105 protein-coding genes and 1 pseudogene (2 of these 106 only partly in view) are annotated in these 114,520 nt (G+C 53.2%); 53 read left to right on the forward strand and 53 right to left on the reverse strand.

The genetic code is table 11. The annotated features are described in order from the left end of the window. From ACYVHX_RS23235 to ACYVHX_RS23255, 5 genes are all read right to left on the reverse strand, one after another. On the reverse strand, nucleotides 1-1,065 hold the 5' portion of the coding sequence (locus ACYVHX_RS23235) for a heme lyase CcmF/NrfE family subunit (protein ID WP_460674091.1). It extends 1,584 nt beyond the left edge of the window; only the first 1,065 of its 2,649 coding nucleotides appear in the window; its start codon is at nucleotides 1,063-1,065; its stop codon lies beyond the left edge, outside the window. 107 nt (nucleotides 1,066-1,172) lie between these two features. After that, nucleotides 1,173-1,613 (reverse strand): cytochrome c maturation protein CcmE domain-containing protein, encoded by a 441-nt coding sequence (locus tag ACYVHX_RS23240; RefSeq protein ID WP_460674092.1) that lies wholly within the window; start codon nucleotides 1,611-1,613, stop codon nucleotides 1,173-1,175. A gap of 108 nt (nucleotides 1,614-1,721) precedes the next feature. After that, on the reverse strand, nucleotides 1,722-1,928 hold the full coding sequence (locus ACYVHX_RS23245) for a CcmD family protein (protein ID WP_460674093.1): 207 nt from the start codon (nucleotides 1,926-1,928) through the stop codon (nucleotides 1,722-1,724). Nucleotides 1,929-1,970: 42 nt separating this feature from the next. Next, nucleotides 1,971-2,669 (reverse strand): cytochrome c biogenesis protein CcsA, encoded by a 699-nt coding sequence (ccsA, locus tag ACYVHX_RS23250; protein WP_460674094.1) that lies wholly within the window; start codon nucleotides 2,667-2,669, stop codon nucleotides 1,971-1,973. A 7-nt stretch (nucleotides 2,670-2,676) separates the two neighbouring features. Beyond that, nucleotides 2,677-3,345 (reverse strand): heme exporter protein CcmB, encoded by a 669-nt coding sequence (locus tag ACYVHX_RS23255; protein ID WP_460674095.1) that lies wholly within the window; start codon nucleotides 3,343-3,345, stop codon nucleotides 2,677-2,679. A 299-nt stretch (nucleotides 3,346-3,644) separates the two neighbouring features. Here ACYVHX_RS23255 and ACYVHX_RS23260 point away from each other — a divergent pair, with 299 nt between their 5' ends. Together ACYVHX_RS23260 and feoB are read left to right on the forward strand one after the other, a co-directional pair. Further along, nucleotides 3,645-3,890, forward strand: a complete 246-nt coding sequence (locus ACYVHX_RS23260) for a FeoA family protein (RefSeq protein WP_460674096.1) — start codon at nucleotides 3,645-3,647, stop codon at nucleotides 3,888-3,890. A gap of 46 nt (nucleotides 3,891-3,936) precedes the next feature. Next, a complete protein-coding gene (feoB, locus tag ACYVHX_RS23265; RefSeq protein ID WP_460674097.1) occupies nucleotides 3,937-6,075 on the forward strand; it encodes a ferrous iron transport protein B in 2,139 nt (712 codons plus the stop codon). Nucleotides 6,076-6,160: 85 nt separating this feature from the next. On the opposite strand, the gene ACYVHX_RS23270 is transcribed toward feoB, so the two are convergent. Together ACYVHX_RS23270 and ACYVHX_RS23275 are read right to left on the reverse strand one after the other, a co-directional pair. Continuing rightward, a complete protein-coding gene (locus ACYVHX_RS23270; protein WP_460674098.1) occupies nucleotides 6,161-6,325 on the reverse strand; it encodes a hypothetical protein in 165 nt (54 codons plus the stop codon). A 496-nt stretch (nucleotides 6,326-6,821) separates the two neighbouring features. Further along, nucleotides 6,822-8,321, reverse strand: coding sequence for an NAD(P)H-hydrate dehydratase (locus ACYVHX_RS23275; protein ID WP_460674099.1), 1,500 nt, complete (start codon nucleotides 8,319-8,321; stop codon nucleotides 6,822-6,824). Between the two features lie 198 nt (nucleotides 8,322-8,519). Here ACYVHX_RS23275 and rplS point away from each other — a divergent pair, with 198 nt between their 5' ends. Both rplS and dapF read left to right on the forward strand, forming a co-directional pair. Next, the gene (rplS, locus tag ACYVHX_RS23280; protein WP_460674100.1) at nucleotides 8,520-8,897 is read left to right on the forward strand and encodes a 50S ribosomal protein L19; all 378 of its coding nucleotides are present in this window, start codon (nucleotides 8,520-8,522) and stop codon (nucleotides 8,895-8,897) included. Nucleotides 8,898-9,034: 137 nt separating this feature from the next. Further along, nucleotides 9,035-9,808: a diaminopimelate epimerase gene (gene dapF, locus ACYVHX_RS23285; protein WP_460674101.1), complete on the forward strand. Its 774-nt coding sequence runs from the start codon at nucleotides 9,035-9,037 to the stop codon at nucleotides 9,806-9,808. A gap of 10 nt (nucleotides 9,809-9,818) precedes the next feature. Here dapF and ACYVHX_RS23290 read toward each other — a convergent pair whose 3' ends face one another. Beyond that, nucleotides 9,819-10,127: a rhodanese-like domain-containing protein gene (locus tag ACYVHX_RS23290; protein ID WP_460674102.1), complete on the reverse strand. Its 309-nt coding sequence runs from the start codon at nucleotides 10,125-10,127 to the stop codon at nucleotides 9,819-9,821. Nucleotides 10,128-10,410: 283 nt separating this feature from the next. Between ACYVHX_RS23290 and htpG the strand changes: the two genes are divergently transcribed. Further along, nucleotides 10,411-12,240 carry a molecular chaperone HtpG gene (gene htpG / locus ACYVHX_RS23295; RefSeq protein ID WP_460674103.1) on the forward strand — a complete coding sequence of 610 codons (1,830 nt, stop codon included), beginning with the start codon at nucleotides 10,411-10,413 and terminating at the stop codon, nucleotides 12,238-12,240. 107 nt (nucleotides 12,241-12,347) lie between these two features. On the opposite strand, the gene ACYVHX_RS23300 is transcribed toward htpG, so the two are convergent. From ACYVHX_RS23300 to ACYVHX_RS23315, 4 genes are all read right to left on the reverse strand, one after another. Then, the gene (locus ACYVHX_RS23300) at nucleotides 12,348-12,590 is read right to left on the reverse strand and encodes a hypothetical protein (RefSeq protein ID WP_460674104.1); all 243 of its coding nucleotides are present in this window, start codon (nucleotides 12,588-12,590) and stop codon (nucleotides 12,348-12,350) included. Between the two features lie 61 nt (nucleotides 12,591-12,651). Continuing rightward, complete coding sequence (locus ACYVHX_RS23305; protein WP_460674105.1) at nucleotides 12,652-12,819, reverse strand: hypothetical protein; 168 nt, start codon at nucleotides 12,817-12,819, stop codon at nucleotides 12,652-12,654. Between the two features lie 203 nt (nucleotides 12,820-13,022). Next, nucleotides 13,023-15,056 carry a transcription termination factor Rho gene (rho, locus tag ACYVHX_RS23310; protein ID WP_460674106.1) on the reverse strand — a complete coding sequence of 678 codons (2,034 nt, stop codon included), beginning with the start codon at nucleotides 15,054-15,056 and terminating at the stop codon, nucleotides 13,023-13,025. Nucleotides 15,057-15,462: 406 nt separating this feature from the next. After that, the gene (locus ACYVHX_RS23315; RefSeq protein WP_460674107.1) at nucleotides 15,463-16,596 is read right to left on the reverse strand and encodes a mechanosensitive ion channel family protein; all 1,134 of its coding nucleotides are present in this window, start codon (nucleotides 16,594-16,596) and stop codon (nucleotides 15,463-15,465) included. An 80-nt stretch (nucleotides 16,597-16,676) separates the two neighbouring features. On the opposite strand from ACYVHX_RS23315, the gene ACYVHX_RS23320 reads away from it, so the two are divergent. The 3 genes from ACYVHX_RS23320 to lptC all read left to right on the forward strand — a co-directional run bounded on the left by ACYVHX_RS23320 (nucleotide 16,677) and on the right by lptC (nucleotide 19,338). Beyond that, nucleotides 16,677-17,408, forward strand: coding sequence for a type III pantothenate kinase (locus ACYVHX_RS23320; protein WP_460674108.1), 732 nt, complete (start codon nucleotides 16,677-16,679; stop codon nucleotides 17,406-17,408). Then, on the forward strand, nucleotides 17,392-18,681 hold the full coding sequence (locus ACYVHX_RS23325) for a hypothetical protein (RefSeq protein WP_460674109.1): 1,290 nt from the start codon (nucleotides 17,392-17,394) through the stop codon (nucleotides 18,679-18,681). The genes ACYVHX_RS23320 and ACYVHX_RS23325 overlap by 17 nt, the downstream gene beginning before the upstream one ends. A gap of 138 nt (nucleotides 18,682-18,819) precedes the next feature. Beyond that, nucleotides 18,820-19,338 carry an LPS export ABC transporter periplasmic protein LptC gene (lptC, locus tag ACYVHX_RS23330; protein ID WP_460674110.1) on the forward strand — a complete coding sequence of 173 codons (519 nt, stop codon included), beginning with the start codon at nucleotides 18,820-18,822 and terminating at the stop codon, nucleotides 19,336-19,338. On the opposite strand, the gene ACYVHX_RS23335 is transcribed toward lptC, so the two are convergent. The 11 genes from ACYVHX_RS23335 to ACYVHX_RS23385 form a co-directional block, all read right to left on the reverse strand. Next, a complete protein-coding gene (locus tag ACYVHX_RS23335; protein ID WP_460674111.1) occupies nucleotides 19,335-19,778 on the reverse strand; it encodes a c-type cytochrome in 444 nt (147 codons plus the stop codon). The two genes, lptC and ACYVHX_RS23335, sit on opposite strands and share 4 nt — an antisense overlap. Continuing rightward, a complete protein-coding gene (locus tag ACYVHX_RS23340; RefSeq protein ID WP_460674112.1) occupies nucleotides 19,775-20,422 on the reverse strand; it encodes an SCO family protein in 648 nt (215 codons plus the stop codon). Before ACYVHX_RS23340 ends, ACYVHX_RS23335 begins: the two co-directional genes overlap by 4 nt. A 63-nt stretch (nucleotides 20,423-20,485) precedes the next feature. Then, nucleotides 20,486-20,920: a hypothetical protein gene (locus ACYVHX_RS23345; protein WP_460674113.1), complete on the reverse strand. Its 435-nt coding sequence runs from the start codon at nucleotides 20,918-20,920 to the stop codon at nucleotides 20,486-20,488. Between the two features lie 29 nt (nucleotides 20,921-20,949). Further along, entirely contained in the window at nucleotides 20,950-22,611 is a 1,662-nt protein-coding gene (gene recN, locus ACYVHX_RS23350; protein ID WP_460674114.1) for a DNA repair protein RecN, read from the reverse strand. A gap of 9 nt (nucleotides 22,612-22,620) precedes the next feature. Beyond that, nucleotides 22,621-22,863: a hypothetical protein gene (locus ACYVHX_RS23355; RefSeq protein ID WP_460674115.1), complete on the reverse strand. Its 243-nt coding sequence runs from the start codon at nucleotides 22,861-22,863 to the stop codon at nucleotides 22,621-22,623. A 3-nt stretch (nucleotides 22,864-22,866) separates the two neighbouring features. Next, a complete protein-coding gene (gene porD / locus ACYVHX_RS23360; RefSeq protein WP_460674116.1) occupies nucleotides 22,867-23,784 on the reverse strand; it encodes a type IX secretion system protein PorD in 918 nt (305 codons plus the stop codon). Next, nucleotides 23,781-24,998: a bifunctional phosphopantothenoylcysteine decarboxylase/phosphopantothenate--cysteine ligase CoaBC gene (gene coaBC, locus ACYVHX_RS23365; RefSeq protein WP_460674117.1), complete on the reverse strand. Its 1,218-nt coding sequence runs from the start codon at nucleotides 24,996-24,998 to the stop codon at nucleotides 23,781-23,783. Before coaBC ends, porD begins: the two co-directional genes overlap by 4 nt. A 122-nt stretch (nucleotides 24,999-25,120) precedes the next feature. Next, nucleotides 25,121-25,441 (reverse strand): DNA-directed RNA polymerase subunit omega, encoded by a 321-nt coding sequence (locus ACYVHX_RS23370; protein WP_460674118.1) that lies wholly within the window; start codon nucleotides 25,439-25,441, stop codon nucleotides 25,121-25,123. A 47-nt stretch (nucleotides 25,442-25,488) separates the two neighbouring features. After that, a complete protein-coding gene (locus ACYVHX_RS23375) occupies nucleotides 25,489-26,370 on the reverse strand; it encodes an outer membrane protein assembly factor BamD (protein ID WP_460674119.1) in 882 nt (293 codons plus the stop codon). 140 nt (nucleotides 26,371-26,510) lie between these two features. Continuing rightward, complete coding sequence (locus ACYVHX_RS23380) at nucleotides 26,511-27,113, reverse strand: T9SS type A sorting domain-containing protein (RefSeq protein ID WP_460674120.1); 603 nt, start codon at nucleotides 27,111-27,113, stop codon at nucleotides 26,511-26,513. Between the two features lie 214 nt (nucleotides 27,114-27,327). Next, nucleotides 27,328-29,304, reverse strand: a complete 1,977-nt coding sequence (locus tag ACYVHX_RS23385) for an OstA-like protein (RefSeq protein WP_460674121.1) — start codon at nucleotides 29,302-29,304, stop codon at nucleotides 27,328-27,330. 89 nt (nucleotides 29,305-29,393) lie between these two features. Between ACYVHX_RS23385 and ACYVHX_RS23390 the strand changes: the two genes are divergently transcribed. The 4 genes from ACYVHX_RS23390 (at nucleotide 29,394) to ACYVHX_RS23405 (ending at nucleotide 33,769) form a co-directional block, all read left to right on the forward strand. Then, nucleotides 29,394-29,549: a hypothetical protein gene (locus ACYVHX_RS23390; protein ID WP_460674122.1), complete on the forward strand. Its 156-nt coding sequence runs from the start codon at nucleotides 29,394-29,396 to the stop codon at nucleotides 29,547-29,549. Nucleotides 29,550-29,682: 133 nt separating this feature from the next. Next, nucleotides 29,683-29,952 (forward strand): hypothetical protein, encoded by a 270-nt coding sequence (locus ACYVHX_RS23395; RefSeq protein ID WP_460674123.1) that lies wholly within the window; start codon nucleotides 29,683-29,685, stop codon nucleotides 29,950-29,952. Nucleotides 29,953-29,998: 46 nt separating this feature from the next. After that, on the forward strand, nucleotides 29,999-31,384 hold the full coding sequence (gene tilS, locus ACYVHX_RS23400; protein WP_460674124.1) for a tRNA lysidine(34) synthetase TilS: 1,386 nt from the start codon (nucleotides 29,999-30,001) through the stop codon (nucleotides 31,382-31,384). A gap of 105 nt (nucleotides 31,385-31,489) precedes the next feature. Further along, nucleotides 31,490-33,769, forward strand: a complete 2,280-nt coding sequence (locus ACYVHX_RS23405; RefSeq protein WP_460674125.1) for an OmpA family protein — start codon at nucleotides 31,490-31,492, stop codon at nucleotides 33,767-33,769. A gap of 10 nt (nucleotides 33,770-33,779) precedes the next feature. On the opposite strand, the gene ACYVHX_RS23410 is transcribed toward ACYVHX_RS23405, so the two are convergent. Next, nucleotides 33,780-34,568, reverse strand: coding sequence for an SDR family NAD(P)-dependent oxidoreductase (locus ACYVHX_RS23410; protein WP_460674126.1), 789 nt, complete (start codon nucleotides 34,566-34,568; stop codon nucleotides 33,780-33,782). Between the two features lie 176 nt (nucleotides 34,569-34,744). On the opposite strand from ACYVHX_RS23410, the gene ACYVHX_RS23415 reads away from it, so the two are divergent. Further along, nucleotides 34,745-34,870, forward strand: a complete 126-nt coding sequence (locus tag ACYVHX_RS23415; protein ID WP_460674127.1) for a hypothetical protein — start codon at nucleotides 34,745-34,747, stop codon at nucleotides 34,868-34,870. Next, nucleotides 34,867-36,573 carry a sodium:solute symporter family protein gene (locus tag ACYVHX_RS23420; RefSeq protein ID WP_460674128.1) on the forward strand — a complete coding sequence of 569 codons (1,707 nt, stop codon included), beginning with the start codon at nucleotides 34,867-34,869 and terminating at the stop codon, nucleotides 36,571-36,573. The genes ACYVHX_RS23415 and ACYVHX_RS23420 overlap by 4 nt, the downstream gene beginning before the upstream one ends. A 64-nt stretch (nucleotides 36,574-36,637) precedes the next feature. On the opposite strand, the gene ACYVHX_RS23425 is transcribed toward ACYVHX_RS23420, so the two are convergent. Further along, nucleotides 36,638-37,558: a DUF2911 domain-containing protein gene (locus tag ACYVHX_RS23425; protein ID WP_460674129.1), complete on the reverse strand. Its 921-nt coding sequence runs from the start codon at nucleotides 37,556-37,558 to the stop codon at nucleotides 36,638-36,640. An 83-nt stretch (nucleotides 37,559-37,641) separates the two neighbouring features. Between ACYVHX_RS23425 and ACYVHX_RS23430 the strand changes: the two genes are divergently transcribed. Both ACYVHX_RS23430 and ACYVHX_RS23435 read left to right on the forward strand, forming a co-directional pair. Beyond that, on the forward strand, nucleotides 37,642-38,184 hold the full coding sequence (locus ACYVHX_RS23430) for an NUDIX hydrolase (RefSeq protein WP_460674130.1): 543 nt from the start codon (nucleotides 37,642-37,644) through the stop codon (nucleotides 38,182-38,184). Nucleotides 38,185-38,267: 83 nt separating this feature from the next. Further along, entirely contained in the window at nucleotides 38,268-38,651 is a 384-nt protein-coding gene (locus ACYVHX_RS23435) for a hypothetical protein (RefSeq protein WP_460674131.1), read from the forward strand. Between the two features lie 343 nt (nucleotides 38,652-38,994). Here the strand turns inward: ACYVHX_RS23435 and ACYVHX_RS23440 are convergent, their stop codons facing one another. Next, the gene (locus ACYVHX_RS23440) at nucleotides 38,995-40,620 is read right to left on the reverse strand and encodes a S8 family serine peptidase (RefSeq protein WP_460674132.1); all 1,626 of its coding nucleotides are present in this window, start codon (nucleotides 40,618-40,620) and stop codon (nucleotides 38,995-38,997) included. A 53-nt stretch (nucleotides 40,621-40,673) separates the two neighbouring features. Beyond that, the gene (locus ACYVHX_RS23445; protein WP_460674133.1) at nucleotides 40,674-41,207 is read right to left on the reverse strand and encodes a hypothetical protein; all 534 of its coding nucleotides are present in this window, start codon (nucleotides 41,205-41,207) and stop codon (nucleotides 40,674-40,676) included. Nucleotides 41,208-41,539: 332 nt separating this feature from the next. Between ACYVHX_RS23445 and ACYVHX_RS23450 the strand changes: the two genes are divergently transcribed. Beyond that, nucleotides 41,540-42,634, forward strand: a complete 1,095-nt coding sequence (locus ACYVHX_RS23450; RefSeq protein WP_460674134.1) for a hypothetical protein — start codon at nucleotides 41,540-41,542, stop codon at nucleotides 42,632-42,634. A gap of 40 nt (nucleotides 42,635-42,674) precedes the next feature. Here ACYVHX_RS23450 and mnmA read toward each other — a convergent pair whose 3' ends face one another. Further along, complete coding sequence (gene mnmA / locus ACYVHX_RS23455; protein ID WP_460674135.1) at nucleotides 42,675-43,868, reverse strand: tRNA 2-thiouridine(34) synthase MnmA; 1,194 nt, start codon at nucleotides 43,866-43,868, stop codon at nucleotides 42,675-42,677. 118 nt (nucleotides 43,869-43,986) lie between these two features. After that, on the reverse strand, nucleotides 43,987-44,355 hold the full coding sequence (locus ACYVHX_RS23460) for a winged helix-turn-helix transcriptional regulator (RefSeq protein ID WP_460674136.1): 369 nt from the start codon (nucleotides 44,353-44,355) through the stop codon (nucleotides 43,987-43,989). Between the two features lie 136 nt (nucleotides 44,356-44,491). Between ACYVHX_RS23460 and ACYVHX_RS23465 the strand changes: the two genes are divergently transcribed. From ACYVHX_RS23465 to ACYVHX_RS23495, 7 genes and pseudogenes are all read left to right on the forward strand, one after another. Next, nucleotides 44,492-45,388, forward strand: a complete 897-nt coding sequence (locus ACYVHX_RS23465) for a pirin family protein (protein WP_460674137.1) — start codon at nucleotides 44,492-44,494, stop codon at nucleotides 45,386-45,388. Between the two features lie 214 nt (nucleotides 45,389-45,602). Continuing rightward, nucleotides 45,603-46,229 carry a phosphoribosylanthranilate isomerase gene (gene trpF, locus ACYVHX_RS23470; RefSeq protein WP_460674138.1) on the forward strand — a complete coding sequence of 209 codons (627 nt, stop codon included), beginning with the start codon at nucleotides 45,603-45,605 and terminating at the stop codon, nucleotides 46,227-46,229. A gap of 144 nt (nucleotides 46,230-46,373) precedes the next feature. After that, nucleotides 46,374-46,541, forward strand: a pseudogene (locus ACYVHX_RS23475) (PspC domain-containing protein); the annotation flags it as partial. 72 nt (nucleotides 46,542-46,613) lie between these two features. Then, entirely contained in the window at nucleotides 46,614-46,892 is a 279-nt protein-coding gene (locus ACYVHX_RS23480) for a LiaI-LiaF-like domain-containing protein (protein ID WP_460674695.1), read from the forward strand. A 6-nt stretch (nucleotides 46,893-46,898) separates the two neighbouring features. Beyond that, nucleotides 46,899-47,876 carry a LiaI-LiaF-like domain-containing protein gene (locus ACYVHX_RS23485; RefSeq protein WP_460674139.1) on the forward strand — a complete coding sequence of 326 codons (978 nt, stop codon included), beginning with the start codon at nucleotides 46,899-46,901 and terminating at the stop codon, nucleotides 47,874-47,876. Nucleotides 47,877-48,625: 749 nt separating this feature from the next. Beyond that, complete coding sequence (locus ACYVHX_RS23490) at nucleotides 48,626-53,158, forward strand: putative Ig domain-containing protein (RefSeq protein ID WP_460674140.1); 4,533 nt, start codon at nucleotides 48,626-48,628, stop codon at nucleotides 53,156-53,158. Between the two features lie 278 nt (nucleotides 53,159-53,436). Further along, nucleotides 53,437-56,337 carry a CotH kinase family protein gene (locus ACYVHX_RS23495; protein ID WP_460674141.1) on the forward strand — a complete coding sequence of 967 codons (2,901 nt, stop codon included), beginning with the start codon at nucleotides 53,437-53,439 and terminating at the stop codon, nucleotides 56,335-56,337. Nucleotides 56,338-56,376: 39 nt separating this feature from the next. On the opposite strand, the gene ACYVHX_RS23500 is transcribed toward ACYVHX_RS23495, so the two are convergent. Next, nucleotides 56,377-57,615 (reverse strand): ABC transporter permease, encoded by a 1,239-nt coding sequence (locus ACYVHX_RS23500; protein ID WP_460674142.1) that lies wholly within the window; start codon nucleotides 57,613-57,615, stop codon nucleotides 56,377-56,379. A gap of 139 nt (nucleotides 57,616-57,754) precedes the next feature. Between ACYVHX_RS23500 and ACYVHX_RS23505 the strand changes: the two genes are divergently transcribed. From ACYVHX_RS23505 to guaA, 3 genes are all read left to right on the forward strand, one after another. Beyond that, nucleotides 57,755-58,975, forward strand: coding sequence for an exo-beta-N-acetylmuramidase NamZ family protein (locus tag ACYVHX_RS23505; RefSeq protein ID WP_460674143.1), 1,221 nt, complete (start codon nucleotides 57,755-57,757; stop codon nucleotides 58,973-58,975). 168 nt (nucleotides 58,976-59,143) lie between these two features. Beyond that, entirely contained in the window at nucleotides 59,144-61,132 is a 1,989-nt protein-coding gene (locus tag ACYVHX_RS23510) for a sialate O-acetylesterase (RefSeq protein WP_460674144.1), read from the forward strand. A gap of 126 nt (nucleotides 61,133-61,258) precedes the next feature. Continuing rightward, on the forward strand, nucleotides 61,259-62,791 hold the full coding sequence (guaA, locus tag ACYVHX_RS23515; RefSeq protein WP_460674145.1) for a glutamine-hydrolyzing GMP synthase: 1,533 nt from the start codon (nucleotides 61,259-61,261) through the stop codon (nucleotides 62,789-62,791). Between the two features lie 92 nt (nucleotides 62,792-62,883). On the opposite strand, the gene ACYVHX_RS23520 is transcribed toward guaA, so the two are convergent. Together ACYVHX_RS23520 and ACYVHX_RS23525 are read right to left on the reverse strand one after the other, a co-directional pair. After that, nucleotides 62,884-63,081, reverse strand: a complete 198-nt coding sequence (locus ACYVHX_RS23520) for a hypothetical protein (RefSeq protein ID WP_460674146.1) — start codon at nucleotides 63,079-63,081, stop codon at nucleotides 62,884-62,886. A gap of 12 nt (nucleotides 63,082-63,093) precedes the next feature. Continuing rightward, complete coding sequence (locus ACYVHX_RS23525; protein ID WP_460674147.1) at nucleotides 63,094-63,330, reverse strand: hypothetical protein; 237 nt, start codon at nucleotides 63,328-63,330, stop codon at nucleotides 63,094-63,096. 135 nt (nucleotides 63,331-63,465) lie between these two features. On the opposite strand from ACYVHX_RS23525, the gene ACYVHX_RS23530 reads away from it, so the two are divergent. Then, entirely contained in the window at nucleotides 63,466-64,263 is a 798-nt protein-coding gene (locus ACYVHX_RS23530; protein WP_460674148.1) for an alpha/beta fold hydrolase, read from the forward strand. A gap of 31 nt (nucleotides 64,264-64,294) precedes the next feature. Here the strand turns inward: ACYVHX_RS23530 and ACYVHX_RS23535 are convergent, their stop codons facing one another. Next, the gene (locus tag ACYVHX_RS23535; protein ID WP_460674149.1) at nucleotides 64,295-64,702 is read right to left on the reverse strand and encodes a RidA family protein; all 408 of its coding nucleotides are present in this window, start codon (nucleotides 64,700-64,702) and stop codon (nucleotides 64,295-64,297) included. Between the two features lie 156 nt (nucleotides 64,703-64,858). Between ACYVHX_RS23535 and ACYVHX_RS23540 the strand changes: the two genes are divergently transcribed. Continuing rightward, complete coding sequence (locus tag ACYVHX_RS23540) at nucleotides 64,859-67,228, forward strand: penicillin acylase family protein (RefSeq protein WP_460674150.1); 2,370 nt, start codon at nucleotides 64,859-64,861, stop codon at nucleotides 67,226-67,228. A gap of 152 nt (nucleotides 67,229-67,380) precedes the next feature. On the opposite strand, the gene ACYVHX_RS23545 is transcribed toward ACYVHX_RS23540, so the two are convergent. The 4 genes from ACYVHX_RS23545 to ACYVHX_RS23560 all read right to left on the reverse strand — a co-directional run bounded on the left by ACYVHX_RS23545 (nucleotide 67,381) and on the right by ACYVHX_RS23560 (nucleotide 70,302). After that, nucleotides 67,381-68,061 (reverse strand): hypothetical protein, encoded by a 681-nt coding sequence (locus ACYVHX_RS23545; RefSeq protein ID WP_460674151.1) that lies wholly within the window; start codon nucleotides 68,059-68,061, stop codon nucleotides 67,381-67,383. A 126-nt stretch (nucleotides 68,062-68,187) separates the two neighbouring features. Then, the gene (locus tag ACYVHX_RS23550) at nucleotides 68,188-68,559 is read right to left on the reverse strand and encodes a GntR family transcriptional regulator (protein WP_460674152.1); all 372 of its coding nucleotides are present in this window, start codon (nucleotides 68,557-68,559) and stop codon (nucleotides 68,188-68,190) included. Between the two features lie 2 nt (nucleotides 68,560-68,561). Beyond that, nucleotides 68,562-69,356, reverse strand: a complete 795-nt coding sequence (locus tag ACYVHX_RS23555) for a hypothetical protein (RefSeq protein ID WP_460674153.1) — start codon at nucleotides 69,354-69,356, stop codon at nucleotides 68,562-68,564. 112 nt (nucleotides 69,357-69,468) lie between these two features. Further along, a complete protein-coding gene (locus tag ACYVHX_RS23560) occupies nucleotides 69,469-70,302 on the reverse strand; it encodes an ABC transporter ATP-binding protein (protein WP_460674154.1) in 834 nt (277 codons plus the stop codon). Between the two features lie 192 nt (nucleotides 70,303-70,494). Between ACYVHX_RS23560 and ACYVHX_RS23565 the strand changes: the two genes are divergently transcribed. Further along, nucleotides 70,495-71,361, forward strand: a complete 867-nt coding sequence (locus ACYVHX_RS23565; RefSeq protein ID WP_460674155.1) for a hypothetical protein — start codon at nucleotides 70,495-70,497, stop codon at nucleotides 71,359-71,361. Between the two features lie 407 nt (nucleotides 71,362-71,768). Here the strand turns inward: ACYVHX_RS23565 and ACYVHX_RS23570 are convergent, their stop codons facing one another. Continuing rightward, a complete protein-coding gene (locus tag ACYVHX_RS23570; RefSeq protein WP_460674156.1) occupies nucleotides 71,769-73,718 on the reverse strand; it encodes a tetratricopeptide repeat-containing sensor histidine kinase in 1,950 nt (649 codons plus the stop codon). A gap of 520 nt (nucleotides 73,719-74,238) precedes the next feature. On the opposite strand from ACYVHX_RS23570, the gene ACYVHX_RS23575 reads away from it, so the two are divergent. From ACYVHX_RS23575 to ACYVHX_RS23605, 7 genes are all read left to right on the forward strand, one after another. Then, entirely contained in the window at nucleotides 74,239-75,393 is a 1,155-nt protein-coding gene (locus ACYVHX_RS23575) for a sensor histidine kinase (protein WP_460674157.1), read from the forward strand. Further along, entirely contained in the window at nucleotides 75,390-76,160 is a 771-nt protein-coding gene (locus ACYVHX_RS23580) for a LytR/AlgR family response regulator transcription factor (RefSeq protein ID WP_460674158.1), read from the forward strand. Before ACYVHX_RS23575 ends, ACYVHX_RS23580 begins: the two co-directional genes overlap by 4 nt. A 248-nt stretch (nucleotides 76,161-76,408) precedes the next feature. Then, nucleotides 76,409-76,924 (forward strand): YciE/YciF ferroxidase family protein, encoded by a 516-nt coding sequence (locus ACYVHX_RS23585; protein WP_460674159.1) that lies wholly within the window; start codon nucleotides 76,409-76,411, stop codon nucleotides 76,922-76,924. 237 nt (nucleotides 76,925-77,161) lie between these two features. Continuing rightward, complete coding sequence (locus ACYVHX_RS23590) at nucleotides 77,162-79,450, forward strand: hypothetical protein (RefSeq protein WP_460674160.1); 2,289 nt, start codon at nucleotides 77,162-77,164, stop codon at nucleotides 79,448-79,450. Nucleotides 79,451-79,499: 49 nt separating this feature from the next. Continuing rightward, on the forward strand, nucleotides 79,500-80,255 hold the full coding sequence (locus tag ACYVHX_RS23595; protein ID WP_460674161.1) for an SDR family oxidoreductase: 756 nt from the start codon (nucleotides 79,500-79,502) through the stop codon (nucleotides 80,253-80,255). A 12-nt stretch (nucleotides 80,256-80,267) separates the two neighbouring features. Further along, the gene (locus ACYVHX_RS23600; protein ID WP_460674162.1) at nucleotides 80,268-81,395 is read left to right on the forward strand and encodes a glycoside hydrolase family 130 protein; all 1,128 of its coding nucleotides are present in this window, start codon (nucleotides 80,268-80,270) and stop codon (nucleotides 81,393-81,395) included. A gap of 78 nt (nucleotides 81,396-81,473) precedes the next feature. Next, nucleotides 81,474-81,833 carry a hypothetical protein gene (locus ACYVHX_RS23605; RefSeq protein WP_460674163.1) on the forward strand — a complete coding sequence of 120 codons (360 nt, stop codon included), beginning with the start codon at nucleotides 81,474-81,476 and terminating at the stop codon, nucleotides 81,831-81,833. A 6-nt stretch (nucleotides 81,834-81,839) separates the two neighbouring features. On the opposite strand, the gene ACYVHX_RS23610 is transcribed toward ACYVHX_RS23605, so the two are convergent. After that, nucleotides 81,840-82,616, reverse strand: a complete 777-nt coding sequence (locus ACYVHX_RS23610) for a toxin-antitoxin system YwqK family antitoxin (RefSeq protein ID WP_460674164.1) — start codon at nucleotides 82,614-82,616, stop codon at nucleotides 81,840-81,842. A gap of 159 nt (nucleotides 82,617-82,775) precedes the next feature. On the opposite strand from ACYVHX_RS23610, the gene ACYVHX_RS23615 reads away from it, so the two are divergent. Next, complete coding sequence (locus tag ACYVHX_RS23615; RefSeq protein WP_460674165.1) at nucleotides 82,776-84,338, forward strand: glycoside hydrolase family 43 protein; 1,563 nt, start codon at nucleotides 82,776-82,778, stop codon at nucleotides 84,336-84,338. Nucleotides 84,339-84,425: 87 nt separating this feature from the next. Here ACYVHX_RS23615 and ACYVHX_RS23620 read toward each other — a convergent pair whose 3' ends face one another. From ACYVHX_RS23620 to ACYVHX_RS23640, 5 genes are all read right to left on the reverse strand, one after another. Continuing rightward, nucleotides 84,426-85,544, reverse strand: coding sequence for a hypothetical protein (locus ACYVHX_RS23620; RefSeq protein WP_460674166.1), 1,119 nt, complete (start codon nucleotides 85,542-85,544; stop codon nucleotides 84,426-84,428). 89 nt (nucleotides 85,545-85,633) lie between these two features. Then, nucleotides 85,634-86,026, reverse strand: a complete 393-nt coding sequence (locus ACYVHX_RS23625; protein WP_460674167.1) for a hypothetical protein — start codon at nucleotides 86,024-86,026, stop codon at nucleotides 85,634-85,636. Between the two features lie 142 nt (nucleotides 86,027-86,168). Then, on the reverse strand, nucleotides 86,169-86,333 hold the full coding sequence (locus ACYVHX_RS23630; RefSeq protein WP_460636233.1) for a lmo0937 family membrane protein: 165 nt from the start codon (nucleotides 86,331-86,333) through the stop codon (nucleotides 86,169-86,171). A gap of 234 nt (nucleotides 86,334-86,567) precedes the next feature. After that, on the reverse strand, nucleotides 86,568-88,202 hold the full coding sequence (groL, locus tag ACYVHX_RS23635; protein ID WP_460674168.1) for a chaperonin GroEL: 1,635 nt from the start codon (nucleotides 88,200-88,202) through the stop codon (nucleotides 86,568-86,570). Nucleotides 88,203-88,312: 110 nt separating this feature from the next. Then, nucleotides 88,313-88,606, reverse strand: coding sequence for a co-chaperone GroES (locus ACYVHX_RS23640; RefSeq protein ID WP_460636235.1), 294 nt, complete (start codon nucleotides 88,604-88,606; stop codon nucleotides 88,313-88,315). Nucleotides 88,607-88,890: 284 nt separating this feature from the next. Here ACYVHX_RS23640 and ACYVHX_RS23645 point away from each other — a divergent pair, with 284 nt between their 5' ends. Together ACYVHX_RS23645 and ACYVHX_RS23650 are read left to right on the forward strand one after the other, a co-directional pair. Next, nucleotides 88,891-89,622 (forward strand): hypothetical protein, encoded by a 732-nt coding sequence (locus ACYVHX_RS23645; RefSeq protein WP_460674169.1) that lies wholly within the window; start codon nucleotides 88,891-88,893, stop codon nucleotides 89,620-89,622. Between the two features lie 197 nt (nucleotides 89,623-89,819). Further along, a complete protein-coding gene (locus tag ACYVHX_RS23650; protein WP_460674170.1) occupies nucleotides 89,820-90,938 on the forward strand; it encodes a DUF2911 domain-containing protein in 1,119 nt (372 codons plus the stop codon). Nucleotides 90,939-91,008: 70 nt separating this feature from the next. On the opposite strand, the gene ACYVHX_RS23655 is transcribed toward ACYVHX_RS23650, so the two are convergent. Together ACYVHX_RS23655 and ACYVHX_RS23660 are read right to left on the reverse strand one after the other, a co-directional pair. Beyond that, nucleotides 91,009-91,872 carry a GNAT family N-acetyltransferase gene (locus ACYVHX_RS23655; protein WP_460674171.1) on the reverse strand — a complete coding sequence of 288 codons (864 nt, stop codon included), beginning with the start codon at nucleotides 91,870-91,872 and terminating at the stop codon, nucleotides 91,009-91,011. Nucleotides 91,873-92,101: 229 nt separating this feature from the next. After that, entirely contained in the window at nucleotides 92,102-93,271 is a 1,170-nt protein-coding gene (locus ACYVHX_RS23660) for a S8 family serine peptidase (RefSeq protein ID WP_460674172.1), read from the reverse strand. 198 nt (nucleotides 93,272-93,469) lie between these two features. On the opposite strand from ACYVHX_RS23660, the gene ACYVHX_RS23665 reads away from it, so the two are divergent. The 7 genes from ACYVHX_RS23665 to yiaA all read left to right on the forward strand — a co-directional run bounded on the left by ACYVHX_RS23665 (nucleotide 93,470) and on the right by yiaA (nucleotide 102,076). Then, entirely contained in the window at nucleotides 93,470-94,543 is a 1,074-nt protein-coding gene (locus ACYVHX_RS23665; RefSeq protein ID WP_460674173.1) for a plastocyanin/azurin family copper-binding protein, read from the forward strand. Continuing rightward, nucleotides 94,543-96,075 carry a PQQ-dependent sugar dehydrogenase gene (locus tag ACYVHX_RS23670; RefSeq protein WP_460674174.1) on the forward strand — a complete coding sequence of 511 codons (1,533 nt, stop codon included), beginning with the start codon at nucleotides 94,543-94,545 and terminating at the stop codon, nucleotides 96,073-96,075. Before ACYVHX_RS23665 ends, ACYVHX_RS23670 begins: the two co-directional genes overlap by 1 nt. 144 nt (nucleotides 96,076-96,219) lie before the next feature. Beyond that, entirely contained in the window at nucleotides 96,220-99,045 is a 2,826-nt protein-coding gene (gene leuS / locus ACYVHX_RS23675) for a leucine--tRNA ligase (protein ID WP_460674175.1), read from the forward strand. Between the two features lie 26 nt (nucleotides 99,046-99,071). Continuing rightward, nucleotides 99,072-99,869 carry an exodeoxyribonuclease III gene (locus tag ACYVHX_RS23680; RefSeq protein WP_460674176.1) on the forward strand — a complete coding sequence of 266 codons (798 nt, stop codon included), beginning with the start codon at nucleotides 99,072-99,074 and terminating at the stop codon, nucleotides 99,867-99,869. Beyond that, complete coding sequence (pnuC, locus tag ACYVHX_RS23685; protein WP_460674177.1) at nucleotides 99,866-100,534, forward strand: nicotinamide riboside transporter PnuC; 669 nt, start codon at nucleotides 99,866-99,868, stop codon at nucleotides 100,532-100,534. The genes ACYVHX_RS23680 and pnuC overlap by 4 nt, the downstream gene beginning before the upstream one ends. Further along, complete coding sequence (locus ACYVHX_RS23690; protein ID WP_460674178.1) at nucleotides 100,531-101,499, forward strand: AAA family ATPase; 969 nt, start codon at nucleotides 100,531-100,533, stop codon at nucleotides 101,497-101,499. Before pnuC ends, ACYVHX_RS23690 begins: the two co-directional genes overlap by 4 nt. A 178-nt stretch (nucleotides 101,500-101,677) precedes the next feature. After that, nucleotides 101,678-102,076: an inner membrane protein YiaA gene (yiaA, locus tag ACYVHX_RS23695; RefSeq protein ID WP_460674179.1), complete on the forward strand. Its 399-nt coding sequence runs from the start codon at nucleotides 101,678-101,680 to the stop codon at nucleotides 102,074-102,076. Nucleotides 102,077-102,114: 38 nt separating this feature from the next. Here yiaA and ACYVHX_RS23700 read toward each other — a convergent pair whose 3' ends face one another. From ACYVHX_RS23700 to parS, 3 genes are read right to left on the reverse strand one after another with little or no spacing between them, the layout of a single operon-like run. Next, on the reverse strand, nucleotides 102,115-102,729 hold the full coding sequence (locus tag ACYVHX_RS23700; RefSeq protein WP_460674180.1) for a 3'-5' exonuclease: 615 nt from the start codon (nucleotides 102,727-102,729) through the stop codon (nucleotides 102,115-102,117). A gap of 7 nt (nucleotides 102,730-102,736) precedes the next feature. Then, nucleotides 102,737-103,186 carry an RES family NAD+ phosphorylase gene (locus ACYVHX_RS23705; protein WP_460674181.1) on the reverse strand — a complete coding sequence of 150 codons (450 nt, stop codon included), beginning with the start codon at nucleotides 103,184-103,186 and terminating at the stop codon, nucleotides 102,737-102,739. Continuing rightward, the gene (parS, locus tag ACYVHX_RS23710) at nucleotides 103,186-103,626 is read right to left on the reverse strand and encodes a type II RES/Xre toxin-antitoxin system antitoxin (protein ID WP_460674182.1); all 441 of its coding nucleotides are present in this window, start codon (nucleotides 103,624-103,626) and stop codon (nucleotides 103,186-103,188) included. The genes ACYVHX_RS23705 and parS overlap by 1 nt, the downstream gene beginning before the upstream one ends. A 155-nt stretch (nucleotides 103,627-103,781) precedes the next feature. Between parS and fumC the strand changes: the two genes are divergently transcribed. After that, nucleotides 103,782-105,185 (forward strand): class II fumarate hydratase, encoded by a 1,404-nt coding sequence (gene fumC / locus ACYVHX_RS23715; protein WP_460674183.1) that lies wholly within the window; start codon nucleotides 103,782-103,784, stop codon nucleotides 105,183-105,185. A 76-nt stretch (nucleotides 105,186-105,261) separates the two neighbouring features. After that, entirely contained in the window at nucleotides 105,262-106,128 is an 867-nt protein-coding gene (locus ACYVHX_RS23720) for a glycerophosphodiester phosphodiesterase family protein (RefSeq protein WP_460674184.1), read from the forward strand. Nucleotides 106,129-106,205: 77 nt separating this feature from the next. Here the strand turns inward: ACYVHX_RS23720 and ACYVHX_RS23725 are convergent, their stop codons facing one another. From ACYVHX_RS23725 to ACYVHX_RS23735, 3 genes are all read right to left on the reverse strand, one after another. Beyond that, entirely contained in the window at nucleotides 106,206-107,801 is a 1,596-nt protein-coding gene (locus tag ACYVHX_RS23725; protein WP_460674185.1) for a GNAT family N-acetyltransferase, read from the reverse strand. A gap of 77 nt (nucleotides 107,802-107,878) precedes the next feature. Beyond that, the gene (locus tag ACYVHX_RS23730) at nucleotides 107,879-108,910 is read right to left on the reverse strand and encodes a threonine aldolase family protein (protein ID WP_460674186.1); all 1,032 of its coding nucleotides are present in this window, start codon (nucleotides 108,908-108,910) and stop codon (nucleotides 107,879-107,881) included. Between the two features lie 124 nt (nucleotides 108,911-109,034). Next, on the reverse strand, nucleotides 109,035-109,586 hold the full coding sequence (locus tag ACYVHX_RS23735; RefSeq protein WP_460674187.1) for a hypothetical protein: 552 nt from the start codon (nucleotides 109,584-109,586) through the stop codon (nucleotides 109,035-109,037). Nucleotides 109,587-109,811: 225 nt separating this feature from the next. On the opposite strand from ACYVHX_RS23735, the gene ACYVHX_RS23740 reads away from it, so the two are divergent. Continuing rightward, nucleotides 109,812-110,714: a sterol desaturase family protein gene (locus tag ACYVHX_RS23740; protein ID WP_460674188.1), complete on the forward strand. Its 903-nt coding sequence runs from the start codon at nucleotides 109,812-109,814 to the stop codon at nucleotides 110,712-110,714. On the opposite strand, the gene ACYVHX_RS23745 is transcribed toward ACYVHX_RS23740, so the two are convergent. After that, nucleotides 110,711-111,019 (reverse strand): GNAT family N-acetyltransferase, encoded by a 309-nt coding sequence (locus ACYVHX_RS23745; protein ID WP_460674189.1) that lies wholly within the window; start codon nucleotides 111,017-111,019, stop codon nucleotides 110,711-110,713. The genes ACYVHX_RS23740 and ACYVHX_RS23745 overlap by 4 nt on opposite strands. A gap of 177 nt (nucleotides 111,020-111,196) precedes the next feature. On the opposite strand from ACYVHX_RS23745, the gene ACYVHX_RS23750 reads away from it, so the two are divergent. The 3 genes from ACYVHX_RS23750 to ACYVHX_RS23760 all read left to right on the forward strand — a co-directional run. Beyond that, the gene (locus ACYVHX_RS23750) at nucleotides 111,197-111,688 is read left to right on the forward strand and encodes a (2Fe-2S)-binding protein (protein WP_460674190.1); all 492 of its coding nucleotides are present in this window, start codon (nucleotides 111,197-111,199) and stop codon (nucleotides 111,686-111,688) included. Between the two features lie 108 nt (nucleotides 111,689-111,796). Further along, complete coding sequence (locus ACYVHX_RS23755; protein ID WP_460674191.1) at nucleotides 111,797-113,995, forward strand: xanthine dehydrogenase family protein molybdopterin-binding subunit; 2,199 nt, start codon at nucleotides 111,797-111,799, stop codon at nucleotides 113,993-113,995. A 173-nt stretch (nucleotides 113,996-114,168) separates the two neighbouring features. Beyond that, nucleotides 114,169-114,520, forward strand: partial view of a membrane or secreted protein gene (locus ACYVHX_RS23760; RefSeq protein ID WP_460674192.1) — the 5' end (the start) only. The gene runs 365 nt beyond the window's last position; 352 of the gene's 717 nt are visible here — the first part of the coding sequence; it begins with the start codon at nucleotides 114,169-114,171; its stop codon lies off the right edge, out of view.

Raw genomic sequence — 114,520 nt, forward strand, 5'->3', positions numbered from 1 at the left:
CTGGCCCGATAGTCCCAAATCCGTAAACGAGTGAACCGACGCATTGCCCAGAATACCGCTACGGGTCAGGAAGGTGGAGTAGAGAATGAGCAGAAACGTAGCGACCGACAAGATGATCGCGGTTTTTAAACCCGTCGAACTTTTTTTCGCAATCAGCATGGCGTGGATGGAGGCAATCAGCACCAGCCAAGGCACCAGCACCGAGTTTTCAACCGGGTCCCAGTTCCAGTAACCGCCAAAATTCAAGGTTTCATAAGCCCAGTAACCGCCCATCAGAATCCCAACGCCGAGCACCATCGCCGAGAACAACGCCCAGGGCAGGGCGGGGCGCATCCATTCCCTGGTTTCGTTTTTCCATAAACCGGCAATGCAGAAAGCAAACGGAATCAGGGTGGTTGCGTAGCCCAGAAACAGGGTCGGCGGGTGAATGACCATCCAGTAGTTTTGCAGCAGCGGATTCATGCCCTTGCCATCTTCCGGAATATAGTTGGGGTTGGTCAAAAAGATCGGCGTATCCGGAATCGCTTCCCGCAGCAGCAGAAAGGGCGAACTCCCAATTTTAAACGTACCGCCAAACACGACGCCCAGAATCATGGACGCCAGAAACGCCTGAACCAGCGCAAAAACCGTCATCATGGGGGCTTCCCACTGCCGCGAACTGGTGCTTTTGGCGCGGTCGTCGCGGTTGGTGTAAATCAAAATGACCCCCAAAATTACATTCCAGAACAGCCAGAGCAGAAAACTGCCTTCCTGCCCGTGCCAGAAACTGGATATAATGTATTCCGTCGGCAGCGCCCGCGAAGAGTAATTCCAGGCGTAATGGTATTCGTAATAATGGTTGGAAATGATGTAAAACAGGCAGGCAACAATACCGAAAATCGCTACGCCGTGGACGTAAAAAGCCCCCCGCGCCAGCCAGCGCCACTGGGTTATCTCCCGATGATTCTGCAGCAGTTCGTTGCCCGCCAGCGCAATCCGCAGGTACGAAAACGTGGCTACCAGAGCCGTTACAAAAGAAAGGATGACAAAAAGGTGACCAATCTCACCGGGCGTTGTATGAATCATGCTTGAGGTGCTCGGAATGGTTAGTTGCTGGTTGAATGGTAAGTTGATGGCTGTATGCGCACTATCGCCCAACCATTCTTAACCATAAAACCGCCTGGCCATTGGTGTTATATCGTTGCTTTTTTCGCTTCGTATTCTTTCGTCTCCAGTTTGTTTTCCTGGTATTTCGACGGGCACTTCAGTAGAATTTTATCGGCGCGGAAATGGTCGCCGTCCATGCTGCCAATCACCACCACCTGTTCCGAACGGTCGAAGTCCTGCGGTTTGGGGGCATTATAAATGACTTTCTGCGTGCGGTTTTCGGCATCGACCAACGTAAATTCAAAGTGATTCGGATCAATCTGGGGTTGATACGTCATATTAATGATCTGACCCTGAGCGTCTTTGGATAATTTTCCGACAACGTGAACGCCGTCGTTTTCACCACTTTGCGCCATTTCGGCAGCCTGCGTAAAGGTAACGTAAGAGCTGGCATCCCCGGCAGTCGAGATAATGATCCCGATCGCCAGCGCAATCACAATAATGCCTAGAATATGGGTTTTTTTCATTGGTATAGGGAATGAAATTGGATGGGAAAGATGGGAAGAAAAGGCGCAGGAGACCCTGACGATCGTGAGCTATCCGGCCACTTTTGCTTCTTTTTCGTTCGCCAGGGTTTAGTTAATCTCCTTTTCCAGCTTGGTGATTTTGGTCTCCAAGCGAATGAGGTACAGAATGACGCCCGCGAAGGTGACCAGAAAAACCGCCACGACGACCCAGATTTTACCATCGGCCCGAAGCCGGTCAGCCATCTCAATTTCCTGAGCCTGGCTGCTGAACGACAGCAACAACAAAAAGAAAAGGACAAGGAATCTATGTACCATAATAGGAAGTAATGTAAAGTGATAACACGTTTTAATGCGTAATCATTCCGCCGTGGAATGGGCTTTGGGCTGGATATCGTTGACATTATCCAGGCGGTCGCGCAATCGACGCAGCCGCACGCGCAGTTGCGTCATCCAGACGCCCAGCAGCGTCATCCCGATCACCGCCGGATACAGCACCAGCCGCATGCCGTTGTCCATGTCATATTGCCCGAAAGCCGGGTTGCCGCCGTTGCCCGGATGTAGGGAGTCGGTCAGGCGGGGTAACACAAAAATAAGCGGGACAAAAACCGCAAAGGCAAAGATGTTGTAAATCGCCGAAACCCGCGCCCGGCGCAGTTCATCGTCGAACGAATTCCGGAGAATCAGGTAGGCAAAATACATGAGCATGCCGACGGCCACGCTGTTCAGCTTGGGGTCGTTCGGCCAGGGATCTCCCCAGGTCACGCTCGCCCAGAGCGAACCCGTCGCACAGCCCAGAATACCGTATAAAATGGCGGCATTGGCAAATTCAACGGAAACATGATCGTCGTCCAGCCGCCCTTTTCGCAGATACCGGACGGCGTAAACCATCGAGGTGAGCATCAGAATAACCATCGAAAACCAGAGCGGGACGTGAAAATAAACGTTCCGGATGCTTTCGTTCAGAATGGGCTGACGCGGCACGGTTCCCAACAAACCGACCCAGATCACGTACGTCATGATCACAACGGCCAACGCTTTCCACCAATGTTTTTTCATAGTCTTTTTAGCTTCGCCATAAATAGGGAAATAACATCACCGACAGCACCAGCACAATGGCATCAATGGCCAGTAAAGTACCGATTTCGTCCAGACTTACGCTACGATCCAGGCCATCAAGTGCGTTTTTTGATACCCGAATCAGCATAAGCAGCAACGGAAGCACAACCGGGAAACTCAGCACCGCCATCAGCGTCGCGCTGTTTTCGGCCTTGGAAGCGATGCCGGCCACCAGCGTCAGCGAAGCGGCAAAACCGATGGCGCCCAGTAACAGATTAACGATGAACAGCGGAAAATCCATATCCTGCCCCGGAACGCCCATTACCAGCGTATAAATGCCAAAGCCCAAACCGGCCAGCACCAACATCAGCATCGTGTTGTAGGCAATCTTCGCCAGGATGATTTTCTGCGGACTGATCAGGGTGTAGTAATACAAAAGCCGCCCGGAACGTTCCTGAACAAAGCTTTTGGCAATGGCATTGAAGGCGGTGAAAAGCAGAATGATCCAAAAGAGCGCATTCCAAACCATCGGGGTCAGTTGATTCCGGCGCAGACTAAAGCTCAGGTAACAGACAAAAACCGTACTGACGATGTACAACAGCATGCCGTTCAGGGCGTACCGTTGCCGCCATTCCAGCCGGAACTCCTTGCCGATTAGGACACTGATTTGGTGCATCGCGCTATAGTCGTGGGATTGAACCCGTACTTTTTCTAAAAGCCGGATAGTCAGTTCTAACTATCTAACTCAGATTTTTGCAAAATTACAACACAAACCCCAGTTCCGCTTGCTAAAAATCCGGTTTTTTCGGATTGCCGGTTGCGTCGGGCGGTAAATGGACGGGATCATGGGAATTCGTCAATTCTAACTACTTTTGCCGTTCGCGTAATTGCGTGCGGAACCGCTAATTTTTACTACCAACCTTGTAAAAACCGGTATTTCGCGGTTAATTTGTAATTATTCTAAATAATTGGTATATGGTTACTCGAAGGGAAGGCAGACGCAGCGTGGCCGATTTAAAAACCGGTGAGAAGGCCGTGATCCAGTCGTTTACAGACCCGTGGATGTCGCTCAAACTGCTTGAGATGGGGTGCCTGCCCGGGACCGAAGTTTCGCTGCATTGCAAGGCTCCGCTGGGCGACCCGATCTGCCTGAACGTATCGGGTTACTGCCTGTCGATGCGGAAATCCGAAGCCGCTACCATCCTGATCGATTCCCATTAATGGTTAGTCGGTTTTTGAAAACCGGCTGTTTTACGCTACTGAATCATTGAAATCAAAACCAGTCATAGCCCTTGTTGGTAATCCGAATTCCGGGAAATCGTCCTTGTTCAACGAATTGACCGGGCTTCGGCAGAAAGTAGGAAATTTTCCCGGCGTCACGGTTGATAAAAAGTCGGGAACGGCTTTTCTGGATGCCAATACCGAAGTGGTAGTGGTCGATCTGCCGGGGGTATACAGCATTTACCCCAAATCGGCCGACGAACAAATTGTAACGGATATTCTGGCCAATCCCGACCATCCCGATTACCCGGACGTGGCGATTGTGGTAATCGATGCGTCTAACCTGAACCGGAACCTGCTACTTTTCAGCCAGATTCAGGATTTGGGCGTGCCGGTCATCCTGGCCCTGAATATGCTGGATATTGCGCAGCAGCAGCAACTGGAAGTGAACGCCGTTCGGCTGTCGATGCAGTTGGGCGTTCCGGTGGTAAAAATCAACGCAAGGGTGGGCGAGGGGCTCGATTTGCTGAAAAAAGCCGTTGAACAGCAAATCGCCCAGCCGGTGGTTGCGGAAAAGCTTTTTTTTGATCCTGAACACCTTTCGACGGCCATCAACGCCGATGTAAAAGGACTGATTTCGGATGTTCGGCAGCAATACAACCTGACGAATAATTACCTCGCCCTGCAATACGTCATCCAGCACGACGGTTTTTCGTTTTTGGGTGAACCGCAGCGGGTTGGACTGGACCGCCTGATCGAGAAGCACCGCTTCAACGAACTGGATTTTCAGACCAGCGAAACCATCGGTCGGTATCAGCGCATCGGCGCCGTGGTGAAAGAGGTGGTGGTCAACCGGCGACCGCTCGACCAGTCGACCTGGAGCCAGCGCATCGACCGGTTTTTGCTGCATCCAATCTGGGGATACGCCATTTTCGCCACCATCCTGCTGCTGATTTTTCAGGCCATTTTTGCCTGGGCACAACCCTTTGTCGACTGGATTGATGAGGGCATCGCCTGGCTGAACGGTACGCTGCACGAAAGCCTGCCCGGGGGGCCGCTGACCGATCTGCTGACCGACGGAATCATTGCCGGGGTGGGCGGTATTCTGGTTTTTATTCCGCAGATTGCTTTTCTGTTTTTGCTGGTTTCCATCCTCGAAGAATCCGGTTATATGTCGCGCGTGATGGTGCTCATGGATCGCATCATGCGGCAGTTCGGCCTGAACGGCCGGAGCGTGGTGCCGCTGATTTCGGGCGTGGCCTGCGCGGTTCCGGCCCTGATGGCAACCCGCAGCATCGGGTCCTGGCGCGAACGTTTGATCACCATTCTGGTAACACCGCTGATGAGTTGCTCGGCCCGCTTGCCAATCTATACCATTCTGATTGCACTGGTGGTGCCGGAAAAAACCGTCCTGGGTTTTCTGAACCTGCAGGGGCTGGTGATGATGGGCCTGTACCTGCTCGGTCTGGTGGCGGCACTGCTGGCGGCTTATGTGTTCAAATTGATTGTCCGCGCGCGGGAACGCAGCCTGTTTGTGATGGAGCTGCCGACCTACAAATGGCCGCGCTGGAATCACGTCGGCATTACGGTCTGGGACAGCGTGAAGTCGTTTGTGTGGCAGGCGGGTCGGGTCATTCTGGCCATTTCAATCGTGCTCTGGGTGCTGGCTTCTTACGGTCCTGGCGACACGATGGAGCAGGCCGAAAACCGGGTCCGGAGCGAATCGGCCCGTCTTCCGGCGGAAGAACTGGAAAACCGGGTGGCCTCCGAGAAACTGGAAGCGTCGTATGCCGGGCGGTTTGGTAAAATGCTCGAACCGGCCATCAAACCGCTGGGGTACGACTGGAAAATCGGTATTGCGCTCATCAGTTCCTTTGCGGCCCGGGAGGTTTTTGTGGGCACGATTGCTACAATCTACAGCATCGGAAGTGCCGACCCGGAAAATGACACCACCATTCGTCAGCGGCTCGCGGCTGAAAGGAATCCGGATACGGGCGGGCCGATGTATACCCCGGCGGTGGCTTTTTCCCTGCTGGTTTTTTACGTTTTCGCCATGATGTGCATGAGCACCATTGCGACGGTCTACCGGGAAACAAAGGGCTGGAAATGGCCAATGATTCAGCTGGCGTATATGAGCGTGCTAGCCTACGTGTCCGCGTTTCTGGTCTATCAGCTCATGAAATAAAAAAACAGATTTCATAGAAGAAACAGGATCGAAATCACTGTGTCTTATATGAAATCTGCTTAGTATTTTAAAACGATCGTATGAATTACCAGAGCAATCCTTTCGAGATGATCGGATAGATGAAGTGAAAAAGGATGTAGGCAAAAATCATGACCGTCAGCACGCCAAGTAACGAAATCTGATCGATTTCAAAACGGAACCGGCGGCTCGGGCGATTTACTCTCCATTCTTTCTGAACAACATTTCTCATGGTAACTTTCAAATTATGGTGTGGTGTACGTATTTATTGTGGTGTATTGGATATAGTTGCAAAATTCAGGAATCCGGCTGGTTTTGCGATGCGTACAACTACGTGATTTTAAAAACAAGTAGTTTCCGGTTCCGCACCAGCCTTAATTACTCAGCTTATTTTCAAATTTTATTCCAGTAACGTTCGATTCCGGTTTTCCTCTTCTCTTTTCCTTTTAAATAGTTGAAAAACAGTCCGTTTCGTCCTGATAAATTGCGAAAAGGCGATTTTCGTTTCGCCACAACCGGATTAAAATCCAGGAAGTGGGGATTATTTTCCCCAACCACTGTGAAACTTTTACACAGATAGGACCCGAGTATATCTACGATGGTTGCAGGGGATATAGACTTTTTGATAGAAAATAAATTTCAAAGCCAAACGGGAAGCGGGGATGAATGGACAAAAGGAGAATGATTCCTTCGTCCTTCATCCCCGCTTCCCGTTCTCGTTCTTTGTTTTAATCCCAACGCAGCGCTTCGATCACGTCGGATGCGATCAGGCCGATTGGACCGCGTTGTTCGGCCACGCGGTCGCCCGCCCGGCCGTGTTCAAAAACGCCGAGTACGGCCGCTTCCACTGGATCGTAGCCCTGCGCCAGCAACGCCGTCAGGATACCGGTCAGTACATCACCGGTTCCGCCGGTGCTCATGCCCGGATTACCGGTTGAATTAAAATGCGTGGTTCCGTCGGGCGTGGCAATGGCCGTATTGGCGCCTTTCAACACCACCACGAAGCGGTTGCGCTGCGCAAAATCGCGCAGGATGCCCAGTTTGTCGTAATCGCTGGTCCAGCGCCGGGTCAGGCGCTCAAACTCTTTCGGGTGCGGGGTCAGAATGCTGTTTTTCGGAATCTGATCGATCAGATCCCGGTTTTTGGCAAGCAGGTTAATGGCGTCCGCGTCGATCACCATCGGTTTTTTAACACCGGCAAGCAGTTTTCGGAACATTTCCAGCGTTTCCGGAGCCGTGCCGATTCCCGGCCCGACTCCCACCGCCGAATAGGTATCCAGCTCCGAATCCGCCAGATCGCTTTGTCCCGTCAGAATGTGCAGGTGGCCGTCCGGCTGACACATTGCTTCGGGTACGGTAGTTTGCAGAATTTCGTAACCGCAGCGCGGAGTCTGAACCGACAGCAAACCCACTCCCGACCGCAGGCAGGCCTTGGAAGCCAGCACCCCCGCCCCAATTTTGCCGTAACTGCCCACCAGCAGCAGGGCGTGCCCAAACGAGCCTTTGTGCGAAAACCGGTTGCGGGTGCGGAGCAAATGCCGGACTTCTTTTTCAGTGGTATAGAAATACGTCGTGGGGGTTCGTTCGATAAAAGCCCGGCTCAGGCCAATATCCACCCAGTGCCATTCGCCCACGTACAAACTCAGCGTCGGCAACAGGAAAGCCAGTTTGGGCAACTGAAAGCTAACAGTAAAATCGGGCTGGACAATTGTGGCATTCGGACCGTTTGGGGAGTCGGTAAACAAACCGCTGGCAATGTCAACGGCCACCACCGTGGCCGGGCTATGGTTGATGGCATCAATTACCGACTGAACAATGCCCTCGGTGGTTCGGGACAAACCGGAACCCAGAATGGCGTCGATCACCACTTCTTTGGGCCGGATTACCGGTATATCCCGCTCATTTTCAATGTAATTGATGGGACTGATGAGCTTCAGGCGCCGGTGGTTATGCATAAAGTCCTCGGATTCGCGGGGCGCATAGCGGACCACGTACGTCTGCACCGAATAGTCCAGTTGCGTCAACAGCCGCGCAATCGCCAGCCCGTCGCCCCCGTTGTTGCCCAACCCGCAGAAAACCCGTACGGGGCGGTTTTTGTCAAAACGGGCCACATACCAGTCGGTAAAGGCCTGGGCGGCCCGCTCCATGAGATTAAGGGGAGCGATGGGTTCGTGTTCAATGGTGTACTGATCGAGGGCGCGGTGTTGTTCAACGTTGAGAATCTTCATCAGATTTAACGGCAGTTGGTCAGTGGATGGAATGGCGGGCGTTAGACGCTCCAAAGACGAAATAGCTAAAAACCGCTTAACCTTCCAATGGTTCAACGGTCAATCAATTTATTTCAGTCTAACTATTTATAAAACGGAAAATAATGGCTACATTTGCGGCTTAATAAGAATTTCATACCCCCGAAGATATCTACGGTCATGAGTGAATTAATTAAACTGGTCGAATCTGAAAATGCAAGTCGCCGGACGGGTTTCCCCGACTTCCAGGCAGGCGACACAGTCAATGTACACGTTAAAATCCGCGAAGGAAACAAGGAACGGATCCAGGTTTACACGGGTACGGTGATTCAGCGCCGGAATCCGAACACCAACGGCGAGACGTTTACGGTACGCAAAATTTCAAACGGTGTGGGTGTAGAACGGATTTTCCCGATTCTGTCGCCAAACATCGATAAAGTAGAACTGGTTCGTTTGGGTAAGGTACGTCGCGCCCGCCTGTTCTACCTGCGGGGTCGTCAGGGTAAAGCTGCTCGTATTAAGGAGCGGAAAACCAAAGTCAGACAGCCACAAGCGTAACATTGTTCCTCTTATCAGGAAGGAAGCTGTCTGCAAAGACGGCTTTTTTTGTTGAATTAAAAAGTATGCGTGACGAGTTGGCTGAGGTGCTGAATGCTTCATTTCTAACTCCTCACTCATGATTCATCCCGCAAAACATGCTTGACTTTTTCAAATACCAGGGAACGGGCAACGATTTTATCCTGATCGACGACCGCGCCGAGACCTTCCCGGTTTCGCAGGAGCGCATTGCCGGCTTGTGTCACCGGCGGTTTGGCATTGGGGCCGACGGGCTGATTCTGCTCCGCAATCATCCGGAATACGATTTTCAGATGGTTTATTTCAATGCCGACGGGGCCGAAGGCAGCATGTGTGGCAACGGCGGGCGGTGCATCGTGCGATTTGCGCATGACCTGGGGTTGTTTGAAAAAGAAACCCGGTTTTTAGCGATTGATGGCGAACACCTGGCCGTGGTCGATGGGGGTAACGTTTCGCTGAAAATGAGTGATGTAACCGCGGTCGATCAGCAAGCGGAGTACGCCTTTCTGAATACCGGTTCTCCGCACTATGTCAAACTCGTGGAGGATGTGGAGTCGATGGACGTGGTGGCCGAAGGTCGTCGGGTTCGCTACAGCGGGACGTTTGCCCCCGGGGGCACAAATGCCAATTTTATACAATCAATCGCCGAAAATGCTCTGTACGTCAGGACGTATGAGCGGGGCGTTGAGGACGAAACCTATTCCTGCGGTACGGGAGTGACGGCTGCCGCGCTGGTTGCCCACCAGCAACTGGGGATGCAGAGTCCGGTTGCCATCAAAACAGTGGGAGGAGATTTACGGGTTTCTTTCCAGAATCAGGAGGAAGGCGGTTTTCGGCAGATCTACCTGACCGGTCCTGCCGTGCGCGTGTACCGGGGCTCGGTGGCGGTTTAGGAAGATCCGGTTAATCTTCGGCCCCCAGAATTCCACCGTGGAGGTGATACAGGCGCTTCTCCAGCATTTCGGGCTGGCGGCAAAGATCTTTGGCGGCCACCCGACTCCGGACGCCATTGGTACAGACGACAATGATGCTGTCGTACGGGGCCAGGTAATGGCGTTTGTTGCGAATTTCGGCCAGTGGGATGTTCAGCCCACCAATGTTAAATTCTTCAAATTCCCATTCGTCGCGTACGTCGACGATGACGGTTTCCGGTTCCATCACCAGTGACTCCATTTCTTCCGTTGTAATGTCGGTATAGGTTTTCGTATTCACGGGTGGATGGTCATAGACGGGTGGTGTTATCCGGCTTTACTGCATACGAAACACCAAAAACCCGGGCCGTGTTTTTCGCCGGCCTAAAAATGTTCATTTCAAGGGTTGGCGCATCGTTCACAAACCGCCAACCCGGTTTTCGCGTGTGCCTGCCGCCCCGTTGTTCTACCGGCAAGGGGCGAAAGGGCTGACAAGTTGTCAGACCCGCCGGCTCTGGAACAGTTGTTGGTACCGGGTGGGCATCGGTTTATTGTGTCCATCATACGCTAACCATAGTATTATTATGAGCTCGACCATTCAGGAAAAAGGTCAAATTTCGATTCACACGGAAAACATCTTTCCGATCATTAAAAAGTTTCTTTATTCTGACCACGAGATTTTTCTGCGTGAACTGGTGTCCAATGCCGTCGATGCCTCGCAGAAATTGAAAAAGCTGGCCGGATTTGGCGAATTTAACGGTGAACTGGGCGAACAGAAAGTAACCGTTACGCTTGACGAAGTAGCCAAAACCATCACCGTCAGCGACCGGGGAATCGGGATGACGGCGGAGGAAATCAAGAAGTACATTAACCAGATCGCATTCTCGGGCGCGTCCGAATTTCTGGAAAAATACAAGGATAAACTGGACGAGAAGGGAGCCATCATCGGTCATTTTGGCTTAGGCTTCTATTCGGCGTTCATGGTGGCTGATCAGGTTGAAATTATTACGAAATCATACCGGGAAGGCTCGGAAGCCGCCCGCTGGATCTGCGACGGCTCTACGGAGTTTGAAATTACGGAAGCCGACCGCGCCGACCACGGAACGGACGTGATTCTGCACATTGCAGCCGATTCGGAGGAATTTCTGGATAAAACCCGCCTTCGCTCCATTCTGGAAAAATACGGCCGGTTTTTGCCGGTTCCCATCGAATTTGATGGCGAAACCATCAACAATACCACGCCAATCTGGACGAAATCTCCTTCGGAATTGACGGACGAAGACTATCAGAATTTCTACAAAGAGCTCTACCCGATGTCGGAAGAGCCTTTGTTCTGGATTCACCTCAATGTCGACTATCCGTTCAACCTGACGGGGGTGCTTTACTTCCCGCGGGTGAAAAACGATTTCCAGATCCGGCGCGAAAAAATTCAGCTCTACAGCCGCCAGGTGTTCATTACCGACGAGGTTAAGGACATTGTGCCGGATTTTCTGATGATGCTGCACGGCGTAATCGACTCGCCGGATATTCCGCTGAACGTGTCACGGAGCTTCCTGCAGGCCGACAGCAACGTGAAGAAAATCAACGGGTACATTACCCGTAAGGTCGCCGATAAATTAGCGGAACTCTTCCGGAACGACCGCAGCGGTTTTGAGCAGAAATTCGACGACATTGGCCTATTTGTCAAATACGGCATCATCAGCGATGAGAAATTCTACGAAAAAGCTAAGGATTTCTGTCTGGTGAAAAACGTGGAAGGAAAGTATTTTACGTTTGACGAATTTACGGCGGCAGTTAAAGACAATCAGACGGATAAAAACGGTACGACGGTCTGGCTGTACACCAGCGATCGCCAGAAACAGGACGGTTTTATCGGGTCGGCGCGGAAACGGGGCTACGAAGTGCTGCTGTTCGATACCGTGATCGACAGCCATTTTATCAATACGCTCGAATACAAACTCGAAAAAACCAGCCTGAAACGGGTTGATTCGGATACGTTTGATAAATTGATCGACAAGGGCCTGAGCAACGAAAGCGTTTTGTCCGAAGATGATTCGACGAAGCTGAAAACCTTGTTTGAAGAAGTCCTGGAAAACAAAACCGCAGCCGTTACGGTCGAAGCCATGCCGACCGACGAGCTACCGGTTATGATTACGTTGCCGGAATTTTTCCGCCGGATGAAAGATATGTCGGCCCTGAGTGGAGAACGGAATATGTTTGGCCCGATGCCGGACAGTTACAACGTTGCCGTCAACGCCAACCACCCGCTGGCTGATCGCATTTTGAAACTGGGTGATGCCGACGAACAGAAAGTGTTGATCAAACAAAGCCTGGATCTGGCGAAACTGGCACAGGGCATGCTTTCCGGCGCGGACCTGACCGCGTTCATTCGCCGGACGGTTGAAACGTTATAAGGAAAATACGGTTTTTAGGGCTAGAGGCTGACGCATTGAAAAGCGTCAGCCTTTTCTTTTGGTTGGATGTGTTCAACTCAATTGTACGGGACGGGTAGCTTCGTCGGTTATTGCTTTTCAACCGGTTTTAGAACCGACCTGGCCGGAATACAGATTAAAGCCCGCTTTCTGCGCTTCCGCTGGCATTCATCCAGGGCGGCTTCCTGATCAGCGAGCGTGTCCCGCAGCGCATTAATACGACTACTGGTGGTGAATCGGGCCAATGCGTAACCCGCCAGAGCCGCAAAGGCAATCAGGAGCAGTAGTTCAAACAAGGCAACATGCGGGCTGAAAGGATCGGAGGTAACCATGGGATTGGGACTGTTTAATCCAACGTTAGCTTAGGTAAAAACCGGCTAGAACCGGAGCTGCCTACTGCGTATGGCTGGCTTTCTGGCAGGCTTCGACTTGTTTTTCGGTGGTGTTGATCTGATTTTCGAGGTGGCGAATCGTTGCGTAGCGCGCGATGTAACCGATAACGAAACCCAGTGCGCCGGAAGCCAGCAGGATAATCCAGTGTTGCAAAACTGCGTCAGACAATTGGTGAGGGTTCATTTTAACTAATCAATACCAGGTTGAGTATAACTATTTGAATTTAGACTCAAACCGGGGATGAAAGTCATTCGTACCCAGATTGTTTTTTGTAACACCTTCGCTATCAGCTAAAAAGAAAAACCGTATTTGAGTTCTGATTGACTCAAATACGGTTTTTAGTACCTTATAATATATCGACTGGGCGGTTTTTAACGGTTCATCGAAACGAGGAATTCTTCATTATTGCGGGTGCCACGCATACGGTCGAGCAGGAAGTCCATCGACTCCATTGCGTTCATGTCGGCCATGTGTTTGCGGAGAATCCAGGTGCGCTGCAACGTTTCTTTGTCGAGTAGCAGGTCTTCCCGGCGCGTACCGGAAGCCAGTACATCGACGGCTGGGTAAACCCGTTTGTTCGATAGTTTCCGATCCAGCTGGAGTTCCATGTTACCGGTACCCTTGAATTCTTCGAAAATTACTTCGTCCATTTTGGAGCCTGTGTCGATCAGCGCCGTTGCGATAATGGTCAGCGAACCGCCATTTTCAACATTCCGAGCTGCTCCGAAAAACCGCTTCGGTTTGTGCAGTGCATTGGCATCAACCCCGCCCGACAGAATCTTGCCCGACGACGGAACTACCGTGTTGTAGGCACGGGCCAGACGCGTAATCGAGTCGAGCAGAATCACGACGTCGTGACCGCATTCGACCATCCGTTTGGCTTTTTCCAGCACCATCGACGAAACTTTGACGTGCCGTTCGGCCTGCTCATCAAACGTTGACGAAATCACTTCGGCGTTGACGCTGCGGGCCATATCGGTTACTTCTTCCGGACGTTCATCGATCAGCAGAATGATCAGGTAAACTTCCGGGTGATTTTTCGTGATGGCATTGGCGATATCTTTCAATAAGACGGTTTTACCGGTTTTCGGCTGGGCAACGATCATACCCCGCTGGCCTTTGCCAATGGGCGTGAACATGTCTACAATCCGGGTTGAATACTGGTCGGCCCGGTAGCTCAGGTTCAACTTTTCTTCCGGGAAAAGCGGAGTTAGGTATTCAAACGGAATGCGGTCGCGGATTTCCTCCGTTGTTTTACCGTTGACCGACGAAACGCGCAGGAGGGCAAAGTATTTCTCGCCTTCTTTGGGCGGGCGGATCTGACCGCGCACGGTGTCACCAGTTTTCAAACCAAAGAGCTTGATTTGTGACGGTGATACATATATGTCGTCGGGGCTGGCCAGGTAGTTATAATCTGCCGACCGCAAAAAACCGTAGCCGCCATCGGACATAATTTCCAGGACGCCTTCGTTTTCGATGATCCCATCAAATTCCCGAACGTGCTGATTATACTGCCGGCGAATGCGGTTGGTGTATTCGTCCTGACGAACGACATCGCGCTGCTGGCGTTCGGGCTGGGCCGGTGCCTGACTGGCTGCCACCTCGGGTTGAGCAGCTTGCTCGGATGGTGCGGGAGCCTCCGGTGTTGCCGGAGCGGCCACGTCAACCGGAGCTGCTTCCGTTTCAGCGGGTGCGGTATAAAAATCGTCCGTATCGGGTTCGATCGACAGATCCAGCGCCGGCTGATCGACTTCCAGCTTCTGATTGCGGAACTGATCATTGCGCGGCCCGCGATCCGGACCTGGTTTCCGATCGTTGGGTTGGTTAGCGGGCGCTACCGCCGGCAGGTCTTCGTTTTTGCCATCACCGTCTTTCCGAATCCGCTGGCGGACCCGACGCGGATCGTTCGGATCGCTTTGTTCGTTTCGGGCCGGGCGGGCGGAGCCATTTTGGTCGGGAGTACGCCGGTTTTGAGGACGAACCGCCTGGCTTTCAGAGCCACGGCCATTCTGAGTTCCTTTTTCCCGGTTTGGGCGAAACGTATTGGCCCGGTTTTCATCGGTCGACTCGACGGATGCGGGGGGCTGAATTTCGGGTTGAGTGGGTTCCGGAGCCGGAGCTTCTTCAACCGTCGGTACCGATTCAAGGGCGGGCGTTTCCGGGCGCGGGCGACGGGCAGCACGCCGTGGCGCTTCCGTTGCAACGGCCGGAGCGGCTATTTCGGGGGCTGTAGAGCCGTTTTCTGAAGCGGTCGGAATGGGTTCAGGTTGTAGGGATTGCTGATCTAATATTCTGTAAACCAGTTCCTTTTTGTTGAATTTGTTAATGTCGCGAATACTGAAAGATTCAGCAATTGCTTTCAATTCAGACACGAGTTTCTGATCGAGTTCTTCCTTATTGTACATAAAAAGCCAGAGTAAGCAAAGAGGGCTTTACTTGATGAATTTGAGATAATTGTCGCTGCGTTGAACCGTTGTGCCGGCGAACTGCGGATGATGAATCCAAAAGAGGAAAAGAGTGCTTAAAATTTTACGATAATTTACAAGTCAGATATTTGCTTGACCTACGCACTTGCAGCCACTGTTTCGGTATGTACACCTGATTACGCGAAGGCGCAATGCGGTTGTAACGAGGGACAGTTTGTTCAGGTGGATTTGGCTTGCAGCCTCAGATTACACGGATAAAAGCAGATACCACTAATTTGCGCGTCAGCAACATGTGATCGCAATGTTAAGAGATTAATCCCGCTTTGTCAACAAGAACGTGTAAAACCGGTAAATGTTTTGTTTGAATCAAAAATAGAGCCAAAATTTATGGCTGTTTTTCGAGCGGAGATTCGGTCTGCGTCCGAAGATATAACATTCTTGATGGAAAAGCAAACTGCCCGTTGTATTGTTTAACAATGGCCAGCAACTGATAGTTCACTTCCTCTTTAACCTTGTTAAATTCCCGCCAGTCGCCGGTGGCAACGTAGAATTGAATCAGGATGTCCAGCGAGCTTTCGCCGAAGGTGTCAAACTGAATCAGAGCCGGATTCTGGTTTGTTTCGGTCTGACTATCAAGATACTGGCGAATGTCGCTGATGATCGCACGGATGGTTTCGGGGGAGGTGTCGAAGGCCAGCCGAAGAAAAAATTTGGCGCGTCGCTGGCTGCGCTGGGTCAGGTTGTCGAGCGATTGGGAAATCATGAGCCGGTTTGGAACGGCAATCTGGCTGCCATCGTCGGTGCGAAGCCGGGTGCTGCGAAAACCGATCTTTTCAACGGTGCCCGTCACCTGATTGGGTCCGGTTCCGGCCGTTACGGTGTCGCCGGTAATGAACGGCCGATCGAGCAGAATGGCGAAAGACGCAAATAAATTTTCGAGGGTTTCGCGGGCGGCCAGGGCAATGGCCAGACCGCCGATTCCCAGGCTGGTCACCAGAGCAATGACGTTGACATCAAAAACAATGCTGAGCGTGGCAAAGAACGCCACGGTCGATACCCCCATAATCATCAGATCCCGGACAAACGGCACCAGTTGATCGTCGAGTTTGGTCTCGGTCAGTTCGGCCCGCTTCTGAAAAATCAAACCCACGAATTTGACAAACCGGATGGCGATCCAGGTCAGCGCAATGATGATTGCCGTCTGATACAACCGAATGATGATCAGCCGATACCCAAATTCCGTGCGCGCAACCAGGCCCCACTGTTCGGGAATCGCCAGTCGGTCGAAAGCTAGAAAAAGCATGATCAGCAGGATGAAGAACTCAATGGGTTTACGGAGCAGACGAATGAAATCGCCGATGGTCACCGATCCGGAATCGGGTTTGACGAGCCGGTAGAAAAACCGGCTCAGGAGCATCGACAAGACCCGTTTTAACCATAATCCCAGCAGAATAATGAGGATAAACCCAATCAGGTTACCGACGGAGTTGCCCATTAACCGCTGTTCAAACCACCTCATTACTGATTCCATGCCGCATTTTAAGCAATTTTAACACCCAAAATTGAGGAATCTGGTACCTATTTGCAATTTTTGCAGCGATGAACATCGCGATTGATTGGGGAAATAGTGCCGTTAAAGCCGGTTTTTTTGAAAAGGGAGAATTAACCGCCGTGTATTCGCAGCTGACCGTCGAAAACGTTCGGGAGTTAGTCGGGATGACTCCGCCGGCCGCTGTCGTGATTTCGTCCACCAATCGCCCGGCGGAGCAATTGCGGGAGTTGTTGCCACTGCAACCGGAAACGATCTGGCTGGTGGTGGATGGGAATACGCCGGTGCCCATGGAAAAGCGGTACGATACGCCCAATACGCTCGGCACTGACCGGATTGCCTCGGCAGTGGGGGCCAAGGTCCGGTTTCCGCAGGAAGCCTGTCTGGTGATTGACATGGGCACCTGTGTGACCTACGATTACGTGGACGCCGACTCGGTTTTTCACGGTGGGATGATTTCTCCCGGTTTTCGTATGCGATTTCGGGCGATGCATTCGTTTACAGAAAGATTGCCGCTGGTTGAGCCCGACGAACGCCGACCCTCCCTGCTGGGTAAAAATACCCGTCAGGCCATGCAAGCCGGTGTAATCAACGGTTTGCTGGCCGAACTGAACGGAATCATCGACGCCCATCGCCGGGAAAATCCGGCGGTGAAGGTGGTAATCTGTGGCGGAGACGCTCCGTTTTTTGAAAGTAGCCTGAAACCCCCCATCTTTGTAGTCCCGGAACTAGTACTGATCGGATTGAATCGTATTTTACAACATAATGTCAACTTTTCGTAACGGATGTTATTCCGTCTTATTTACCGGCCTTTTCCTGCTCGGGACGGCTCTATTGACGCCCGTCCAGGCGCAGGGTATCGGCAATTCTCCCTACTCGTCGCTGGGCATTGGTGAAATCTACGGCAGCAGCAACATTACCAATCTGGGTATGGGCGGACTGGGAACGGCCTATGCCAACAGTTTCTTTCTGAACAGTGTCAACCCGGCTTTGCTGGTTCGAAACCGCTACACCCTGTTTGAGGTCGGTTTATTGGGCCAAAGCAAACAGATTGCCGATAACCGGGGTCAGAACCAGCAGGATTTTGGTGCGAACCTCAGTTACCTGACGTTTACATTTCCGATTACCAAGTACTGGTCGTCGGGCATTGGTTTGCGGCCCTACAGTTACGTGGATTATCAAACTACGCAGTATCAGAAAGTGCCCGGCACGATTTACGAATCCGAATACATTTACCGCGGTCGGGGCGGCCTCAACAAGGCCACGTTTACCAACGGTTTTAGCCTGACTAAAAGCCTCTTTGTGGGTTTTGAAGCGGCTTTTCTCTTCGGTAACATCACCGACGATTCGGATTCCCGCTTGCTGATCGGCGGAAATGACATCACGGTTAAGCGCTCTACCTTAACCAGTTACAGTGATTTGGTGTGGCGACTGGGCGCGGTTTGGCGCCCCAAATTGAACAAAGACTGGTTCCTGAACGTCGGCGCAACGGTTGATCCAATGACCAAACTCGGCGGAAAATCGGTGGATACCTATCAGCAAATCGACGCCAGCGGCACCCAGATTTCCAATCCGGACACGCTCAGCACCCGCAATGGGGGATCGATTACCTTACCCGCTCAATTCAAAGGCGGTATTGTGCTTGAAAAAACGCAAAAATTGGCCGTTGGGATTGATTTCGCTTACCAGCCCTGGTCGAAATTCACCCGGCTGGGCGGATCGCCGGGCAATCTGAAAGACAGTTATTCCATCGGGGCGGGTCTGGAATTTACGCCCAAAACCCGTTCGTTGCGTTACCTCGACCTGATCCCGTACCGGCTCGGCTTCAATTACACCAAACTTCCTTACGCCGTTGGCGGAAACCAGCCGGATGACATGAGTGTCAGCATTGGCGCATCCCTGCCGGTCGGCCAGTTTGTCAATTCGCTGACGATTTCGCTGGTGGGCGGGCAGCGTGGTACCCTTGCTTCGGAACAAATTCGGGAGCGCTATTTTAAAATTGGCATCGGTCTGTCGCTGAATCAACCCTGGTTTCAGCGGTATAAGATTGATTAAGCCGGTTTGGGAAGAACCACCGGTTTTTACCGTTCACTCAATGCTGCGAACCATGTCGGACCAACTGGTGTTTTTTGGGAATAGAATGGTTTTCAATTGATTGCAATGCTTACGAAGTTTCCTGTTTCAGTACTCCTATTGGGTTTATTCACGTTTGGATTGACGGCTTGCCGGGAGGAACCGCCCGCCCAAAAATCAAAACCGTATACCGGGCCGTTAGAAGAGATCAACGATGTGCAGATTTTGTACAGCGAATCGGCAGAACTGAAGGTGAAAATGAAAACGCCTTTGCAGTATAAATTCCAGTCCAACGACCGGGTCTATCCAAAAACCGTCAACATCGAATTTTATGGTCCCGACCGGCAGGTGGAAACGACCTTGCGCGCCGATTCGGGCCGGTATGTTCACGCCCAGAATTATTACCGGGTGATGGGGAATGTGGTGGTGATTAACAAGAAAAAGAATCAGGAGTTATACACACCGGAACTGAACTGGAATCCGACTACCAAGAAGGTTTACACCGAAAAACCGGTCAAAATCCTCAGTAAGAAAACCAACGAACGGCTGGAAGGTGTCGGGTTGGATACCGATCAGACGTTCTCACACTACTTTATCCGAAAACCGACCGGTATTTTCCGGCTCGCGGGCAGCAATTAATTCGGAATCGCCTGCCGTTCCCGCTGCACCCGGCACGTATCCAGAATTTTACTGGCTTCTTTCACGTCCGTAATGACGGCTTCGTCTCCCCATTTGTTGTAAATGTAGGTGGTTATTGCGGCAATGTCGATGTCGGTTAACTGACGGTTGGCTGGCATCGGGCGGTTATAGTTCCGTCCATTGACCACGATGGGCCCCTGTTGGCCGTAGCGAATCAGGCAGATAACCGTTTCCTTATTTTTCAGGTAATCCGAACCGTTGATGGGCGGATAAAGCGCTTCCAGCCCCTTGCCGTCTTCCTGGTGGCAATTGGCGCAGTGCTGCGTGTAAAGCTGGTAGCCTTCGACAAAGTATTTCTCCTGTTTAAGCTCCGACTGGCTCTGGCAGGCCACTTGAAAAAAGAGCGACATCAGACCTAAATAAACCGCTGCTTTCCTCATTTTTTCTGGTATTCGGCAAGCAGTCGATCCATATCCGCCATGAGTTTGTCGGCTCCTTCTTCCGTGGTGCCATCGTACATTCCCCGAACGTGTTTTTCCTTATCGACCAAGACAAAATGTCCGCTGTGGAGCAAACCGCCCGGTGCCCCGGCATCTTCCTGCGCCACCACCATGTAACTTTTGCCGGTTTTGAAAATTTCTTCTTTCTTACCGGTGACGAATTGCCACTGTGGACCATTAATGCCCAGATTGCCCGCAAACTCTTTCAAAACAGCCGGGGTATCATGCTCGGGATCAATGGTGTGTGACAGAATCATGACGTCCGAATTGCCTTTGAACTTATCATAAACCCGCTTCATCTGGGTTTTCATTTTCGGGCAAATCGTGGGGCAGGTAACAAAAAAGAAATCGGTGACGTAGATCTTGCCATCGAAGTTTTTGTCGGAAACCGGCATACTGTCCTGATTGGTAAACTGAAACGCCGGAATCTGATAATAAACTGTATCGGTAACGGTTTTTCCATCAATGACTTTGGTAACGGCATCACGCTCGCCATAGATGGGCAGGCGGTTTTCGGACGAAGAGCAGGCGGCAAAAAGGGCTGCAACGGCAACCAGCAAACCGGGTTTAAGCACTGAAAACATACTCATGGGAGGCTAACGAACTGAAACGGTGAACACCGACACGTTTCATAGTAATCAACACGCTTAGTTCGCTAAGAATTTCTTAGCCTCGGCAATTCCACCATTTATTTTCACTTTGACCTCGTTTATCCGCTTCAATTCCCGATCCAGATACGCCTTAGCCTGAGCTTCGTCCATGCCTTTGAGGGTATCGGCCCGGTAGTGGTGCATCCAGTCGTACATCAAGGTATTGGCCTCGGTTAGCGACTGATTGATGGCCATACCTTCATCCTGGCGGCTTTTTAAACTGGCCGAGGTCGGCGTAATTTTTGACAAACTGTCAATCTGCAGACTTATTTTTTCTTTAAAATCCAGCATCACATCCTCCTTTGGCATGATGGAGTCGTGTACCGCCATCACCTGATCCTGCATCTGCTGGATTTCTTTTTTCGAGTCGGACGGCTGGCAGCTGGCGAAGGCAACACCGAGGATGCTGGCGGAAATGAGGAGTTTTTTCATGGGATAAGAGGAACGATTCATGCGTAAACTTAGGCAGCTTTCTGGGATAAAAGTTCTTTGGCGTTTTTTAAAACGCTGGGTGACGGGTTATTGCCACCAATCATCTGGGCGATTTCCTGAACCCGCTCGTTGAAGGTAAGTTTTTTGACCCGGCTCACGGTCCGGTTGCCCGAATTGTCCTTGTAAACAAAATAATGGGCTTTTCCCTGCGCGGCAATCTGGTGCAGGTGCGTGATCGCAATAATCTGGTGGCTGTGGGCCATGTCGCGCATCATATTTCCCATCTTGATGGCAATCTCACCGGAAACTCCCGTGTCGATTTCGTCAAAAATGATGGTCGGCAACGAGCGTTTGCTGGCCAGAATGTACTTAATCGCCATCATGAGCCGGGAAAATTCACCACCCGATGCGACGTTTTTCAATTGCTGCGGTTTTACGCCTTTGTTGGCACTGAAAAGAAACGAAACCGTATCGATGCCGTTGTTGGTGGGTTTGGCGGTTTCCAGATTGATTTTTAACGATGCATTGGGCATCCCCAAATCGGCCAGCAGGCTGCCCACCTGTTTCTCAATCTGCGGAATAACCTCGGCGCGCGAAGCCGAAAGGACCTCGGCGCTGGCCATCAACTGTTGCAGAGCAGCTTCATTTTCGGCTTTCACCCGCGCCAGTTCTTCGTCCGAATTCAGAATCTTGCTTACTTTTCTCTCCAGGTCAGTCTGGATTGCCAGCAGTTCCGCAACGGTTTTGACGGCGTGTTTGGTTTGCAGCTGATAAATCAGGTTCAGACGCTCGCGGACGGATTCGGCGCGCGTATCATTCGTCTCGATATGATCTCCTTCCGTGTTGATTTCGTTGGCCAGATCGCGGAGTTCGATCAGGGCGCTTTGGGCGCGGTCGCGAATCAAGCCGAAACGGTCGGCCAACCGCGTGACGTAATTCAGGTTATTGACGACATTTTTCAGGTATACCACCACCGACTGTTCGGCATTATCCAGGTAATCCGATGACAACTGAAGCCGTTCCTTGATGTCTTCCGCGTTTTCCAGAATGGTTAATTCCTGCTCCAGCAGCTCCTGTTCGTCGGCTTGTAGTTCCAGCTTATGAAGTTCTTCGTACAGAAAATTGTTGTAGTCAAACTCCTTTTTCATCGCGGCCGTTTCGGTCAGCAACTGGTCGTAGGCTTCCTGGGTGAGCCGGAAAATCCGGTAATCGTTGCGGTACTGACGCAGTAAAGGATCGTTCTGGGCGTAGGTATCGACAATCTGCAACTGGTATTCATTGGAACCCAGCAAAACCGAATCGTGCTGCGAATGGATATCCATTAACTGGCTGGTCACCCGGCGCAGAATATCGAGCGTTACCGGGGTGTCGTTGACGAAGGCGCGGGATTTGCCGCTGGGGCTGATTTCGCGCCGAACCACGCAGGTCGTGTCGTAGTCGAGGTTTTCCTCATCAAATAAATTCTCGATGACATAGCCCGAGACGTCGAAAAAACCTTCGATGACACACTTTTCGTCCGGATTGTACAGGGCTTTCACATCCGCCCGGTTTCCCATCAGCAACCCAATGGCACCGAGCATAATGGATTTGCCAGCCCCGGTTTCGCCCGTAATGATGTTGAGGGCGGTGGCAGGGTCCATTTCCAGATGTTCAATCAGGGCGTAGTTTTTTATCAGTAAATGCGAGAGCATGGCAAAATTCTAAAAAGGAGCCTTTTCGTCCAGAATAACTTCCTCAATGGTCTGAATGGGAACAATGTGCCCGTGGTTCCGGTGATCCCGGACCGACAGGTCAGCGCCTAGTTTTTCGATTAGCCGGCCCCGCAGGGTTCGCCCGTCGATAAAAACCACATTCACCTCCGCATTGATCAATTGGGCAACCGTTTCAGCGGTCCAGTTGTTCAGAAGTTCCGTAGCCCGAATGCGAATTAAGCGTTTCCCCATGAATTATCGGAGTAACTTCCGGTAAACTTCGGTTTTGGCCGGGTCGAGCGTGGACAGGAGCGTGAAAGCCTTCTGCCGTTCATCGCGCGAACCTTCGTTCATAATGTTGAACAATTCTTCGCCTTTGGCGTCAAAAAACGTGTTGACTACAATGGAGTTGGGCCGTTGCTGGCTTACCTGCCGGATGGTCGTCAATACATCCAGAACCTGCTGACGGGAGCCGGTTGGATTGGTTGTGAAATTATCCAGCGCCTGACGATGGTAGGTATACAACGCATCGTGATAGGGAATAAACTGCTGGCTTTGCAGATTTTCAATCAGCCAGTAGCGGTTTCGAATATCGCCCTGAGCACCCCAGGCACCTCCGCCGACGGTTTGGTTGGCCAGCGACATCACATTGTAAGCCCGCTGAAAAAACAGCTTCCCGCCCTGTTTTCCGAACGAATCATAGTCGACGCCCAGCGCAATCAGGGCGTGAAAGGCCAGCAACGAAGTGAGTTCGCTTGAATAGGCGTTCTCGTTGTAATACATCGGATCGTTCGGACGGTACGGAAAGTTAAAGGAGTTGTCAATATACCGGAGCGTAACCGTCTCATAGTTGGATCCATAAACCGGCCGCATCACAATCACCTGAGCGCGCCCTTCGTAGTAATTCTGGGCGGGTACTTTTAAAATGTCGATGATCAGCTTGCAGTTGATTCGTTCTTCCGGATTGAAGGCATCACTGGTCCAGCGCCGGTTGTTCATGAAGTCGGTAATAAAGCCCTGAAGCTGCGGAAAGATCTGGCGGTCAGTCACCTGCGTCGAATTCGCCTGGTTAAAGTTAACCGTTACCTGACAGTTTAGTTCCTGCGCCAGGGCCATTCTGGCCGACAAGCCAATCCAAGCCGCTACGATCAGAAAAAGTAATTGAATTTTCATACCATCGATAGCTGTTCCTGAACGAGATTGAGCAAATCTTCGGCCACTTTGTCCTTTGCTTTCAGATCAAATTCGTAAACCCGTTCGTCTTTATCAATAACGGTAATTTTGTTGGTATCGTGCCCAAAACCGGCTCCTGAATCGCGCAGCGAATTCAAGACGATAAAGTCAAAATTTTTGGCCCGCAGCTTCGCCGTGGCATTGGCTCGTTCGTTCTGCGTTTCCAGCGCAAAACCGACCGTAATCTGGTCCGGTCGTTTCTGCTGGCCCAGGGTGGCCGCAATATCGACGGTTTTAGCCATTTCCAGATCGAAGGTCGCTTCTTTCTTCTTTATTTTCTGGTCGGCCGGGTGGAGGGGCGTATAATCGGCTACGGCAGCCGCCAGTATGACTACTTGAGCTTTGGGAAATTCTTCCGCCGTGGCTTCGTACATTTCCTGCGCCGAACGTACCTGAATTCGCCGAATGGTGGGGTCGGGGAGAGGCAGCACCGTTGGGCCGCTGACGAGCGTAACGTCGGCCCCGGCGTGGGCAAATGCCCGTGCGATGGCGTACCCCATTTTACCACTCGAATGATTGCTGATAAACCGTACCGGGTCGATTGGCTCCTGCGTGGGACCGGCCGTAATCAGCACCCTTTTGTGCCGAAAAACCGGCCGGTGGGCAAAATGCCGTTCCAGGTCTTCCACAATGTGTTCCGGTTCCGCCAGCCTTCCTTCGCCCACCAGACCGCTTGCCAGTTCGCCGTGTTGGGCTTGAATGAGCTGGTTACCAAAGGACTCCAGCCGCCGAAGATTTTCCAGCGTTGCGGGATGGCGGTACATGTCCAGATCCATGGCGGGAGCCAGAAAAACCGGACACTTGGCCGAAAGATAAACCGCCGATACTAAATCGTCACAAAAACCGTGGGCCAGCTTGGCCAGCGTGTGCGCCGATACGGGAGCGATCACCATCAAATCCGCCCAAAGCGCCAGATCGACGTGGTTGTTCCACTGGCCGTCGCCCGAAGACTGGTTGATGAACTCGGAAAGGACGGGGCGTTTCGACAGGGTGGCCAGGGTCAGCGGGGTAGTAAAATCTTTGGCCGCCGGTGTCATCAGAACCTGCACATCGGCTCCGCGTTTCACCAGCAACCGGATCAGCAAAGCCGACTTGTAAGCCGCGATGCTGCCTGTTACCCCAAGAAGTATCTTTTTCCCGGCCAGATGAGACATAACCACAATCTAAAACACAAAGCTAAGCGAAGAAGCACAACGATCACAGAGAGAGGTCGCATTGGCGGTTTTCTCCGTGGTCTCTGTGCTTCTTCGCTTAGCCTTGTACTTACCTGAAAAAATTAGAGCGAGGTGTTCGTTTCTTCCTCAACGGTACGCCACTGCAATTTACCTTCCAGAAACTCGTCGGTTGCAACGGTGGTCGGCTTCGGCAACCGCTCGTAGTATTTTGAAATTTCGATCTGCTCGCGGTTTTCGAATACTTCCTCCAGGTTGTCGACGGCCGACGCAAATTCGGAAAGTTTATTGCTGAGCTCTTCTTTCATTTTGCTCGAAATCTGCCGCGCCCGTTTGGAAATAATCGAGACGGATTCGTACAGGTTACCCGTTGCGGCCGCAATCTTGTCGGTATCGCGGGTGATGATAGAAGGATTATTTGCCATAATGAATGAGTTACAATTGTCTGATTAATACCTTCAGAAACCGCCAGTTACTGGGCTGTTGCCGTAACTTTTGCGGGTTTCTGCTGCTGGTTCAATTTTTCTTTTTCCTGACTGGCAATCGTTTCCAGTTCTTTCCGGCTGTCTTCGTACATCCGTTCGGCTTTTTTCAGTTCCGTACTTTTCGGAAACTTGTCAACCAGCGCCAGGTAATACGTCACCACGTCCTGATGCCGTTCTTTCAGCTTGTCGGCGAAGCTGTTTTTGGCCAGATGGTACTGCGAATCGACCCGTAGATACGCCAGTTCTTCGTTGTACTTTGAATCCGGGTATTCTCGCAGAAAGTTGGTGATCGAAACCACCGCCGAACGGTAATTGAAAATGTTGGCCGAACTGGTTTTATAATATTGTTTGGCCTTGTCGTAGGCTTTCAGTTCGAGTTTGTCCCGCAAAACCGTGATGTACTGCGTGCACTCCTGCCGAAATGGGCTTTGCGGATTCGCATTGATGAAATCCTGCAAGGCGGCCATAGCCGTCAGGGTGTTCGACTGGTCCAGGTTGTAATTGGGGGAATCCTTGTAAAGCGAAAGCGCGTAGAAATACATGGCCTCGTGCGCGTAGTCACTCCGGGCGAAGGTTTCGTAAAACTGCTTGAAGTGAAACGCCGACAACTGGTAGTTCTGTTGCTGGTATTCGCAGTGAGCCCGGTAAAATTGGGCCATTTCCGATTCCGTGCTTCCTTTCAGAATGGGAATCAATTCTTCGAACAACAGTCCGGCTTTATAAAATTCTCCTTTTTTAAAATACGCTACGGCTGCCTGATACTTCTGCTCATCGGTGCCGGTTTTCTGTAACTTCTGAAAGGGGCTGCACGATGTGATCATCACCAGCAGCACGACCACTAACGTACCTGCTTTCCAAAATTGCTGCATAAGGATGCAAAATTAATAAAAATCTCTGTAAGACTAACGATTACGGGCCGTAAATAGTGCAGAATAAGAGGGGAGTAGCGTACAAAAAATAAGCAGTAAACAGCGCACTGCCTACTGCCTATCCGAAATGGAGGGTAAGATCATTGGTGGCTAACCATTAATTTTTTGGTGGCCATTGTTTTTCCGTCCAGTGATAATTTATAAAAGTACATTCCGTGGGGCATTCCGCTGGTCACGATCCGGATTTTCCGTTCGTTCCGATCCAGAACATATTCGCCCACCTGGGCCCCGAGAACACTTTGAAAAATAAGCTTGGCGTCTTTCACCGGGCCGAAAATTTGATAATCAATTTCTGCACTTTTATCGGCCGGATTTGGGTAAATATTAGAAACCGTGATCAGCTCGTTGGTATACATACTTTCGTCAACCTTCTGGGTTTCCGCAGTGTTCGAGCTGTTTTCAACCGCAACCAAATTTCGGGGTTCTGAACTGGCCGTGCGGGCCGGCGTTTTGACGGACGATGTAGTTTGTAACTGATTGCGGTAAAACTGATTGAGCGTAGCGTTTTTCTGAGCAGTCGCTCCACGATCCAGGCTGGTGATGGTCTGGTTTTTCAGGAAAGGGAAGTTGCGGGTTTGAATCACACGGCTCGTTGCCGCGGGTTTTTGCCCCAACTCCAATCGGCTTTTGGGCTTGCTGCTATCGCTCTGCGCCATGAGGCTCTGCGATACCAGAAGTGCCAATCCGGTTAACCAGGCATATAAACGTACAGGTTGTTTCATAGAAATTCATTCAATAACTGGATGGATATAGTACCCCATCACAAACATATTTAAAAAAAGGAGAAAGTCAACGACCACTTCCTCAAAAAATTGTTTTTCTTCTGCTTTTTTGTCAGTTAGAACCTAAACGCACTCCAAAGGTTTAAAGCGACGCGAAATTTTTGTCAAAAATTATTTAGTTGCCGGTTTTTCGCACCGGTTTCTTGTTCAACTCCCGTTCCAGATCGCTTTCTTCCCCTACCGGCGGAACGATGTTTTGGCCCGCTGGTTTCGAAAGAACATCCGGTTTTTTCATGAAACCGGTCGATACACTGTCAGCCGGTTGCGCGGTTTTCTTTTCAGTCACCACCGGTTTTTTGACTTCAACCGGCGGAACCGGCGGTAGTGTCAGGGTTGGACTAGGCTCGATACCCGTTGTTTTTTCTGGTGCCTTGGCCGGAGTCGACCGGATCAGGCTTTTAATTTTGGCCTCGCTTGTCGGTATTTCCCGTTTGATCGTGGCCGATGCATCGGCCGGAGCAAGAACGTTGTTGACCGGTTTTTTACCGGCAAGAACTGGTGGCGTCGCCGTTGAATCCACCAGTCCGGTCACGCGGGCTTTGGTGGGGCGCTCGGCGATCCGCCAGTTGAACCCATCCAGTTTTTTTTCACTTTCTTTCATTTCCTGCGGAGGAACCAGCTTGGAGTCTGGCTGCCCGTAGAAACTGATTTTCTTGACTTTCCGGTCGGCGAACCGGATGGTCATTTTACTGCATAGGACCCGGTTCATTCCCACCATTTTATTGTTATCGTCGACGGCGAAATAGAGGCTCTCACCATTACCTTCCACAACAACGTGATCAATATCCGAGCGGTCCAGTTTTCGGTCGTATGCGAAATAGGATGTCAGGGTCCGGCCTTTTACCTGGTTAAAATTCAGCAATGTATCCTGTGATATGACGAAAGAATGGCCCCGAAGTAACATTTTGTTAATCCGGTTATTTTTCATCAGGGCCGTTATTGAATCGCCTTCCATCTGATAATTCGTACTCCACACGATCGGGTCCCGGAAAAAAAAGATCGTCGAATCAGCGGTTTCGTACACAATGGAATCACATTTACTCTGCAAATCATTCTTGTAAACCAGCACATTTTTCTGACCGATCAGCCGCCGGTAAGTCGAATCCGCCGTTTTGCTTCCTTTGAGCCGTTTCGGGTTGGGAAGCTCAAACGACCAGAGCGTATCCGCCCGCATGTACAGCGTATCCGAACTGGTAATGCTCTTGACGAGCGCCCGACCAATCATCCGGGCGACGCCCGCTTTTCGATTATACCGGCCAAAATCGCCGGTCAGGATCGTTTTATCGCCTTTCGCAAACAGAATGACGTTCCCGCGGGCGGTGTAAAAGTCATTGGCGTTGTTTCCAAACAGCGTATCGCCCGTCAGCGTATATTTCTCGGTTTCGATGGTGGCCCGCCGTTGAAAATTCGACAACCGTGACACCGTATTATAATCCCCGTCTTTGGCAATCAGCGTTCCTTCCTTGCTCACAATTTTCGTGGGCCCCTGAAACGTGGCAATCTTGCTGAATGAATTATACAGCAGCGAGTCGGCGGTCAGCGTATACTGCGGGTTCAGCAGTTTGACATTCTCCCGAAACGTAAACAACTTGGTCCGCGTATCGTAATAGCCTTCCCGGCTGGTCAGAATGTTTTCCCGGTCAACGATCCGGCCATTAACGGGGTAATGCGCAATGCCGTTGGCCATGTCGTATTCCAGTTTTCGGGTGGTCAGCGTCATTTTCCGGTCTTTCAGAACCACCGTTCGGCCCGTCACATTGGCTTGCCGGCTGGTGCCATAATAAAAAACCGTATCGCCCTTCACACTCAGCGTATCCCCCTGCGTCATGCGCACATTTCCGTAGGCTTCAATGACGTTGGTGGTCAGATTCTGGATCGCCCGGTCGCAGTACATCTGCATATTTTTATGCTGGAGATGGACATTGCCCGTCAGTTTTCGAATTTCTTCCGTTCCTACTTGCAAACCTTCCAGCTGGTCGGAGCGTTTCAGAAGCACAATATCATCCGTACCACCCGCCGAGGGACTGCCAGTCTGAGCGTTTGCCGTACCCGCCAGCAAAACCAGTAGCAAAACCAGAAGCCTGTGTATCATTTTGTTACTATAGACGCACGTTTTATTCAAAGGGTTGCGATGCATGGAAAAAAAATCTTTGATTTGAGCCGGTTTTCCAGGTAAATCCGATGAGCCAGCGGCAAAAATGGATGCTGGTCGGCATGAATCCGTTGATTCCTGTCCGTCAGGTTCAGATCATTTACTACTGCAAAATTAGGTATTTGATCAAAAACCGGGTTGATAACTTCCGGCTTTTAAGTTTTATTAACACCAAAACCGCCTAAATCATTACCTGAATGAAAGGAAAAGATGGAAATAACAGCCAGTGAATCAGGCCGGTTTTGGCAACGGTTCCCTATTCAATCTTGATTTTTAACATTAGCCCGGCCGGATTGACCCCGGCTACTATAAGCAGCCATGAAAAAACACGGACCCTTACTGCTGATTTTGGCGCTCTCAACAGCACTGCTGAGCTGCGATCCATTGGACAAGAAATACGAAAAGGAAAAGTATTCGGAGGTGATGGCCGACCACGCTGACTCGGCCAATCGATCGGCCTTCAACCGGGCCACCGTCGAGAATGATGTCAACGATGTCCGCAATGAAGATTTTACGTATCAGGAACTGATTGACCAGGGGAAAGCCTTGCAGAAGAAGGATTTAACCAAGTCGAATATGGCCCGGTAAGGCCGGCTTTGCTTCGCTCTGTCCCTGTCAAGTAACCAAACGTTAAATGAAACCGGATACCCAACACGATTTCCCCCGTAAGGATCTATGCGCTGATTTCCGGAACTTTGTGGAGTCGCAACGCCTATTCGATCCGGGCGACCGGATCCTGCTGACGGTCAGCGCAGGAATCGACTCGGTGGTGATGGCGGATTTGTTTCGGTTGGCAGGGTTTCAATACGGCATCGCCCACGTCAACTTCCAACTGCGCGGGGACGAATCGGAAGGCGATGAAGCATTTGTCCGGGCGCTGGCGGAACGGCACGGTGTGCGGTTTCATACGGTGCGGATGCCCGCGAAACAACAAGCTCCCAAATCCGGTTTTTCGACCCAGATGGCAGCCCGTCAGTTTCGCTACGAATGGTTTGAGAAAATTGCAAAAGATTCTGGCTATGAGTGCATTGCTACGGCGCACCACCAGGACGACGTGCTGGAGACGGTTTTGCTGAACCTCGTTCGGGGCACTGGCCTGAGCGGTTTGCGGGGCATTCCGGTCCGGCAGGGGCGCGTCATCCGGCCGCTCTGGTTTGCCGACCGGGCTTGCCTGGAAGCACACGCCCGCCAGCACGCGCTGGCATGGCGGGAGGATAGCTCCAATGCGTCGGACTATTACCGCCGAAACCGCCTTCGCCACCAGGTGATTCCGGTTTTGAAAGAAATCAATCCCAATCTGGTGCTGACGTTGCAGACCACGCTGGCGCGCATCCGGGCGGCCGATGCCCTGGTCGGGCGGGAAATACGCCAATCCTGGGAAACGCTCGCCCAGAACCGCCTGAATGGGGTTGCTTTGCCGGTGCAGCGATTGATTGACCTGCCGGAATGGGAATACCGGCTGGCCGAATGGCTGAAACCGTACGGTTTTCAATACGCCCAGCTTGGGCCGCTCACCGAAGCCGTTCGCTCCGCCGGTTTTGGCCAAACTTTTTTCTCGGCCACGCACCGGGTAATTCGGGACCGGGATTTTTTACTCATTGAACCTCTTCAGGCGGCTGATAACGAGCAGGTTGTGATCCGTTCCTTGCCGGATTCCGTCATACCGGTTTTTGGTGAATATGGGCTGCATTGGACCTTGATTGAACCGAGCGAAGGCTTTCAGATTCCGGCCCATCCGCAGATTGCCTGCCTGGATGCCGACCGGCTGCAATGGCCACTGACCATCCGGCGCTGGCAAACCGGCGACCGCTTTCGCCCATTGGGTTTAAAAGGAAGTCAGTCGGTTGGCAACTTTCTGACCAACAGAAAAGTATCAGTCACGGAACGACGCCACGGTACGGTGCTGCTGTCGGGTAACCGAATCGCCTGGCTGATCGGTTATCGACCCGATGATCATTTCCGGATCACCAGCCAGACCCGGCGCATTCTGCTGATCGAACAGAAAGTTAGTCAATCGTAGCCATCGCGCCGGTATTTCGGAAGCTATGCTGATCAAAGTGCGATGTACAAGCAATTTTGGCACTGGTTTTGTTGGAATCTAGGGTGAAAACCCTTTCATTTCACCATGAACTACGGACGACTGTTGCTGCTAAGTGCGGTTTTGAATATACTGGCACTGACGGTGCAGGCACAAAGTGCGCGCCTAAAAGCGGCTAATAAACAGTTTGAGAATCTGGCTTACGTAAATGCCGCCCGCGCCTACGAGGATTTCCTGCGGTCGGACAAACGCAAGGACCCTGCCGAAACCCAGGAAGCGTATACCAAACTGGCGTATAGTTACCGCGCTTTGCAGGAAACGAAAAACGCGGAGCGGATCTATGCCGACCTGCTGAAGGAATTTCCCGAAACCGACTCGAAGAATTACCTGTATTATGCCCAGGCTCTGGCGGCCAATGGCAAATACCGCGATTCACAGAAGATGTATAGCAAATACGGTGAAAAACAGAAAGAAGATTTGCGGGGCCGGAAATTCACCGTGTCGTACATGGATCTGAACCGGTTTTATCAGGATTCGTCCTCCTTCCGGGTCGATTTTTTGCCGATCAATTCCCGGCAGGCTGACTTCAGTCCGATGTATTACCAGAACGGCCTGGTCTTCGTTTCGGCGCGGGACGAATCCGGTCCGGTCAAGCGGGTTTTTGGCTGGAACCAGACCCCGTTTCTGGATTTGTATTTTTTTCCGGACACCGCCGAGCTGCACAAAAACGTTGATCTGGCCGCCCAGGTGGCTTCGCTGGGTGGAGGAAATGTTACCGCTGATGCTGTGGAAGTCGCTTCGCTGGAAGAAAAACCGCTCTCCAAAACCGAGGTGTTCAGCCGGACGCTCAATACCAAATACCACGAAGGGCCCATGACGTTTTTCAAGGACCAGAGCCGGGTTGTTTTCACCCGAAACAACACCGCCCGGGGAAAAGGCGGAAAGAGCGCCGACGGGGTGCGGAAACTGAAGCTGTACACGGCCGAAAATGTTAAGGGAAGCTGGCAAAAGGTGGAAGAACTGCCGTTTTGCAGCAACGATTACTCGGTGGGGCACCCCGCCTTATCGCCCGACGATTCCAAACTCTTTTTTGTGTCGGATATGCCCGGCGGTTTTGGCGGAACGGATATTTACGTCGTCGAGTACAAAGACGGACAATGGTCGACGCCGGTCAATATGGGCCGGGAAATCAACACGGAAGGCAACGAAATGTTCCCGTACGTTGACGAAACCAATACCCTGTATTTCTCGTCCGACGGCCACGAAGGACTGGGTGGGCTGGACCTGTTTTACGCCGAACTCCGGGAGGGCATTGCGTTCAAGGGGGTGCAGAACATGGGGTATCCGATCAATTCGGAAAAAGACGATTTTGGCCTGATTTCGACGGGCAACCGGGCCTCCGGCTATTTCAGCAGCAACCGGAAACGGGGCTCCAGCGACGACAATATTTACAGTTTCCGGCGGACCTGCAAGCAGTTGAATATTTTTGTTTATGATTCCAAGACCAACGAGCCGATTGCGGTTGCCGACGTGCGGGTGATTAAAGCCGGTGTCAACCAGGACCTGCGGTTCACGGGGCCCGACGGAAAGTCCGGTTTTTGCGTGGATGCCAACATCGACTACGAATTCAAAGCCATCAAGGAAGGCTATGCCCCCAACAGCATCCGGTTTTCAACCATGACCCAATCGGAAAATCCGGTGATGACGGTATCGATTTACCTGGAAAAAAGCGAAAATACGCTGGTAAAAGGAACGGTGAAAACGGAGGTGAATCAGCAGCCCGCGCCGGGGGTTACCGTCACATTACGCAACGACAAGGATCAGTCGGAGCAGAAGGTGGTGACCGGTGCCGACGGGAAGTATGAATTTGAAATGAAACCGGGCGCGCCGTATACGCTAACGACCCAGAAAAACCGGTATACGGCCAGCAAAGAACAGTTGCCGAAACTGAAAACTGGAAAAAATCCCAAATTAATTGAAAAACAGCAGGGTATTTACGGCGAGGGGGATGTGTTTGAGTTGAAAAATATCTATTACGATTACAACAAATTTTTCATCCGTCCCGATGCCGCCCGTGAGCTGGATCATGTGGCAACCCTGCTGCGCAAATTTCCGGAAATGAAAATTGAACTGCGGTCGCATACCGACAGCCGGGCCAACGACGCCTACAACCTGCAACTGTCGACGTACCGGGCGCGGGCAACGGTGGATTACCTGGTCAACCACGGCATTGATCCCAGGCGTCTGAGTGCGCAGGGATACGGCGAAACCGAAATTCTGAACGGCTGTACCGACGAGGTGGCCTGTCCGGAAAGCAAACACCAGCAAAACCGGCGCACCGAGTTTAAAATTGTGGCCGTGCAGTAAAAACCGGGTTTCAGATCAGCGTACCGCCGTCGGCATGAAACAAACTGCCCGTGCAGTAGGCCGAAGCGTCGGAGGCCAGGAAAAGGGCCAGCGGGCTGATTTCGTCCGCGGTCCCCATGCGCGGAATCGGCAGCCGTTTGGTGAAATGATCCAGAATGGCGTCGTCCTGCCAGAGCGCCTGGCTAAACTTGGTTTTGATCAGCCCGGGGCAAATGGCATTCACGCGAATCCCGTCGGCTCCCCATTCCTTCGCCAGCACCTTGGTGAGCATATTCAGGCCCGATTTGCTGACGCTGTAAATGCCCAGGCCGGGATCGGGCGTTTCGCCGGCAATGCTGCTCATCATGATGATGCTGCCACCGCCCCGGGCTTTCATGATGGGATGCACCAGTTTACTCAATTCGAAAGGCGCCTTGATGTTCACCTGCATGATTTTGTCGTAAGCCGCCGGGTCGCAGTGGAGGGCGGGGCCAAAAACCGGGTTTGTGGCGGCATTATTGACCAGAATGTCGATGCCGCCGTACAACTCCAGGGTTCGGTCGACGAGGTGGCGCAGTTGGTCGGTGTCGCCAATGTGGGCGGCAATGCCGGTGGCGATTCCGCCCGCTTTCCGGATATCGGTGGCCACGGTGTCGAGGCTGCTTTGCCGTCGGCTGCTGATGACCACGCGGGCCCCAAACCGGGCAAACAGCCGGGCGATGCTCTCGCCAATGCCTTTGCTGGCTCCGGTAATCAGCGCAACTTTACCGTTTAAACCAAAAACGGCCTGATCCGCATTTTTTGCAGGTAGGTTTTCCATTGTTGATTGTATCTTGGCCCCATTTCGTAAAAGGGATGGTTGCAAACTATGGGTAAAATTGAACAATTCAAAAATAAGGTAGGATCGGTTTTATGCCAACGGGAGAAAGTATATACCAGAGATCTATTTATTTTCGTTGCCGTTAAACAGTGATCGATCCAATCCGCCCTTCAACCATGACCCCAGCACCTACCGATCTGCCTTCTTTTGTTCGCTCCTGGCGCCAGTTATACCTGCTTGTGATCGGTAGCCTGCTGCTCGAAATTATCTTGTTCTACTGGTTTATGCAGTATTTTTCATGAGCAGTCTCGATTGGCTAATCCTGGCGGGAACACTGGCAGTTATTATTATCTATGGCGTAATCCGGAGTCGGGGCAACCGAAGCATGGACGACTACCTGCTGGCGGATCAGTCGTTGCCCTGGTACCACGTTTGTCTGTCGGTGATGGCGACGCAGGCCAGTGCCATCACGTTTCTGTCCGCCCCCGGTCAGGGCTTTACCGACGGCATGCGGTTTGTGCAGTTTTACTTTGGCCTGCCGCTGGCCATGGTCGTGCTGGCCGTCACGTTCGTTCCGATTTTTCACAAGCTGAAAGTTTTCACGGCTTACGAGTACCTCGAATCGCGGTTCGACGCCCGTGTCCGGGTTTTCACGGCCCTGTTATTTTTGCTGCAACGGGGTTTGTCAACGGGCCTTTCCATCTATGCCCCGTCCATTATCCTATCCACCATTCTGGGCTGGAACATTTTCTGGACGAACATCATCATGGGCGGCATTGTGCTGATTTATACCGTGACGGGTGGGGCCAAAGCCATATCCTACACCCATTTGCAGCAAATGCTCATTGTGACGGTTGCCATGTTTATTGCCGGTTGGATGACGGTTCATTTATTACCCGCCGGGATGGGTTTTGTGGACGCGCTGGAAGTGGCCGGAAAAGCCGGGCGACTCAATACGATTGACCTCAAATTTGATCCCGACAGCCGCTACAACCTCTGGTCGGGCTTGATCGGCGGTTTTTTTCTGCAATTGTCTTATTTTGGTACGGACCAGTCGCAGGTTGGGCGGTATCTGACCGGACAGTCGGTGGGCCAGAGTCGCCTGGGCCTGCTGGCAAACGGCATGCTGAAAGTGCCGATGCAGTTTTTGATTCTTTTGGTCGGGGTGCTGGTATTTGTCTTTTACCAGTTCAACCCTGCGCCGGTTTTTTTCAATAAAGTCGAAACCGACCAGTTGCTCACCAGCCCCTACGCGGACCAATACCGCCGGCTGGAAGCGCAGCACGAAGACATTGCCGCCCGCCGTCAGCAGGCGGTTTTTGGGTTGAACAAAGCGCTTTCCGACAACAACCCATCGTCGGTGGAGCAGACCCAGGCGGTCATCACGAAAACCGAAGAAGAAGCCAAAGCGGTCAAAAGTCAGGTGGTGGAGCTGATCAAGAAAAACAACCCAACCGGCGACACCAGCGATGTTAACTATGTTTTTCTCCGGTTTGTCCTCGATTTTCTGCCCCACGGATTGATCGGTCTGCTGATTGCCGTCATTTTTAGCGCGTCGATGGGTTCCATTGCGGCAGCTTATAATTCACTGGCCTCTACCACGATCGTCGATATTTACAAACGACTTTTCTGCCAGAAATACTCGGACAGTCATTACCTGAGGGCTTCCAAAATTGCAACGATCATCTGGGGCATCTTCTGCATCATCGTTGCCCAGTTTGCCAGTAAACTCGGCAGCATGATTGAAGCCGTCAATATTCTGGGTTCGCTTTTCTACGGCGTTATTCTGGGGATTTTTCTGGTGGCTTTTTATTTTAAATCAATCGGTGGAAGAGCCACGTTCTGGGCCGCGGTGATTACGGAAGGGCTGGTCGTTTGGTGCTGGCTGGCCGAATTGACTGCTTTTCTGTGGCTGAACGTGATCGGCTGCGTACTCCTGATTGGCATTGCCTGGCTGCTGGATCAGGTTATTCCTTCGAAAAAGCCGCAGGTGATCAACGAATAAGGCCCGAATAAAAAATCCCCGCGCTCAGGTTGTTGAACGCGGGGATTTTTTATTCGGGCCATCATCAGACTTTCTTTTTCTTTCCTTTCAGGGCTTTGGCCGGCGTGGCCGGAATCAGCGCCTGGTAATCCGTAACGCCTTTCTGAATACCGTCTTTATAAAACCGGAAAACCGGATCATTGGACGCTTCACCCAGGGTCAGTGCTTTCTGGGCCAGCGGCAGCGCTTCCGACACTTTGCCCATTTTTGACAGAATCTGCGCTTTGATCCAGACGTTGGCGTAGGTTTCTTTCAAACCGATTGACTTGTCGGCCCAGGACAGGGCTTGGGCCAGGTTGCGGTTTTTGGAGAGATTCCAGTTGGCAGCGGCTTGCAAAACCCCGGCGTCTTCGGGCTTTTCGGCGACGGCTTTTTCAACGTTGGCCTGCGCATTGGCGAGCACATCAACGCGCAGGTTGGCCGTGGCCCGCGTATCGGCCCAGTAAAAACTCAGGTTGGCCGTGCTGTCGGTCAGGTCGCTGAAACCGATGGTAAAGGTCTGGTACGGGCGGGCGGCTTTTTCGGTTTTAATAGCCACCCGAAGCGCATCTTCTTCTTTTTTGTAGCCGTTCGGAATGCCTTCTTCCGCGCTGGCCGTCTGGTTTTTGTTGAAAATAAGCGTCCATTCTCCTTCGTTCGGAATTGAAAAAACCGAGTAGGTTCCTGCGGGCAATTTCTGGCCCTGCACCATCACATCGGTAGTGGTTTTAAACGTGGTGGCGGCATTCGCGCCGGTTCGCCAGAGTTGCCCCAGGGGAGCCAAAGGCGTCTGGTTGCCCAAAGCCGCCCGGCCTTTCAAACTGGGGCGCGAATAGATTAGGGTAAAATCGGTCGTGCCAACCGTCTGCATCACGGTCGCACCGGGGCTGGCCTGCGGCAGTTTGATCTGGGCCGCGGCATACTGAGCAACGACGATCAGAATGGCGACAAGGGAAATTTGTTTCATGGTTTCAGTTAATTGTATGTCGTAGTAAAATTAGGGCGAAATTGCGGTTTTTTTACCGGAAACTTACTATTGATTTTTAGATTATGCACCGTCAGGCCTTATTAGATTTATTGGAATGCCACCAGCCAGTTGACGAAACGGAACAGAACATGCTGGCCCAGACCATTCACTTTGTCAAAAATCACCCGGATTGCTTTGAACGCCAACTAAAGATCGGACACGTCACCGGCTCCGCCTGGATTGTCAGCCCCGACCGTCGGCAGGTTGTCTTGCTGCACCATGCCAAACTTGACCGCTGGTTTCAGCCCGGTGGCCACGCCGACGGCGATCCGGATATTCTGGGGGTTGCCCGGCGCGAAGCCGAAGAGGAAACCGGTTTGCCGAATGTGCGCGTAGTAAGCCCGGCCATTTTTGATGTCGATGTTCACACCATTCCGGCCCGGGGAGAAGAGCCCGAGCACCTGCATTATGACATCCGGTTTTTGCTGGAAGCCGATACCGGCCAGCCGTTCATCCGGACGCGGGAAACCAAAGGCGTCCGGTGGGTGGATGTTGATAAAATCGCCGAATTGACGGCCGAAAAATCAATAATCCGAATGAATTCCAAGAAAAAAGATATAAACTAGTAATATAGTTATAAGTTGTCGTGTTATATTGGCAACGAAAACAGAAGAGCGGTTTTCGCAGTACAACAAAACCACAGGATACCATGAAGACGATAACAATAACCTGTTTAGGTTTGCTGGCGATAGCCTTGGCTATACCGGCGACTGCACAGAATAAATTAAAAAGCGATCCGACGTATTCGACGGCAAATTATAAACACCCTAACAAAGCGGCAGCCGCCCGGGAGTGGGAACCCGAAAACGGGATCGAGTTTCGGAGACGCAAATCGAAGCCGCAGAACATTGCCACCTACCGGGAACAACAACGGCGCGGAGGCATCGGTGATCCGGCTATTGCCGTACCGGCAACTCCCTCGATGGCCAACCGAAACTACAAACAGCAAAACCGGATGGTTAATCCGCAGCCGGCCAGCAAACCGGAAGTAGCCACTAATCGGGTTGAAGCCGACGAAAGTGTAGGAAATTAATCCCAACCTTCCGACTCAAAACCACCTCCGAAACGGGGTGGTTTTTGTTTTTAAACCCCAGGCCAGCGTAATGCAGTGTGGTTCGTAATACGCGAGGAAATCAAAAAGAGCGGCATTTCTCGGAGTTCCAGAACTCTGCATCGGGGCGCATCCGGCTTGTCCGCACAGTTATTTTCCGCTGAATTTTGGCGGAAACGGCGTTACGATCAGCGCCACGACGCCAGATTGGTTCGGGCTGTGTGCAGGATTTAAAAAGCGGACGAACTGCTCCGGTACCGGTCTGGCCGGTGAACGAAAGCCCCGCGTGTCGTTGGCATCACCGGTTTCCCGGCAAATTTATCCGCTAATACTTCATCAGTTTCACCGTCCGTTTGGCAGAATCGCTCGAAAGCGTCAGAAAATAAAGGCCCGGTGCCAGGCTTAGCGACTGTAGCGAGAAATTGGCGGCCCGGTCGGACGCGTATTTCTGCCGCCAGACCACCTGCCCGGCCGAATTGGTGACCGTTGCATCGATGGTTTGGTTCAGCGGTATTTCGTTCCACTGCACCGTCAGCCGGTCGGCGCTGGTGAAAGGATTGGGGTAAATCAGCAGGGCATTTAATTCGGCCGCCAAAGCCGCAGCCCGCTCAAAATTCGGAATGCCGTAGCCCAGTTCACTGTCGGGTTGGGTAGACTGACTGCCCGACCGGCGCAGACACTCAATCACCTGCTGAACGGTCAGACGCGGGTTGGCCTGCCAGAAACCGGCCGCCAGTGCGGCCACCAGCGGAGACGAATAGGAGGTGCCGTTGCCCGCCGTAACGGTTCCGCCGGGTGAGCCCAGCGCGGTGCCGGTGCCCAGCGCCACCAGATCCGGTTTGATACGCCCGTCGGGTGTGGGACCAAACGAACTGAACGGCGAGCGGATGCCGTTGCGATCGACGGCGCCAATGGACAAAACCGTCGCCACGTCGGCCGGCGCGCCGATGTAGCGCCAGGGGTCGTTGCCTTCGTTTCCCGCCGAAACCACCACCAGAATACCGGCTTCGGCGGCCCAGCGGGCGGCCCGGCTGATGAGTGTAATCTGGCCGTTCAGGTCATTGTAAGTGTGATTCTGGGCCGGATCATCGAAGGTCGTATATCCCAGGGATGAGTTGATGACATCAGCCCCGGTGCTGTCGGCGTATTCGGCCCCGAACAGCCAGTTGGCTTCTTCAACCGGGGTTTCAGTGAACGCATCTTCGGTTCGGAGCAACAGGTAGGAAGATTTATAAGCCGGACCGATCAGCTGATTTTCCTGATACCCCGCCATGATCGACAGGACGCTTAACCCGTGGGAATCGTCTTCGTAAACGCTGGTTTCTTTCCGGACAAAATCATACGTTCCAACCACCCGGTTTTCCTGAAAAAGCGGGCTTAGATACGGCACCTGGTTGGCGTTGCGAAAACCGGCGTCCAGAATGGCCACCAGCATCCCTTCGCCCCGGTACCCCTGCGCGTGCATCTTATCGACCCCAATCTGAAGCAGTTGTTCGCGGGCATTACCGTAGAGGCTGGGGTCTTCCACCTGTTCCCGTTTGTTCGTGCGCGGGTTGGCCGTTCCCTGCGCAAACCCGATTCGGGCGTTGCCGATGGATCGATTGGCTTCAATGCCCTGCACAAACGGCAGGGCCCGGATGATCGACAGGTTGGCTTCGGTCGTTTCTACCAGCACGGCGTTGGCCCAGCGCGAGCTAAACCAGATTTTGGCTCCGGTTTGCTGAAGCGCGGCTACGTAGGCCGGATTGACGGGTAGATCTTTTTCCAGAACCGCAATTCCCTGGCGGTCGCGTCGCTGGATGGCGCGCGGGGATAAAAACTGTTCCGGCCGGGCGGTGGAGTAGGGCGAATTGGCCTTGTCCCGGAGCAGGACCAGGTATTTGCGGCTTTGGGCCTCCGCCAGCAGGCTTCCGGTGACCAGTAAAAACAGAAGAAGTACGGTTTTTTTCATATCTGTTCAATTTGATGCGGTTTTCGATAACCCGGTTTTTGGTCAGTTAGTATTCACTCTACCAGGGCCACCGGTTTTAAATGGGTTTCGCCGGAATACATTCGGGCTTCGGAATACACCGTGATGCCCAGCAGTTTCCAGTTTAAAATGCCCGTGACGCCGTATTGGCAGTTCGATTCGGGGCCTTTCAGCGTAATCGCGGTTGCCGTCCACTGAAAACCACTCACGAAGCCTGACAGAGTAGAACTGGCTTCCACGGCGACGGTTTCCAGCGTAGTTTTCTGGGTGCCAAACAGAATTCCTAAATCAGTATGGAAAAGTCCGGTTTCGTTTAGGGCAACAACGGAATAATGCGTCGATTGGGGACTGATTTCACCTTTGGGCGAAAAATTCCAGGTCTGGGCCTGAGGACTTCGGTGACTGCTTTTCGCTCCGGAATGAGTCCCGAACGAAAACAGGCCCAAAACAAAAACCGCAGCGGCCAGCATCCCCATCTTTTCCCGAACCAGCCGGGTCGCCCGAAAGCAGATGACCACGAACGAAAGGAGGAATGCACAATTGAGCAGGCTCCAGAACACGTAGGCCATAGGGTTCAGTTTAGCGGTTTTTCAAAGATACGCACTCCTCCTCATTTCCGTTCAATCGCATTTGCGTCGTCGCCTTATGAATGATACGCATTTCTGGTCCGGTTTTGTTGCACCCCCGGAAAAATTAACTAAATACTAGCCAGGTTGTTCCGGTTTTGATTTACTGGTCGTCCAGAATCCGGACGCGGCCATTCGCCAGCTGGGGGCAAGGAACTACTGCGTTTCTTCCAACTCTATGCGAAAGATTTGCCGTTCGATAAATCACTTTATAACGTATCGCCTTCCTCTGCTTTTCTTGCCGAAAAAAACGCAATCCTTCACCCTTCGCACCGATGAAAATCTGGATCCGCACCTGCATCGTTCTCAGCTTGTTTTCGTTTATGCCGGTCAAAAAACCGGCTTCGGCTCCCAAAGCGCCTTTCACGGGCATGACCACCATTTCGTGGATCGGTTTTGGAAATCTGGTGGTTAGCTCGCCCATCCCGTTGGGCGTTACGAACATGACTGCGCCAACGCCCTTTGTGTACCCCAAAAAAATCGATAATCAGGTGAGCTTTTACCGGGAGGTTCTGCTGGTGAACGCCAGTTTTAAACCCGGTAATCCGGTGACCCAATCGCCGATATACGGCAACTGGTTTGTGCGTCGGCAGGTGCTGAGTGTGAAAAATGGGAGCACGACCCTCCTGACCACCAGTAATTTATACGTCAACGACAAGGCCGAAGCCACGGCCAGCACCGATCAGATTCTGCCGTTAAGCGCCACCCACGTTGAATACCAGATCGGGCGGACGCAGAAGATCGTGAAAAGTGGTGGCCCCGGTCAACTCCCCAAAGTAACCACCGTGGAGGTGTTTCCGCACGATGCCGTCCGGATCGCCGTTCCCACGGCCTGGATTTCAGCCAATGCCTGTCAGGTTAAGACGCAGCCTTCCCTGGTGAGACCGATTCCCTGTGAATTTCAGGTGGTTAACTTTCAGTTGATCGGTAAAAGCGGGAAAGTGATCTACGAAACGAAGTCCATCGAAACGGGACCACCCATCACGGTGCCCACTGGCGAATGGAAAAAAGAGGAAGGACAGCACCAGTATTTTGACGCCAAATGGACCGTAAAACGGATTCACCAGCCGGTTTTTCCGGTTAATAAAGGATATATGGTGAATTGGGGGAAATCCGGAAGCGATTTTGCGGCCGAGGTTGATGCGTACGGCCCGCTGAAAACCGGTCTGCAACTGGACAATACGATTGGGAAAGAGTTTACGATCACGGTCGAAGTGAAAAGACCAAAGCCCAATACCGGTGCGGGGGAGAAAACCGGGGAGTTGATTTTGGAAAATGATGTGACGAGGACCAAGTTTACGGCCACCCAGATGTTTGGTGCCATCCGGGGTGAAGCTTACATTAAGTTGAACTGGAGCCCGGGCCAATAAAAAACCGCAAAACCGCTTAATAGGCGGTTTAGCTAAAACGTTACCGGTTGGAGCGAATGGCGGGCATCGAAAAGGCCGCAGTTTCCGGCTCCCCGTCCGACTGGCGAAAGCTCTTCATGATCCAGCCGCCCCCAATCACGTCGTCGCCTTCGTAAAAAACCGCAGCCTGGCCCGGCGCAATGGCCGAAACGCCCTGTTCGAACCGGACTTCGATGCGGTCATCGGCGGTTTGCCTAATTTGGGCGGGGGTACCGGGGTCTTTGTAGCGCACTTTCGTGACGGTATCGAGCGGTTTTTCGATCGAGGTATATTTCTGGAGGTTCAACCGGCTGACCATCATGCCGTCGCGGTACAGGTCTTTATCGACTCCCAGAATCACTTCGTTGGTGTCTTTCCGGATGTCGGTTACAAAAACCGGGTAACCGAACGCAATGCCTAGTCCTTTGCGCTGCCCGATGGTGTAAAACGGATACCCTTCGTGTTTGCCGACCACTTTCCGGGTGCCGGTTTTGGGATCTTCCAGAATGAAATTGCCCCCGGCCACCGCCTGCTCCAGACCCGGCACGCGCCGTTTCAGAAAACCGCGGTAGTCGTTGTCGGGCACAAAACAGATTTCGTAGGATTCCGACTTGGTGACCAGTTCCGTAAAACCGCGTTCGGTGGCCATCGCGTAGATTTCCGATTTTCGGAGGTGGCCCAGCGGCAACTTGGTGCGGCTCAGACTTTCCTGCGAAACGCCCCACAAAACGTAGGACTGATCTTTCAGGGTGTCGATGCCCCGCGAAATGACGAACCGCCCGTTGGCCGGGCTGTCGTCGCCCACCTGCCGGATGTGGGCGTAATGGCCCGTCGCAATCGACTCGCAGCCCAGCCGGTCGGCCCGTCGCAGCAACGCGTCCCACTTGATGTGGGTGTTGCAGAGAACGCAGGGATTGGGCGTCCGGCCTTCGAGGTATTCACCCGTAAAATGGTCGATGACGGAATCGCCGAATTCGGAGCGGATGTCGAGAATATAATGCGGAAAACCGAGGTTGACGGCGATGTTGCGGGCGTCGTTGATGGAGTCGAGGCTGCAACAGCCGGTTTCTTTTTTGCTTCCCCCCGAAGAGGCATAATCCCAGGTTTTCATGGTCATGCCGATTACTTCGTAGCCTTCTTCGTGCAGCAATACTGCCGCCAGGGAGGAGTCGATGCCGCCACTCATGGCGACCAAAATGCGTCCGTGTTTGCTCATGCTTATCTGACAAGGTTCAAAGCCTTGCGATAATTAGTGGATAAATGAAAGGAGAGAATGGTTGTTCCCGACTGCAAAAGTACAAAGTCTGGTAACAAGTAGTATGGTTCGTTTGGTTTCAGGCGGTTTTGCGGTCTTCGTTTTGCAGATGCGTACGGTGTAGCACCCCCCACTTGCGGAGCGATTCGATCACCTCATTCAGGGATTCGCTGTGGGGTGTCAGGGCGTAGGTTACCTTCACGGGAAAGGTATCGGCCACCGTCCGTTTGACGAGCCCGTTCATTACCAGATCCTGCAATTCCTTGGACAAAACGCGGTCGGTGATGCCGTGAACCTCGCGGGCAATCTCCCCAAACCGCTTTTCCCCGAAGGTCAGCGCGACGATGATGGGCAGTTTCCACTTGCCGTTCAAAACGTCTAGCGCATCCCGAATCGGCCGCAGAATGCTCACGCATTCCGAATGAGTTATGTTGACTGTTGTTTCCATCAATTTCGTTGGCTATCCTAAAGTATAGCACTATACAAAGGAATAGTGCTTACAAATGAATAGTAAATATACGTAAATTTGATTCATAAATTAAAAACCGGGGCGCAACTAATTCTGGCGGCCCTCTATTTCAACCATGGAAACACAAACTGCCTTGCAAAACCGGGTAACCGAGCGAAAAATAGTTACCCTGCATACCCCCGCTGCCCAACCGGGTTTTCTGGGACCGGGTCATACGGCCCGGGCCGTCATTCAAACCGGATTTGCCGTCAGTGATCCGTTTATCCTGCTGATGGACGATCAGCTTGACAAAAAAGGCGGAGAGCCGGTGGGCGGCCCGCACCCGCACGCCGGTTTCGAAACCGTAACGCTTTTACTGGAAGGTGAAATGGGTGAACCGGAGCACCTGATGAAAGCCGGAGATTTTCAGATGATGACGGCCGGCAGTGGAATCATCCATACGGAAACCATTGAGCGGGAAACCACCATGCGGCTGCTGCAACTCTGGCTGAACCTGCCTAAAAAAGACCGCTGGGCTCCCCCCCGGCTTCAGGATTTTTCCGCCGAAAACGTGCCGGAAGTGGTGCAGGACGGATTGAAAATCCGGCTGTATAGTGGTTCGCTGGCGGGCCTTTCGTCGCCCGTTCAGAATTACGTGCCGGTTATCATCGCCGATATTCAGTTGCAACCCAATACCACCACCGTGCAGCAGATCCCGGCTTCGTACACCGCCTTTCTGTACGCCATTGGGGGCAGCGTGCAGGTAGGCGACGATAAGGTGCTGCATCCGGATCAGGTGGGCTGGCTCAACCGCTCGGAAGAGCCGGGCCAAAGTGAATTGAAGCTGACCGCGGGCGAGTCGGGTGGTCGGGTGATTCTGTACGCCGGCCAGCCCCAGGGCGACCCGATCGTTTCGCACGGCCCGTTTATTGCCGACACGCAGGAGGACATCCGGCGGTTGTACCAGGAGTTTCGGCGGGGCCAGATGAGCCACGTCACTACCTTGCCGGAAGCGCGGCAAATGAAGTACTGATTCTGGTTGGAACCGGAGCGCGGCTGCCGCGGAGGGAATGAATTCAGGCGGTTTTTACCCGTTTTGATTCGCTCCCTCCGCGGCAGCCGCGCTCTCCTCAAAGACGGTTATGAGATAATTTGAGCTTTCGCTGGCATCGGAACGGGATCCGGATTTACCTTTGCCCTACTTTTTCCGGATTCATCCGACATCCCTTTAGTTATCGTTTCTCAGAATGGCTCTCAGCACAATCGTAAAAATCAGTAATGTTACCAACCTCAGTGATGCCCGCTACTGCGCCGGGATGGGCGTCGATCTGCTCGGTTTTTCGATGGACGAAGGTTCGGAGCAGTACGTGGCTCCCGACAAATTCAAGGAGATCCGGTCGTGGGTGACGGGTTTGCACATTGTCGGGGAGACGGCTTCAATGGACGCTATTGAAATTGAGCAGCTCGTCGAATTATACCAGCCGGATGTGCTGCAGATCGAAGAGTCGGCCTTGTTGCCGTATCTATCGACGTTTGATTGCCGCATTATTCTGAAAGCCGACCTGTCGCTGATGACGCTCGATCAGCTCGAAACCTTTTTTTCGTCCATTCAGTCGGATCAGGTCGACTATTACCTGCTCGAAAGCAAAGGCGCGGTCAATCTGGATGACGAACTGAAAACCGTGTTGCAGCACCTGGCGGCCCGCTACCCGGTTTTGCTCGGAATCGGTTTTGCGGCCGACTCCATCCACGATCTGCTGGCCGAACTGCCCATTCAGGGCATTGCGTTGACGGGTGGCGACGAGGACCGGCCCGGTTCGCGCGATTTTGGCGAGCTGATGGACATTCTGGAAATCCTGGAAACCGATGACTGAATTATTAGGTAAAGCCCGGTAGTATGTATTACCTATTATCCGGTAATCCGTACTTTCATCCGAACCCGCGTCCATTCTTCCCTTCTTTCTTTCAAGCTACCGAAAACCGCTCTAGGTTTACAGCGTATTTTAACTAATACGCTCATGACTAAACGCTTAGAACGTTATCGCGACGAAGCCATGTTGGGCGGAGTAGCCGCCGGAATGGCCCATTATTTCAACATTGACCGGACCTTGATCCGTTGTTTGTTCGTAGCCGGGTTTTTCCTGCCGCATGTTCCGTCCCTGATAATTTACGTTATCTTGTGGATTGTATTACCGGAACGGGTTTCCGGCTATTATCCTGCTTATCAATCTGAACCTTCAACTAATCTGTACACAACCATGAATACGAATGAACGCAATGGCAACCTCGTCGGTGGGGCAATTCTGGTCGGCATCGGATTTCTTTTTCTGCTCGACCGCTGGTTCGATGTCCGTTTCGGGGATATGTGGCCGCTAATTCTGATCGGGATCGGTGCCTGGCTGATTGTTAAAGACCGGAATCGCAACAACGACAACACTCCGCCGTCCAATGACCGGTATACCAGCGGGAGTGATCCGTACAATACCGGCACGAACGATCCGTACTCGTCCAACAATCCACCCCAACAACCGCTCTAACCCGCCATGAACCGAACAGGCTTATTCTGGGGTATTGCGTTGATTACGCTGGGCGTAGTCTTCCTGGGACATAATTACGACTGGTTCCACATCGACTGGAGTTTTTTCTCGCAGTTCTGGCCGGTGCTGATCATTCTGGCCGGTTTGAACCTGATTTTTTCGCGACGGAATGCCGGGGCTGCGCTGGTCACTACGGTTTTGCTGGCCGTAGCGGCCCCGCTGGCCATCGTGGGGGCGTTCCACGGAGACCGCTGGCATAACGACCATTTTGAATACAATTCGGATGACGACGACGATGACGATAATCAGGATCAGGAGTCGGACGACGCTGACGACCACGACCGGCCCCGGGTACAGACCAGCCACATTGCTGAACCCATGGACTCGGTTATTCAGCAGGCCAGCCTGAAGTTTGAGAGCGGAGCGGGGCGGTTTTACATTGGGGCACCCTCCGACAGCCTGATTGAAGCCGATACGCGAATGAGTGTCAGCAAATACAGCATGTCGGTCAGTCGGAGCGACGAAACGCGCTCGGCGGAGGTCGAACTGAAGCTGGACGACGACGAAATTGATCTGAAATCGGGCGAGCTCGTCAATGTGGTGGATCTGCGCCTGAATCCGAAACCCACCTGGTCGTTCGACTTCGGGATCGGGGCCGGACAAGCCAGCTTCGATCTGAGTTCGTACGCGGTGCGGTCGGTTAAACTGGGCGCGGGTGCTGCCGACATCGACCTGAAGCTGGGCGATCGTGCTCCCCAGTCCGATGTGAAAATTGAATCGGGGGTTACGTCCGTTACCTTAAAAATCCCGAAAACGATGGGCTGCCAGGTGGAGGCTCAGGGGGCATTAACCATCAAAAAACTCGATGGATTTATTGAGATTGGGGGCGGGGTTTATCAGACGTCGGGATACGGTGCCAGCCCTAAAAAGATCAATATCAATTACGAAGGAGGAGTCTCACGTTTTGCCGTTGAGCGGTATTGAAATAAGACCACGCTGCTAAGGCATAAATACAAACAAATACCTGTTGATACGTAAGTAGGTCATCTGGTGAAACGGCAGTTTTACCAGATGACCTTTTTTATTGCTGCTTTGCATTGGGGCCGGGTCAGTGAAACGGAAAATGAGTAATAATCACTAAAAAAGAAACCGTGTTGGTAAGTGACAATTGCTTCTGATAATTATAAGACGCCTGATGTCTAAAATCAGCATAGGTAGAACGGATTAAAGCATAAAATCCGGTTTTTATAAACAATAAATGTGTAAAATAATTATGCTGCCGTTTGATAAATTACTATTATTTTTCTTTGCAGGACAGTGGCTAATTCTGTAAAATTGGTTGAGAATAGGGCTTAACCTTTATTTTATAAGTATTTATCATTAGTGTATATACAAAAATAAATTTACTTTTGTCAGTGATATCGGTACAAAACACAATACGTAAATTATAGCGCATGGGATGGTGAAATATCGTTAAGCAACCGCAACGTCTCCCCACCATCCGACCTACTTTTCTTTTCCTCTCTCAACGAAGCCAGCCTAAAGCGTCACGCTATAGGAATATAATTTGTGCAAACAACAAAATAACTTATCATCCTGCCCTTATGAATTCTACATCTACTTTTCGAAAGCCCTTTTACGGCTTTTTGGTTTGTCTTTTCTGCCTCGGGATCATACCGTTGAGCGCGCAACCGATTCCGGTCACGCCGGGTTATTTTCAGGTTGATCATGGAATGAAACTGATTGTTTGTAATAAGATTCCGACGGTGCCATCGACTGCCCAGACGGTCACGCTGGTTTTCGATAAGGACTACACGTTAGCCAGTTCCGGCGAAGCGCTCCAGGTTGGCAGGGAATATACGCTGGGTAGCGCGAACGGGAATTACAAGCTGTTTTTTACCAGTTTTCCCATCATTTCGCTTAATACCGGCAACGTTGAAATCAGCAATGATGAAAACCGGACCAGTGGAACCGTATTAGTAGCCGACCCGTCGAAATCCCTGTTCACCACCAGCATGGGCATCCGGATTCGGGGCAACACCTCCCGGCTGCACCCGAAAAAGTCGTACAACATGGAGCTTTGGAAAGATGCGGCAAGCAAAGAGGAGTTTGAAACTTCGTTGCTGGGGATGCGCGAGGACAGCAAATGGTTGTTTAAAGCCATGTATAATGAACCGCTGCGGGCTAATAATATGACATCGTGGAACATCTGGCTGAAAATGCATCAATTGTATTATAAGGCGCAAGAGGCCGATGCTTTGCCGGGTATCCGAAATCGCTATTGTGACGTATTCATCAACAACTCGTACAACGGGGTTCATATGCTTACCGAAGACTTGGACCGTAAACAACTCAAACTCAAGAAGACCAAAGACAATGGCGAAATTCGGGGCGAGTTGTATAAAGCAGGCTTCGGTTCCGATGCCTCCGGGTACAAAAGCGTTTTCAACAAGAATGAGCTGCCTCCTTTTAACAACAACTCCGAAGTCTGGGCGGGTTACGAAATGGATTACCCGAAAGAACCGCGTTGGAATTCGCTGTTTGACCTGACAACGTTTGTCATAAAATCGTCGGATACGGATTTTAAAAACCAAATCGGCAGTAAATTCCGGCTGGATAACCTGATCGATTATTTTCTGTTCCTGAACGCAATTGGGGGTGTCGACGACAATTTCGGGAACAACCAGTTTGTGGCCCGGTATAAAGAAAATGAACCTTACTTCTACGCACCCTGGGATCTGGATGTGACGCTCGGAAATGTGGATGGTACGACGGATCCGGTGGCCGGACGGATTGGAACCAACGGTTTATTTCACCGCTTGCTGACGATTAACCCGAACGGTTTCAAGTCTAAAATGCGGAAAAGATGGTTTGCACTGCGGCAGGGCGACTGGTCGACCGCGAACTTCAAGAAAAGCCTGACCGACAACGTCACGAACCTGACGAACGACGGAGCTTACAAGCGGGAAGGGTTGCGGTGGCCGGGTTCGTTAAATCCGGCCGAACACAACCCGGTTCTGACCTGGATCGAGAAACGGCTGGCTTTTCTGGATCAGTATTTCGGCGAGTTTCCGGACGAAGATCCGTCGGCGGTCGAAATCAATTTACAGGGCTTTACAGCACAGGCCGTGGGTAGCGAAAAACTTCTTCAATGGACCACCAGCCTGGAAAAAAATGCCGCCCGGTTTGAGGTGGAGTTTAGCGCGAATGGATCGGCGTTCGCCAAAGTGGGCCAGGTGACGGCGTCGGGCAACAGCACGAGCGAGAAAGCGTATCAGTTTACGCATCCGGAGGCTTCAGCCGTGGCTTATTACCGCCTGAAAGTGTTCAACAAAGACGAACTCTACACGTACAGCCCCGTGGTGTTGGTCGGAAATTGCCCCAGTCCCCCGGCAGTCCCCACCCTCACCGCCAGTGTAACGGCCATTAATGCCGGGCAAAGTCAGCTTTTGAAAGCAGCGGGATGTGCCAACACCGTCGTGTGGAATACCGGCCAGACCGGCACCCAGATTACGGTAACACCTACTACTACCACCAGCTACCAGGCCCGTTGCCGGGAGACTGCCGGATGCGAAAGTGACTTATCGAACCCACTTACCATCAAGGTCAACGTCCAGACGGCGTACGATGGGTACCTGAGTACGGCCAGTTGCAGCGTAATTTCGGGCTGGGCGTGGGATAGTAAAAAACCGAATGATCCCGTACTGGTGGAAATCCTGGATGGACAAACGGTGGTCGCAACGGCGCTGGCAAATATTTACCGCTCGGAATTGCAAACCGCCGGAAAAGGCAACGGGATTCATGCGTATGCGTTTGAAACGCCAAAAGCCCTGCTGGACAACAAATCGCATGTACTATCGGCCCGGGTACAGGGCAGCACGACGGCGCTAAAACAATCTCCCCGGACCATTACCTGTCCACTGGCCACCTACGCCCCGCAGCCGCCAACCATTGCCGCCCTGGCGGCCACGATCAACAAGGAGTTTTCCTGGTCCTTACCTACGTTTACGGATTTGGACTACGCCACGATGTCTTACAGTTTGAGTGGGTTACCCGCCGGGCTGACCTTTGCGATGATCGGACGGAAAATTTCGGGCATCCCCACGGAAAGCGGAACCTTCAACCTGGTTTACAGTGCTAACGACGGCCAGACCAGCAATTCGACGCCGGTAAAACTGGTGGTGAGCAACGCTTCGTCCGAACCGACCAATCAACCCCCGGCGGCCCCCACGGTTTCGCCCCTGTCAGCGACGGTTAATGCGGCTTTTTCCGCAACCCTGCCCGGTTTTACGGATTCCGATCCGCTGACGTATAGCCTGGATGGGCTGCCTAATGGGTTAGGTTTTGCGCCGGGCACTCGCCAGATCTCGGGGATTCCTACGGTGAGCGGAACGTTCAGCCTGACGTATTCAGCCAACGACGGACAAGCATCCGAAACGGCCCTGATTTCGCTGGTGGTGAGTACTACGGTTGTGACACCACCCGCCAACCAGCCGCCCCAGGCACCGGCGGTGTCGCCTTTATCAGCCACGATTAATGCGGCATTTACGGCCACGCTGCCGGTTTTTGCGGATACCGATCCGCTAACCTACGCGCTGGCAGGCTTGCCCAACGGTCTGAATTTCAATGCCGAAGAACGCAAAATAACCGGCACTCCCACGGAAACCGGGCCTTTCAGCCTGACCTATTCGGCCAACGACGGACAGGCGTCGAACACCGTCCTGATTGCACTGGTGGTGAGCAACACGGTAACGGCGCCACCGACGAACCAACCCCCGGCGGCCCCCACGGTATCGCCCTTGTCGGCCACGGTCAACGCGGCATTTTCCGCAACCTTGCCCGAATTTTCGGATAGCGATCCGTTGACGTATGCGTTGGCCGGTTTGCCGGGTGGGCTGATTTTTACGGCCAGTTCGCGGAAGATCACCGGTTCACCCACCACCAGCGGAACGTTTAGCCTGACCTACACGGCCACCGACAGCCAGGCTGCCAGTACAGCCGTGGCGGTAGCATTCACCATCAGCCCGGCTCACTCGCTGCCCTCATCGACGACCTTGACGGGTAATTTCGAGGGCTACCTCGACAAAGTGGAATGCGGCACGATGCGCGGCTGGGTGTGGGATCGCAACAAACCGAACACGCCCCTGACAGTCGAATTTTTCATCAATGATCAGTCGATTGGAACCGCCAGCGCCGATATTTTCCGGCAGGATCTGAAAGATGCGGGCAAAGGCAACGGCGCCCACGCCTACAGCTTCACCACGCCCGGCCGTATCAAAAATGGAACGACCTACCAGATTAGTGCCCGGGTGCAGAACAGCAACTACATCCTGAAAGGCGCACCCAAAGCCCTCAATTGCCCGGTCGAAGGCACCCCGGCGAACCAGCCCCCGCAGGCCCCGTCGGTGAATCCGCTGGCGGCTACGGTAAACGCTTCTTTTTCCGCGACTCTGCCGGTTTTCACGGACACCGATCCGCTGACCTACGCGCTGAGCGGTTTGCCCGGTGGCCTGAATTTCAACGCCGGTTCGCGCCAGATTAGTGGCTCACCCACCGAAACCGGGACCTTTACGCTGACGTATTCAGCAACGGATAACCAGGGGGGCAGCAATTCCGTGGCAATCGTGCTGAAAGTCAGCGCGGTTTCCTCAGAACCACAAGGACCCGTAACGGGTAATTTCGATGGCTATCTGGACAAAGTGGAATGCGGCAGCATTCGGGGTTGGGTTTGGGATCGCAACAAACCGAACGCAGCGTTAACGGTCGAATTCTTTGCCAACAATCAATCCATTGGCGAAACCGTTGCCGATATTTTCCGGCAGGATCTGAAAAATTTGGGCAAAGGCAATGGCGCCCACGTGTATAGCTTCACGACGCCCGCCAGCATCAAGAACGGTACGACGTATCAGATCAGCGCGAAAGTGAAAAACAGCAATTATGTATTGAGCTGGTCGCCGAAACCCCTCAACTGTCCGTCGGGCAGCCGGGTAGCCGGAGAAGGAGCAGAGGCAGAATCCGTGGAGGGGCTGACGGTTTGGCCCAATCCTTCGAACGGGCAATTTGAGGTGCATTACCGGCTGGAGGCCGGTTCGGCAGGGGAGTTGTCCATCCTGGATGCTTCAGGCCGGGGCTGGTACCGCAAAACCGTAGAAGGGGAAGGACCGCAGCATCAAAAAGTGTCGTTGTCGGGTGCGCAGGGGATTTTCATCATCCAGTTGCAGCAGGGTAAAACGGTGAAAAGTAAGAAAATTATCATCAACCCCTAAGGCAATCAGGCTGAATGTATAACGGATTGGGTGTATAGAATTGAAAAAGAAGAGCGCGTCGTGCTCTTCTTTTTTTATACCCGGTTTTTAAAGAAATCCGCCGAAAGATAATTCATTCCTTCTTTTCTTTATTAATTCCAATCTATTGTTGTATTTGTAAAAAAAATGACACCAAATAATTAAATTAAGCGAAGCCCATGAGGATAAAATTTACGTTTCTAAAACCTTCATTTTGCCGCCTTGACCGAATCATTTTATTGTTTTTTTTACTGGAAGCGGTGCACGGTCGGGCACAATCTCTTTCCATTGAGCAGGGGCGGTTTCAAATTGACAAATCCGCCAAAATTATTGTCTGCAATCAACTTCCGGTTTCGTTGGGTGAATCACCGGTAAAGCTGCTTTTCGATCAGCAGGAATTTGCTGTTTCAGGCGTTGTAACCAACTTCGAAATCGGCAAGAAATACAGCGTGACGAAAGACGGTACAACTTACGCGCTGTTTTTTACCAATTTCCCAATCATCCGAATCAATACCAATAACGTTAAAATCAGCGAAAACGACGATTTAACGCGGGGATCGGTGTCGATCAATCCGGCATCCGGCGCTGCGTTTACGTCGTTTATGGGAATCAAAGTGCGGGGCGCAACCTCCCGAACGTACCCCAAAAAATCGTATAAAATTGAGCTTTCGCAGGACGAAGCCGGCAACGATTCGCGCGATGCGTCCCTGCTGGGGTTGCGGGAGGATAGTGAGTGGCTGTTGATGGCAATGTACAACGAACCGATGCGGCTGACCAACGTGACTTCCCACGCGCTCTGGCTGAAAATGCACAAATTATATTACGCTAGCAAGGAACCGGAGGCCAATTCGGCGATTCGGACGCGCTATTGTGATGTGTTCGCCAACGATACCTACCTGGGGGTTTATGCGTTTGCCGAGGACATGGACCGGAAGCAACTGAAGCTGAAAAAAACCGGGGACAACGGCGAAATCCGGGGTGAATTATACAAGGCCGACGGCTGGTCCAACGCAACAACGTATGCGTCTCCGCTGCCACCCTACAATGCCAACGCGCAGGAGGGCTGGTACGGTTATGAACAGAAACTTCCCAAAGATCCCTACCACTGGGCCAATTTATACGACTACCTGAAATTTGTGGTTAATTCGTCCCCGGAAGTGTTTAACGCCAATATCAAAACCTGGCTCAGGATTGATAATGTAGTCGATTATTTTCTGTTTTTAAACCTCATTCGCGCAACGGATAATACCGGCAAGAATGTGATTTTGGCCCGGTACAAAGAAGGGGAACCCTATTTTTTTATTCCCTGGGATTTGGACGGTTCATTCGGGTATTTGTTCAGTTCCGGAAAAGCCAACGTGACGAATGATATTCTGACCAACGGCTTGTTTAACCGGCTCATGAACCGCAACTCCGATGGATTCAATTTTAAGCTGCGCAAACGTTGGTTTGAATTGCGAAAAAATGAATTGTCGACGGCGAATTTAAAAAAGGATTTGTCGGATAATAACGCCCTGCTGAAAACCGAAGGAGCCTACGATCGGGAGCGAATTAAATGGGGTTCGTCGGTCGATAGTGAAGCGCTGGCCTACATGCATACCTGGGTGGAACAACGCACGGCTTATCTGGACCAGTATTTTGCCACCATTGCGGAAGAAGGAGCGGTGGTGAACAACCACGAAGGGTTTTTATCGACGGTCAATTGCTCATCGATCAGCGGCTGGGCCTGGAACAACACCGCGCCGAATACGCCGGTCACGGTTGAGTTTTTTGAAGGGTATTCCATCGTGGGTGAAACTTCCGCCGGTGTTTTCCGGCAGGACCTGAAAAATTCGGGCAAAGGCAATGGTGCCCACGGTTTTGACTTTGCGATGCCCGGTTTTTTGAAAGACGGAAAACCACATTACATCAGCGCCCGCGTTAAAGGCACCGGTTTTGTGCTGAAAGACTCCTATAAAACGTTCAACTGCCCGGGCAACGGAACGGGAGCGCCCACCAACCAGCCGCCCCAGGCGCCGGCGGTATCGCCCTTGTCGGCCACGGTGGGGGCGGCTTTTACGACGACCCTACCCGGTTTTACGGATTCCGATCCGCTGGCTTACACGCTTTTCGGCCTGCCCAACGGTTTGACCTTTACCGCCGGTGAACGCAAAATTACGGGTTCGCCCACCGTGAGCGGAACGTTTAGCCTGACCTACACGGCCACGGACGGACAGGCGGTGACCCCGGCTTTTGTTTCGCTGGTGGTTAGCAATCCGGTTTCGGAACCCCCTACCAACCAGCCGCCACAGGCTCCGGCGGTTTCGCCCTTGTCGGCCACGGTGGGGGCGGCTTTTTCCGCAACCCTGCCCGGTTTTACGGATTCCGATCCGCTGGCCTACACCTTGCTCGGCTTGCCCGATGGCCTGACTTTCAACGCAGCAGCGCGCACCATCACGGGTTCGCCCACGGTCAGCAATGCCTTTAGCCTGACCTATACCGCGCTGGACAGCAAGGGGGCGAGCAGTTTTGTGCTGATTACGCTGACCGTCAGTCCGGCTTCGCCGGTGCCGCCTGTCACCGTAACGGGGAATTTTGACGGCTACCTGGATAAAGTCGAATGCGGCAGCATCCGGGGTTGGGTCTGGGATCGCGACAAACCCAATCTGGCCTTAACCGTGGAGTTTTTTGCGAACAATGTTTCGATTGGAACCGCCAAAGCCGATATTTTCCGGCAGGATTTGAAGGATACGGGCAAAGGCAATGGCGCCCACGTCTATTCGTTTCCGACACCCGCCAGCGTCAAAACCGGCACGAATCACCAGATCAGCGCCAAAGTTCAGAACAGCAATTACGTCTTGAAATGGTCGCCCAAATCGCTGAACTGCCCCGTGGGAAGCCGCCTGAGTGGCGAAGAAATGGCTGTCGAAGCCGTTGAAGGTCTGGCGGTTTGGCCGAATCCATCCGACGGGCGGTTCGAAATTCGCTACCGGCTGGAAGGCGGGAAACCGGGTGAATTGTTGGTGATCGACGCGGCCGGCCGGGGCTGGTTCCGCAAAGTGGTCGAAGGCGAAGGGGTGCACCGTCAAAACGTGTCGCTATCGGGTGCGCAGGGGACGTTTGTGATCCAGCTGCGGCAGGGCGATACGGTTAAAAGCCGAAAAATCATTCTCGGTCGATAAAACCGGGTTGGAAAACAGGAGGGCCCGGTGTGGGTCCTCCTATTTTTTGAAAACCAGCGCTTTGATCGGTTGAATCCGGGTGGCAATCAGGGTGGGCAGCCAGAGAACCAGTGCGATCAATATGACGGTGGCGATGTTAACCAGCGCAATCATCGTAAAATCCCAGGCAATCGGAACCGTGTCCATGTAGTAATTCTTGGGGTCGAGCGGAATCAATTTAAAATAATACTGAAGGGCGCACAATCCAATGCCCACTAAATTGCCAATCAGCAATCCTTTCACGACCATGTTCAAACCGACGTACAAAAAGATGCGCCGGATCAGGGTGTTCGGACTGCCAAATGCCTTCAGAAGCCCAATCATCGGGGTTCGCTCCATCATCAGCACCAGCAGAATCGCCACCATGTTAAAACCGGCCACGAAAAGAATCAGCACCAGAAAAATGCCGGTGTTCTGGTCGAGCAGCACCATCCAGTCGAACAGCGGTTTATACGTGTCCGTCACCCGCACGGGACGCATATCGGGCGATGCCGCATCCCGAACCTGGCGGTAGGTATTGTCCAGTTGGCCGAAATCATGGACGAAAATTTCGTAACTCCCCACCGAATCCATGCCCCAGGCGTTTAGTTGCTGAATCAGGCGTAAATCGCCGATAATCATCACGTTATCGCCTTCTTCCAGTCCGGTATCGTAAATGCCCGTTACCTGGAGTTTGCGGGGCCGCAGCGTATTGCCGATAAAATACATGATGACATCTTCGCCCACATGGAGTTGAAGCCGGTCGGAAATCCGCTTGCTGATCAGAATCTGGCAGGAATAATTGGGGTTGCACTGGCCACTATCCGTGAAAAACCGGGGGATGGTGCCCGCTACCAGCGACGATTGGAACAGGCTCCAGTCGTATTCGCGCCCGACGCCTTTCAAAATGGCGCCCGATAGTTCATCGGCGGTTTTGAGCATCCCGGCTTTGGTGGCAACAGCCTGAATATGACGGATGTTTGGAATGTTTTTGGCCTGCTGGAAAAGGGGCGTTTTAAGCGCCAGCGGGGTTTCTTCGTAGGAGTTATTCAGCGAAAATTTGGAAACCGTAATGTGGGAGCCAAACACAAAAATCTTCTGCTGAATCCCGTATTTGTACCCGAACAAAACCGCAAAGGCCACGATGATGCTGGCTAATCCGACGGCAATGCTGGCAATACCAACTTTGGTAACGGTAGCCGAAAAACTCGTTTTGGACGTGTGACGGATGCGCCGGGCAATAAAAAACGGAACGTTCAAGGGCAAAAAGATTAGCGGTCAGGAGCCGGGTTGAAAACCGGTTTTGTTTCATTAACTGAAAAAGTAGAAACCGGTTGACCGTTTTCGATAAAAAAATCACATAAATGTAACAGATTTGCAGCATAAACAACCTGTAACCATGACTTCATCCGGAAAATTGCTGCTGCTGATGGGCCTGCTGGCGGTTCTGGGCCTGCCCACCGGCTGTTCGGGGCAATCCACCCAAAAAACGCCCGCTTCGACCGCGGAAGGGATTCGGACCGGGGCCGAACAAATGAATTTATACCTGCCTTCGCTGCTGGGCAGGAAAGTCGGGATGATTGTCAACCACACCTCCGTGGTCGGCAAAACCCACCTGGTCGACACCCTGCTGTCGAAGGGCGTTCAGATCAAAACCATTTTTGCGCCCGAACACGGTTTTCGCGGACAGGCAACCGATGGCGAAAAGGTTGCCAACGGCCGCGATCCCCGGAGTGGGGTCCCCATCATTTCCCTGTACGGTGCCAACCGCCGACCCACGAAGGAGCAGCTGGATTCGCTGGATGTGTTGATCTTTGATATTCAGGATGTGGGAACCCGGTTTTACACCTACATCAGCACCATGCATTACGCCATGGAAGCCTGCGCCGAATATAAAAAACCGCTGCTGGTGCTGGACCGCCCGAATCCGAACGGGCGCTACGTTGACGGGCCGATTCTGAATCCGCAGTTCAAGTCGTTTGTGGGCATGCACCCGATTCCGATTCTGCACGGGCTGACGGTCGGGGAACTGGCGCGGATGATCAACGGTGAAAAATGGCTCAAACCCCTGAAAGGGACGATGGAACTGCTGTGCCCGCTGACGGTGGTACCGGTTAAAAACTACACGCACCAGGAACCGTACACCCTGCCAGTGGCCCCTTCGCCCAACCTCCCGAATCAGCAGGCCATTTTGCTCTATCCGACGCTCTGCCTGTTTGAGGGCACGGTGGTGAGCGTGGGTCGCGGAACCGACAAGCAGTTTCAGGTGATCGGTGGACCGGAAAATCCCAAATTCGGGCCCTACCAGTTTACGCCGGTGGACAAACCGGGGGCCGTCAATCCACCCCAGGAAGGCAAACGTTGTTACGGGCTGGATCTGTCGGGTGTCGATGCCAGCAACCAGGGTTTGTCGCTCCGCTACCTGATCGAGTTTTACAACAAAGCCCTTGACCGGGACAAGTTTTTTCTAGCGACCAATTACATTTACAAACTGTATGGCAATGACCAATTGCCGTTGCAGCTTAAACTCGGCCTGACGGAAGAGGCCATTCGGAAAACCTGGGAACCCGGTTTAGGGCAGTACAAAGAAAAACGCACGAAATACCTTCTTTATCCCTGACACTGACCGGTTACGAAATCCAGTCAATAATCCGCTGAAAAATCCGGGAATTGCCCTACGATCTGTTGGTTAATCCAATCAGAACGGTGATATTCGTGTTGATTCGTTACAGGTCATATGAAAATAAAATTTCCTGTTTATTTTTGGATTGTTTGCTTTCTTTTCCCGTTGACAACCGTTGCCCAGGTTTCGGTGAAATGGCAGAAATGGCCGGCGGTTTTGCAGCTTTATCCCCGCGACGATCAGAACAAAGCCGAAGTACCCATTGCGGGCGTGTTGCAGTCGGCGGTCTATTCACACGCATCCGTGCTGGTGTTTCAGAACGGCAAACGCTGGAAATACCAGCGGGTGGCCGTTACAAAAACCGGTACTCAGTCTCAATTTCAGCTCAATCCGACCATCAACGCCGGTTTATACCTGTATAAATTTGCGGTGTATGCTCGCACTGGCTCCGACTCGGTGCTGGTCGACACGCGCGATAACATCGTGTGCGGAGACGTTATTCTGTTCAACGGGCAATCCAATATTACGGCCTATTACCCGAGTGATTATTTTTACCGGAATGAGTACCTCCGGACCTTTGGCAATAGTGCTTCTGCGACACCAGACACCCTGTGGCATTTGTCGAATGTTCAGGAAGGGCAGAATGGCCGGATCGCCACCGAACTGCAACGGTTGATTATGGAAAATTACGGCATGCCTACTTGTCTGATAAATGGGGGCGTAGGCGGAACTTCGCTCAAAGACCACATTTACCGCAATCCTGCTAATCCGGCCGATCCCACTACCTTATACGGCCGGCTCCTGTATTGGGCGCAGAAAGCGGGCGTCGCCAATCGCATTAAAGCCTTCGTCTGGCGACAGGGCGAAAATGAGGCCGGGGGCGGAACGGCAGAAGGTTATGAGGAAAGTATTCGATTGCTGTATAAAAACTGGCAGGCCGATTTTCCGGACGTGAAGAAATTTTACTTCGCGCAGGTCAATCTATTGGCTAATTATAACACGGGGGCTGCTCAGTTGCGGGATTTTCAGCGTCGGACACCCCAGATTTTTCCGCGCACGGAAGCCATTGCCACCGTGGGGCTTTCGGCTTACGACGGGGTGCATTACGGGCCACCGGGTCAGTTTCAGTTTGCCAACGAGCTTTTTCGCATCATTGCCCGCGATTTTTACCAGTCGAAAGACGTAGCGGGTATTTCGTCGCCCAACCTTCAGAAGGCGTATTACCGCACCAAGGAAAAGCAGGAACTGGTGCTGGAGTTTGAACCCGGCGCCAGCATGGTCTGGAAACAGGATACGGTTGTGGACGGCACGACGAGGGATATTCGGGATTTTATTTACTTCGATTACGCCGGAGTGCAGCAGGGCCGCGCCATTGCGAGCGGGTCGGCGGAAGGAAATCGGGTGTACCTGAAACTCAGCAAACCGGTTTCGGCCACGACCATCACCTACCTGCCCGATAGTTACGAAAAACCGTTCGGTGGCCCTTTCCTGAAAAACAGCCGGGGCATGCGGGCGCTGACGTTCCACAAAGTCGTCATCGGCGAACCAAAGGAACCGGAACCCGCGCCGGATACGCTTTACGCCGGTACGCTGGAGGTGGCCAGTTGCGACACCATCAAAGGCTGGGTGGGCAGTTCCAATTACCCGGATGCTTCGTCGATCTCGGTGGAGATTCTGGCGAACAACACGGTCATTGGCTCGTTGAAACCGGCCGAGGTTCGGGCCGATCTGAAAAACGGCCAACGCGGTTTCCGGTTCCCGACGCCGGAAGCGCTGAAAAACGGCCAGAACCAGACCATTTCGGTTCGGGTGAAAAACAAAGCCTATGTGCTGGCAGGCAGTCCGAAAACCTTCACCTGCACCAAAGAGCCGCCGATTCTCAGTGTACCCGGTTTGGAAGTGCTGAACGTCAGCGTCTATCCGAACCCCACGCAGGGGCGAATATCCATCCGACTGTTCATTCCGGGCGGGAAAACCGCCACCCTGGGACTGACGGACCTGACCGGCCAGCGGGTCTGGGAGCGCGTTGTTGTCGGAGCGGGTAAACGGCACGAGGAAGTCGTCGATATTCCCGAATCCATGACCCGGATGCTGCTGGTTTCGGCCGAAATCGACGGCCGGAAAGCCGTTCGGAAGGTGCTTATGAACCGCTGAGCCGTCCGGAGCGCAAGGCGGTTTTCCCTGTTTCGGGCTGCAACCCGACGATTACTTGAAGGGATTCAGCGGTTTCAGTTGTCCGGTTCCCAAAAACACCCTAATTTTGGGTTTTAGAAACGTACCATGACAACCGAACAAATACTTATCCTCGATTTCGGTTCGCAATACACCCAATTGATTGCCCGCCGGGTGCGCGAACTCAACGTGTACTGCGAGATTCACCCCTACAACCACATTCCCCCGATTAGTCACGATGTCAAAGGCGTTATCCTGTCCGGCAGTCCCTGCTCGGTTCGGGACGATGACGCGCCGATGGTCCATCTGGCGGCTTTTCGGCATAAATTGCCGGTTTTGGGTGTTTGCTACGGCGCCCAGCTCCTGGCTCACACCAGCGGGGGTGAGGTAAAAGCGTCGGCCATTCGCGAATACGGCCGGGCGAAATTGAGTACAGTCAACGCCGAAAATCCGTTGCTGAAAGGACTGGAGGCCAATACGCAGGTCTGGATGTCGCACGCGGACACCATTACGTCGGTGCCGGAAAATTTCCAGATCATCGCTTCGACGGAAAGTGTTCGGGTGGCGGCTTTTCAGGTGGCGAATGAAGCAACCTACGGCATTCAGTTTCACCCTGAAGTGACGCATTCGACGCAGGGAAAAACGCTGCTGAAAAACTTCGTGGTCGATATCTGCGGTTGTTCGCAGGACTGGACGGCCGAGTCCTTTGTTGAATCGACCATTGCCGAACTGAAACAGAAATTAGGGAACGATAAAGTGGTGATGGCGCTGTCGGGCGGGGTGGACTCGTCGGTGGCGGCAACGCTCGTGCACCGGGCCATCGGACAGAATCTCTACTGCATTTTCGTCGACAACGGCCTGCTCCGGAAAGACGAGTTTGAAAGCGTGCTGGAATCGTACCAGGATTTGGGCCTGAATATCAAAGGCGTTGATTCCAAGGACCAGTTTTATCACGCGCTGACCGGTTTGACTGACCCCGAAGCCAAACGCAAAGCCATCGGAAAAACGTTTATCGACGTGTTCGACCAGGAATCGCACCTGATTGAAGACGTGGACTGGCTGGGGCAGGGCACCATTTACCCCGATGTGATCGAGTCGGTTTCGGTGAAAGGACCGTCGGCCACCATCAAATCCCACCACAACGTCGGCGGCTTGCCCGATTACATGAAACTGAAAGTCGTGGAGCCGCTCAATACCCTGTTTAAAGACGAAGTGCGGGCGGTCGGCAAAACGCTGGGATTGCCCGATGCCATTCTGAAACGCCACCCATTTCCCGGCCCGGGTTTGGCCATCCGGATTCTGGGTGATATTACGGAAGAAAAAGTCCACATCCTTCAGGAAGTAGACGCCCTGTATATCAACGGATTAAAGAAGTACGGTTTATACGATCAGGTCTGGCAGGCGGGGGCCATCCTGCTGCCCATCCAGTCGGTGGGGGTAATGGGCGATGAGCGAACCTACGAACGGGTGGTCGCGCTGCGCGCCGTGACGAGCGTCGACGGGATGACGGCCGACTGGGCGCACCTGCCCTACGAATTTCTGGCGGACATTTCCAACGAAATCATCAACCGCGTCAAAGGCGTCAACCGCGTCGTTTACGACATTTCCTCCAAACCGCCCGCTACAATTGAGTGGGAGTAAAAGGTGAAATGATGACTTAGGAATGAGGAACGATAAATGGCTGACGCAGTCATTACTTCATCGTTCCTCATTCCTAATTCATCATTTAAACCTTAGTCTTCAACGCTTCGTCCGTTTTCTTCTTCCTCATCTTCGTACAACGTGCTTTCGGCCAGATCGGGTTCGGGGCCGGGCAGGTTGCCGGATGGGCTGATTTCGGGTTCCAGTTCTTCACCGGTGTCCGCGTTGTTGCGGGCCATTGTGGAGGCCACGCCCTGATTTTCATCTTCGGCCGGGTTGTACGTTTCCATACGGTTTTTGAGTTAGGTCCCGCTGCGGGTTACTTTCCCACCGAGGGCGTAGTTATCGTCCTGGTGGTGATCGTGTTCGCCCGTAGGGTCACCATCTTGGTCCACCGGCTCGTCGTCGAGTTCGGTTTCTTCCTCCCTTTCGTTGAGTTCGTCGTTGTCGCCATCTTCAATGGCCGCACCACTTTGGTTCGTAAACAGGTCGGGGTCCATGCGCCAGGCCCGCGAGCTGATGAGTTCCGGATTTTTCATACTGTTTTTGACATGGTTCAGGGAATAATACAGACACGGACTGAAAGCTGCGTGATCCCAGCCGTCTATACGCTAATAACCACGCGGTTGAGGAAAGGTTTTTTTAGTAACTTACCTGCCTTAACATCTGAACCTGTGAAAAACCTTTTGATCCTGTTGGCGCTGGTGGGGCCCCTGATTGGCTCGGCACAAACCGCCCGCGAGCCGTTATTTACTTCTTTTGACGGCACGAAAATCCATTACGAAGTGGCCGGTGAAGGAAAACCGGTGGTGCTGGTACACGGTTTTATGGGCACGGCCAATTCGTGGCAAAAAGCCGCCCTGCGACAAGCGCTGCTGGAAGCCGGCTACCAGGTGGTTCAACTGGATTTGCGCGGCAACGGCCTGTCCGACAAACCGCATTCCGTGACGGCCTATCAAAACGACGCCGAAGCCCGCGACATCATGGCGTTGATGAAGCACCTGAAGCTGAAAAACTACGATGCCGTCGGCTACTCGCGCGGTTCGATCATTACGGCGCGTTTGCTGGTGCTGGATAAAAACCTGCGCTCGGCGGTTCTGGGGGGCATGGGTGCCGATTTTACGGACCCGAACTGGACTCGCCGGATGGCTTTTGCCGAGTTGTTCAGCGGAAAAGCGCATTTGCATCCGGAGTTTCAGGGCGCCCTGAATTCGGCCAAAACCCGGGGACTTGACACGCTGGCACTCGGTTTTCAGCAACAGGCGCAGCCCTCGACCAGTCCGGCGGAGTTAAGCAAGGTTCAACGACCGGTTTTGATTATTTGCGGAGACCAGGACGAAGACAACGGCCGGGCCGGTGACCTGGCGAAGCTCCTGCCCCGTTCAACCCTCAAAACCGTACCCGGCAACCACGGCAACACCTCGGGTTCGGAAGCTTTTGCGCAGGAGGTGCTGGCATTTTTGAAAAAATAAAGCCGCCTGACTTATCCCAAAACCGCCGGATTCATTCTGCCTTGAAGGCAACCGCTTCAATTTCCACCAGATAATCCGGATTGGCCAAACCGGCCACCAGAATTGTGGAAATGACGGGCGGTTTTTTCAGTTTCTGCAAAAAGCCCTGCGCCCCTTCAAATCCCTGGCGCAGATCCTGGTCCTGCCTAATGTAGATCGTTAATTTGAACAGGTCGTCCAGCGTTGCACCACTGGCGAGCAGGGCGGTTTCAACGTTATTTAGCGCCTGTTCGGTTTGCAGGGCAATATCCCCTTTACCAATGATTTCCTGGTCTTTGGTAATGGCGTTTTGGCCGCCAATGTAAAGGGTGCTGCCGGGTCCTTTGGTAACGGCAACTTGCGAAAAAGCGGGATTTTTCAGCAATTCGTCCGGGTTCAGTAATTCGATGCTTGCGCTCATCGGGTTTTTTTGGTTAAAGCTAACGCGCTGGAATGGCTTTTAAACTCCTGAATAACAAGCGATCCGGCCATCTTGTTACGGTTCTGTAATCGGTATTTGGTACAAATTGCGTATTTTGGGTGGGTTGCTGCTCGGTTCACTGTTAACTCACGAATGATGCGGGTTTCATTTCTGCTTATCTTTTTTTTTATCAATACATTTGCCTGTACCCAATCCGCTGAAAACCTGAGCCTTCCCGGTTTGCAGCAGCCCGTTGAAGTTCTCCGCGACCGCTGGGGCGTTGCGCACATCTACGCCCAGAACGAACACGATCTGTTTTTTGCGCAGGGCTACAACGCAGCTTCCGACCGGCTTTTTCAGCTTGAAATCTGGCGTCGGCAGGCCACGGGAACGGTGGCGGATTTGCTCGGACCGGCGGAAGTCAAGCGCGATCAGGGAACGCGGCTGTTCCGGTTTCGGGGCAATCTGGAGCAGGAGTTGAAACACTACCACCCGCGCGGACCGCAGATTGTGAGGGCTTTTGTCGACGGCATCAATGCCTACATCCGGCAAATCAGCCAAACGCCCGAGCGGCTTCCGGTGGAGTTTCAGGTGTTAAAAATCCAGCCCGGATTCTGGACGCCGGAGGTGGTCATCAGCCGCCACCAGGGTTTGCTGGAAAATGTCCGAACCGAACTCGACTACGGGCGGCTGGTGCACCTGTTGGGACCGCAAAAACTCCGCGAACTGGGGTGGTTTGAACCGGTTTCCAAAACCGGCGAACCGGATCTGGTCCTGCATGTCAACGGCAACGAGTTGTTTCAACCCATTCTGGAACATTACGAAGCCTTCCGGCTGCCGATCCGGTTTTCGAAGAAAGACCGGGGGCTGGGCGCGACGGAGGAGGAAGCCGCCCGCTGGTTTGAAAACGAGAAAAAGTACGTGGGCTCCAACAACTGGGTGGTGAGCGGCAAACGGTCGGCGAGCGGTTTTCCGATGCTGGCCAACGACCCGCACCGGGCGCAGGGCATTCCGTCGCTGCGCTATTGGGTGCACCTGCACGCGCCGGGATGGAACGTAGTGGGAGCGGGCGAACCCGCCCTGCCGGGTGTTTCCGTCGGCCACAACGAGTCGGGGGCGTGGGGACTCACCATTTTTGAAACCGATGTTGAGGATTTGTACGTTTACGAAACCAATCCGGCCAATCCAGACCACTATAAATACCGCGGCCAGTGGGAAACCGTGCGAGTTATTTCCGATACCATTCCGGTCAAAGGGCAAAACCCGCAGCCTGTGCAACTGAAATACACGCGGCACGGGCCGGTGGTGTTTGAAGATCGTCCGAACCGGAAGCTGTACGCCGTGCGGGCGGCCTGGCTGGAAACCGGCTGCGCACCATACCTGGCCAGCTTACGGATGAATCAGGCGGGCAACTGGAACGAGTTTCGGCAAGCCTGTGCCGCCAGCCGGATTCCGGGCGAGAACATGGTTTGGGCGGAACGAAAGGGCACAATCGGCTGGCAGGCCACCGGTATTTCGCCCATCCGCCGGAACTGGTCGGGTCTGGTGCCGGTGCCGGGCGACGGCCGGTTTGAGTGGGACGGTTTTCTGCCGATTCCCCAGTTGCCCGGCCGGGTAAACCCACCGGAAGGTGCGCTTATCACGGCCAATAACAACCTGATTCCCAAAGGTTTTAAAAACCGGGATGCCGTAGGCTGGGAGTGGGCCTCGCCCGCGCGGGCCGAGCGGATTGCGGAGGTTCTGAAAGCCAAACCGAAACACGCACTAGCCGATTTTAAACGGTTGCAGGCGGATTATCTGTCCGTTCCGGCCCGAAAACTGGTGCCTTTGCTGGGCGGTTTGTCCGCATCTTCCGAACCGGTCGAATGGGCGCGGCAGCAGTTGCTGAACTGGGATTTCAAACTGGAACCCGGTTCCATTCCGGCGGCTATTTATGTGGCCTGGGAAACCCAGTTGCTGGGGGCGTCGTACGAAGTGGCGGTTCCGCAAAAAGCCTGGAAATACCTGCATTCGATTCCGACGGAGCGCCTGCTCGAATGGCTGCGGACGGATTCAAACGGGGCCTTAAAACCGGTCGATCGCAATGAACTGCTGCTTGTCTGTCTGGAAAATGCGGTGGCCGATTTGACCCAGCGGCTGGGCTACGACCGCACGCACTGGTGGTATGGGCAGTCGGGCAACAAACACATCCAACTCGTGCATCCGCTCAGTAACCGGATGGCGCCGAAAGAAGCCGGCGAATACGCCATCGGCCCGGCGGACCGGGGTGGTTACGGGGAAACCGTTAACAGCACCGGCAACAGCCTGAACCAGGAATACGGCGCCAGCTTCCGGATTCTGGTCGATACGGGCGATTGGGACAAGACGCTGGGCATCAACAACCCCGGCCAATCGGGCGACCCCACCAGTCCGCATTACCGTGATTTATTTCCGATCTGGGCCCAAAACGAGTACTTCCCGGTTTATTTTACGAAAGAAAAAATTAAAACCGTCACGGAAAAGCGAACGGTTTTAGAGCCGAAGTAGGGTTACGGTTTTCGGTTTTCAGTATTCAACATTCGATATTCAATATTCGCTATTCAGGAATGACGGCGCCAGCCAACCGAATACCGAGACGTCGGCTCGGCGAAAACCGAATACCGTAAACTGAAAACCGTAAACCGTATACCGTCACCCAGTCACGGTTTTAGCTTTTTCAGCAAACTCCCCGGTAGCTTCACCATGGCCAGACTATCGGAGCGGAGCGCGAACGAACCGAATACATCGCGCTCCACCAACACCGCCGAACTGTCAAGGGACGTGACCAGGGCGGTTTCAATCCGGTTGGTGGGTTTGGTGTGCAGCTCACTGCCCTGGGTGTTCGTGACCGTCAGGTTGCTAATGGTGCTGTTTTTAATCAAAACCCCCGCGTTTTGCTGAACAACCGCCAGTTGATTCGCATCCAGTTGGTCCAGCGCGCAGCTGATCCGGCTGGTCATCAGCGTTTGCAGCGTGGGCGTCAGAATCACGGCCGCCGGTGCGGCATCAAAATACTGGTTGGCCCGCGATTGCCAGGGTGTGTCTTGGGGTTTGTAGGTGACCACGAGCGTATCGCCCAGCGTGCGGTACGTAAAGTCGGTTTGGACCCGTTCGGGCAGCCGGATTTCGGCGGTTTTTCCGGTTTGCACGCCGATCAGCCCCGCGTTGTTACCTTCCAGCTTCAGCACCCGAAACGGTTTCAGCCGCACGGATGAAAGCCCGTAAAAAGGGTCGTCAAAATTGATTTTGTCGTGCTCCGCTTTCAGAGCCACATTGCTGCCGATCAGGGTAAACAATCCGATGGCGAACAGGACGATCAGTAATTTATTGCTAGTTTTCATGGGTGTCAGTTTACGGTATACGGTTTTCAGTATACGGTTTTTCGTTTATGCCGGGCCGACGTTTCGGTCCAGTTGAATGCGCCAGCCAACCGTATACCGAAAACCGTATACCGTGTACCGTCTGCACTATTTGAATTCAACGGCAAGAAACGCTCTGTACCGTTCTTCGATTTCTTCCAGACTGATGTTGAGCAGGTAGAGATTGCGGAAAAAGTGGGGCAATTCGGTTTCCATAAACTGCTCCCGGCGGTAGGATTTGATCCGTTCCGGCGCTTCTTCAGCCGCGAAATAACCGATGCCGCGCTTGTTGTAAATGATGTCTTTCTGCTGCAAAAAATCGTAGGTCCGCATGGCCGTGTTGGGGTTTACTTCCAGCTCCACGCCCAGGTCCCGCACCGACGGAATGCGCTCGCCCGGCGGCCACTGCCCGAGCAGGATCTTCTCACAGACGTAATCGGCAATCTGGAGATAAATGGCTTTTTTATCCTGAAAATCCATACTCAGAGTTCTTTCTCTTTGAAACGTACGTAAGCGATGTACCACATGGACGGCACGGCCAGCAGCAGGATGGTGAAAATAACGAAGCGGGGCGCACCCGTTAACGTGACGTTGTACCAGCGCCGGTTCTGGATGAAACTCACTTCCTGAAACAAGGAATGATAATACAGCTCCCGGGGCGGGAACAGTCGTCGGATGATGAACTCATTCAGGACCATGTTGGTAATAAAAAAGATGAGAAAGGCCAGCACGGCGGTTTTGACAAAGGGCACTTTCGAGAAATAAATTGAGCCAATCAAAAAGAAGGAAGGCGTAGCGAGCATCATATACCGCATCTCGTTCGGCACATGGCGGCTGGTTAAGTCCAGCAATTCGTAGCGGGGACTGCCATGGGGGAGCCGGGCGTTGATGACCGAAAAACAAAGCCCCTCGACCGTATAGAACGCGGCCAGAAAAACCGGTACAAACAGCAGGAGCATCAGAAAAACCACCAGAAATTTTTCCAGCTGGGAAGCGGGGAGCGCCAGGTGGGGAATGCCCCGAACCGGCGTGCTCACCATTCGGAACAATTCGCTGGCGAACCAGGCGCCGGCTCCGCAGAAAATAAAGTTGAAAAACGCCCCGTGTTTGTTGTAAATGGATTCGCTGAAGACCGAAAGCCGGGCCATATCGGGGCCAATCAGGATCAGGCAAACGCCGAACAAAACGCCGGTTCCGAGCAGGTAGGATTTGAGGTGTTCGGACAGGTGAAGATTGAGCACGAGGCCGAAACGGTGAAAACTGAAAGTTTGGTTCATGGGCGTTAAACAAGAGCGATGAGACGGGAAACGAACGACAACAGGGGTGCGGGCAGGTCCGCGAGGTAGGCGGTCAGGAGCAGGTGTAGGATGGGCAGGAAAGTCATGATCATCAGCGGAAAAGGTTTTTGATGCCGGCGCGATTGGTGACCACGGCGTTGAAAAGCCGCTCCAGATCCACCCGGCTGTCTTCCTGTTCGACGTTTTCCTGCACCACCGAATACCCGCGCAGCGACGGCTCGGCGTACAGCACGCGGTCGGCTTCGGTGACGCTGCTCCGGGTGCTGAACGTCAGCCGGTCACTGATTTCGGTCAGCGAGTGATTGAGCAGAATTTCGCTTTCGTCGATGATGATAATGCCGTCGATGAGGTTGTCGAGGTCCCGCACCTGGTGGGTCGAGATCAGCACCAGCCGGTCGGACGACAGGGCCGAGGAGACCACTTTCCGGAACTGGCTTTTCGACGGAATGTCCAGGCCGTTGGTGGGTTCGTCCATGATCAGAACGCGGGTGTTGGTTGCCAGCCCGAAACTGATGATCACCTTCTTTTTCTGGCCGTACGACATCGCCGTGAGCTTCTGGTCGGGCGGCACGTCGAATTCGGCTAGGTATTTGCGGAATTGGGCCTCGCTGAAGTGGGGATAAAACGGCCCCATCGTGGCAATGTAGCGGTTCAGCGAAACCGACGGCAGGTAAATTTCTTCGGGAACGTAGTAGAGTTCCTGCAAAAAAGCCGGTTCGCGCTTTCGGGGTGAAAAACCGGCGACACTGACCGTGCCGGCCGTCGGGTAGAGCATGCCGCCCATCAGCCGCAGCAGGCTCGATTTGCCCGCGCCGTTTTTTCCCAGCAACCCGTAGATGCTGCCCGGTTTTAGGGAAAGGTCCAAATCCCGAAACATGGTTTTCTGCGGGGTATACCCGAACGTCAGCCTGCTGATCTCAATCATAGTTTTAGTGTACTATTTATCTAATACACTACAAAAGACAACTTTTGTTTTTACAATGTCAAGTGAGTTGGGAGAAATTCCTGAAAATTATAAGGCACAAAACGAAATGTAAATTTTCACAATTCCAACCGTAAAAATTGGGTAGGCTTTCGATTTGCATATTTTTAACTTTACAATCCTAAAGATTAAGATATGCAGATGGAAGTTTTCATGCTTGGGCCAATTTACAGTTTTCAGCCTGTAGTTAGTTCTGATGGTTTGATAAACAAAGAAGGTTTAAGCCTCTGTCATGATCCTAGCATCTTTCCTAGGTACTTTAATATTGAATCACTAAAAAAACCATTTGGCTCAATATTAATTGATAATCTTCTGAGTGATCCTTTCTTTGCATACCATGGCTATTTCGATGATAATGAACATATATTAGGGTATTCAGAATATGTTCAAGATGAAATTGATGCTATTTGTACCTCATTTTGGTTTATAAAAGACAATTGTATAACCTCTAAGGAACTGTTTGTGATTCCTGTAAATCACAGATGTACATATAAGGTAAGAGACTTCATGTATTCAACTGCGAAGGGAACATACGAGAAAGTAACATTTACCGAGGATGAGTTAAAGCAGGCGCGTGTTTACTACGATTACTTTAAGAAAACTAGGATACCAGTTTCTGACGTACCTCAACCTATACTCTTCAATATTGGTGAAAAGATTCAGCCCGGAACAGTAGATGAAGTTATATTTAACAAGCTAACACGAATTTCGAGGTCGATTCTTTTTCTTCAGCAAGCGCGTGCTACTACTTTCTTGCCCTTAAAAATTGCATTTTATATCCAACTTCTAGAGTGCCTATTTTCAGCAAACGACAATGTTGAAATCAATCACAAAATAGCGGAAAGAGTTGCTTGGTATTTAGGTGGTGAAGGAACAGAAAAAGTTACTAATTATGATTTCGTAAGAGAAATGTATGGCATCAGGTCAAAATTTGTACATGGGCAAATGCTGGAGAACAAGCATATAAAACCTGGTACCTCACAACAAAGTCAAACGAGCTAGATAATTTAGTGAGAAAAGTGCTAAGAGATGTTGTAATGAACGATTCTGTAATTTTTAATGGAAAAGACAGTGAACTTAGGACTTGGTTTTCAAATTTGATCTTTGACAACAGACTATAAAAAGACTGACCATCGGCCAGTCTTTTTTAACCCTATTTAAACGCACTTTAAATCACCAGCTAATAGCCTCGATGTCGGCCAGCGTTTCAGCCTCGACTAATGCCTGTTGCTTAGTGTGAAAATTGGACTGTAAGCCCGAATACCAGGTATAATAACCCTCACCAGCGGCCACGATCTGGGCAACAGTGTGCGGAGCCGGAAAGTAGTCCGCCGTAGCACTTTCGGCGCAACTGAATAAGCCATCGACTCCACGGCTTTAAACGTTCAGGGCGAAATTCTTAATGAACCTCAGCGAGGCATCGGGTAGGGGTAGGTTATTTTCACGCAGGTGCCGGTTGGTGACGGCAAAATCTGGCAATCGCCCCCCGATTCGGCCATCCGGTTCTGCATATTGCCCAGGCCATTCCGTAAACTGCTTTTCTCGCTGGGTGTAAAACCGCTGCCGTTGTCGCACACCTCGATTGTCAGCTGGGTCGTGGCGGGGAGCATCCGCAGGATGACCTGGCTGGCCTGGGCGTGTTTCACCACGTTGTTCAGGGCTTCTTTGACGGTCAGAAAGACGTTCCGCCGATCGACCCCCCGCATGGGAACTTCATTGGGTAACTCCTCTACTTCGGTCCGGAGCGTGAGGGACGTATTGTCGATGAACTCGCTGGCGTACGAGCGCGTGTAGGCAATCAAACCGTTCAGGCTGTCATTTTTGGTATTCAACGACCAGATAATTTCGTTCATGGACGTTACCATGTCGGCCGAAATACTCGAAATCTTCTCGACTTCGGGCGTAGTGGCGGCACCCATGCGGTTTTTGACTACTTCGCTGAGCAGGCCAATGGCGGTCAGCGACGCTCCCAGATCGTCGTGCATCTCCTTGGAAATCCGCAGGCGCTCTTTCTGCTGACCCTGCAATTCCGACTGCACCACGGCCAGTTCGCGTTCCCGAACGGCCGCCAAAAGCGCCGAATCGGCCGTGCGCTGCCGCTGACGGGTGTATAAATACGCGAACACCAGGGCGCCAACCATGCCCAGCGTGATCAGCGCAGCAATGACCAGCCACAGATTCTGGCGTTGCTGCTGCACCTGCAACTGATCAATACTCCGCTGTTTCTGGGCCAATTGCTGCCGGGCTTCGGCCTCTTTGAGTTTTACTTCATAGTCCTGCAGCAAACTTTTCGTTTCCTGATTCGTCAGAGAATCCGTGACAATAATGTATTCATTCAGCCAGTCAACCGTCGCTTTGTGGTTGTCCAGCCCCTCCGTTGCCAGGGCGTACTGGTAGTAGATACTCTGAAATTCGGTCAGTCCGGCTTTGGTTTTCCGGGCCAGGGCGTAGGATTCGTCCAGCATTTTCTGGGCCCGGGCATACTGCTTCATCTGGTTGTAGGTTTCCGCCAGGGTCATCAGCAAATGCAGCTCATGGCGTTCGTTGCCCAGCACCCGGCTCACCCGCAGGGCTTCGCGCCGGTAATACAGGGCCGAATCGTAGCGCTGGGCCTGCCCGTGTTCAAAACCGATGTTGTTGTAGAGGTTGATCATGAAATCCAGGTCGGTTTTCGGGTCAATCCATTGTTTGGCTTTCTGGTAATAAGCCAGCGCCTGGGCGGGTTTCTCCAAGTCGCTATACACCACGGCCATACTGAAATAATCGGTCGCGATGGCCCGGCGGTCGGCTTTTTCCGTCGTCCAGGTCGAATCAAGCGCCAGGGACTTTCCGTAATAAGCCAGCGCTTTGTCGTACATGCGCTGCTTCTTGAAAATCAGCCCGAGGTTCTGATTGATGATGGCCACGTTTTTCAGGTTTCCGGTTTGACGCATGTAAAGAACGGCCTGCTGGTAGTTGGGAATGGCTTCCTGATAACGTCCCATAAAGAGGGCCGTGTTGGCGACCGCGAAATAACTCAGTCCCAGGTGCCACTTGGAAGTATCCTGCCGGGCTTTCTGAACGGCCGCCAGGGCAATTTTGCGGGCTTCCTCGTGCCGACCCATGTTGTTGAGCTGGTAGGTCAGCAGCCGCATACTTTCAAAGTAGCCTTTCGTGAAGTTTATTTTCTGCGAGTGGGTGTGGGCTTTCTGGTAATGAACCAGCGCGGCCGCGGGCTGACTGGTTTCCACGGCTTCACCTTTTCTCAGCAGGTTCATAATAGAGCTGGTATCGGTCGGATTGGGGACCGACTGTGCCAGGCTGGTGCCGGAGTGGACACCCAGCAAAAGGCCTAAAATCCGGAGCGTTCGGAGCCACATAGCCACTGTATTTTGAAAAATCCTGATTGGGTAGTCAACGATTTAAAATTTACGCTGCTACCAGCAAGCTACAAACTTTATAAATACATTCTTTACTCCCGCGGGCTCCACCTGCGTGCCGGAGGCTGAAAAACCGGACGAGCCGGTCCAAACGGGTATTTTTATGGAAATTCCACCACGGCGCAGTCCGGCCGCTCCGCGCGTCTGTTCGCGCATCAGCCTGATTTTTACGATCATTGACCGGATTCAACCGGTTCAATTTGGCATTCATCTATGAAAAACCGGCATTCGGCGATTTTAAATGGGCGGTTTGCCCGTTCGGGCCTAATTTAGTTCGACTAAGTGTTCGCACTTGGTATGTTTTGTAATAATTGGTTTTATTTCGCACAATCCCCGGTACTAACCGGGGATTTGTCTTGGTAACGGATTCATTCCGGCCCAAACCGGCATCCGGTTTCGTACGGACTCACCCGGTTTTGGCGTATTACTCCACCGGGACCCCTCAACCAATTTCTTCACCATGAACACGGCGACCATCTCGAATCAACTGAGCAATCTTCAGAAATGGCAACTCGCGGCCAGCGTGTTTGCCATTTACTGGCCCATCCGGGTGTATGCCAACTGGCCAATCCTGCCCGATAACGTCCCCGAGGGCACCAACTGGCTTTTTCTGAATCGCGTCTGGCCCCTGTGGGTGATGGAAATCGTATTCACGATTTTGTTTTTTGCGCTCTGGCTCAACGTCACGGAATGGATTCAGCAGCGGTTTTTCAATCAGCTCGGCAAAGAATTTCTGGTGGAATTCAAGCTGCCGGCCCAACTGGCTACGCTCGTGGTAGCCGGGGCGCTGGCGGTTTTGTTTAACCTCGTTTTCAGTTACCTCTGGGTTTCGATTGGGAGTTTGCTGGAAAAACAGCTGAATTATGCGCAAATGTCCACCTGGCGCTGGTTCATCGATCCGGCCTGTCTGCGGGTCGATATTGAACGACGCCGGAAAATCAACGACGGATTGACGGTGATGGCCATGCTGTCGGGGTTTTACCTGGCGGCCAACCGGCGGGGCTACAAACGACTGGAGGATTTGCGGGTCAAAGGCGAACAGTTGAAGCAGGAAGCCGTTCAGGCGCAGTTTTCGGCCCTGAAAAACCAGGTAAATCCGCACTTTCTGTTCAATAGCCTCAGCATTCTGTCGTCGCTGGTCGAAACCAACACCAAACTGTCGGTGCAGTACATCAGCCGCCTGTCGAAGGTCTACCGATACATTCTGGAGCAGCGCAACGCCGAACGCATCAGCCTGAAGGCCGAACTGGACTTTCTGGCTTCCTATCTTTTTCTGCTCAACATCCGGTTTTCGGACAAGCTCCGGGTGGTGATCGACATTCCGGAAGGCGATAAGGCGCGCTACGGCATTGCCCCGCTCACCCTGCAACTGCTCATCGAAAACGCCGTCAAACACAACCAGATGTCGAGCGAAAAACCGCTAGTCGTCACCGTTCAAAAACAGGCGGATCAGATTGTCGTCCGCAATGGCATTCAGCTTCGCCCGCGGGCGGAAGTTTCAACCGGGCTGGGCTTGCAGAATATCATCAGCCGCTATACCTTGTTGACGGACAAACCGGTTGTTGTCGACCGGCGGGAAGATGAATTCGTGGTTCAAATTCCGTTGCTGCCATGAACGTACTGATTATTGAAGACGAGGAACTGACGGCCCGGCGGCTGATCAGTCTGCTGCACGATTACGATCCGCTGATTCAGGTGCTGGCGCAGTTGCCTTCGGTGGCCAAATCCATGCAGTGGTTTGAGGACAACATCGAGGTGGAGCCGGATCTGATTTTTCTGGACATTCACCTCGAAGACGATCTGGGGTTCAACCTGATTGACCAGCTCGGCCTGACCACGCCGATTATTTTCACGACGGCCTACGACGAGTACGCCCTCCAGGCTTTCAAGGCCAACGGCGTCGATTACCTGCTGAAACCGATTGATGCCGACGAACTGGCGACGGCCATCACCAAGTTCAGAACGCTGCGCCAAAACCGGGTGGAGCTGTCGGTTAATTCGGATGTGCTGGAGCAAATGCGGGCCAACTACCGGCCCAACACCTACCGCGACCGGTTCATGGTAACGGTGGGTCCCCGGCTGTTTCAGATTCAGACCGACGATATTGCGTACTTCTTTTTTGAAAACAAAGCGACCTTCCTAACCACCCGCCAGGGCCAGAATTTCGTCGTCGATTACAGCCTCGATAAGCTCGGCCAACTGCTGGACCCCAACCAGTTTTTCCGGGTCAACCGCTCGTTTCTGGTGGCGGTTTCGGCCATTCAGTCCGTCTATACCTATTCGGGCAGTAAACTCAAGCTGGATCTGCTGCCCGAAGCCCGGCAGGAAGTGTTCGTGAGCATCGACCGGGTAACGACCTTCAAGGAATGGATGGGACGGTAAGCGGGCATTCGGCCGCCAGCCGGCCAGCCCGTGGCCGACGCGTAATACAGCATGAAAAGCTTTAATTCAGAGCTTTCAGAACGGCTTTTGTCGATCCGGTTTTCGAGCCCGCCAGGGGTCGGAAATATCAATAATTTTACTGAACAACATTGGTTCGCGGCCGTTGTAGGGGGGAGTTGTCGGCCCATCCGGTTTTTCGGAAAACGCCGGTTTCTCGGTTTAGTCAATAAAAAACAACTCCAAAAAACATGGCAACGTCAAAAAAAGGAAACGAAGGCGAATTGAAGGAATTATTCGTGGATGAATTAAAGGACATTTACTGGGCCGAAAAACACCTGACCAAAGCGCTGACCAAAATGGCCAAGTCGGCCACTTCCGAGGAATTGCAAACCGCTTTCGAAACGCACCTGGCCGAAACCGAAAACCAGATAACGCGACTCGAGCAGGTTTTTGAAGCGGTGGGTGAAAAAGCCGCTGCCAAGAAATGCGATGCCATGGCCGGTTTGATCGAAGAAGCCGAAGGGCTGATCGAAGATACGAAAGAAGGCAGCCTGACGCGCGATGTAGCGCTGATCTCGGCGGCTCAAAAAGTGGAACACTACGAAATTGCTTCGTACGGAACCCTCAAAACGCTGGCCGGGGTGCTGGGCTACGATCAGGCCGCTCAACTGCTGGAAGAAACCCTGAACGAAGAAAAGAAAACCGACGTTCTGCTGACGGAAATCGCCGAAGGTTCGGTAAATGAATCCGCGAAAAGCGAATAAACACTGAAGTGGAAAGAAATGGGGTGGGCAAGCCGGACGGGCTTTCTCACCCCATTTTTGGGTTCAGGGCACCGGGCCGGCAAAACCGGGTGGTACGACGACGTATACGGCCAACCGGCCAGGCTCCAAAAGTCCGGAAGTTGCCCCGTTGCCTTACTTTTTAGCCAAAAAACCGGACCGGAATTCGGTAGCTTCGGTTAAAATGGCAGGAATATGGCATTAAAACCGTCGTTTGTTATGCGGAATAATCCTTACGATAATCCCACGTACTGGCAACCCTCGACCAAAGCCAGTGAGACCTCGCAATGGGTATCGGGTCTCGATGAGCAATTGAAAAACGCGACGCACCGGGCCGCTTTGCCGCTGCCGTTTGAACCGCATCCGCTGCAAATCTGCCTGACGACCCACTCTTTCTGGCTTCTTTTTTCCTTCGGAAAGGCGGGTCAGCTCGCCATCCGGACTTGTTTTGATCCGCAATCGATTCACCGGTATAAGCAGGTACGAAGCCGCAAAAATGCCGTGGAATACGAGATGCAGGGTTCGCTGGGCACTTTTCGGGTAAAGGTGGAACGACCCGATCCGAACCGCCCGTTGATTCGCTACACCACCTCCCTGAAACCGGAACACCCTTTCACGGTGCAGGCTTTTCCGCGCGATTTGTACGTGCTGGATGGGGCGTCAGATCCGCTCACCACCGAAGGATTGGTGTACGTGAGTCAGACGGGACCGACGGCCGGGTTGACGTATTTTTCCGCGGTGCAGCCGGAGGGACTTTCCGTTGTTTACCTCCAGAATTTTACGGCCCTGGCCGGTTATTTCGAGGCTACGCAGACCGATCCGACCGACACGGTAGACGTGCAGTGGCCGGAAGCCGGTTTTTCCCTGCCTGCGTCGGAGAAACCGCTGGTGGCTGGGCAGGAGCTGGTCTTATCGGATGCGTTCCTGTATCTGAGCGATTCGGTTCCGCAGAGTGAATTTGCAGCCGCCGACCAGTTTCTGGACGTCATGGCCGGTCTTTACCTGCAATTACCCAAACCCGAAACCGACTATTACCACTGGCCGAAAACCGCCGAACGCAGCGTTCAGGCCCTGACGGATTCGCCCCACTGCGGCCGCCGGATCGGGAAGCAGTATTACCTGAATGCCTACGTTGACGCGACCCAGAAACCGCCCGAAAGCATGGTCCAGCTCGCCATTCTGGTGCCGCTCCTGGAATACCGCGAGTGGCTCGGAAAACCGGTTCCACTGGCCGACTCGCTCCTGAAAAACCTGCCGTCGTTTTACGATGAAACCCACGAAACCATCATGCGGTGGTTGCCGAGTGGTGAATTTAAGGAGCAGGAAGCTGCCAAACGCAGTGAAGAGCAGGACCCGCAAAAAGTTGACTCCTGGTATCTGCTGCACACGCTGATGAACCTGGGGCGACTGGCCGAAAAAGGCGATCTGGAAGGCAAGGCTCTGTTTTTTCGTTCGCTGGAGTATGCGATTCGGGCCGCGCATCACTTTGGATACGACTGGCCGGTTTTTTACGACATCCGGACGCTGGAGGTGGTCAAGGCCGAAACCGACAAAGGAAAAGGCGGGGAACTGGATGTGGCCGGTCTGTACACCCACGTCATGCTCCAGGCCTACGAACTGACCCGCGAATTGCGCTACCTCAACGAAGCCGTGGTGTCGGCGGAGCGGTTGCGCGGCAAAGGGTTTGAACTCCTGTACCAGACCAATATTACCCTCATGAGTGCGCTGACGCTGGCCAAACTCTGGCGCAACACCGGCAACCGCCTGTATTTTGATCAGAGCCGACTCTGCGTCGCCAACGTCGTGGCCCGCATGTGGATCTGGGAGGGCGGTTTTGGCCTCGGGAAAACCCGCAGTACGTTCATGGGCGTGTCTCCGCTGAGGGATGCGCCGTACCTGGCGGCTTACGAGGAAGCGGAAATTTTTGCGACCATGCACAATTACCTCAAGGAAGTAAACCAGGATCTGTCCGATCCGACCCGGCTGCTGTTTTCGGAATACTTTAAATACGTCCTGCACCGGGGGCGGTTTTATTACCCCTCGGAATTACCGGCGGACACGGTTTGCCAGCAGCCCCGCGAAGGCCGGGTGATTCGGGATTTGCCCATTCCGCTGGAAGACATGCCGACGGGCTGGACCCAGGCGGGCGAAGTGGGGCAGGAGGTGTATGGCGGAGCGCTGGCCTACATTCTGACCACCTACGCCTATAAAGAATTTCGGGATGTACCGGTGGTGGTTTTTTCGGACTATCCGATTGATCAGGCTGAATTTCAATTAGTAGATAAAAACAGCGGGTATATAATCATCCGGCTGGCTGGCACGGCGGACGGTTTTTGTCGGCTCCGGCTGCTGGCCAAAAACCGCACCCTGCCGGACGTGCAGCTCGTTGACGGGGATGATCCGGATGCCCCGGCCCTCAAACCGGCGAAAACGGAGACTACCTACGTAGAGTATCAGGTGCGGGGGCATCAACGGCTTCGGGTGGAGTGGAAAAAGAGGGGAGCCTGACCGGGACGCTGGTAGTTAATTCAAGGAGATTTTAAACACGAGAAATGCGATGGAGGAGAAAAATGCACTAACCGATGGTCAATCATTGCGCGGCAAACGGATCATCATTACGGGCGGCACCACCGGCATCGGGCGGGCCATTGCCATTTTGCTGGGGTCGTGCGGTGCCCGGATTTTTACGTTCGGGCGGCACCGGGAGCCGCTGGACGAAACCCTGGCCGCCATCCGCGCAGCGGGCGGACAAGCCGACGGTCTGGTGGCCGATGTTACCAGCGCCGATGCGGTTCAGCGGGTTTTTCAACGGGCTGACGAGCAACTGGGCGGTCTGGATATTCTGGTGAATTGTGCGGCACTGGGCGGGGGCGGGCTGAGTGAGACCCCCGATTCCGACTGGCGGTATATTGTCGAAACGAACCTGGTCGGTTTTCTGGCCACGACGAAAGAAGCCCTCAACCGCCTGCACCCGCAGAAACGGGGACATATTGTGTTGGTGGGTTCGATGAGCGCCGATGTGCGGGAATCGGGCAGCTCGGTGTATGTAGCGACCAAAGCGGCCATCCAGGGATTTGCCGAAAGCCTGCGCAAAGAAGTAAACGAAGCGGGCATCAAGGTAAGTCTGGTAGAACCGGGCGCGGTGGGTTCCGATATGCAGGAAACGACACCCGGGGAAGAACGCCAGCGACAGCAGGAGGGCAGCATGTTGCGGGCCGAAGACATTGCCGGGTGCGTACATTACATTCTAACCCAACCACTGCGCTGCGATGTAGTTTCCGTCCAGATCCGGCCCCATCTTCAGTTGATTTAATGGTTTTATAGCATGGCATTTGCAACGGATCTGCTGGTTTTTTCGCCCAATGACATTGACCTGACGTTTTCACCGCTGCGGAAAACCGTGTCGGCGGCTACCTACGTTCTGGGCGCTTTCAATCCCGGGCTGGCGCGGCTGCCCAACGGCAATCTGCTGATCATGGTCCGGGTGGCCGAAGCGCTCAACCAGCCCATCATCGGCGAGCAGATTCACACCATTCGCTGGGACGCTGCGAAGGGGTATTTGCTGGATAAGTATCCGCTGGCGACGGTCAATGCCGCCGATCCCCGCAAGTTTCAGGTGCTGGGACATCCGTACAAAGTGATGGCGCTGACGTCCTTGTCCTGGCTGTTGCCCGTTGAGCTGACTCCCGACGGTACCCGCGTCGTGCAGGTGCATTACGACAAAATCATTGCCCCCCAGAAACCGTATCAGGAGTATGGCGTGGAAGATGCCCGGATCACCCGCATTGGCGAAACGTATTACATGACCACCTGCTCGGTGAGTTCGGAGCGCCATTCCACCACGCTGTACACCTCCACCGACGGCCTGAATTATGCGTTGCAGGGCATCATTCTGGATCATCAGAATAAAGACATGGTCTTTTTTGAAGGGACAATCGACGGGCGGTTTTTTGCGCTTACCCGGCCTTTGGGCGATTTGTATTTTGCCGCCCGGCCCGACAGCGACTATTATCCCGGCCCTTCCATCAACCTGGCTTCCTCGCCCGACGGCCTGCACTGGAAGCCCTCGGATGAGCCCCTGATCCGGCCCCGCAAAGGCTCGGCTTCGACCATGAAAATCGGCGGAGGCACGCAGCCCATTCGGACCGACGACGGCTGGCTGGTGCTTTACCACGGCGTTGAACTCCGCGGGCTGGTGGGAATTTACCGCACCTTCTGGGCGGTGCTGGATGCCGGTGAGCCCCGAAAAATCCGGCATTGGGAAGATCGAAAACCTATTCTGGAGGCTAATCCGGCGCTCACGGAACCCATCAAAGACCAGTTGTACCTTTCGGATGTGGTTTTTACGACGGGCATCGTTGACGCGGGCGATCAGTACATTGTCGCTTCGGGCGAGTCGGACCTGGCCTGCCGGATTACGCACATTCCCAAATCGGAGTTTCGCCTGGCCTGATGCGGGAAGGCGGTTTTTGCGTTCGATGATTCCAACGCTTTCCCGGTTTTCGAAATCTATGGGGGAAAGCTTTGCCTGATGAAACCGTTTCATGTTCCGTTCCGGACGTTCTTCCTGGGTGGGTTGACGGGCCTGCTGCTTGCCTGCGAAAAACCGGATACCGAAAAACCGTGCTTTGCTCATGAGTCACTGGAAACTACGCCCTGGCTCCGGGCGCATCTGGCGGGTTTTCAACAACCGACCACCGGGCCGTTGCGGGTGGTGGTTTATGCGTACGAAGGGCACTATTACCTGGCTTTCGAAAATCCGCGGCTTTCCGCCCCCATGGCCAATGTATTCAATTGTGCGGGGCAACGGCTGCCCGAACTGAAAATCGAGTATGATCGGTTTATGAAACGGGCCAAAGACCGGGACGTATTGCTGGAGGAAACGTATTGAGCGAATTTACAGCGTGTTATAACCGTAATTCGCACTAAACACGTGCCCCACCCGGACCTGAACGCTGATGAGCAGCTCGCTCTGCGTTGTTTGATCGTCGACAATCAGGGGGCGCCAGCGGGGCGTTTCCCGCAGTGCGGAAATGAGCAGATTCGCCAGCTCGCGTTCGGATTCCGGCCGGTGTCTGAGGTAGGGAAGGGGGCGGAGGTTGAACAGAAAACCGTCTTCCGAAACCGTACCTTCCAGGGTGATAAAAACCGTGGGTTCCGTGGATTTGACCCGCCCCAGCCGTTCTTTCAAAAACTGCGTGAATTTCCGCGAACCCCCATCAAATTCCGCGTTTTGGACGAGGGGCTGGCAGGACGTTGGGTCGCCTTCCGGCGTAAAACACTGGCCCCCTTTCCGAACCTGCCCCAGCCGGTAAAGCTCCCGCCGTTTCAGGGTTCCGTCGCTGTAATAAGAGAAAAACGGCCCGTTGATCTGGTTTTCTTTGTAGTCGCAGGTCCAGTGCACTTGCCCGTTTGGGTACCAGGAGCGCGTTTGCCCGTGGCGGATTCGGAGCTGAAAGTCCCGGTAATGCTCTTCCGAAAGCTTCCGGTTATTTTTGTCGAAGGTTCGGACGGTTGCTACTTTCTGGTGCCGGTCGTGGTAAGTAATTTCTTCGATGGAATTCCGGTATTCCCGGCGTTCCACGCGCTCTTTCGTCCGGCGACTTTTTTTCGTTTCATCGTCGGGGCCGGCCATCAGCAGACTCGCCATGAATAAAAGAAAGAAACTCTTCATCTATTCAGCAAAAGTGTGGAAAATCGACTAAAGAAGCGGTAATATTGCCCGCCATACGCAGACCCGTTGCGTAAACCACCCGAACGGGTCTGCCCGGAAATCGTTCTTCCGGTCTATCCATTCTTACTTTTATTCAAGATACCAAATTAACCGGAACGCATGAAGTTTGTTGCCATTTGTTTTTTTCTCAGCCTGTTTTTTTTCACCGCTTCGGCCCAGCCGCCCAAACCGCCCCGCGCAACGGTTACCTACCGCAACCCGGTGATCGCGGGTGATTTTGCCGATCCGTCGGTTATTCGGGTTGGCGATACGTACTATGCGGTCGGTACGTCTTCGGAATGGGCGCCGGCCTACCCGATTTATTCGTCGCGGGATCTGGTCAACTGGTCGTACGTAGGACCGGTTTTTTCAACCCTGCCTGACTGGACGATGGGCAGTTTCTGGGCCCCCGAGTTATACCACCGGGAGGGTACATTTTACGTCTATTACACCGCCCGCCGGAAATCCGACAAACGTTCATACATCGGCGTGGCTACCACCCGCGATCTGCGTCAGGGCTTCACCGACCACGGTTTGCTGCTCGAGTGGACCTCCGAAGCCATCGACGCTTTTATCATCGAAGATCAGGGGAAACGGTACATAACCTGGAAAGCCTACGGCCTGGACAAAGGCAAAGCCATTGAATTATTGGGGGCCGAGTTGTCGCCCGACGGGCTAAAAGTTACCGGCAAAGCCTTTACTCTGCTGACGGCCGACCGCAACACCTGGGAAGGCGGTGGCGCAGAAGGACAGGCGCTCTTTAAACGGGATCGGTATTTTTACATGACCTATTCCGGAAACGCCTGCTGTGGCTCCAACTGCAACTATCAGGTCGGTCTGGCGCGCGCCGAGAAACTCCAGGGGCCGTGGGAGAAGTTCGCCGGAAACCCGGTTCTGGTAAGCGACGACACCTGGAAATGCCCCGGCCACGGAACCGTGGTGACCACGCCGGATAACCGGTATTTTTATCTTCACCACGCTTACAACGGTGTCGACTTCACCCAAACGGGCCGTCAGGGTGTTCTGAGCGAACTGGTTTGGGACGAAAAAACCGGGTGGCCGGTTTTTCGGTACGGAACGACCACGCCCGCTCAGGCCGAGGCATTCGTGCCAAAACCGCATAAAGTTGATTTAGACGTCGCACTCGATTTTGCAAAACCGGTGCCGGCGGTTTCCTGGGTTTGGGATGTGAGCCAGCCAAAACCGGATTTTATGGTCAGTGAAGGCGCACTGAAGTTGAAAAACGCGGCAGCTACTCCGGTCGGAAGTTTTCTCGGAATGGTGATCAAAAAAGGAACCTACTCGTTTTCGGTGGTGATGAATCCGCAGACCGAGCTCTGGCAAAACATCGGCCTGTACGGCGATGCCGGTAACGCGCTGGGATTGGGCGTTCGCAACGGCCAACTCGAACTGTGGCAGGTGAAAGACGGGGTCCGGCAGGTGCTGAAAACGCAGTCGATACCCACCACAACCGCCGTAACGTTACAGCTAAAAAGCCGTTTCGGCCAGTTTTATGATTTTTACTGGTCGGCGGAAGGCGGCAAACCGGAGCGCCTGACCACCACGCCGGTGGATGGCGCCTACCTGCCCCGCTGGGATCGGGCCCCGCGCGTTGGGCTGAGCGTTTCGGGCGAAAAACCGGGTAGCGGCTCGGTTCGGTCAGTAGCGTTGGACTATGAATAATAGCGCGTTTTGCCGCTCCGGGGCTTATTTATACCGCTTTTCAGTTGGCCAAACGTTGATGGTTGATTTCCTGCGTGGGCCGGTTTTTCAGGGTAAGCCGCCCGTTATAACCTTTAGGTAATCGAAGAACGCTTTTTTGCGCGGGGAGCTGATCTGCCAGTTGATCGGTGGCGATTGGTACCCATCGTCGAAACCTTCGCCTTTCATGCGGTAGTCGAAGAAGCCCCAGGATGCGTAGGTGCTGGTGGCGGCCTGAAAGTTGTTGGCCGGTTGGTCGAAATTGAAATGGTCGTCTTCGTTGAACACTATCGGCATTTTTCGGTAACCGGTGACAGCGCGGGTTTGCTGCACCATTTCGGCAATCCGGGCCGGATCTTTCACGCCGTTGCCGTGGAGAATCAGGTAATCGGCTTCCTGCACCACGTTCTCGCCCGGAATTTTGCCACCGCTGTAGCTCGTGCTGACCAGAAACCGGTGCCCCCGGATTTTCTTTGCTTTCACGCGTTGAATGAGTTCGTGGACGCGCTCGGCTTTCAGAATGTCGTGGTCATATTTAAGGTCGCATTCGTTGTTAATTTCAATCAGGACGTTCCGGTAACCCAGATCCGCCAGCGTTTCAACAATGTTATCAACGGCATGCACAACGGCGGCTTCATTTTTTAAATACTGATCCTGCCCGAAGTAAAACAGGCCGAGAATCGCGACCATGCCCAGTTCGTCGGCTTTGTCCAGAATCTTTTTCAGCCGGTTGTAGTAATACGGGTCCCAGCTTCCGTCGGGGTTGAACATCGAATTGATCCAGGGCTGGTCCTTCGAATACCCTTCCGGACTGCCACCCTGTAAATTGAGCGTAAACGCCAGCAAACCGTGCGCTTTCCAGACCGGCATGGCCGCCAGGAACTCCTCCGTATTGCGGTTGGGGTCCCAGGTTTGGGTGTCGGCATACGCCCATTTGGCGCGGGTTTCGCGGTTGCGATCGTCGTAGATGCCCTGCACCATTCGGGCGTTGGGCAGCAACCCTTCGATCTTGTGGCCGTTCCAGCTGCGACCCGGAAAGGTCGGTTTTCCGTTGATGAAAAACTGATCGCCTTTGATCGAGAGAACGGTTTTGCGTTTGGGCGGTTTTATCGTTTGCCCCAGAACCGGGAAATGCAGGAGCAGGAAGCTGGCGGACAATGCCAGCAGAACGAAGCGGGACGTGGGCATGGTGGTTCAGGAACAGGAATCCGGGGGTAAGATATTCAATTCCCGAAAAAAGAAAAAGGACACCGGTTGGGTGTCCTTCGTTGTATTCACTAGCTTCTGCGGTTGCTGTAACCCCGGTTGCGCTCCAGCTGGTTGAGCCGGTCACGCTGGCGGGAGGTCAGCACGGGGAGCAGATCTTTGCGTTTCTGTTGCAGCAGGTCGCGGTATTCCCGGCGGTTGTTGCGTTCGGCCCGCGTCAGACCCCAGCGTTCGTAGCGATCCTGAATATCCCGGATCTGACGTTTCTGGCGGTTGCTCAGGTTCAGTTCGTCCTGCCAGCGTTCCAGCTTGTTCTCCAGCGGAATCTCCCGGACGTTCGGATTGTCATACTGGCCGTAGCGATCATCGCGCCGATCCCAGCGATCGTTGGTGGTGGTCCGTTGCGTGGTACAGCCGCCGATAAATAAACCCAGCGCGGCTACCCATATCGTTATTTTTTTCATGTTCGTATTCTTTGCTGTTGATTCTGGGGTTTGGACCCTTCCGGCCCGCGAAGGTTTAACGGCGGGTCGAAAATTGCCCCAAAATGTAAAAGCCCCCGGAAAGTCCGGGGGCTTTACTGTATAAAAGGTCGATTGCGTCAATCTACACTACCCGGTCTCCACGGATCAATCGCAAAATAATGGCAATTACGGCGATCACCAGCAGAACGTGAATGATGTTGCCCATACCAAAACTACCAAAGCCTAACAATCCGACTAACCAAAGGATGATCAAAATCACCGCAATGACATAAAGCAAATTTCCCATGACGTTTCCCTGTTTTGGTGAATGAATACTTTTTGTATACCCATCAGAGTAGAAAAATGCGTGCCAAAGCCAAAAAAGTCGGTTTTAGGGCTATTTTAGGCTTTTTTGCCGTAAAGTTGTACCCATAAATGACACAGTTTAGGGCCACAATGTAGAAGAAATTACCCAATTGGAACCAAACAAAAGCCCCCGGCCACAAGGCCGGGGGCTTTCAGAATTAGAGGCAAGGGCTGATTACATCATGCCGCCCATGCCGCCGGGATGGCCATGTCCGGCTCCACCAGCGGGTGCTTCTTCCGGTTCGTCGGCAACCACACATTCCGTCGTCAGCAACAGACCGGCAATTGAAGCTGCGTTTTCCAGCGCCAGACGCGTTACTTTCGTCGGGTCGATGATACCCACACCGATCAGGTTTTCGTATTTGTCTTCGCGGGCGTTGTAACCGTAGTCACCTTCACCGGCTTTTACGGCGTTCACCACCACTGAGCCTTCGCCACCGGCGTTGATGACGATGGTCCGCAGCGGAGATTCCAGGGCAACCCGGATGATGGCTACCCCGGTTTTTTCGTCTTCGTTCAGCGTGTTTACGCTGTCCAGGGATTTGATGGACCGGATCAGGGCAACGCCACCACCGGCCACGATGCCTTCTTCAACGGCAGCGCGGGTTGCGTGCAGGGCATCATCAACGCGGTCTTTCTTTTCTTTCATTTCTACTTCGGTAGCGGCACCGATGTAGAGAATGGCAACACCGCCTGACAATTTGGCCAGACGCTCCTGCAGTTTTTCTTTATCGTAATCCGACGTCGTGTTTTCGATCTGCGATTTGATCTGATTCACCCGACCCGTGATGTCTTCTTTTTCACCAACACCGTTGACAATCGTCGTGTTGTCTTTGTCGATGATGATTTTTTCGGCCTGACCGAGGAATTCGATCGAGGTGTTTTCCAGTTTAAATCCGCGCTCTTCGCTGATCACCTGACCACCCGTCAGGATGGCGATGTCTTCCAGCATGGCTTTCCGGCGATCGCCGAAGCCCGGTGCTTTCACGGCGGCTACTTTCAGCGCACCCCGGATTTTGTTCACCACCAGCGTCGCCAGGGCTTCACCGTCAACGTCTTCTGCGATGATCAGCAGCGGACGGCCCGTCTGAGCCACCTGCTCCAGCACCGGCAGCAGTTCTTTCATCGACGAAACTTTTTTCTCCGAGATCAGGATGAACGGACGCTCCAGTTCGGCTTCCATTTTCTCGGTGTTGGTTACAAAGTACGGCGACAGGTAACCGCGGTCGAACTGCATCCCTTCGACGGTTTTTACTTCCGTTTCCGTTCCGCGCGCTTCTTCTACCGTGATCACCCCTTCTTTACCTACTTTTTCCATTGCGTCGGCAATCATGTTACCGATTTCTTCGTCGCTGTTGGCCGAGATGGTCGCTACCTGAGCGATTTCTTTCGACGTTTCGATGGCGCGCGACTGCGATTGCAGGTCTTTCACCACGGCCGTTACGGCTTTGTCGATTCCGCGTTTGAGGTCCATCGGGTTAGCACCGGCGGCAACGTTTTTCACCCCGATCGAGTAGATCGCCTGGGCCAAAACCGTTGCCGTCGTTGTTCCGTCACCGGCTGAATCAGCGGTTTTGGAAGCCACTTCTTTCACCAACTGAGCGCCCATGTTTTCGATGGCGTCTTTCAGTTCAATTTCTTTGGCTACCGTCACACCATCTTTGGTGATCGCCGGTGAACCGAATTTTTTATCCAGGATAACGTTCCGGCCTTTCGGGCCCAGCGTTACTTTCACGGCATCCGCCAGCGTATCGACACCCTTCTTGATTCTGTCGCGGGCATCCGTATCAAAGAATATTTTCTTAGACATTGCAGTTAAAATGATGAGTTATGAATGATGAATTATGAATGACCATGCAAAGACGAAGTGACCGGAAAAATCAATTCATCGTTTATCATTAATCATTCATCATTAATTGATTAGATGATGGCAAAAATGTCAGACTCACGCATGATGAGGTATTCTTTGCCTTCAACGGTAATTTCAGTACCGGCGTATTTGCCATACAAAACCGTGTCGCCAACCTGAACAGTCAGGGGTTCGTCTTTTTTGCCCGCACCAACAGCCACGATCGTTCCGCGCTGGGGTTTTTCTTTCGCCGTGTCGGGGATGATGATACCAAATGCGGTTTTTTCTTCAGCAGGCGCTGGTTCAACCAGCACCCGGTCAGCCAACGGTCTTACGTTTACTTTACTTTCCGTTACTGCTTCCATAATGGGGCTTGTGTTTTAAAAGGTTTTAAATTGTGTTATTCTGAACAAAGGCTCGACGGGTAATGCCGAACTGACGGTCGATTTTTGTCACTTATTGTGCCAGAAGCGGTTTTCGTGCATAAACTGACAAAATTTCCGGTTTTCAGTGTCAGTTTGGTAATCAGCCGGTTAGAGGATAGCGTGTATGGTTTGAGAAATAAAACGCCAAATTCAATTTGGCAGAACGCTTTTTTTTCTTAACTTCCTTATCGACAAGTCTGACTTTTTTTTCTTCCTGAGTACCTATGAAAAAACTTCAGAAAGAGTGGTTGACGCAGGGATTGATCGATTTAGAATATAAAAAATTTGTCGTTCTGGCATATCTGAAACACGTTCAGCAACATTTCTCTGACAAAAAACTGTATCCGGACCTGACGGAATTACGCGAGCATTACGAGACCGGGCTTCGATTTCGGAACCGCAAAGGTACGCTTTCTGCCTCATTTCCCAAGGACGCCACCGGAATTGATCCTGAAAGTCTTACGGTGCGGTACCAGCCCCGGCAGGCGGACGGAAATTACCTGACGGAGATTGACTCAATTATCAATTTCGCCCTGCCCCGGTTTAACCAGACCCTGACGAATGGTCAGCAAATGGCCGACGAACTGGCCGCCAACCTGACGCTGACGCCCATCGGGATGGTACCCCTGCGCCGGGACGAAGGCTATCTGTTTCTGCACTGGTCCTCGCATTCGCAAACGCATATCTATTATTTTAACCTCACCTGGGCCAAACTGGCGCTGCCGGGCCTGAGTTTTCAAACGACGCCCACCCAACCGATCCGGACGCGCTACATCGACTCGGTCCGGAAAGGAATTGGCGTGACCTACGAAACCCTGAAGCGGGAATTAATCCGCCAACGGCCGTACCTGCCCAATCCGGCTACGTTCATGGTCGAATCCAAAAAGCGCCTTCCGCTGGAAGAAACGCTGCTCCCGATGGCCGAGCGCCTGGTGGAGCGGGAAGTTTCGGAATAAACCTTGAAGAGTTATTGCGCGGAGTTACGCAGAGGGGTAAGAGTTGAACAGAGAAAATTTAAATGACTCCGCTAAACTCCTTTCCCTCCGCGTAACTCCGCGAAATAACCAGTTTGACTCCGCCAAATCCCCCAAATTGCGGGAATCGGGACTGCCATACGGTTTTTTATTTTGTCGGACACTTGATCGACAACTGTATGAACGTTCCAACTCCTTTCCTCTTTTTCGCATTTCTGCTTTATTCCACCCTTATTTCTGCTCAGCAATTGACGGCCACGCCGGAGGGCGGCAACAAAAAAGCGTCGGTTTCCGAACAGATCGGTCTTGCAAAAATTACCATCGACTACAGCCGCCCCGGCGTGAAAGGACGGGAAGGCAAAGTCTGGGGCACTCCGGTGGCGCATTACGGGCTGGTCGATCTGGGGTTTGGCAGCAGCAAAGGGGCGCCCTGGCGGGCCGGTGCCAATGAAAATACCGTAATTTCCTTTTCAAAACCGGTAAAGGTCGAAGGGAAAGATCTGGCCGCCGGAAGTTACGGGGTCCACATGCTGCTGGGCGAAACCGAGACGACGGTTATTTTTTCCCGGAACTGGACTTCCTGGGGCAGCTTTTTCTACGAACCCTCGGAAGACGCCCTGCGGGTAACGGTTAAAAATCAACCACTCGACCAGAGCGTGGAATGGCTGAAGTACGAGTTTCTCGACCAAACCGACCAGTCGGCGACCGTGGCCCTGTTGTGGGAAAAACGGAAGATTCCCTTTAAGGTGGAAGCCGACGTAACCCAAATTCAGGTTGCGTCCTTTAAAAATGAATTGCGGAACGCCCAGGGCTTTACGTGGCAGTCGTTCGTTCAGGCGGCTACCTACTGCGTTCAGCACAAAACCGATCTGGATCAGGCGCTGGTCTGGGCCGACCAGGCCGTCAGTCTGCCGTTTATCGGTCAGAAAAATTTTCAGACGCTCAGCACCAAAGCCGTTGTGCTGGTGGCGCTCAGTAAACCGGGTGAGGCCGATGCGGTCATGAAAGAAGCGGTTCCGATGGGCAATGTAAACGAGTTACACCAGTATGCCCGCACCTTGCTCCAGCAAAAACGGAACAAACAAGCGTACGAAGTATTCAAAATCAATTACGATAAGAACCCGAATCTGTTTACGACCAACGTCGGCATGGGACGAAGTTTGTCGGCGTTGGGCGAATTCAAAAAAGCGTTGCCCTACCTGAAAGCCGCGCTGCCGCAAGCTCCGAACGAGCTCAATAAAAACAACGTCATGGCGATGATTCAGAAGCTGGAAGAAGGGAAAGACGTGAATTTGTAATGAGGTTGCTGCCCAGAATTAATCAGAGATGCTCTGAAAACCTCTGATGCCCTCTGATTACCCCTGTGCATCAAAGCGTCTGCCGGAAATAATCCTGGCCCATCTGAATCGCAAAACCGGCTTTTTGGTACAGATGCAGGGCCGCTTCGTTGGTGGAATCGACCTCAATCATGATGCTTTTGGCCCGCGAATCTTTTTGGAGCGATGCCAGTGTTTGAAGCAGAATACCTTTCCCAATGCCTTTACCCTGGTAAGCCGGGCTCACGCCCAATCCAATAATCCAGGCGTTGGTTTGTTCAAAATTCACGGCGACCATGCCAATGGCCTGGCCGTCGATCAGGACGGCATACTGGGTCAAATGGGGCGTGTTAATGGTGGTTTGGAGAATCTGGCGGGCTTCTTCGACGGTACCACCGAAAATGGCCTGGCTTAATTCGGTCAGCGGTTCCAGCTCGGCCAGCGTAGCTTCAAGGAGCTGGATGGGTTGGGCCGCAGCCGGGATGGTCAGGGGGGCGGTTTGCCAGGTTAGTTGATACTCGGTATTGGAGTAGGTCGCGCCCAGGTGGCGCACAAACGCCTGACCAGCTTCGGAAGCTCGTTCGGTGATGAGCAGCATATGCTGGTAATCATACGACCGGGCCGCTTCGGCGGCCACGTCGAGCAGGGCCGAAAAACACCCTTTGCGCCGGGCTTTCGGTAGCGTATACCCCCCAAACTCGACCTGGCTGATGGTGGGCGCAAAAGCCGACAAAAGGCAGATCAGTACCCCGTCCTGGTACAACAGAAACCAGTTCGGCATCGACTGGAAATAATTCATGGACTTGTCCCAGTGGATGGTCCCGTTTAAACCGTCTTCCGATTTGCAGATCACTTCGAGGGCCTGGGCCGCCAGGTATTGTTCCTGCGTCAATTCGGTCAGCGAGAGAATTTTCATGCCGCAAACATACTCGTATTACAACAGAAAAACCGGGCTTTCGACCGGCTTTTCTGTTCGAATCCATCCGGTTTTAATGTACGGTTTAACCAGCCGTCGGCGGGTTCGGCCAGCCCGGGCTGGAGTCGCTGGATGAGGCTAATAAAACCGGGTCGGTGTTGGGGACACGACGAACGCCCGGATGCCACCGCTTTTTGTTCCCGGGTTACGCCGAACGGATTTTTAACGGCTATTCGCCGGCAATGGGGTCGGGTTTACCGTCCGGGTCGTTGGTAACAAAACCATTGGTCGGAATGTCCCGCCCGCGAATCAGCAGTAAACCGGCAACGTGTGGAGACGCCATCGACGTGCCGGACAAAGTGGCGTAGCGGCCATTCAGATAGGTGGACGTAATGCGCACTCCGTAGGCGCAGACATCCACCGTTGGGCCGTAATTGGAAAACGACGCAAACTTGCCGGATTGATCCATGGCCGAAACCGTAAAGACGTTGGCGTGGTTGATGTTGGCCGGGGCGTATTTCTCGGCCGACTCGCCCTCGTTTCCGGCGGCAATGGCAAACAGAATCCCTTTGTTGGCAGCCTGGGTAATCGCCCGTTCGAGCGTCGTCGACGTGCCTTCGCCACCAATGCTGATGTTGACCACATCCCCGGCTTTCCCGTTCTGGTAAACGTGCGAAACCGCCTGCACCAGCGTCGATAATTTACCTTCGCCTTCATCGTCGAGCACCCGCAGGCCCACCAGGGTGGCGCCCGACGCAACGCCGGTTACGCCAATCGTATTATTGATGGCACCGATGATGCCCGCGATGTGGGTGCCGTGGCCATTTTCGTCGTCAACGGTTTTGCCGGTTATGAACGATTTGCTGCGGTTGGCATCAACGTTCAGGTCGGGGTGGTCGAGGTCAAGGCCGGTATCCAGAATCCAGGCGGTTTTGTCGGTATTCAAATCACCCCGCCCGTAGCTGGTTTGCTTCACATTCCAGGTCAGCGTCGAGGTGACGGCCACATCGACGCAATTGCACAGCGAAATAATCCGGTCGGGTTCCACCAGTTCGACGCTGGGATCGGCTTTCAACTGCTCGGCTTCGGTGGCGCTGACGTGGGCCAGAAAACCGGTTTTTTCACCCGAGAACAACACCTGCGCGCTCCGGTCGTTCAGGCCGTGGCGGCTCAGGAGCTGCTGCACCGCCGAAGCCACCCGGGCGTTGGGAATCACCGGCAGATCGTCGGCCGGTTTGTAGGTGACAAGGTAGGAATTGGCAATAACCTGACCGTTGTTGACGGAGGATTTCACCAGGCAATCACCCGCAGGGCCAATGTCCTGATCAGACTGACAACCAATGAGAAAAGAAAAAGCTACGGCGTGAAAAGCCAACGTTGATAAATACGCTAAGCGCATGAATTCAGAGTAAGAAAGCTTAATAAATTTACGTAGCGCCAGGACAGAGAATTCGTGTAGTTACACTTAAAAACTATTAGTATAACGACCAAAAAACTAAAAAAATTGCATAACCTGACCAACGGATTGATTTTCAATAACTGTGCCGAACTAGTAGAAAAAACCGTTATTTTGCTTTTTTGGAAATACGAAATCCGCATGAAAAAATTAGTAGTCGCTGGCTTGCTCATGGCCTTTTGGGGCCTGGTAACTCCGGCGTCCTTTGCGCAGGATACCACCCTGACCATCCGGGCCGTTGAGGGCTTGAAGTTCGATGTACCCCGCTTTGTGGTGCGTCCCGGCACCCGGATCAACCTGACGCTGGACAATTACGACGACATGGCGCATAATCTGGTGGTGACGCTGCCCAATTCCCGCTTACGGGTGGTCAATACGTCGCTGGCGCTGGGCGATCAGGCCGTGAAGCTCAATTACGTACCCCGAACCCCGGACGTGGTGGCCCATACGCCGGTGGTTGAACCCGGCAAATCCGAAAAGATCAGTTTTGTGCTCGATGAACAGGGGGTTTATTCGTACGTCTGTACGTACCCCGGACACGGTTTTGTGATGTACGGCGTCATTTACGTCACCAAACGCCCGGCCAGCGTTCCGGCGCTGGACAAAGACCCGAACGTGGCCGCCAACCGCAAGGACGACATGACGGGTCACGGTCACCACAAGGCCGATCATCCCTACGACCTCAAGTATCCGGCAATTTACCGAACGTTCATGCCCGATTCCGGCCCCGCGTCGATTGCGGTGGGTCTGACGTCCAGGCAGGCCTATTGCTGGGATGCGGGGGCGTGTCGGCTGCGGTATGCCTGGACGGGCGGTTTTATCGACCAGAGCGATCATTGGGACGGCAACGGCAAGAAACCGACACACGTCATCGGTGACGTTTATTTCCGCGATCAGGGCGGTTTTCCGATTCGGCTCGGCACGGCCAGTCACCTGCCCGATGTCAAATTCAAAGGCTACCGGCTGATTAACCGCTACCCGGAGTTTCGGTATCTGGTCAATGGCATTGAAGTGCGGGAAATGATCAAACCGTTGCCGACGGGTCGCGGATTGGTCCGACAATTTACGCTCGGCACCATTTCCGGACCGGTGTATTTCGTCTGCAAATCCGGCGATGGCGTGAAATACCGGCCATCGGTGGGCAAAATTCAGGACGGCATGGTGCGTTTGCCGGTGGGAACCAGGAGTTTTACGATTACGATGATTGCCGAATAATGAAAGATAAAATCAAGAGCCTGAATCGCCTGAAAACCGGTCTGACGGCGTTTGCCGTCGTGAGTTTACTGCATCTGACTGGCTGGGCAAAACCGCTGTTTCCCGCCGACACGATCACGGATTATTACGAGGTTGAGACCATACAGATGCCCAAAGGCCTGACGGCCGAAACCGACGGGCTGGCCGTGATGCCCGACGGCCGGATTGTAGCCGGTTTTCACCGGGGCGAGATTATGATCTATAATCCCAAAACGAAAGCCTGGAAACTGTTTGCCGAGGGGATTCACGATCCGCTGGGCATCATGGCCGTCAGCAACAGCGAAATTCTGGTAATGCAGCGGCCCGAACTGACCCGCGTGAAAGACACCAACGGCGACGGTGTGGCCGATTTATACGAAACCGTAACGGATGATTTTGGCCTGTCGGGCAACTACCACGAGTTTGCGTTTGGCCCCGTAAAAGACAAGAAAGGGAACCTCTACATTGCCCTGAATTGCGCGTCGAACGGGGCCGGAATTTTTCCGGAAGTGCGCGGCAAACTCGACACCCTGGGCCGACCCGGCCGGATGTATTCCGCCGTGCCGTACCGCGGCTGGATCATGAAGCTGACCCCCGACGGCAAGCTGCACCCGTTTGCCAGCGGTTTTCGCTCCCCCAACAGCATTGGTTTTGATGCCAGCGGAAATCTGTACGCGGCTGATAACCAGGGCGACTGGCTCGGCACGAGCAAGCTGTATCAGGTGCAGGAGGGCAAACACTACGGTCACCCGGCGAGCCTGTTGTGGAAAGACGGTTTTCCGCACATCACGCCCATCAAGTTGCCGGTGAAAGTGCTCGATAGTCTGCGGACGGTCGAGAGCGTGGCGTTTCCGCACAGCCGGATTGCCAACTCGCCCACACAACCGGTGCTCGACGAAACCGGTGGGAAATTCGGGCCGTTTGCCGGAAAAATGCTGATCGGCGAAATGGACCACCCGTACCTGATCCGGCTCATGCTCGAAACCGTTGACGGACAGATTCAGGGGGCCTGCGCGCCGTTTCTGGCCGGTGCGGGCTTGCGCAAAGGCAACAACCGGCTGGCGTTTGCGCCCGACGGCAGCCTGTGGCTCGGTCAGACCGATCACGGCTGGGCGGGCGATGAGGGCATTCAGCACGTCCGCTGGAAAGGAAAAGTTCCGCTCGAACTGGCCGACATGAAACTGACGCCGACCGGTTTTGCCCTGACGTTTACCCGGCCCCTCGACGCGGCAACCGCGAAGCAAGTCGCTAATTTTCAGTTCAAACGCTATTATTACGAATACCACGAAGCCTACGGTTCCAAGCAATTCGATCTGCAACCCGTGGCCGTGACGAACGCTGAACTCTCGCCCGATGGTAAAACCGTCACCCTGAAACTGGCCGAACTGAAAGCCGGCTACATCTACGAACTCGAACTCGGTAAACTTCGCTCCACCACCCAGCAGAACCTGCAAAACCGGCTGGTTTGTTACACCCTCAACCGGCTTCAGCGAAATACGCAGGCGAATCCGTAAGAAAATCTCTACTTTTGCAGTGAAGAGAAAGAGTTATATCGCAGCGTAAGCGGAGTTGAAAAGAGTTAAGTGGAGCCTCTGTTTAACTATGCTCTTCTCGGCTTAACCCGGCGATACAACTTTCTACAAAACGCATATTCTTTTATGTCCGAATACAACCACAAGAAGATTGAAGAAAGCTGGCGGGCGTTCTGGGAAAAGAACCATACCTATCGCACCACGAACGACGCTGCCAAACCGAAATTCTACATCCTCGACATGTTTCCGTATCCGTCGGGGGCCGGGTTGCACGTCGGACACCCGCTGGGCTACATCGCTTCCGATATTGTTACCCGCTACAAACGGCTGAAAGGCTTCAACGTGCTGCACCCGATGGGTTTCGACTCGTTCGGGCTGCCCGCCGAGCAGTATGCCATCCAGACCGGCCAGCACCCGGCCCTAACGACCGAACAGAACATTGCCCGCTACATCGAGCAATTAAAAAATATGGGTTTCAGCTACGACTGGGACCGCGAAGTTCGCACCTCCGACCCCACCTTTTACAAGTGGACGCAGTGGATTTTCGGGGAGTTGTTCCGCAGTTGGTACAACAAAAAAACCGACCGGGCCGAACCCATCGAAACATTGATCGCCAAATTCGAAGCCAACGGCACGGGCGGAGTTCAGGCCGTGGCCGACGAGGATGTCACGAGCTTCACCGCCGACGACTGGAAGGCCAAACCGGAACGCGAGCAGTACGAAATCACCCTGAAATACCGCCTGACCTACGTAGCCGACGCGGTGGTGAACTGGTGCGCGGCTTTGGGAACGGTTTTGGCCAACGACGAAGTAAAGGACGGCGTGTCGGAGCGGGGCGGTTTTCCGGTCGAGCAGAAATTGATGCGGCAGTGGATGATGCGCATCACGGCCTACGCCGACCGGTTGCTGACGGGGCTGGATTCCGTCGATTGGTCGGAGTCACTGAAGGAACAGCAGCGCAACTGGATCGGGAAATCGACGGGAGCGGAGGTGAGTTTTCAGATCGAACACCGGGTCGAACGCATTAAGGTTTTCACCACGCGGCTGGATACCATTTTTGGCGTGTCGTTCATGGTGCTGGCGCCGGAGCACGAGCTGGTGGCTGAACTGACCACGCTGGAGCAGAAACCCGCCGTGGATGCGTACGTAACGGCGGCCAAAATGCGCTCCGAGCGCGACCGGATGGCCGATGCCAAAACCGTATCGGGGGTGTTTACGGGCAGCTACTGCATCAATCCGTTCGATGGCGCGCGCGTGCCGATTTTTCTGGCGGATTACGTGCTGGCGGGCTACGGAACCGGGGCCGTGATGGCTGTTCCGTCGGGTGACCAGCGCGACTGGGCGTTTGCCAAACACTTCGACTTGCCGATCATTTCGATTCTGGACGCCCAGAAAGAAATTGACAAACAGGCCGATAACACCAAAGAAGGCCGTTACATCAACTCCGGAATGGTCAACGGACTGACTTACCAGGAAGCTTTGCCGGTTTTGGTCCAGTTTCTGGAAGAACACGGCATCGGCAAAGCCAAAATCAATTACCGGATGCGCGACGCGGTTTTCAGTCGCCAGCGGTACTGGGGCGAACCTGTGCCGGTTTATTTCAAAGACGGGATGCCGTACTTGCTGGAGGAATCCGAACTGCCGCTGGAGTTGCCCGCCGTTGACAAATACCTCCCGACCGAAACCGGTGAGCCGCCCCTGGCGCGCGCCGAGGACTGGAAATACCAGGAACACTATGAGTATGAGCTGAGTACGATGCCCGGCTGGGCGGGTTCAAGCTGGTACTGGTACCGTTACATGGACCCGCAGAACGGGCAGACGTTTGCCGATAAAGCCGCCATCGACTACTGGCGCAGTGTGGATTTGTACGTCGGTGGTTCGGAACACGCGACAGGGCACCTGCTCTACAGCCGGTTCTGGAACAAGTTCATGAAAGACCGGGGCTTTGTGCCGGAGGAAGAGCCGTTTAAGAAACTGGTCAATCAGGGCATGATTCTGGGCCGGTCGAATTTTGTGTACCGGGTGAAAGATTCGGTGGGCGAGGGGAAAACGCCGGTTTTTGTGTCGAACGGACTGAAAAATCAGTACGACGTAACGCCTTTGCACGTTGACGTAAACATTGTCGAAAACGACGCGCTGGACGTGGAAACGTTCCGGAAAACGCGCCCGGACTATGCCGAAAATGCGGAATTCGTCCTGGAAGACGGCGGCCCGTCGCACGGCAGGTACCTCTGCGGGGTTGAGATCGAGAAAATGTCGAAATCGAAATTCAACGTCGTCAATCCTGATACGATTGTGGAACGGTACGGTGCCGATACCCTGCGCTTGTACGAAATGTTCCTGGGGCCGCTCACCGACGCCAAACCGTGGAATACCAACGGCATCGATGGGGTGTACCGGTTTTTAAAGAAATTCTGGCGTCTGTTCTACGAAGAACCGACTGAAAACCGCCCCGGCCGCTGGCTGGTGACCGACGAAAAACCGACGCCCGCCGAGTTGAAAGTGCTGCACAAAACCATCCGGAAAGTGGCGGAAGACATCGAAAACCTGTCGTTCAACACCTCGGTGAGTGCATTCATGGTCTGCGTCAACGAACTGTCGGGCCTGAAATGCAACAAAAAGGCGGTTTTGCAGGATTTGGTCGTCATTCTGGCGCCGTTTGCGCCCCACATCACGGAAGAACTCTGGGCGGCCTTGGGCAACGAAGCCGGTACGCTGAGCTACGCCGAATTTCCGGTTTTCAACGCGGCCTATCTGGTGGAAGATACCATCGAATACCCGGTGCAGATTAACGGTAAAGTCCGCACGACGCTGGCGTTCCCGGCGGATGCGGCCCCGAAAGAGATTGAAAACGAAATTCTGGCGAATGAGGTGGTGCAGAAGTGGCTGGAAGGAAAAACGCCGAAGAAAGTGGTCGTGGTGCCGAAACGGATCGTGAACGTGGTGATTTAAGGTATTGCCCAAAATCCTGAAACCGTATGACTTCTCCCGATGTAAAAACCGGCGAAACCATTAAAATTCTGACCTACAACCTCAACGGCATCCGGTCGGCGCTGAGCAAGGGATTGACCGGCTGGCTGGCGCAGAATGCGTTCGATATCCTTTGTTTTCAGGAAGTTAAGGCCACGCACGATGTGGTGGATTTGCTGCCGTTCGAAGCCTTAGGCTATAAATACCATTGGCACGCGGCCGAGAAGAAAGGGTATAGCGGAGTCGCCACATTTTCCAGATTTCCGCCCGATCAGGTGGTGATGGGCTGCGGCATTCCGGCCTACGACTGCGAGGGCCGGATTCTGCGCACCGACTTTGGCGACCTAACCCTGCTGAATTGCTACTTCCCGTCGGGCACCACCGGCGAAGTGCGGCAAAGCGTGAAAATGCAGTTTCTGGCGGACTTTTTCGGGTATGTTCAGGAGCTGCGCAAAACCCGTCCGAACGTCATTGTCGTGGGCGATTACAACATTGCCCACACGGCCATCGACATTCACGATCCGGTGCGGAACAAAAATTCGACCGGTTTTTTGCCGGAAGAGCGGGAGTGGATGACCCAATGGTTCGACAGCGGTTTTGTCGATTCGTTTCGCTACAAAAATCCGGGCCAGATTGCCTACAGCTGGTGGAGCTACCGGGCGGGCGCACGGGCCAACAACAAAGGCTGGCGGATCGATTACATTTCCGTGAGCGAGCCTTACAAAAACCGGCTGATTGCCGCCGGACACGAACCCCAGGCCGTTCACTCCGACCACGGACCGGTTTGGGCGGAATTTGCGCGATGAAGGAATTATTTGACATCAACAGCATCGTTTTTACCGTGCTGGGGTATCCGATGAGTTACCTCGAATTTTTCGGAACGGTAACGGGAGCGGTGGCAACCTGGCTGTCGGCGCGGGCGCATATCGTGAGCTGGCCCGTCGGTATGGTGAGCGTCGCCCTGTTTTTTTTTCTCTTTTACCAGATTCAGCTGTATCCCGACATGTTTTTGCAGGTGTTCTTTTTCATCACCAACCTGCTGGGCTGGTGGGAGTGGACGCACCCCAAGACCGGCGAAGCAGACCGGCGGAGTGAACTAAAAATTACGCCTTTGTCAACCAGAAACTTTGCGATGCTGCTTGGCGCGGGCGCTCTGGCCACGGTCGTGCTGGGAACCATTGCCGGGAATTTGCACGAATGGTTTCCGCTTTTGTTCAACCAGCCGAGCGCCTTTCCGTATCTCGACTCGTTTACGTCCGTCATGAGCATTGTGGCCACGTTCATGCTCATTCGCAAAAAACTCGAATGCTGGTACGTCTGGTTGCTGGTCGATCTGATCAGCACCTATATGTATTTCACGAAAGGCGTCAAAGTGCTGGGTATCGAATACGGTTTTTACTGCCTCATCGCGTTTTTCGGGGCCTGGCACTGGACCCGCGAATACCGGAGTTACCCCACCGCTGCCGTATGAAAAAAGGGCTGATTTTCGGGAAGTTCATGCCGGTTCATCGGGGACACATCGCCCTGATTGAATTTGCTGCGGCCCGCTGCCATCACCTGATCGTTTCGCTGAATTGTACCCTCAACGACCCGATTGATCCGGAACAGCGGATGGCGTGGTTGCGGGCGTTGTTCGGTCACCGGCCTGAAATTGAGGTGGTTATGGTGAAGGACGATTTTTCGGATGATAGCCTGCCCCTGGGGGAAGCCACGCGGCTGTGGAGCGACTTTATCAGGCAGCGGTTTCCGGACATCGACGGTTTTTTCTGTTCGGAACCGTACGGCGAACCTCTGGCGCAGCACCTCGGGCTGCCCTGCGTGTGGTTCGATCGGGCGCGGAAACAGGTGCCGGTTTCGGCGACGCAAATCCGTCAGCATCCCGCCCGGTACTGGGGTTTTATTCCCGACGTGGTCCGGCCGTACTTTGTAAAGAAAATCTGTCTGTTCGGGCCCGAGAGTGTGGGGAAAACCACGCTGGCTGAGCAACTGGCCGCGCATTACCAGACGGTTTTTGTCCACGAGGTCGCCCGCGATCTGATCACCTCCAATGACTTGGCCCCCGACGATTACATCCGGATCGGTCACGCCCAGACGCAGGCGGTTTTGGCCGCTACCCAAAAAGCAAACAAATTCCTGATCTGTGATACCGATCTGATTACGACGGAATTGTATGCCGACCACTATTTGCAGGAGGTGCCGCCGGTTTTGTACGAACTCGAAAAACAGGTCATCTACGACCGGTATTTTCTGCTGAACATCGACGTGCCCTGGATTTCCGACGGCCTGCGCGATCTGGGGCATCGGCGCGAAGAGATTTACCAGCGTTTCAAAACCGCCCTCGACGAACGGGGGATTGCCTACACCGACGTGTCGGGTACCTGGGAACAACGCTGGGCAACGGTGACGGCCGAAATTGACCACCTTTTGAACCACTAAGGCGCCAGTGAGTATCACCCAAAAACCGGTCTACGAAACCGGTTTTTGTATTTTCTGAATTACCTGTTGTGCTTCGAAAACCGCTTGCTGTTCCCTTAAAACCGCCAGCCAGCAAGTATCATGTGGGCCAGCGCCATTCGGCCGGTAGCTTTGTAATCGGATTACAACAACTACTAACATGAATCAGAAACCATCAGCGGCCTTCGTGGGCGCTTCCTGGATTGCCCTGGGTGCGGGCATGGTTGGCTATTTAATCGGACTCTGGCGCTCCGAGATGCAGCTGAACGAAAAAGGATTTTATTTTACCGTTCTGATGTTTGGCCTTTTCTCGGTGGTGTCGCTGCAAAAAAGCGTCAGGGACCGGCTGGAAGGCTTTCCGGTCACGGATATTTACTACGGATTGTCCTGGTTTTCGGTGCTGCTCTCCATTTCCCTGCTGACGATCGGTCTCTGGAATGCCACCCTTTTGCCGAGCGAAAAAGGATTCTACGCCTTTGCCTTTCTGCTGGGATTGTTCGGCGCCATTGCCGTCCAGAAAAACACCCGGGACAATCAGGATTTTGCCCGTAAACCGTAAGAACCGGTTTCGGCCGTACCCGGTTTTCAGGGTGCCGGCTAGCCGACTTTCAGTGAGTCGGCCAGTTTAAACACTTCCTTTAAACACTGCGCCGTTAAAACCGCATCTTCCAGCGCATTGTGGTGTTCGGATTCGCGTTCGAAGCCAAAATGGCCGGCAATATCCTTTAGACTCAGCCGCTGCGGAACCGGTTTTCCGTTCTTTTTCAGGATTCGGAACGAGAAATAACTCAACGTGTGCAGGTCGATCAGGGTGCGTGAATACGGCCATTTGAGCTTTTCCAGGCGGTAGGCTTCTTTCAGGAAGTTAATGTCGTTAATCACGCTTTGGCCGCAGATGATCACATCGCGCAGGTACGGGGTGTTGTCCGAAGTGGTCTGGGTTTTCCGGATATTCAGCTTTTCCATGATCCAGTTCTCAAGTTCCGGCAGCACATCGTACATCATCGGCGCATCTTCCAGGTCGGCCAGCGAGAGGTTGTGGATTTTCTCGGACGAACTCGAAAAAGCGTCTTCATTTTCGGGATAGACATTCGTCAAATACCGGCCCCGTTCAATCCAGTGATCGTCGAACAGCACGGCACCCACCTGAATAATTTCGTTCCAGTCCGGTTCCGGGCCGGTCATTTCAAGGTCGAGAACAAGAAAAGGCATAGCGGTTTTATTTTAATCGGCGGTCAAAAAAGATTGGTTCAATACTGACAATTTTCAAGGTTTTGTGCGCGGGATGCGACGGATTGAGAAGGTAATTAGATTCAACGCGAGTGTGGGCTGAAGGCACACGCATTATCCAAAATTGGCCTTCGGTAAGCCAGCGTTCTGTAATGTCCGCTAATTCTTCTTTATACGGGATGCTATCCCAGGACGGTGGCAAATCGTCCAGCTGAATCTGCAAGGTTGGGGCAGTATCAGGAATTTTAACAGTCACCAAACTCATATTTACAGGCAGTATTTCTGAATTGGCCAACATCTCAATCATTGCCAGGGAGACATGTTCGGCAAAATAGAGTAGTAACGTTCCTTCACGATGCCATCTCCCCGAACTATAAAGTCCACCAGTTCCGCTGAAGTCGTTGGCGTAAACTGTTTTTGCAATTCTGTACAGGTTCATTATAAATAAATACCGTGCAAAATCGCATGAAGAACGTTTAAAACCTGCTTGCGGCCAATCATTGAATCTAATAAATCAATCGGTCTCTGGGTTTGGAGTGATCGGATTTTCGAATTTATCCAATACTCAAAGTCTTGTTTATTTTCAAAAACTTCCATGCCTTTCGCGTAAATTTCGGATAACGCAATTGCTTTTTCGGCTTCATCTTTACTCAGTTTAGCCTTGTTTCGAATGCGACGCTGATACGTGCTTTCGGAAATGGCAAGAATATGGCTCATTGTTTTATTGGAGAAGCCCATGTTCTTTTGAAGAAACGCAATCGATTCGATCGGTAATCCCTCTTGGGAAACCGCTAATAAATCAAATTCATGTCTGACCGGGTGATTAATTAAGGCTTCACCACCCAACGCGGAAACTATTTTTCGAAGCGGAACAGTCATGTTATTTGATTGTTTGTCTGCTGTCATTTGATAACATTCGGACAAATATAGAAATTCCATACGGATCTATTAGCTTCTGTCCTACCTTTGCCGCCGGAAGCGCCGGTTAAACCCGCCGGCCACGTTGTCATCAGTCTAACTCTTTCGTCTTCATAATGGAATACCGTATTGAAAAAGACACGATGGGTCAGGTGCAGGTACCGGCCGATGTGTATTGGGGCGCACAAACCCAGCGTTCGATTGAAAACTTTAAAATTGCGCAAGACATCAATAAAATGCCCCGCGAGATTGTCCGGGCGTTCGCGTACCTGAAAAAAGCCGCGGCCCTGACCAACCTCGACGCGGGCGTGCTGCCCCAGGAAAAAAGCGACCTGATCGGGCGGGTTTGCGACGAAATTCTGGAGGGTAAGCTCGACGATCAGTTTCCGCTGGTGGTGTGGCAAACCGGCTCCGGCACGCAGTCGAACATGAACGTCAACGAGGTGGTCGCCTACCGCGGACACGTTCTGCAGGGCGGCCAACTGGCCGACGAAAAGAAAGCCCTGCACCCCAACGATGACGTGAACAAATCACAATCGTCGAACGACACCTTCCCGACGGCCATGCACATTGCAGCCTACAAAATTCTGATGGAAGTGACCATTCCGGGAATCGAGAAACTGCGCGACACGCTGGATGCGAAGGCGAAAGAGTTCAAGAACGTGGTAAAAATCGGCCGGACGCACTTCATGGACGCTACGCCGTTGACGGTGGGGCAGGAGTTTTCGGGCTACGTTTCGCAGCTGAACCACGGGCTAAAGGCGATCAACAACACGCTGGCGCACCTGAGCGAGCTGGCCCTGGGCGGAACCGCCGTGGGAACGGGCATCAACACGCCCCCGGATTATTCCGAAAACGTCGCCAGACACATCGCTGACCTGACGGGTCTGCCGTTTATTACCGCCGAAAATAAATTCGAAGCCCTGGCCGCCCACGACGCCATTGTGGAAGCGCACGGTGCGTTGAAAACCGTAGCCGCCAGCCTGATGAAAATCGGGAACGACATCCGGATGCTGTCGTCGGGACCGCGCGCGGGCATTGGCGAGCTGTTCATTCCCGATAACGAACCGGGTTCGTCGATCATGCCGGGCAAGGTGAACCCCACGCAGTGCGAAGCCATGACGATGGTGGCCGCGCAGGTGATGGGCAACGATGTGGCAATCAACTTCGGCGGGGCCCTGGGCCACTTCGAACTGAACGTGTTCAAACCGGTGATGATCTACAACTTCCTGCATTCGGCGCGGCTGATTGGTGATGTGTGCGTGTCGTTCAACGACAAATGCGCCGAAGGCATCCGCCCGATTGAAGAAAACATTACGAAACACGTCAACAACTCGCTGATGCTGGTGACGGCGCTGAACACCAAAATCGGCTACTACAAAGCCGCCGAAATCGCCCAGACCGCGCACCGCGAAGGAAGTACCCTGAAAGCCACCGCCGTTAAGCTCGGCTACCTCACCGAAGAGGAGTTCGATCAGTGGGTAAAACCGGAAGGCATGGTGGGCGAAATCAACGTCTGAAGGATTTAGTAGTCTGTATAGCAGCCCAGTACGGTTTTGAAAAACCTTATTGGGCTGCTTCATTACACTTCACAACATGAAACGCATTTTACTTTTTGCGCTAACCGTTAGCCTGCTGGCTGGTTGCGCGCCCAAAACCGTCATCAACACTTACCGCGTTCCGGCGGGCGGGTTGTCGACCTTCCTCCACTATACGCCTGGCCGAACGCCGATGGTCAGCGCGCACCGGGGCGGGGGCGACCTCAAGGGCTATCCCGAAAACTGCATCGAATCGTTTGCGTATCTGGCGGAACGGCTGCCCGTTGTCATCGAATGCGACATCGACCTGACCCGCGACAGTGTATTGGTGATGATGCACGACCAGACCCTCGACCGCACCACGACCGGCACCGGCAAACTCATCGAGAAAACGTACGAAGAAATTGGTCAATACCGACTGGAAGATAATTTCGGCAACGTCACGAAGTTCACTATTCCGACGCTGGAGCAAGTGCTCCGCTGGGGCAAAGACAAGGTGGTGTATACGCTGGACGTGAAGAAAAACGTGCCGTTTGCCAAAGTGGTCGAGATGGTACGACGGACGGGCGCGGCCGATTATTCGGTCATTATTACCTACAATGCCACCCAGGCCGCCGAAGTCTACCGGCTCGACCCCAACCTAATGCTGTCGGTAACGATTCTGAAAGTAGAGGATTACCAGCGCCTGCACGACCTTGGCATCCCCGACCGAAACATGATCGCGTTCGTCGGGATTAAAGAACCGAGTCCGGAATTATACCGGTTTTTGCACCAAAAAGGCATTTCATGCATCCTGGGAACGCTCGGAAATCTGGACAAGCAAGCCGTCGCCAAAGGAGACCAGGTGTATAAAACGTTTGCCAAAAACGGCGCGGACATGATGTCCACCGACCGGCCCGTTGAAGTGTATCAGGCCGTGAAATAAACCCGTTAAAGCCGAAGCTGACTCCACAAAAAAACCGTAGCTTTCAACGGCTACGGTTTTTTTGTGGGCCAAAACCGTTATTCCACCACAATGACCGGCGGCAAGGTTTTCTGTTCTTCCTCGTTCGAAAGTTCCTTTTTCTTCTCCGGTTTGGTCCGGGCCGAACGCTTCACCGTTATATCGTAAAGATCCGTCCGGCGGTCTTTCAGAATCTGAACCGACCCCTGTTCGTGCAACTCCGTCAGCAGTGACAAATCCAGGTCGGTCAGCAGCACCATTTCGGTGTTGGGTGTCGATTCGGCTTTGATGGCGTTGTTGGGAAACTGGAAATCCGAGGGGGTAAAAACCGCCGACTGGGCGTAATGAATGTCCATGTTGGCCACGCGCGGCAGGTTGCCGACGCAGCCCGAAATCGCCACGTAGCACTCGTTTTCGATGGCGCGGGCCATGGCGCAGTGCCGTACGCGGGTGTACCCGTTCTGCGTGTCGGTCAGGAACGGCACAAACAGAATCTGCATTCCCTGATCGGCCAGAATCCGGCTTAGTTCCGGAAATTCAACGTCGTAACAGATCAGCAGCCCAATCTTGCCGCAGTCGGTATCGAACGCCCGGATTTCGTTGCCGCCCACCATGCCGTAATGCCGGACCTCGTTGGGCGTAATGTGAATTTTCCGGTATTCTTCGAACGAACCGTCGCGACGGCAGAGGTAGGCCACGTTATACAGTTTGCCATCATCCATCAGGGGCATACTGCCCCCCACAATATTCACATTATAGGAAATCGCCAATTCGGACAGCCGTTGCCGAACTTCATGCGTCACGTCGGCCAGCTTCCGGATTGCCACCGGACCGGGCAGATCGTTGTAGTCGGCCATCAGGGGCGTATTGAAAAATTCCGGGAGCACCAGAAAGTCCGCTTTGTAATCACTCACGGCGTCGGCGAAATACTCAACCTGTTCGAGCAGGGCCTGAAGGTTCGGAAACAGCCGCATTTGCCACTGCACCACGCCGAGCCGGATGATGGAGTTGGTATGCGGTTTTTTCTTTTTTTCGTCGACGTAATAAATGTTGTTCCATTCCAGCAGCGTCGCGTATTCGAGCGATTCGCTGTCACCGGGCAGGTAGCCGCGCAGGACTTTCTTGACGTGAAAATCATTGGAAAGCTGGAACGTCAGCGTCGGGTCGTAAATTTCCTTCTGCTTCACCTTGCCGATGTATTCGCGGGGCGACATCTCACCGGCGTATTTGATGTAGTTCGGAATCCGTCCCCCGGCCATAATTCCCTTTAAATTCAGCGATTCGCAAAGCTCCTTACGGGCATCGTACAGCCGCCGACCCAGCCGCAAATCGCGGTATTCGGGGTGCACAAACAGTTCAATTCCGTACAGCCAGTTGCCTTTCGGGGTGTGCGTGTCGAAGGTGTAACTGCCGGTTATTTCTTCGTACGTGTGATTGTCGCCAAAATCGCTGTATTTCACCCGGATCGCCAGCGAGCAGGCCACCACCTTGCCGTCAACTTCCACGCAGAACTGCCCCTCCGGAAAGATTTTCAGCAGCTTGTCAATTAAGTTCTTTTCCCAATAATCTCCGCCAATGCCGCTGTAAACCTCCAGCATGGCTTCTTTCAAATCCGCGTAATCGGATTTTTGTAACGTTCTGGTTTGAATGTGCATAATGTAAGCGTATTGGGTTGGTTTGCGGAGTTTACAGAGTTACGCAGAGAGGTAATGAGTAAACAGGAAAACTCTGCTTAAGTCCGTGAAACAACCCCTTCTTTAATTTTCTGTTCTAGACTCGAAAGCTGTTCGTCCGTAAAATCCAGGTGCGTGACAAACCGGACCAGGTGCTTGCCGAAAGTCACCCCCAGGATGTCCCGCTCGGCCAATAAAGCAACATAATCGGTGGCTAAGATGTTCTGGTTCAGTTGAAAAATAACGATGTTGGTGTCAACCGGAAAAACCGCTTCTACCTCCGGCAGGCGGGCGATTAACTGGCCGATTTTCCGGGCCCGGGCGTGGTCGAGTTTCAGGCGGTTGACGTGGTGATCGAGCGCGTACAGTCCGGCTGCCGCCAGATAACCGGCCTGCCGCCAGCCACCGCCCATCAGTTTCCGGAAGCGACGCGCCTGTTTGATGAAATCCGCCTTACCAACCAGCAGCGACCCCACCGGACAGCCCAGTCCTTTGGACAGGCAGAGGCTGATGGAGTCAAACAAGTGGCCGTAGGATTCCGGACTTTCCCCGGTTTCGACCAGCGCATTGAACAGGCGGGCGCCGTCGAGGTGCAGCCGCAAACCGTGTTCGTCGCAAACCTGGCGAATGGCCGCAATTTCGGGAACCGTGTAATAACAGCCGCCCCCCTTGTTGACGGTATTTTCAAGGCAAACCAGGCGGGTGACGGGTTTGTGCAGGTCGTCGGGCTGAATGTGTTCGCGAACGAGTTCGGGCGTCAGTTTGCCGCGTTTGCCCTGCACCAGACTCACCGACGCCAGCGCATTGACCGCAATGCCCCCGCCTTCGTAGAGGTAAACGTGCGACAGCTGGTCGCAGATTACATCGTCGCCGGGGCGGGTGTGGGTCCGGATGGCCAGTTGATTGGTCATCGTGCCGGACGGGCAGAACAGGGCGGCTTCCATCCCGAACAACCGGGCGGTTTGTTCTTCCAGCGCTTTTACAGTCGGGTCATCGCCCAGCACATCGTCGCCGACTTCGGCGGTGAACATGGCTTCCAGCATCGCCGGAGTGGGTTTCGTAACCGTATCGCTTCGTAAGTCAATTCGCATAAAATCCGTTGAAGAAATAAAAAGACACAAAGGTCGCAAAGAAAACAAAAAAGCCGTCCCCTAAAAAGAAGACGGCTTTCTAAACAGTAACAACAAATACTACTCTACTCTCACTGAATCTTGCCTAAAAGTTTTTGGAAATGCCAAAACCCGCCCCACTACCCAGATTAACACTGAAGTTGGTGGTGTTTCCCGAAGCGCCATTCGCTTTCTGGGAGAGAAAACTCAATCCACCAAAACTGAGGTTCAGGGCAAATCCATTTTTTATAATAACACCAATTGCGGGGAAGAAAGTGCCCCGGTACCCCGTGGTTTTAAAATCACCGGTTTTTCCGGTTAATACGTCGGCATTAAACTGGCCGAAAAGGACGAAAAGTGCCGAAAGCGGATGGGTATATCGGACAAACGGACCGAGCCCGAAAGCCGAAGATTTGGTTTCGGTTCCCAACGCTTTTGCGGTCCAGGTTTGGGTTGAAAACGACAGCCCGGCGGTCCAGGTATCCGTGAACTGATAGCCCACCGCGGGCGACAACGAAAAGGTGCTGGCTTGGGACCCGCTGGCTAGTTTTTCAGACGTGGCGCCGACGGAACCGTACACCAAAACCGTGTTTTTCTGGGCCCAGACGCCAGCCACCGTGAAGGCTAACACCAGCAAACTCATCAGCACTCTTTTCATTTTTGTGACTGGTTGGTAAAAATCGGTTTCGGGACTTTACCTTGAGACGCTGGAGATTTTAAAAGTTACTTTTTTCGGGAAAAATCGGGTTAAACGGCAGCAAAAGAACAGGTACGGGCAATTCTGAGGTTGACCGACAACTCACTTTTTGGTCCTGATTAAGCGCCTTCTTTTGGCTACATGACGGCAGAAAACTGTACCTTTGGTACTGTCATCCCCCGTCGCATGAGTAACCTGATTCATTATGCCATACCGGCCTTTGTCGTTCTGTTGCTGACGGAAGTCATCGTGACGGCCGTGCACCAGCGGGATTACTACGAAACCCGGGATACAATGAGCAGTCTGGCGATGGGCATTGGCAGCGTCATTGTCGGGTTGGTTGGCAAACTGCTCATGCTGGGCGCCTACGCTCTGGTGTATGAATACCGGTTTTTTACCGTCGATATGCGTCAGTGGTGGGCCTGGCTGCTGCTGTTTGTCGCCGACGACTTCAGTTATTACTGGTTTCACCGGATCAGTCACAGCAGCCGGTATTTCTGGGCTTCGCACGTGGTGCATCATTCTTCCATGAAATACAACCTGGGCACGGCCTTGCGGCAAACCTGGACGGGCAATCTGAGTGGAGCGTTTCTGTTCTGGATCTGGCTGCCGCTACTCGGTTTTCATCCGGCGGCCATTCTGACCATGCAGTCGATCAGCCTGTTGTATCAGTTCTGGATTCACACCGAATACATCAACCGGATGCCGGTTTTCATCGAAGCGGTTTTTAATACGCCTTCGCACCACCGCGTTCACCACGGGTCCGATTTGAAATACCTGGATAAAAACCACGCCGGGGTACTGATCATCTGGGACCGGCTGTTCGGGACGTTTCAGAAGGAAGAAGAACGGCCCACGTATGGGCTGACCCAAAATATTGACACGCACAATCCGATCCGGATTGCTTTTCACGAGTGGGTGGCTATGGGCCGGGATGTGACGAAAGCCGGTAGCATCAAGAATGCCGCCAAATACCTGTTTGGGCCGCCCGGCTGGAGCCATGATGGTTCCCGAAAGACAACCCGCCAACTGCGCGGAGTTGCTTCCGAACCGAAAAAACCGGCTGACGTGGCCAGCGATCCGGTTTAGTTTTTCACGCGGTAGTCCGGGCTGATCAGGTGATTGTATTCGGGATGCCGCTTGAGGTAGGCGGCTACAAAAGCGCAGAAGGGGATAATTTTCAGGTTATTCCGCTCAATGTATTCCAGCATTCCCCGGATCAGAAACGGTCCCACGCTGCTCCCTTCCTGCCTGGCCTGAACTTCCGTATGGGTCAAAACCAACGTCTTGTCGTCCAGCGGCATATAGGCGACAAACGAAAGCTTTCCTTCCATTTCGAGTTCGAAACGGTTTTCGGCCCGGTTGATGTTGACTGCCCTTTCCTGAGTTTTCATGTGAAGGAATTTTTGGGTTCTGTACGTGGTAACTGCCGGGAAGGTAATATGTTATTTTCTGGAGGTATTTTGTGAGGAAAATCATACCGTTTGTCGAATATTAGCCCCAACGGCCCGTACGGGCTTGTCAAACTTCCCGGTTTTTGTGAACTTCAACCCCACAAATTCCCGCTACCTATGGCTTCAGTGACCTTAACGATCAACGGAAAAAAGCAGACCATCGATGCCGATCCGGAAATGCCCCTGCTCTGGGCCATCCGCGACGTGGTGGGCCTGAAAGGAACAAAATTTGGCTGTGGCATGGCCCAGTGCGGAGCCTGCACCGTCCACCTCAACGGAACTCCCATCCGGTCGTGCTCCGTGCCGGTTTCGGCCGTTGCCAATAAGAAGATCACCACCATTGAAGGCATCGGCACCCCCGCTAAGCTACACCCCGTGCAGCAGGCCTGGATTGATGAGCAGGTGCCCCAATGCGGGTATTGCCAGTCCGGCCAGATCATGTCGGCCGTTGCCCTGCTGAAAGAAAAACCGCACCCGACGGATGCCGACATCGACGCGGCCATGAGCGGGAACCTCTGCCGCTGCGGAACCTACGCCCGCATCCGGAAAGCCATTCACGCGGCCGCACAACTGGGCAAAGAACCCGTTTCGAGCGGAGGAAGGGAGTAAACTTTCCTGTAAAATAGCGACTGTAAAAGGCTAAACGGAAAAGGGCGCGTGGTCGAGTTCACTTTTCCATTTACTATTCATCATTTATTATTTGAAATTCAACAACTGATGAAACCACTGGGTTCTTCCATAAACCGCCGTTTATTTTTAAAGGCCGACGGGCTGACCGGGACCGGTTTTTTGCTGGGCTTTACCGGACAGGCTGCGTCGTTTAAAGTCATTAATCCCGTCGCCGAAGCGCCGAATGCCTTGCTGGCGTTTGAACTGAATCCGTTTATCATCATCGACAACGCGGGCGGCATTACGCTGATCAACCACCGCCCCGACATGGGGCAGGGCTCCTGGCAGGCCGTTCCGACGATGATTGCGGAAGAGCTGGAAGTGTCGCTTGACCAGATCACCATCAAACAGTCAAACGGTTTGCGCAAATACGGCAGTCAGTTGTCGGGCGGCAGCAGCACCGTCCGCACGGGCTGGAAACGGCTTCGGCAAGTCGGGGCCGCTGCCCGCCAGATGTTCGTGACGGCCGCTGCGAACCGCTGGCAGGTACCGGTTGAGGAATGTTACGCGGAAAACGGCACGATTAAGCACAAACCGTCCGGCAGGAGTCTGACCTACGGCGAACTGGCGGACGATGCCTCGAAGTTGCCGGTTCCGGAAAAAGTGACCCTAAAGGCCAAGAAGGATTTTAAACTAATCGGTAAACCGCTGCAACGCTCGGATATTCCGGCGAAGGTGACCGGGCAGGCGGTTTTCGGAATGGACATCAGTGTGCCCGGAATGCTCTACGCCAGCATCGAACACTGCCCGGTTTTGCACGGCAAAGTGGTGTCGATCGACGATGCGCAAGCAAAGAAAATACCGGGTGTAAAGGCGGTTTTGAAAACCGAACGACCCATGCCGCACCGCAGCTCGGAAGCCGTGGCCGTTTTGGCGACCAGCTACTGGGCGGCTTTGCAGGGACGCCGGGCGCTCAAGGTAAACTGGGACAAGGCGGGTTACGATCAGTCGATGACAACCCGATCGTATTTCGACGAATTGCGCGAGAAAAGCAAACAGGACGCCATTCCGTACTACACGACCGGCGACTTCAAAACCGCCTTTGCTGCCGCGCCCAAAAAACTCGAAGGTTTGTACGAAACGCCGTTTCTGGCCCACGCCCCGATGGAGCCGGTGGTGGCCGTCGCACACGTAAAAAATGACGGCAGTTGCGAGATCTGGGCGCCCGTGCAGGGTCCCGACGGCGCCATTCAGGACGTGTCGAAATATTTGAAAATACCGGCGGAAAAAGTGGCGGTGAACGTGCCGTTTCTGGGGGGCGCGTTTGGCCGGAAAGCGTACCTGGATTTTGTGCTCGAAGCCGTCAACCTTTCCCAGCAGGCCAATGCGCCCGTCAAACTGATCTGGACCCGGGAAGACGATATTACGCAGGGACCCTACCGTCCGGGCATGCTGAGTGCCATGCGCGGAGCCGTTGACGATCAGGGTAATGTGGTGGCTTTTGAGCATAAATTTATCGGCGAATCCATTCAGCGTCAGGTTTTTAAAGCCAGTCTGGACGGCAAGGCCGACGATTGGGCGAAGGAAGGAATTGGCAAGGAGGAAAGCCCGTATGCCTTTCCGAACGCGATGGTTGGCAACATCAACGTCAAAACCGACATTCCGATTGTCTGGTGGCGCTCGGTCTATCCGTCGAGCGGAAGTTTTGGGCACGAAAGTTTCGTGGATGAACTGGCCCACGCGGCCGGAAAAGATCCGCTGGCGCTGCGACTGGAGTTGCTCGAAAAAGCCGGTGAAGATGCCGTCGCGAAGCGGTTTATCCACGTCCTGAATCTGTTGCGCGAAAAATCGGATTGGAACAAACCGTTGCCCGCCGGACAGGACCGGGGCCTGGCCATTGCCCGGTCGTTTGCGAGCCAGTGCGCCCATGCGGTTTTTGTGGAGAAAACCGGAAAAGGCGTCAAGATCAGGAAGGTCGTAACGGTGCTGGATTGCGGCATGTACGTGAATCCGGATAACGTGCGGGCGCAGACCGAAGGCAACATCGTGTACGGTCTGACGGCGGCCATTAAAGACGGCATTACATTCACCAACGGCCAGGCCGACCAGTCGAATTTTCACAATTTCCGGCACCTGCGCATCGACGAAATGCCGGAAGTAGAGATTCATATCGTTGAGAATGAGGAAGAACCGGGGGGCGTTGGCGAGCCCGGTTTGCCGCCTATTGCCCCGGCGCTGTGCAACGCCATTTTTGCGGCCACCGGCAAGCGCATCCGGACGCTGCCGGTGGATTTAACGCAGGTGTAAATTCGCAGTCGGCAACCCGTATTTTTGCCATTACCCCGGTGGAGTTTCTGTTTACGGAAAATTCCACCGGGCTCTTTTTTAGCTTTCCGTTTACCCGCTGGAGTTTTGGCATTCGTGCGCACAATTTGTCATTTTTGCCGTACCTTACGCGATCTATACATCCTAACCTCGCCATGAAACTAAAAACCGTATTTTCGCTTTTGCTGGCGGCTAGTCTTCTGACGGCTTCCCGCCAGTCGGCTCCCTCGCTCGCCGGTGCCTGGCGGCTGGTCGAAAGTGGTGGCCCGTCGGTGGTGTTCATTCTTTCGGATGGGTACATGATGAGCACGTATTACGAACCCAATAAATACCTGCAAACACAGGGGGGAACGTATCAAACAGATGGCAAACAACTGAAAATCAACCTGGAATTTAACTCAGAAGACAGCACAGTGGTCGGTACGACCCATACGCTGACAATTGATTCGTTCAAAGACAACCGGCTGGTGGTCACCGGTTCGGATGGCACGGACACTTACGAACGCT

This window comes from Larkinella ripae (genome assembly GCF_054780775.1).

Bases quoted from the DNA above. Each gene is read 5' to 3' on its own strand.
- ACYVHX_RS23240 (WP_460674092.1), bottom strand. From the start codon at position 1,613: ATGAAAAAAACCCATATTCTAGGCATTATTGTGATTGCGCTGGCGATC.
- ACYVHX_RS23245 (WP_460674093.1), bottom strand. From the start codon at position 1,928: ATGGTACATAGATTCCTTGTCCTTTTCTTTTTGTTGTTGCTGTCGTTC.
- ccsA (WP_460674094.1), bottom strand. From the start codon at position 2,669: ATGAAAAAACATTGGTGGAAAGCGTTGGCCGTTGTGATCATGACGTAC.
- ACYVHX_RS23255 (WP_460674095.1), bottom strand. From the start codon at position 3,345: ATGCACCAAATCAGTGTCCTAATCGGCAAGGAGTTCCGGCTGGAATGG.
- ACYVHX_RS23260 (WP_460674096.1), top strand. From the start codon at position 3,645: ATGGTTACTCGAAGGGAAGGCAGACGCAGCGTGGCCGATTTAAAAACC.
- ACYVHX_RS23270 (WP_460674098.1), bottom strand. From the start codon at position 6,325: ATGAGAAATGTTGTTCAGAAAGAATGGAGAGTAAATCGCCCGAGCCGC.
- ACYVHX_RS23275 (WP_460674099.1), bottom strand. From the start codon at position 8,321: ATGAAGATTCTCAACGTTGAACAACACCGCGCCCTCGATCAGTACACC.
- rplS (WP_460674100.1), top strand. From the start codon at position 8,520: ATGAGTGAATTAATTAAACTGGTCGAATCTGAAAATGCAAGTCGCCGG.
- dapF (WP_460674101.1), top strand. From the start codon at position 9,035: ATGCTTGACTTTTTCAAATACCAGGGAACGGGCAACGATTTTATCCTG.
- htpG (WP_460674103.1), top strand. From the start codon at position 10,411: ATGAGCTCGACCATTCAGGAAAAAGGTCAAATTTCGATTCACACGGAA.
- ACYVHX_RS23300 (WP_460674104.1), bottom strand. From the start codon at position 12,590: ATGGTTACCTCCGATCCTTTCAGCCCGCATGTTGCCTTGTTTGAACTA.
- rho (WP_460674106.1), bottom strand. From the start codon at position 15,056: ATGTACAATAAGGAAGAACTCGATCAGAAACTCGTGTCTGAATTGAAA.
- ACYVHX_RS23315 (WP_460674107.1), bottom strand. From the start codon at position 16,596: ATGAGGTGGTTTGAACAGCGGTTAATGGGCAACTCCGTCGGTAACCTG.
- ACYVHX_RS23320 (WP_460674108.1), top strand. From the start codon at position 16,677: ATGAACATCGCGATTGATTGGGGAAATAGTGCCGTTAAAGCCGGTTTT.
- ACYVHX_RS23325 (WP_460674109.1), top strand. From the start codon at position 17,392: ATGTCAACTTTTCGTAACGGATGTTATTCCGTCTTATTTACCGGCCTT.
- ACYVHX_RS23335 (WP_460674111.1), bottom strand. From the start codon at position 19,778: ATGAGGAAAGCAGCGGTTTATTTAGGTCTGATGTCGCTCTTTTTTCAA.
- ACYVHX_RS23340 (WP_460674112.1), bottom strand. From the start codon at position 20,422: ATGTTTTCAGTGCTTAAACCCGGTTTGCTGGTTGCCGTTGCAGCCCTT.
- ACYVHX_RS23345 (WP_460674113.1), bottom strand. From the start codon at position 20,920: ATGAAAAAACTCCTCATTTCCGCCAGCATCCTCGGTGTTGCCTTCGCC.
- recN (WP_460674114.1), bottom strand. From the start codon at position 22,611: ATGCTCTCGCATTTACTGATAAAAAACTACGCCCTGATTGAACATCTG.
- ACYVHX_RS23355 (WP_460674115.1), bottom strand. From the start codon at position 22,863: ATGGGGAAACGCTTAATTCGCATTCGGGCTACGGAACTTCTGAACAAC.
- porD (WP_460674116.1), bottom strand. From the start codon at position 23,784: ATGAAAATTCAATTACTTTTTCTGATCGTAGCGGCTTGGATTGGCTTG.
- coaBC (WP_460674117.1), bottom strand. From the start codon at position 24,998: ATGTCTCATCTGGCCGGGAAAAAGATACTTCTTGGGGTAACAGGCAGC.
- ACYVHX_RS23370 (WP_460674118.1), bottom strand. From the start codon at position 25,441: ATGGCAAATAATCCTTCTATCATCACCCGCGATACCGACAAGATTGCG.
- ACYVHX_RS23375 (WP_460674119.1), bottom strand. From the start codon at position 26,370: ATGCAGCAATTTTGGAAAGCAGGTACGTTAGTGGTCGTGCTGCTGGTG.
- ACYVHX_RS23385 (WP_460674121.1), bottom strand. From the start codon at position 29,304: ATGATACACAGGCTTCTGGTTTTGCTACTGGTTTTGCTGGCGGGTACG.
- ACYVHX_RS23390 (WP_460674122.1), top strand. From the start codon at position 29,394: ATGAGCCAGCGGCAAAAATGGATGCTGGTCGGCATGAATCCGTTGATT.
- ACYVHX_RS23395 (WP_460674123.1), top strand. From the start codon at position 29,683: ATGAAAAAACACGGACCCTTACTGCTGATTTTGGCGCTCTCAACAGCA.
- tilS (WP_460674124.1), top strand. From the start codon at position 29,999: ATGAAACCGGATACCCAACACGATTTCCCCCGTAAGGATCTATGCGCT.
- ACYVHX_RS23405 (WP_460674125.1), top strand. From the start codon at position 31,490: ATGAACTACGGACGACTGTTGCTGCTAAGTGCGGTTTTGAATATACTG.
- ACYVHX_RS23410 (WP_460674126.1), bottom strand. From the start codon at position 34,568: ATGGAAAACCTACCTGCAAAAAATGCGGATCAGGCCGTTTTTGGTTTA.
- ACYVHX_RS23415 (WP_460674127.1), top strand. From the start codon at position 34,745: ATGACCCCAGCACCTACCGATCTGCCTTCTTTTGTTCGCTCCTGGCGC.
- ACYVHX_RS23420 (WP_460674128.1), top strand. From the start codon at position 34,867: ATGAGCAGTCTCGATTGGCTAATCCTGGCGGGAACACTGGCAGTTATT.
- ACYVHX_RS23425 (WP_460674129.1), bottom strand. From the start codon at position 37,558: ATGAAACAAATTTCCCTTGTCGCCATTCTGATCGTCGTTGCTCAGTAT.
- ACYVHX_RS23430 (WP_460674130.1), top strand. From the start codon at position 37,642: ATGCACCGTCAGGCCTTATTAGATTTATTGGAATGCCACCAGCCAGTT.
- ACYVHX_RS23435 (WP_460674131.1), top strand. From the start codon at position 38,268: ATGAAGACGATAACAATAACCTGTTTAGGTTTGCTGGCGATAGCCTTG.
- ACYVHX_RS23440 (WP_460674132.1), bottom strand. From the start codon at position 40,620: ATGAAAAAAACCGTACTTCTTCTGTTTTTACTGGTCACCGGAAGCCTG.
- ACYVHX_RS23445 (WP_460674133.1), bottom strand. From the start codon at position 41,207: ATGGCCTACGTGTTCTGGAGCCTGCTCAATTGTGCATTCCTCCTTTCG.
- ACYVHX_RS23450 (WP_460674134.1), top strand. From the start codon at position 41,540: ATGAAAATCTGGATCCGCACCTGCATCGTTCTCAGCTTGTTTTCGTTT.
- mnmA (WP_460674135.1), bottom strand. From the start codon at position 43,868: ATGAGCAAACACGGACGCATTTTGGTCGCCATGAGTGGCGGCATCGAC.
- ACYVHX_RS23460 (WP_460674136.1), bottom strand. From the start codon at position 44,355: ATGGAAACAACAGTCAACATAACTCATTCGGAATGCGTGAGCATTCTG.
- ACYVHX_RS23465 (WP_460674137.1), top strand. From the start codon at position 44,492: ATGGAAACACAAACTGCCTTGCAAAACCGGGTAACCGAGCGAAAAATA.
- trpF (WP_460674138.1), top strand. From the start codon at position 45,603: ATGGCTCTCAGCACAATCGTAAAAATCAGTAATGTTACCAACCTCAGT.
- ACYVHX_RS23480 (WP_460674695.1), top strand. From the start codon at position 46,614: ATGAATACGAATGAACGCAATGGCAACCTCGTCGGTGGGGCAATTCTG.
- ACYVHX_RS23485 (WP_460674139.1), top strand. From the start codon at position 46,899: ATGAACCGAACAGGCTTATTCTGGGGTATTGCGTTGATTACGCTGGGC.
- ACYVHX_RS23490 (WP_460674140.1), top strand. From the start codon at position 48,626: ATGAAACTGATTGTTTGTAATAAGATTCCGACGGTGCCATCGACTGCC.
- ACYVHX_RS23505 (WP_460674143.1), top strand. From the start codon at position 57,755: ATGACTTCATCCGGAAAATTGCTGCTGCTGATGGGCCTGCTGGCGGTT.
- guaA (WP_460674145.1), top strand. From the start codon at position 61,259: ATGACAACCGAACAAATACTTATCCTCGATTTCGGTTCGCAATACACC.
- ACYVHX_RS23520 (WP_460674146.1), bottom strand. From the start codon at position 63,081: ATGGAAACGTACAACCCGGCCGAAGATGAAAATCAGGGCGTGGCCTCC.
- ACYVHX_RS23525 (WP_460674147.1), bottom strand. From the start codon at position 63,330: ATGAAAAATCCGGAACTCATCAGCTCGCGGGCCTGGCGCATGGACCCC.
- ACYVHX_RS23535 (WP_460674149.1), bottom strand. From the start codon at position 64,702: ATGAGCGCAAGCATCGAATTACTGAACCCGGACGAATTGCTGAAAAAT.
- ACYVHX_RS23540 (WP_460674150.1), top strand. From the start codon at position 64,859: ATGCGGGTTTCATTTCTGCTTATCTTTTTTTTTATCAATACATTTGCC.
- ACYVHX_RS23545 (WP_460674151.1), bottom strand. From the start codon at position 68,061: ATGAAAACTAGCAATAAATTACTGATCGTCCTGTTCGCCATCGGATTG.
- ACYVHX_RS23550 (WP_460674152.1), bottom strand. From the start codon at position 68,559: ATGGATTTTCAGGATAAAAAAGCCATTTATCTCCAGATTGCCGATTAC.
- ACYVHX_RS23555 (WP_460674153.1), bottom strand. From the start codon at position 69,356: ATGAACCAAACTTTCAGTTTTCACCGTTTCGGCCTCGTGCTCAATCTT.
- ACYVHX_RS23560 (WP_460674154.1), bottom strand. From the start codon at position 70,302: ATGATTGAGATCAGCAGGCTGACGTTCGGGTATACCCCGCAGAAAACC.
- ACYVHX_RS23565 (WP_460674155.1), top strand. From the start codon at position 70,495: ATGCAGATGGAAGTTTTCATGCTTGGGCCAATTTACAGTTTTCAGCCT.
- ACYVHX_RS23570 (WP_460674156.1), bottom strand. From the start codon at position 73,718: ATGTGGCTCCGAACGCTCCGGATTTTAGGCCTTTTGCTGGGTGTCCAC.
- ACYVHX_RS23575 (WP_460674157.1), top strand. From the start codon at position 74,239: ATGAACACGGCGACCATCTCGAATCAACTGAGCAATCTTCAGAAATGG.
- ACYVHX_RS23580 (WP_460674158.1), top strand. From the start codon at position 75,390: ATGAACGTACTGATTATTGAAGACGAGGAACTGACGGCCCGGCGGCTG.
- ACYVHX_RS23585 (WP_460674159.1), top strand. From the start codon at position 76,409: ATGGCAACGTCAAAAAAAGGAAACGAAGGCGAATTGAAGGAATTATTC.
- ACYVHX_RS23590 (WP_460674160.1), top strand. From the start codon at position 77,162: ATGCGGAATAATCCTTACGATAATCCCACGTACTGGCAACCCTCGACC.
- ACYVHX_RS23595 (WP_460674161.1), top strand. From the start codon at position 79,500: ATGGAGGAGAAAAATGCACTAACCGATGGTCAATCATTGCGCGGCAAA.
- ACYVHX_RS23600 (WP_460674162.1), top strand. From the start codon at position 80,268: ATGGCATTTGCAACGGATCTGCTGGTTTTTTCGCCCAATGACATTGAC.
- ACYVHX_RS23605 (WP_460674163.1), top strand. From the start codon at position 81,474: ATGAAACCGTTTCATGTTCCGTTCCGGACGTTCTTCCTGGGTGGGTTG.
- ACYVHX_RS23610 (WP_460674164.1), bottom strand. From the start codon at position 82,616: ATGAAGAGTTTCTTTCTTTTATTCATGGCGAGTCTGCTGATGGCCGGC.
- ACYVHX_RS23615 (WP_460674165.1), top strand. From the start codon at position 82,776: ATGAAGTTTGTTGCCATTTGTTTTTTTCTCAGCCTGTTTTTTTTCACC.
- ACYVHX_RS23620 (WP_460674166.1), bottom strand. From the start codon at position 85,544: ATGCCCACGTCCCGCTTCGTTCTGCTGGCATTGTCCGCCAGCTTCCTG.
- ACYVHX_RS23625 (WP_460674167.1), bottom strand. From the start codon at position 86,026: ATGAAAAAAATAACGATATGGGTAGCCGCGCTGGGTTTATTTATCGGC.
- ACYVHX_RS23630 (WP_460636233.1), bottom strand. From the start codon at position 86,333: ATGGGAAATTTGCTTTATGTCATTGCGGTGATTTTGATCATCCTTTGG.
- groL (WP_460674168.1), bottom strand. From the start codon at position 88,202: ATGTCTAAGAAAATATTCTTTGATACGGATGCCCGCGACAGAATCAAG.
- ACYVHX_RS23640 (WP_460636235.1), bottom strand. From the start codon at position 88,606: ATGGAAGCAGTAACGGAAAGTAAAGTAAACGTAAGACCGTTGGCTGAC.
- ACYVHX_RS23645 (WP_460674169.1), top strand. From the start codon at position 88,891: ATGAAAAAACTTCAGAAAGAGTGGTTGACGCAGGGATTGATCGATTTA.
- ACYVHX_RS23650 (WP_460674170.1), top strand. From the start codon at position 89,820: ATGAACGTTCCAACTCCTTTCCTCTTTTTCGCATTTCTGCTTTATTCC.
- ACYVHX_RS23655 (WP_460674171.1), bottom strand. From the start codon at position 91,872: ATGAAAATTCTCTCGCTGACCGAATTGACGCAGGAACAATACCTGGCG.
- ACYVHX_RS23660 (WP_460674172.1), bottom strand. From the start codon at position 93,271: ATGCGCTTAGCGTATTTATCAACGTTGGCTTTTCACGCCGTAGCTTTT.
- ACYVHX_RS23665 (WP_460674173.1), top strand. From the start codon at position 93,470: ATGAAAAAATTAGTAGTCGCTGGCTTGCTCATGGCCTTTTGGGGCCTG.
- ACYVHX_RS23670 (WP_460674174.1), top strand. From the start codon at position 94,543: ATGAAAGATAAAATCAAGAGCCTGAATCGCCTGAAAACCGGTCTGACG.
- leuS (WP_460674175.1), top strand. From the start codon at position 96,220: ATGTCCGAATACAACCACAAGAAGATTGAAGAAAGCTGGCGGGCGTTC.
- ACYVHX_RS23680 (WP_460674176.1), top strand. From the start codon at position 99,072: ATGACTTCTCCCGATGTAAAAACCGGCGAAACCATTAAAATTCTGACC.
- pnuC (WP_460674177.1), top strand. From the start codon at position 99,866: ATGAAGGAATTATTTGACATCAACAGCATCGTTTTTACCGTGCTGGGG.
- ACYVHX_RS23690 (WP_460674178.1), top strand. From the start codon at position 100,531: ATGAAAAAAGGGCTGATTTTCGGGAAGTTCATGCCGGTTCATCGGGGA.
- yiaA (WP_460674179.1), top strand. From the start codon at position 101,678: ATGAATCAGAAACCATCAGCGGCCTTCGTGGGCGCTTCCTGGATTGCC.
- ACYVHX_RS23700 (WP_460674180.1), bottom strand. From the start codon at position 102,729: ATGCCTTTTCTTGTTCTCGACCTTGAAATGACCGGCCCGGAACCGGAC.
- ACYVHX_RS23705 (WP_460674181.1), bottom strand. From the start codon at position 103,186: ATGAACCTGTACAGAATTGCAAAAACAGTTTACGCCAACGACTTCAGC.
- parS (WP_460674182.1), bottom strand. From the start codon at position 103,626: ATGACTGTTCCGCTTCGAAAAATAGTTTCCGCGTTGGGTGGTGAAGCC.
- fumC (WP_460674183.1), top strand. From the start codon at position 103,782: ATGGAATACCGTATTGAAAAAGACACGATGGGTCAGGTGCAGGTACCG.
- ACYVHX_RS23720 (WP_460674184.1), top strand. From the start codon at position 105,262: ATGAAACGCATTTTACTTTTTGCGCTAACCGTTAGCCTGCTGGCTGGT.
- ACYVHX_RS23725 (WP_460674185.1), bottom strand. From the start codon at position 107,801: ATGCACATTCAAACCAGAACGTTACAAAAATCCGATTACGCGGATTTG.
- ACYVHX_RS23730 (WP_460674186.1), bottom strand. From the start codon at position 108,910: ATGCGAATTGACTTACGAAGCGATACGGTTACGAAACCCACTCCGGCG.
- ACYVHX_RS23735 (WP_460674187.1), bottom strand. From the start codon at position 109,586: ATGAAAAGAGTGCTGATGAGTTTGCTGGTGTTAGCCTTCACGGTGGCT.
- ACYVHX_RS23740 (WP_460674188.1), top strand. From the start codon at position 109,812: ATGAGTAACCTGATTCATTATGCCATACCGGCCTTTGTCGTTCTGTTG.
- ACYVHX_RS23745 (WP_460674189.1), bottom strand. From the start codon at position 111,019: ATGAAAACTCAGGAAAGGGCAGTCAACATCAACCGGGCCGAAAACCGT.
- ACYVHX_RS23750 (WP_460674190.1), top strand. From the start codon at position 111,197: ATGGCTTCAGTGACCTTAACGATCAACGGAAAAAAGCAGACCATCGAT.
- ACYVHX_RS23755 (WP_460674191.1), top strand. From the start codon at position 111,797: ATGAAACCACTGGGTTCTTCCATAAACCGCCGTTTATTTTTAAAGGCC.